The following is a 115343-nucleotide window of genomic DNA, read 5'->3' as shown; positions in this document are numbered from 1 at the left end:
TATTAGGAAAAAAGTTTCTTTTTTGAGGAACGCGGCTTAATTGCTCTTGGAATTCGATTTTGAAGAGTCGCCATTCACTTTTTACAAATTCCGCCGATATATACAGTACAATACTGAATGCGAATAGCGAGGGATTGAATTGTCGTTACAACAATACGAAATTTTATTGGATTCTGGTACAAATGAATTGGAAATTGTGAAGTTTGGCGTGGGTGAAAATGCTTTCGGGATTAACGTCATGAAAGTAAGAGAAATTATTCAGCCTGTCGAGGTGACATCAGTGCCTCACTCCCATCAGCATGTAGAAGGAATGATTAAACTCAGAGGAGAAATCCTCCCAGTGATCAGCCTTTTCTCGTTTTTTGGAGTAGAGCCTGATGGGTCAAAAGATGAGAAATATATCGTAACGGAATTTAATAAACGGAAAATTGTTTTTCATGTCGGCTCTGTGTCTCAAATTCACAGAGTATCATGGGAAGCGATTGAAAAGCCGACATCGTTAAATCAAGGAATGGAGCGGCATCTTACCGGAATTATTAAGCTTGAAGATCTGATGATCTTTTTGCCTGATTATGAAAAAATTATTTATGACATCGAATCAGATTCAGGTGTGGACACGTACAATATGCATACCGAGGGCTTCGATGAAAGAAGAACTGAGAAAAAGCTTATCATTGTAGAGGACTCACCTCTTTTGATGCGACTCTTGCAGGATGAATTAAAAGAAGCAGGTTACAACAATATCGCTTCGTTTGAAAACGGAAAAGAGGCATATGACTACATTATGAACCTTGCTGAAAACGAAACTGATTTATCAGAACAGATTGATATGATCATCACGGATATTGAAATGCCAAAAATGGACGGACACAGGCTCACAAAGCTGCTGAAGGAAAATCCGAAAAGCTCAAATGTGCCGGTTATGATTTTCTCATCTTTAATTACGGATGATCTACGCCACCGCGGCGAAGTTGTAGGCGCAGATGAGCAAATCAGCAAGCCTGAAATCAGTGATTTGATTAAAAAAGTGGATACGTATGTTATCGAATAAATAAAAACAGCCGGTGCCCGGAAGAGGCACGGCTGTTTTTATTTTAAAAGTAACTCTCGCCAAGCTTTTTAAAGACAGGTTTGTGATAAGCTGGCTGCTGGCGATTAGGCACTAGCGGCTTTTCTTTCATGCCGACATATTCTTGCAACAGGTGTTTTGCTTTTGTTAAAGACATTTGAGCTTTAGGATTTCGGTACGATTGATTAAGTGTACCTAAATGCGGAAGATGTTCGAAGTCTTCTTTAGTTGGAGGCATGTGAAAATAGTAGTCTCCGATTGAGATAAGCACGTCCGATTGCTGTTGGCTGAACCTTGGATTTTTTGAAAAATGAAGCCCTATTTTCTTTCCTTTACCTTCTTTGACGAGCTTTTGCAAAGCACGTTTTTTCAGCAGATATAGGTATTTAGGGTTGGGGGCGGTTTTTGCATGGCGGTTCACAGTGTAAACTGCTTTTGAAAGATTTTCTACGGTTGGCTGCAGATCTTTCGTATATGCATGGTCGTCCATTATTTCTCTCCTTTGCTCTTATCAATTTCTATATGTTTAGATTATACTTTTTTAAAGTTGAAATGCAAATATTGAATGTGAAAATGCGATTTTTTCTGAGAAAAAATCGCATTTTTAACCTGCATTATACAGATCTTGCCTTCTTTTTCGGCTGTTCTTGAAATGCTTCCTGAACATTCACTTCCACAGCCTGAGCACTGTATTTTGGCAGTGCAATAAAATAAAAAATAAAAACGATCAGGATGATAACACCCATGCCGTAATAAAGATAATCAATGTTTGAAACGAACTTAGGGAATAACAGCGCCACTAAGCCGAGTGTCAAAGACTGTGCAAACATCATAAAAGGGTCCTGCATTCCGCTTACACGTCCCATCAGTTTTGGATGGACTATTTTTGGCATCCATCCTCCGATTGCAATGTTGATCGGTCCGATGCACATTCCCAGTGCAAAAGCTGCCGCGTAATACACCCATAAAATATTTGTGTAGCCAAGGACGAAGATCAGCAAACCTGCAATAAAAATCGGTATAGACATTAAAAAGTGGGGCTTCACTTTTTTAGAGATAATCGTGCCGATTACACTTCCTGCAAGCAGCCCAAACCCGAGTGCGATCGTAAATACAGACGTATGCCACTCATAGCGGTCAGGCGCCAATCCGTATTTCATTGTAAACATTGGCAATACGGCGAATCCTCCATTGACAAATCCAAAAATGAAGAAGCCGAAAATAAGAGATGCCAGCAATTTATTTTTTAAAATATAGAGAATGCCTTCTTTAAAGTCATTTATCGAATCTTTAACAGAAGTCTTTCTCCAGCTGAATGCACCGTTTGGCTGTCGGGCTTCTTTTGGAATCCGGCAGCTGCGGATCAGCAGTCCGGAAATGATGAAGCTGACAAAATCAAGAATAATGGCGCCTTCAATCCCGATTGTCTTGTACATAAAAGCGCCAATTCCGACTCCGAACACCATAAAAATGCTAAAAAGCATCTGGTTAAGACCGGCCGCTTTCGCATAATGCTCCTTCGGCAGAATGGCTTGTACCAAACTGTTTTCTGCCGGAAAGAAAAACTTCGTGACAGCGCTTCTGACAAATAAAATACAAAAAACAAGAGGAATATTGCCGGTAAATAAAGTGAAAAAAAGAACGACAGTCAGGCCTGCTCTGATCCAATCACAGTTTTCTGCTACCTTTTTTCTGTCGAACCGGTCCGCGACGACTCCGACGATCAGAAATACAAAAATGGTCGGAAGAGAATACATCAGCTCCGCCAAGGTCGTATATGAAGGCTGGCTGCTGAAGCGGTCCAGCAAGAAAAAAGCAAAGGCCATGTTGCCTACTGTCGTGCCCATTTGAGAAGCGAGTGCTGCGAAAAATAGATGAACAAAATTACGATTTTTAAATATATCCATAAAAACGCTCCTTACCCTAAAGGTCCCACTTTATCATATTATAAACCGCCTGTTTTTGAAACAAATAAGAAAACATTACCGGTTAATCAAGACTCTTGTTCCGTTTGGCACAATTGAAGCAAGTTCGATCACGTCTTTGTTTTGCATGCGAATGCATCCTTTAGAAACAGCCTTGCCAATCGAAGCTGGATTATTCGTTCCGTGTATTCCGTAGTGCTGCTTTGAAAGGCTTAGCCAATAAGCCCCAAATGGGCCGCCGGGATTACGCTGGCGGTTAATAATGTAAAACTGGCCAGTAGGCGTTTGCGTAAGTATTTTGCCAACGGCGATAGGATAGGTTTTTATTACCCGATTATTTTGGAACAGCGTTAGGGTCTTCGCTCCGATTGAGACTGCGATATGATACGGAATTGTATAAGGGTCCGGCAGTCCGGGGATGACGATGGTCTGTCCTGCGGTGAGCCCTGCCTGCAGTGACGGATTAACCTGGAGTAATGCAGCCGTGCTGATTCTGAAATCAGCCGCGATGCTGTTAAGTGTATCACCTTGCTTCACCTGGTACGTAAGCAGTTTCCTCATCCTCCTTTTTTTACTTATAAGTATTGATAAGGAGCCTATCCTGCTACATTAATTTGTGCTTTTTAAGGTAAAGACAGTGATTTCAGGCTTGGCCAGAAACCGCAAAGGCAGCCTGGTCATCCCGAGGCCGCGGTTGACGTAAATATGATTGCTGCCCGTTTGATACATTCCCTCTGTGTAGACTTTTCCATATGGAGGCGTAATAATCGGTCCGTAAAAAGGCAGCTGAATCTGGCCGCCGTGTGTATGGCCGGAAAGCTGAAGATTTACAGGATAATCTGTTGTTTTCAAGGCTGCATCAGGTTCATGGACGAGAAGAATGGAAAAAAGTCTGTCACTCAGCCTTGAAAGGATTCCTTCGTAATCTGGGTTACCCAGCATTAAGTCATCAAGCGATGCAATCTCGATTTCGCTGCCATCTGCGAGCGATAATGTTTGATAGCCATTCCGGTATACCGTAAAACCGCCAGCCGACATCAGGCTTTTGTAAACAGCAGTTCCATAGCCGCCGTGATCATGATTGCCGTAAATACAAAGCTTGCCGAAGGGGGCATTAAGCTTTCTCAACAATGGAATGACTGCCTGGTGGTTCTGATACGTATCAGGATTATCGATGATATCACCTGTAAAAACAATGAGATCAGGTTTCGATTCATTAATTGTAAGAATGACTGTTTTTAAATCTTCGAGTGTAAAATAATCACTCAAGTGTGTATCACTGAACTGCACGATTTTAAAACCGTCAAATCCGTGCGGGATGAGAGAACTTTTTATTGTGTGTTCGGTTGTCTCAATCATATGCGGCTCTAAATATCTGGCATAGCCATAGCCTCCGCCGGCCGTTAAAGCCCCGGCAGCAAGAGCACCGAACATTCCTTTGAGAAATTGTCTTCTGGACATCTTTTTCATTTCAAACCAACCTTTAATAGAGTTTTTCTATTATATCATCTGTATCTGATAAAAATCTCATATCAGCATGTACTGACAGAGGAAGGGGTATAATGATAGAATAATATTGAATGAATACTCATTCACAACAGGAGGGGAGAAATATGGAAAAAAAGGCGGTTATCATTACCGGCGGGTCAAGCGGTATGGGAAAAGCGATGGCAAAAAAACAGGCTGAATTAGGATGGCAAGTTATGGTGACAGGCAGGAACCATGAAGCACTTGAAGAAACAAAAAAAGAAATTGAGACCTTTGAGGGGCAGGTCGCCTGTTTTCAAATGGATGTCCGTTCTGATTCCGCCGCTTCAGACATGATTACAGAAGCGGTAAAAGTCTTTGGCCGGCTTGATGCGCTGATTAACAATGCGGCCGGTAATTTTATTTGTCCGGCAGAAAAGCTAACGCCCAATGGGTGGAAAGCCGTTATTGATATTGTTTTAAACGGTACATTTTTTTGCAGCCAAGCCGCGGCAAGGCATTGGATTGACCAGAAGCAGCAGGGTGTCATTTTAAATATGGCAGCCACGTACGCTTGGGGAGCGGGAGCAGGGGTCGTTCATTCCGCTGCAGCCAAAGCGGGGGTATTGTCACTGACAAGAACGCTGGCCGTTGAGTGGGGGAGTCAATACGGCATTCGCACAAACGCGATAGCTCCCGGCCCGATTGAACGAACAGGCGGTGCTGAGAAACTATTTGAATCGGAAAAAGCGAAGGCCCACACTATGAACAGTGTGCCGCTCGGCCGGCTCGGCACGCCGGAGGAAATCGCCGCTCTGGCAGCATTTTTGCTTTCAGATGAAGCATCCTATATAAACGGGGATTGTATCACAATGGACGGGGGGCAATGGCTGAATCCTTATCCGTTTTAAGAATATTAATCTTTGGATTCAATGTGGTATAATCAGACAAAGATAGAGAAGCAGGTGATAACATGTTGGATCCACTTGATATTTTAACGAACATTGATGATGTCCTTCCATATTACCAGGCGATTTTCAGTGCCGAGGAACAGAAGATCGTCGGATATGAGGTGCTTGGACGAATTTTGGCAGATTCAGAAATCCAAAGTCTCGGGCCCTTCTTTTTAGACGCGGGGATACCCGAAGAATATAAATTAGAGGTTGATAACAGAATTATCCGCCAGGCTCTTGACCGCTTTTTAGAGGCCGATTCTGATCTGCTGATTTTTATGAATCAGGATGCCAATCTGCTGATGCTGGATCATGGTGAAAGCTTTCTGGAGCTTCTGAAAGAATATGAAGCAAAGGGAATCGAACTCCACCGTTTTGTGTTAGAAATTACAGAGCACAATTTTGAAGGAGATATTGAGCAGCTCTACCATATGCTTGCATACTATCGTACATACGGAATCAAAATCGCAGTTGACAATATCGGAAAAGAAAGCAGCAATTTGGACAGAATCGCGCTGCTCTCACCAGATCTGTTAAAAATCGATTTGCAGGCGCTGAAAATATCACAGCCATCACCGTCATATGAGCATGTGCTGTACAGCATCTCTTTATTAGCAAGAAAAATCGGGGCGGCGCTGCTGTATGAAGATATTGAGGCGAACTTCCAGCTTCAGTACGCCTGGAGAAACGGAGGCCGCTACTTTCAGGGCTATTACTTGGTGTCTCCATCTGAAACGTTTCTAGAGAGAGATGTATTGAAACATAGACTTAAAACTGAATTTCACCAATTTATCACACATGAGAAAAAGAAGCTGGAAACCGTCTATGAGCATTCCGAACAGTTTTACAAACGAGTGCATCAGGCTGTAACCTCTTTGAGAAAAAACAATTTGTCTTCTGATGATGATTTTATTAAGAAGCTGGCGGAAGAGCTGACAGATTGCAGCTTTAGAATTTACATGTGTGATGGGGAAGGAGATCAGCTGACGGGAAATGTGTTTAAGCAAGATGGAGAATGGATTTATCAGCCAGAATATGCGGAGAAAAACTGGAGCTGGCGTCCTTATTTTTTGGAGAACATTATGCGAATGAGAAATCTCAGAAAAGGTTTTTTCAGTGATCTGTATAGTGATTTGGAAACAGGTGAAATGATTAGAACGTTTTCATATCCGATGGATGATCAAATGTATTTATTTATAGACTTGCCATATTCCTATTTATATGAGCAGGACGGACTGATTTAACGGCTGAAAGGCCGTTTTTTTTTATGAATTGAAAAAAATATCAAAAAACGATTGACATTGATACTGAGAATCATTATCATTTAATTATAGAGAGAAGCTACTCTCTGTTCCCCAACCCCTCTATCAGATCAAGATCCGAAAAAACTTGGCGCTACCCCCGCCAAGTTTTTTTATTTGTCAAAGCATAGGACAATCCACTGAAACAATAAACCTAACTAGTGGTAAACGGTTAACACAGAAAGGAACATTCAGTGCCGAATACCTCTGACACTGCTGCACCAGGTTAGGCGGAAAATTCTCTGTGGAATGATTACGTATTTCATTCGAATTGTTTTATCACTTCTATTTAATACGACTGCCAAGAGGTATGGCCGCGTGGAATTTCACCTGCACATCAAAAAGAAGGTTTTGACAAAGTTGCAAAAAGGTATTGTTATGCTGCAAGAATTCGAAAAAAATCTTAATTGTGTGCATGACATTCAAAAAAAGCCTCAAACTAAAGAAAAATCGTTTTTTTCGTTTTTTTTCTTTACTTAAATTCGACAGTGAAAATGCCATCCTGTCCGACTTTATGGTATGATGCTCAATAGAACTTGTATTATAATAAATACTTGTTGATTTGAAGTTGCTTTTTGAAAGGAGTCTTTTTTTAGAATGTCACAATTAATGGGTATCATCACACGGCTGCAAAGTCTGCAAGAAACAGCGGAAGCGGCTAACGAGCCAATGCAGCGTTATTTCGAAGTGAATGGTGAGAAAATATGCAGTGTTAAATATTTCGAAAAAAATCAAACGTTTGAACTGACGGTTTTCCAAAAAGGTGAAAAACCTAACACATATCCGTTTGATAATATCGACATGGTTTCAATCGAAATTTTTGAACTTCTTCAGTAAGATTCCTGAAATAGGAGGAAGGAAGCTTCCGCCTTTGCAAAAGTAATCGAAATAAACATGTAAGGAACATACTTGTTTCATGGTTGTAAATCCTTGAAAAGGAGTGTCGTGATGGCTGATTCTTTTCTGTTTTATAATCTTTCAGAAGCACAGATGACCTTTCAAGATGTGATGGAACGGCTTAAATCCTTTGTTCAAAAGGATCCCCGTTCTTCTTATGTGTTATCGATCGGAACCGATTCACAGGTTTACCGTGATTACACAAAGTTTATTACCGCATTGCATTTGCATCGTACAGGCAAGGGAGCTTGGGGCTGCTTGAAAAATCATACAGTCAACAGACCCATACATAGCCTTCGGGAAAAGATTTCGTTAGAAACGGCCTACAGCCAAGAAACGGCCGCTCATATTCTTGATGGACACTTAATGGATATTACCGATCTGCTCCTGCCCTTTGCCGGTGAGGGGGCGGATCTTACCTTTGAAGTCCACTTGGATATTGGGAAAAAAGGTCTTACAAAAGATCTGATCCAAGAAATGACAGGACGTATCACTTCCATGGGGATTGAGGCCAAAATAAAGCCGGATTCATACACTGCATTCAGCTATGCAAATCGTTTCACAAAATAATTCTGGCTGAAATGCCAAGGGGAATGTCGAATTATGCGGTTGACGTTTGTTTTCTGATTACTTATTCTAGCGGTAGAGCTGAAAGTAAGTTGTCTTGCTTTCAGAGGTATTCAGTATAAAACAGGGGGCCTGATTACGAATGAGTCTTATCGGTGAACGATTTACAGAAGAAGAACAAAAACTTCTGCTGAATATCCTGATCAACCATGAGTATGCCATCGAGCTATTAAGCAGTGAGATCAACGATATAGAGACAGGGACCAAAAACGTTGACGGAACCACCTACAAAAAACTTGTAACGCTATACGACCGATTTCGATTTGAAAATTAATGGAACACCCTATAATTGATACTCCACAAAGAGTATCTTTTTTATTGAAAGGAAACTTTTCGACAAATACTGATAAAGTTTATATTATTGCAATATAGGGAATGTATTGATGATGAAAATGAAAAGGGGTCGAAAACATGATAAGCTTACAATCAGATCAGCTTCTTGAGGCAACAGTCGGACAATTTATGATTGAGGCGGACAAAGTAGCGCACGTGCAAGTCGGAAATAACCTTGAGCACGCATTATTAGTACTGACAAAAACCGGATACACAGCCATCCCGGTTCTTGATCCTTCCTATCGTTTACATGGATTAATCGGGACAAATATGATCATGAACAGTATTTTTGGACTTGAAAGAATTGAGTTTGAAAAGCTTGACCAAATTACTGTTGAGGAGGTCATGTTGACTGATATTCCGCGCCTTCATATCAATGATCCGATTATGAAGGGATTCGGCATGGTCATTAATAACGGATTTGTTTGTGTTGAAAATGACGAGCAGGTGTTTGAAGGAATTTTTACGAGAAGAGTCGTTTTAAAGGAATTGAATAAGCACATACGCTCATTGAATAAGTAGGCTTTAAGGCCTATTTTTATTATATTGACAGAGCAAAAAAGAAAGCGCATACATAATTTAAATGAGAATAGGGCTTGAATCAGAAACTAAGGTTTTATTAGAATGGGAGATAAGAAAAACTTATTGATAATAAAAAGGAGGACGACATGCAGCTTCAAGAGCTTCATATGCTCGTAGTTTTAGCTGAGGAATTAAACATGAGAAAGGCGGCGGAACGGCTTTTCGTATCTCAGCCGGCTTTATCTCAGCGCTTACAAACCATTGAAAAGGCGTGGGGCACAAAAATCTTTTTAAGATCCCAAAAAGGATTAACGGTAACGCCGGCCGGGGAGAAAATCATTCAGTTTGCGAATGATGTAACATTAGAGCAGGAAAGAATAAGAGAAAATATTGATGAACTTGAAGGTGAAATTCACGGCACATTGAAGCTTGCCGTCGCCTCTATAATCGGTCAGCATTGGCTCCCTAAAGTCCTGAAGACGTATGTTGAAAAGTATCCGAATGCAAAGATCTCGCTCATAACCGGGTGGAGCAGCGAAATGCTGAAAAGCTTATATGAGGATCAGGTTCATATCGGCATAATAAGAGGCAACCCTGAGTGGAAGGGCCGCAAAGATTACTTAATGACAGATCATCTGTATTTAGTAGATACTGAAATTTCCTGCATCGAAGATATTGCCCATACAGAACGACCGTTTATCCAGTTTAAAAGTGACAGTACGTATTTTCAGGAAATACAGCACTGGTGGCACCAAAAATTTAAAACGTCGCCAAAACAGACGATATTGGTTGATCAGATTGAAACGTGCAAACAGATGGCGCTGCACGGAATCGGTTATGCCATTTTGCCGTCTGTTACCCTTCAAAATGAAGATAAAGTGAATAAAATGCCTCTGTTAGACCTGAAAGGGCATCCGATCGGTCGGGATACATGGTTATTAGGCTATGAGCCTGCCTTTGAACTGAAACAAGTCCAAGCTTTTGTACAAGTAATAAAGGATATGCTGGATCAGGAAAATCCATTTTAAAGACAGCGATGTGCTGTCTTTTTTTATTTATATGTTGACAGTGAGAATCATTATCATTTAAAGTGATACATATGATATTGAAAATCATTATCAATTAATGAGGTGATAACATGGCTAAAGCCTTGATTACATATGCCAGCATGTCAGGTAATACAGAAGACATTGCCTTCATAATAAAAGAAACGCTTCAGGAATATGAGTTGGATATCGATTGTGTCGAGATAGACGATGCGGATGCGTCGGCTTTAACATCCTATGATTATGTACTGATTGGCACTTATACATGGGGAGACGGCGATTTGCCCTACGAAGCGGAGGATTTCTTCGAAGAGGTCAAACAGCTTCAGCTTAATGGTTTAAAAACAGCCTGCTTCGGATCTGGCGATTATTCTTATCCAAAGTTTTGCGAAGCGGTGAATTTGTTCAGTGCCATGCTGCAAGAGTCGGGAGCTGCTGTTTACCAGGAAACACTAAAAATCGAATTAGCCCCTGAAACAGATGAAGATGTGGAAAGCTGCCGAGCGTTTGCGAAAGGTTTTCTTGCATGGGCAGATTATATAAGCAAGGAAAAAAGCCATGTTTCATAAAGGAGCAACTGCTGTCACGGCATCGGCGTTTTCTGGATATTTTGTGGCGGTACAAAGAGAAGGCATTTTTCATTATTCTATGGAGCGGGGCTGGAGAAAGCTTTTTCGTTTGAAAAGTAAGATACACTGTATCAGTTATATAGGGCCTTACTTATTTGGCGTCGGTGAAAAGGGAATGGTCATTCGTTCAGCTGATGAAGGGAAAACCTGGACGATGTCGAGCTTTCCGACAAATGCAACAGTGTGGGCGATTACCGGCAGAAACAACGGATTTGTCTGCGCCCATGGCAAGCATTGTATTTATGTATCGGATGATTTTGGTGTCTCATGGCGCGTAGCCAAACCTTTTGCTGAATGTGATAATCCTCCTGTTATCCGGTCGTTATGCCTGCATGGGGACAATCTTTTCATCGGCACGCAAATACACGAATATTTTGGCGGCATTTGGGCTTATGACATTAAGTGTGACACTGTCCGAATTGTCAAAAAAGAAAAAAAACGGATGACGGCATCCATGCTCGTGTTCAATGAAAATTGGCTGGTGGCGGCGATGGGTTCTGTGAAAGGAAAGCACGGAGCTGTCACTGTACGGAATCTTTTGACTGATGAAGAATTCACTATACAATCCAGTATGATCAGAAAAGAAGAATCATTTCTTGATCTTTCAGAGGATGATGGCATTATATATGTCACTACGACACAAGATGAAAATGGTTTTTCGAGAATTTACCAGGTTGATCTCGAAGCCCGGTCATTAAAATGGTTCGATACCATTAAGGGGCATGGATGGAGAGTGGCCAATCAGAAAGAGAATTTCTTTTGTGCGGGCTTGTATGAATGTAAATTTGTCCAGCCGTACGAAGTTTCTGCAATGATTCATTAGAGGAGGAATAAAGAATTGGCGAAGATTTTGCTCGTTTATGCAACAATGTCAGGCAACACTGAAGCAATGGCAGATTTGATTGAGAAGGGGCTTCAGGAGGCGGAAGCAGAAGTGGACCGTTTCGAAGCAATGGATATTAGTGATGCCCAGCTGTTTAACGATTATGACCATATTATAATGGGAACCTATACGTGGGGAGACGGCGATCTGCCTGATGAATTTTTAGATCTGGCTGAAGACATGGATGAGATTGATTTTTCCGGCAAAACATGCGCTGTATTCGGTTCCGGTGATACAGCATATGAATTTTTCTGTGGAGCGGTTGATACGCTTGAGGCAAAAATAAAAGAACGCGGTGGCGACATTGTGCTCCCTTCGGTAAAAATCGAAAATAATCCAGAAGGTGAAGAAGAGGATGAATTAATAAACTTCGGGAAACAATTCGCTAAGAAAAGCGGGTGCGCTGTCTGATAGCCCACCGGGAACTGCTAAAGCGGCTGTTCCTTTTTTTCTTGTCTTTGTATCTTTCCTTTGATACAGTAATGAGGTAGAAAATCAGGAGGAGGACTATACATATGAAAATGATGGACGCAAATGAAATTATTTCATTTATTCAAAATAGCACAAAATCTACACCTGTAAAGGTTTACGTGAAAGGTGAGCTGGAAGGCATCAATTTCGGCGAAGCTGCGAAAGCTTTTATCAACGGAAACACTGGTGTCGTTTTCGGTGAGTGGAGCGAAATTCAAACAGCAATTGAAGAAAACCAAAGCAAAATCGAAGACTATGTGGTTGAAAATGACCGCCGCAATTCTGCGATCCCAATGCTTGATCTTAAAAATATCAAAGCGCGTATCGAGCCTGGCGCGATCATCCGCGACCAAGTTGAAATCGGTGATAACGCAGTCATCATGATGGGCGCTTCTATTAATATCGGTTCAGTTATCGGCGAAGGCACAATGATTGATATGAACGTTGTGCTTGGCGGACGAGCTACTGTCGGGAAAAACTGCCATATCGGCGCGGGTTCTGTACTTGCGGGTGTTATTGAGCCGCCATCCGCTAAACCGGTTGTGATTGAAGACGATGTTGTCATCGGCGCAAATGCTGTTGTGCTTGAAGGCGTAACAGTAGGTAAAGGAGCTGTTGTTGCTGCTGGAGCGATCGTGGTAAACGACGTTGAGCCATACACTGTTGTGGCAGGCACACCAGCTAAGAAAATCAAAGACATTGATGAAAAAACAAAAGGCAAAACTGAAATCAAGCAGGAATTACGCCAGCTGTAAGGAAAGTTTGATAAAAAAGGCGTGGATAATATATCCACGCCTTATTCGTATAGCTAGGAGGAATGAAAAATGAAGAAAGAGGAGCTCATCGCAATCCGCAGAGATTTGCACCGGATACCGGAGCTTGGGTTTCAGGAGTTCAAAACCCAGCAGTATTTATTACATGTCTTAGAACAATATCCCGAAGACAGAATTGAAATTGAAAAATGGCGAACAGGGCTTTTTGTAAAGGTAAACGGGACGGCGCCGGAAAAAATGCTGGCGTACAGAGCGGATATCGACGCGCTCTCCATCGAAGAGCAAACAGGTCTTCCATTCGCATCAGAGCATCCCGGCAACATGCACGCCTGCGGACATGATTTGCATATGACGATTGCGCTCGGCATTATTGATCATTTTGTTCACCATCCAGTCAAACATGATTTGCTTTTTCTGTTCCAGCCGGCAGAGGAAGGGCCTGGCGGTGCGGAACCAATGCTTGAGAGCGATGTATTAAAAAAGTGGCAGCCTGATTTCATCACTGCGCTTCATATTGCACCAGAGCTTCCGGTAGGCACCATTGCGACAAAAAGCGGCCTTCTATTTGCGAATACATCAGAGCTTGTCATCGATCTGGAAGGCAAAGGGGGACATGCGGCATATCCGCATTTGGCTGAGGATATGGTTGTAGCGGCAAGTACACTTGTCACCCAGCTGCAAACGATCATCTCTAGAAACACAGATCCGCTAGACAGCGCTGTTATTACAGTTGGTACCATTACCGGAGGCTCGGCACAAAATATCATTGCCGAAACGGCCCACCTGGAAGGCACGATTCGCACGCTTTCTGAAGAATCGATGAAACAGGTAAAGGAACGGATTGAAGATATAGTGAAAGGAATCGAAATTGGATTCCGCTGCAAAGGAAAAGTGACTTATCCGTCTGTATATCACCAAGTTTACAATACGAACGGACTGACAGAAGAATTTATGTCTTTTGTTGCTGAACATCAACTGGCGACAGTAATAGAAGCAAAAGAAGCAATGACGGGAGAGGATTTTGGCTACATGCTGAAAAAATATCCCGGCTTTATGTTCTGGCTCGGCGCTGATTCTGAACACGGGCTTCATCACGCTAAGCTGAACCCCGATGAAAATGCGATAGAAACAGCGGTTAATGTCATGACTGGTTATTTCTCTGTTTATGCCAATTAAGTACAAATGAAAGAATAAAATTCCATAAAATGAGCACTCTAGTAAACGGAGGTGTTCAATAATGGCTAAAAAAATTGGAATTGAACAATCGTTATCAGATGTAGAAGCTGCTTTAAAAGAAAAAGGCTATGACGTTGTGATGATGAAAAGCCCTGCCGATGCACAAGGCTGTGACTGCTGTGTCGTAACGGGCCTTGATAATAATGTGCAAGGGATAGCCGATACGGTAACACAAGCACCTGTCATTACAGCTTCCGGGATGACGGCTGAAGAAATTTGCAGCGAAGTTGAAAGCAGAATTCAGTAACATAAAAACCGAAGCAAAGAGCTTCGGTTCTTTTATTATTCAGTTTCTTTAGGAAAAGCGCGGTCAAACGCAGTTTTTATTTCCTTTCTAAGCACTCGCTCGACTCGCCACTGTTCCATATTTTCTGTTTTTGCAATGACTCTGATCACAATTTCAGAAGTCCCCAGTTCTTGAATCCCGATGACATTTGGGCCTTCTTTTATTTGCGGAAGAGCGGCTGCCGTTTCATCACATACTTGCTGTAAAATGTGAATCATTTCATCAATGTTTCTTTCAGCCGGCACTTTAATGTCAACAAGTGCCTGCATGGTTCCCCGTGAATGATTGCTCACGTTTGTAATATTTCTGTTGGGGATGTAATGCAGTGTTCCGTCAAAGCTGCGGATTTGAGTTGTTCTTAAGCCAACCTGTTCGACAATTCCGTCAAAGGTAGAAACCGTAATATAATCTCCGACATCCAATTGTTTCTCAAGCAAAATAAAAAAACCTGTCACGATGTCACTGACAAGCCCTTGGGCGCCAAATCCGACAGCCAGGCCGACGATTCCTGCCCCCGCTAAAAGAGCGCTTGGATCGTAATGAAACAAATCAAGAACCATGACGAAGAATATGAAAATCAATGTATAGGCAAATATGTTAAGAGTCAGGCTTCGGAGCGTATGTGCACGTCCGATAGACAAACTATTCTGCTCCTCGAATTTTGCAAATAGATGTTTAATGATTTTTATGCCTAATGATCGAACGATAAAATAGAGCAATATCATAATAGCAAGTTTAATGAGCAGAACACCGGCATTTGTAATAAGTCCCGCCCAATCATATTGATTAATAAAGTCCATGTTGAGCTCCTTTTCTGAATTGATTGCTGCACATTGAGACTAGATACCCTGTACATGACCATGTTAAACGTTTTATTCAAAAATGTCGAAGCCAAAGACATACATGATTTGTTAAAAATTGACTCGGGAAATACGCTTTTATATAATGGTGTTGTTATAACAAAATATGGTTAATAAACCTTTATTTTCATGAAATGTCGACGTTTAAGCCAAACAATAAATTGGAGGGATACATATGGCAGAACGTATGGTAGGTAAACAAGCTCCTCGTTTTGAAATGGAAGCAGTCCTTGCAAGCAAAGAATTTGGCAAAGTAAGTCTTGAGGAAAACATGAAAAACGACAAATGGACGGTGTTGTTTTTCTATCCAATGGACTTCACTTTTGTTTGTCCGACAGAAATTACAGCAATGTCTGACCGCTATGACGAGTTCGAAGATCTTGATGCAGAAGTCATCGGGGTTTCAACTGATACGATCCATACTCATTTAGCTTGGATCAATACAGACCGCAAAGAAAACGGTCTTGGCCAGCTGAAATATCCGCTTGCTGCTGATACAAACCATGAGGTATCCCGGGAATATGGTGTTTTAATCGAAGAAGAAGGTGTGGCTTTACGCGGATTGTTTATTATGAATCCTGAAGGGGAGCTTCAATATCAAACTGTTTTCCATAACAACATAGGGCGTGATGTGGATGAAACGCTTCGTGTTCTTCAGGCGCTGCAGACTGGCGGACTCTGTCCGGCTAACTGGAAACCAGGCCAAAAAACACTGTAAATCTTTCTAAGAACGAAAGGTTTAGCATATCCGTTAGGCTTTACTGTTTAATAGGAGGGAAATGCAATGAAATTACGTCAGCCAATGCCTGAATTGGCGGGAGAAAAAGCATGGTTAAATGGTGAAGTGACGAGAGAGCAATTGATCGGGGAAAAACCGACGCTTATTCATTTCTGGTCCATCAGCTGTCACTTGTGTAAAGAAGCAATGCCGCAAGTGAATGAATTTCGTGATAAATATAAAGATCAACTGAATGTTGTAGCTGTGCATATGCCCCGTTCCGAAGATGATCTTGACCTTGGTAAAATTAAAGAAACAGCTGCTGAACACGATATCACTCAGCCGATTTTTGTTGACAGTGACCATGCTTTAACCGATGCATTTGAAAATGAATATGTACCTGCGTATTATGTGTTTGATAAAACAGGACAGCTCCGTCACTTCCAAGCCGGCGGTAGCGGTATGAAAATGCTTGAGAAACGTGTGAACCGTGTTTTGGCTGAAACGGAGCAAGTATCTGAATAGTTTTTCCTAAAAACCTGATCTCATCAGGTTTTTATTTGTGCAAAAAAGCAATGGAAGATGAGTAAGAAGCTTATTTTTCCAGATTTGGGCATAGGAAATGATGATTTGTTTCATTCATACGCTAAAAAAACAGCTAATTTTTGATGTTTTTCCTCAATTTTAGATAAATCACATATCTCATAACTCGAAAATTGTAGATATTACACTAAATTTCTTTAAAGAAGTAAGTAAAATATATATTTTCAACATTATACCAAATAAACTAGAAAGACCCTTGATCCCTTGAGAATAAAGGACTCTTTTGAAAAATAAAACATTTTCAGAAAATAAGGAATTTTTCATAGAGTAAATATAATAGTAAAATGCTAAAATAATAGTTGATAAAATTACTTTTGTAATCTAATATCTTAATTAAAGATGTTAATTTTGATAGGGGGTACATTGAGGAATGTTTAATGAAAGAGAAGCTTTGCGCTTGCGGTTAGAACAATTAAATGAAGCTGAAGTGAAAGTCATTCGTGAATATCAAATTGAACGTGATAAAATATACGCAAAATTAAGAGAGCTGGACAGAAATGGAAGCCCTTCCGAAATCAAAAAGGATTTCCGTTCTGAAAAAAAACCTGACTCTCTGCCTGTTCTCGCTGAGCTTGCGGCTCAGGAAATCAGAAGCTATCAGCCGCAATCACAGCAGCAGTCTGTGCAGCCTCAGCTTCAATCTATTTCCTCTCTTCCTGCCGGTATACCAGACGGAACAACACGAAGAAGAAGAGGAACGGCAAGACCGGGATCAAAAGCAGCTAAGCTGCGTGAAGCTGCCATTAAAACATTAAAACGCCATAACGCGGCGATTAAAAGCTCCGAGCTTCAAAAAGAGATTGAAAAAGAAAGCGGTCTTGAAATCCCTAATATGACAACGTTTATGCAAAGCTTAATTAAAATGTACCCGGAAGTGAAAAAGCCGTATCGCGGCCAGTACATTTTAGAAGGTGAAATCGAAACTGCAGAATCAGCTGAATCTGCAAATGAATAAATATACAGAAAAACTGCTTGGCATTGCTCAAGCAGTTTTTTATTTGGTTTTTTTCTGTGAAGGTTTGTTTTCTTTTTCAAGATTAAGTTTATACACCCACTTTTGATATGGCTTTTCTTCAGCGGCCCTGTTTTTCAGCCCTTCGATTGTTTGGCTCATGGCCTGGTCTGATGATTGGGCGCGGGTAAGCTGTTTTTGAAGCACATGTATCTGTTTGGTGACATCTTCAAGGATGGTTTCTACATGATTTGGCTGCGCATAGACCGCTGGAGCTTCTTCTGTTTTTTCTTTTTGTTTCGTGTTGCCATCAATATCGGCAAAATGAGAAGCAATCCAGGCATCGCTTTCATCAAGCTGCCGTTTATACGATATAATAGTTTCGTGAAATAATTTTTCTTTCGTTTTTTCGATGTCTAGCAATCTTTCTTTCGTTTCTATGATTCGATCTTTCATATGATCAACTTCTATTTTAATATGTTGTAGCTGATATTCTTTTTCTACCATTTGCTCTTTTAGACGCCCGTTTTCAGTTTTTATCAATTCGGCTTGCTGTTTTGTCTGAAGCAGTGCATTCTGCTCCTGCTCAATAGAGGCCTGAAGTTGACTGATACGTTTATGAAGATTTTTATTTTCTTCTTCGATTTTGATTTTAGCAATATGAAGCTTATGTTTTTCTTCGATTTCGGCTCTGCGTTTATAGGTTTCAGCAGATAGAAGCTCCTGTAAAACAACGATTTTATCAAGCAGTTCAGCTCTTATTTGGTGCAGAGATTGGCTGGTGTGGGAGGCATGTTTTTCTTTTGTTGACATTTGTGTTAATTCGGCAGTCAATTGCTGGAGTTTTTCTTTCATATCGTTATTTTCTTTGAGCAATTTGTTATTTTTCTGGTGAAAGTAGCTTGCTTCAAGTTCAGAAATCAGCTTATGGCACCTTGAAAGCTCGGATTTTAAATAAAGGTTCTCCTGAGACACGTCGTGGAAAAAAGGACCTGATCTTTTCATTCGAACCATCTCCCTCATGATGTTAACACTACAATATGCAAATACTGAACAGCTATTCCTCTTTAATAAACAGACAAGCAGTAGCGTTGAGCCTTTGCTTTTGCTATGCTTTTAACGAACTAGAGGTGAGATGACATGAAGCATGTAAACGTACTGCTGGCAGGGGGAGCCTCGCGGCGATTTGGAGAACCGAAAGCGTTTGTCAAATGGAAGGGCAGGATGCTTTACGAATGCGCAAAAAAGGCACTTGGAGAACATACGGTTATCATCAGCCGTCCCGAATTTATTGATAGATTTCAAGAAAACGGTGAAAATGAAGTGTATCAAGATGCTGAGCCATTTCAAGGCATGGGGCCATTGGCTGGTATATATACCGCTTTTAAAAAGACCGACGGTGATCTTTATACTGTTCTTTCCTGTGACACACCGCTGATACAAAGAAGGACGATGCTGGAGCTCAAACGTCTGATGACTGCCGATACGGACGCGGTAGTCCCGATTTCAGACGGACAAATGCAGCCGTTGATTGCGATTTACCACAAACGTATCATGCCGGTTCTATACGATCAGCTTTCTGAGAAAAGGCTGAGAATATCAGATTTATTAGGCAGAATGTCGGTTTGTTACGTACAGGCTGAAGATATCGGAGCAAGTCCGGCAGAGTTTATCAATATTAATACACGCGATGATTTTAGCTGTTTGGACGATAAGTTGAACTCCTTCAGACGGGACTGACGGAGCAATAACATGATAAGATGACATAAAAGATAAGGAGAACAGGTTTGATGGAGGAACGTTATTCACGGCAGATCAGATTTAAGCAAATTGGGGAAGAGGGCCAGAAAAGGCTGGCAGACAGCCATGTGCTGGTTGTCGGAGCGGGAGCGCTCGGCACTGCAAGCGCTGAAGGGCTTTCGAGAGCGGGAATCGGTACTGTTACCATTATTGACCGTGACTATGTGGAGTGGAGTAATCTTCAAAGGCAGCAGCTTTATACAGAAAGCGATGCCAAACTCCGCATGCCGAAAGCCATGGCTGCCAAAGAGCATCTATCAGCAATTAACAGCGACATACATATTGAAGCATATGTTACCGAAGGAACAGCCGAAACGCTAGAGCCGCTGATTGAAAAAGCAGATGTCGTGATCGACGCGACAGATAATTTTGAAACCCGCATGCTGATAAACGATCTTGCCCAGAAAAAAAAGACACCGTGGGTCTATGGCGCCTGTGTAAGCAGCCAGGGAATGTTCATGACGGTCATTCCCGGAGAAACCCCTTGCCTGTCTTGTTTGTTTGAGCAAATTCCTGTCGGCGGGGGGACGTGTGATACGGCCGGCATTATTCCGCCGGCTGTGCATATCGTTTCAGCATATCAGCAAGCTGAGGCATTAAAGCTGTTAACAGGCCAAATAGAAGCAATACAGCGCGGTTTTGTGACATTTGATGTCTGGAACAATTCGCATATGAAGATTAACGTTGATCATGTACGCCGTGAGGATTGCCCGTCTTGCGGAACAAATGCGGTATATCCCTATCTTCAGGATTGGAACACGCCGAAAGCCGCTGTACTATGCGGCCGTGATACAGTACAGGTAAGGTCGGAATCATTAAAAAGAATCCCGAAACAGGAACTCGTTAAGCGGCTGAAGAAAATCGGCAAGGTTGAGGCTAATTCGTTTTTGCTGCATATTTTTTACGAGGATTACAGAATTGTCATTTTCAATGACGGACGGGCACTGGTGCATGGAACAAATGATGTGAAAGAAGCCAATTCCGTGTTGGCAAGAGTGATTGGATTGTAACAACAGGAGGGGTCAGAATGCTGGAGAAAAGAACACCGATACCGGTAGACGAGGCAGTTCGGCGTGTCTGCCATTTTCAAAAACAAGGTGAAACAGAATGGGTGGCGCTTGAAGACAGCCTTCATCGATTTTTAGCCGAAGATATAACTGCGGATCACCACGTACCCGCGTTTGACCGTTCGCCATACGACGGTTTTGCTGTCAGAGCGTGCGATACGGCAGAAGCTTCACGTGAAAACCCAGTTCGGTTTGAAGTCATTGACCATATTGGAGCGGGGTCAGTATCTGAAAAAGAACTTGGCCCGTTTCAGGCCGTGCGGATTATGACCGGCGCGCAAATCCCTGAAGGGGCAGATGCAGTCGTCATGATTGAACTGACTCAAACCTTTGAGGAGAATGGGAAATCATTTATGTCTTTAAAGCGCCGCTTTCAGACGGGAGATAATATTTCAAAAACTGGTGAGGACGCTCAAAAAGGGAGTGTTTTACTAAGAAAGGGCACCCGGGTGACACCAGGAGTGACTGCTCTATTGGCAACTTTCGGATACGCTTCGGTGCCTGTGGTGAGAAAGCCTGTTGTCGGGATTATCGCAACAGGTACCGAATTGCTGAATGTCAGTGATCCGCTGGAACCGGGAAAAATCCGCAACAGCAATGCGAGTATGGTATATGCACAAGTGATAGAAGCTGGCGCAACACCGCTTTATTTAGGGAAAATCTCTGATGAGCTGGATAAAAGCTTTGCTGCAGTGAAAGAAGCGATGAAAAAGGTGGATTTCCTGATCACAACTGGCGGTGTGTCAGTCGGTGATTTTGACTTTTTGCCTGCGATCTATGAAAAACTCGGAGCAGACGTGCTGTTTAATAAAGTTGCCATGCGCCCGGGCAGCGTGACAACGGTGGCGCATGCAAACGATATGCTGCTGTTTGGCCTCTCAGGTAACCCGTCGGCATGCTATGTCGGTTTTGAACTGTTTGTCAAGCCAATGATCCAGACATGGCTGTTTAATGAAACACCGCATTCGATTTGTGCGGAAGCTGTTCTGGCCAAAGATTTTCCGAAGCCGAACCCGTTTACCCGATTTGTTCGTGCGCTTGTGCACCACCAGGAAGGGAAGCTATTGGCGACACCCGTCGGGTTAGATAAGTCTAGCTCTGTCACGTCACTAGCAGAAGCCAATGCTTTCATTATCCTGCCAGGCGGGACGAGAGGCTACGAATCTGGCAGAACGGTTCAAGTGCTGCTCATCAGAGAAGAGAATGGAAGTGAGTGGCCTTGGTCCGTCCTTTCCCAATCGTCCAAGTTGTAGGATTTCAAAACAGCGGGAAAACAACGTTTATCGAGCGTATTCTTGAAAAAGCCTCTGAACAGGGGGTTCATTTGAGCTGCCTGAAGCATCATGGTCACGGCGGTGAACCGCAAACGTTCACGGAAGGAAAAGACACGGACCGTTACAAGGCGGCAGGTGCTGATGTGACAGCGGTAGAAGGTGCTGGTGTGTTACAGCTGACAGTCCGCCGCAATTGGGATTTGGCACGGCTGATCGAGTTATATCAATTTCTCGAAACAGACTGTCTTCTGATTGAAGGCTTTAAAAAAGCCCCTTATCCTAAAGTGGTCATCCTACGTGAAAAGGAAGATCTGGAAGCGCTGCAGGCAGTGAATATAATCGCCATCATCTATAGGAAAAAAGAGCATATGACAGAGCATCAGGGATTGCCCGTTTTTCATGCGGATGATCCGGTTGCCGTGGATTTTGTGCTTTCACAGCTGAAGGGGGAATCTGCATAATGAAACGGTTTGAGATTACGAAAACACCTATTATTACTGAAGACATCATTAAAAAAGTGGAGAAACGGGAAGCAGGGGCAATTACCACATTTATTGGCACGGTTCGGGAATGGACAAACGGAAAAAGAACGGTTCGGCTTGAATATGAGGCATATGAACCAATGGCCGTGCAAATGCTTGCTCAAATCGGAGCTGAAATCGAAGAAAAATGGGAAGGCGCTTCCGCTGCAATCACGCACCGTATAGGTGTGCTGGATATCGGTGAAGCAGCGGTCGTGATCGCTGTATCTTCTCCCCATCGCAAAGCTGCTTATGAAGCCAATGAGTATGCGATCGAACGAATTAAACAGATTGTGCCGATTTGGAAAAAAGAAATTTGGGAAGACGGTGAGCAATGGATCGGCGACCAGCTTGAAACAACAGCTTATCCGAATGGAAAACCAGACCTAAGCGAGGGAGAGCAGCATGATTAAAATACTTTTATTTGCAGGGCTTGCTGAACAGGCCGGTACACAAGCACTAGAAATAGATATGGAACAAGCAACCATAGATGAAATAAAAGCGAGCCTAAAAGAACAATATGGTCTTGAATCCCTTGATACGGCTATGATTGCCGTTAACGAAAGCTATGTAAAAGAAAATACCTCTGTATCTTCAGGTGACACGGTAGCCATCATACCGCCGGTCAGCGGGGGATGAAAACCGGACGGCATTTCAGCCATCCGGTTTTTCTGTATGTCATTGGCATATCCCCAAGTATCCCTAGCATACAATGATTTTCTGTAAGCGTTTATTCTACATATATTACTCCCTATAAAGTAAGAGACTCACTCCATAATTAGACTGAATTTTTGAAAAATAATAGAATTTTATTTCGGGTATCGATATAGTAAAGATGATAAATGTTGGAAAGGTGCTGGATATGGAGACATTTAAAAGATTAAAAATGTATTATTGGCCGTACCGAAAAGTGTTTTTGTGGTCGCTTCTAGCCATGCTTTTAATGACTGCGGTTACTGTCGTTTATCCGATTATCCTGCAAATTACGATTGATGAGATCGTACTGGGAAGGCAGTATCAGCTTGCAGCATGGGTCAGCTTGGGATTTATTGCGGTAATGGCCTTGAAAGGAACCGCTACCTTTTTTCACCAATATTTAGGTGATATGTTTGGAATCAAATCCGTTTATCGGCTGAGAAATAGCCTGTATGAAAAACTGCAGCGGCTTTCTTTTTCTTATTATGATAACGCGAAAACAGGAGATTTGATGTCCAGGCTGACAGCTGATGTTGAAGGGCTTCGTTTTTTCTTATCATACGGCCTCGCTGAGCTCATTCGCTTCGGCCTGCTGGTAGCCATCAGCCTGTCGGTTGAACGCCTGCTCGACATTCTGGAAAAAGAAGAAGACATTACAGATCATCCTCTTGCTTTATGCAAACAAAAATTAACTGGAGATGTCCATTTCAAAAATGTTTCTCTTGCATACGGAAAAGAACAAACAAACGCGCTGTGCAATGTAAGCTTTGAGGCAAACAGCGGGAAGGTAATCGGACTGTTGGGCCCGACGGGTTCGGGAAAAAGTTCAGTGACACAGCTTCTGACCAGATTTTACAGCCCTGTTAGCGGAACGATTACCATTGATCACAAACCCATCACAAATTATTCGTTAAAAACGCTTCGCTCCAATATCGGAGTCGTACTTCAAGAATCCTTCCTGTTTTCATCCACGATCCGATCAAATATTTCGTATGGGCGGCCGGGTGCTTCAATGGAAGAAATCATCGAAGCAGCAAAAAGGGCGCAGGCCCATAACTTTATCATGGAGCTTCCTGATGGGTATGACACCATGCTGGGCGAGAGGGGAATGGGGCTTTCCGGCGGACAGAAACAGCGTATTGCCATTGCGAGAGCCATCTGTTTGAACCCGAGCGTTTTAATATTGGATGATGCCACAAGTGCAGTAGATATGCAAACGGAGCACAGCATACAGCTTGCCTTAAAAGAAGTCATGAAAAACCGCACAACCTTTATCGTTGCTCACCGCATTTCTTCACTGAAACACGCCGATGAAATTCTCGTTTTTAATAAAGGACGCATTTGTGAAAGGGGAACACATCATGAGCTTCTTGAAAAAGGCGGCTACTATAAAAAGATTTACGATTTGCAATACCGTGATGTCAAAATGATGAATGAGCCGCATGAGGTCGGATAGGGAGGGGCCAAATGAAACAAGCGAAAAAACAGGGGATTTTAGAGCGTTTCTATTACTCTTCAGATGAAATCATTGAAAAGCCGTTTAACTGGGCTCAAATGTGGCGGCTGCTGAGCTATGTCAAACCATATCGAAAAACCATTTTGCCGCTTTCTTTTCTCACCGTATTGATTGGCACTGCTGTGAAGCTTGTGATCCCCATTCTGATCGGTGTTTATGTTCTTGATCAAGCGATTACGGCGAGAAACCCGGAGCTGTTGATTCAGCTCATTTTAGTCATTAGCGGTTTATATGTCCTTAATTACGCCGCCAATGTGTTAAGAATCAGGTGGATGAATCAGCTTGGCCAGCATGTCATTTTCGATTTGCGGCAGCATTTATTTACACATGTGCAGCGCTTATCCCACCGATTTTTTGATCAGCGGTCGGCGGGATCGATCTTAGTCAGGATCATGAATGATATTAACTCTCTTCAGGAGCTATTTACAAGCGGAGTCATCAATTTATTGACCGACTTGCTTCTTCTGGCCGGCGTGATTATTATTTTGTTTACGCTGAGTCCTGAGCTGACTATAGCCATCATGGTGACATTGCCGATTATGTTTTTTATTTCAACAAGTCTCAGAAAAAAAATACGCCGATCCTGGCAAACGGTACGGCTCAAGCAATCAAAGCTCAACTCTCATCTAAACGAAAGTATCCAAGGCATCCGGGTCACACAGGCATTTACGCAGGAAGAAGAAAACATGGCGTATTTTGACGGTGTCAATCAGGAGAATTACCAATCATGGCGGGAAGCAACTAAAAAAAATGCCATGTTCCGTCCGCTGGTGGAAATGACGAATGCGATTGGGACGGCAGTCTTGATTTGGTATGGCGCCACACTCATTATGAATGAAACCATTACGATTGGCGTCTTCGTTTCTTTCGCTTTCTACCTGGGGATGTTTTGGGAACCTATTTCGAGACTGGGCCAGGTCTATAATCAGCTGTTAATGGGAATGGCATCATCAGAACGGATTTTTGAGTTTCTGGACGAAGAGCCAAATGTCAAGGAGAAGCCGAATGCCATTCATAATGAAAAGATAAATGGGGAGATCAGCTTTGAAGAGGTTGAATTTTCGTATGATGAAAAACGAAAAGCCCTTCATGCCGTTTCCTTTTCTATTCCTGCTGGCTCGACGCTTGCGCTTGTCGGGCATACAGGGAGCGGAAAGACGACGATTGCCAATTTAATCAGCCGTTTTTATGATGCGACCGGAGGCACCATTAAAATAGACGGTATACCGATTAAGGATTTCTCCATTGCCAGTCTGCGCTCTCAAATCAGCATTGTCCTGCAAGATACATTTATTTTCTCCGGGACCATCATGGAAAATATCCGTTTTGGAAGGCCGAATGCTTCGGATGAAGAGGTAATAAAAGCATCCCAAGCGGTCGGAGCGGATGAGTTTATTTCTGATTTAGCAGAAGGATATGCAACAGAGGTGGAGGAAAGGGGCAGCGTACTGTCTGCTGGTCAGCGTCAGCTCATTTCCTTTGCAAGAGCATTGCTCGCCGATCCGGCTATTATCATCCTTGACGAAGCAACGGCAAGTATTGATACAGAGACGGAAGTGAAAATTCAGCAGGCCCTAAAAACGCTACTGAAAGGGCGCACAGCAGTGATGATTGCTCACAGATTGTCTACGATCCGTGATGCCGACCGCATCATTGTTCTTGATCACGGCAAGAAAATAGAAGAAGGAAACCATGAGCAGCTGCTCGCTAAAGAAGGCGTGTATGCCGGGCTTGTGAAAGCGCAATACAGCACAGCGATAGAATAAAATGAAAAGCCTTCAGTATAAATTGAAGGCTTTTGGAAATTTATTAGAAAAACATGAAACTTTTTAATATCCTTCCCGTACTATTGGATAGATATTCTCAAGGAGGTTTTGAAATGGAAACGAATGTAGAAAAAAACAGCGGAACGTCGGCTGAAAAGCCTTCACTTTTCGGAGTGATCACAAGTCCATCTGTTCAATTTGAAAGAATAAGAGAAAGGCCGGCTGTATGGGGACCGCTTTTGATTGTCGCAGCAATTATCATCGTCGGTGCCGTGCTGCAATCACTCGGTACGGATTATAGTGAGCTTTTGAAAAGCCAGGATACGCAAGGGCTATCAGCTGAACAAATGGAGGCTGTCGCAACAATAACCAAATTTGGCGGAATGGCAGGCGCAATTATCGGAGGTATCGCAGCATTATTTATTGCCCCTCTTATTTATTGGCTCTGTGTAAAAGCATCAGGCGGTGTTACGACATACAAAAAAATGCTTTCTCTCGGTTTGTTTGTCTCTTTAATTAGCAGTCTCGGATTATTGGTGAACGGAATCGTTGCTTTTACGACTGACGTGAATCCTCTTTACAGCACGACGTCACTGGCAGGGATTATCCAATCTGACGGGGCTCTTGCCAGCGTGTTAAATACCTTTGAAATTTTCAGCATCTGGAGCTTTGTATTATTAGCAATCGGACTTCACAAAACGGGAGGCATCTCCAAAAAAGCCGGATGGATTTCAGCAATCATTCTATTCGGAATTTTAGTTGTATTTTCGCTCTTTTCAGGTTTAATTAATTCTGTGGCGGGTGCATAAGTTCATGAAAAAAGTCTGGATCGGAATTGGCATCGCCGTTATAGTCGCTCTTTTTATTGGAATAAATGTATACCGGTCTGCCGCTCCAACAAGCGGCAGCGCCGGCCAGAAGATACAGACGGGAAGCCTTGAAGAAAACGAAATCTCGTCAACGGTTATGGTTCCCGGCACACTTAAATTTTCAAATGAACAGTATGTCTTTTATGAAGCTGATAAGGGGACATTAGAAGACATTAAAGTGAAGGAAGGCGACAAAGTTAAAAAGGGCACGACTTTAGTCGCCTATACAAATGAGCAGCTGAGTCTGGAAAAAGAACAGAACCAGTTGACCGCTGAATCGAACCAGCTTCAAATTGAACAAACTCAAGAAAAGATAAAAGCGTTAGACAATAAAGAAAAAGATCTGGCGAAACAGGTTGGGAAGAAAGAAGCAGAAAAACAAATTGAGTCTGAACGGACAGAGCTTCAAATGCAGAAAAAAACAGCTGAGATCGAATTAAAACAAACCGAGCTTCAGCGGCAGTCACTTGCCAGCCGGGTGTCAGATTTAGAAGTGAAAAGTGAAATTGAAGGCACCGTTATTTCTGTCAACCAAGAAGCGGCATCCAAAAAGTCAGATATTCAAGAGCCTGTCATACATATTGGCAACCCCAAAGACCTCGTCGTCTCAGGGAAATTGTCTGAATACGATACACTGAAAGTTAAAAAAGGCCAGAAGGTCACACTCACTTCAGATGTTATCCAGGATAAATCATGGAAAGGCACGGTTTCCGCAGTCGGACTTGTTCCTGATCAGCAGGAAAGCGCTGCGGCACAAGGAACAGAACAGGCGGTCCAATACCCGCTTCAAGTGAAAATAAAAGGAAAGCTTCCTGAAGGAAAGCCAGGCTTTAAATTTATCATGAATATTGAAACCGATAAGCGAAAAGCAAATACGCTTCCTTCAAAGGCAGTCAAAAAAGAAGATGATCAATATTATGTGTATACAGCAAAAGATGGAAAAGCAAAGCGAGTTGATGTCAAAATCGGCGAAGTGACAGATGATCTGACAGAAATTAAAGAGGGGCTTTCCCAAGATGATCAAGTCATTTTGAATCCATCTGATCAGGTGACTGATGGAATGGAAGTGAAATCTTAAATGATACAGCTTTCTAATGTGCGAAAAAGCTACCAGATCGGCAGGGAAACGTTTGATGTTCTCCATTCTATTCATTTGGACATTCATCAAGGGGAATATGTCTCGATTATGGGGCCGTCAGGATCAGGGAAATCGACGATCATGAATATTATCGGCTGTCTTGACCGACCGACTTCCGGTACGTATAAATTGGACGGCGAGGACGTTTCTTCATATAAAGATAAAGAACTGGCGGCAGTCCGTAACCGGTCAATCGGATTTGTATTTCAGCAATTTCAGCTTCTTCCGCGGCTGAACGCAAAAAAAAATGTTGAGCTGCCGATGATTTATTCCGGGATAGGCAAAAAAGAACGTCAAGAAAGGGCTGAGAAAGCATTGGAAAAGGTCGGGTTAGCCGATCGAATGCTTCACATGCCCAATGAGCTGTCGGGCGGGCAGAAGCAGCGGGTGGCGATTGCGAGGGCGATCGTGAATGAGCCGAAATTGATTTTAGCTGATGAACCGACCGGCGCGCTGGATACGAAAACAAGCGTAGCGATTATGGATCAGTTTACAGCTTTAAATGCCGAAGGAACGACAATCGTTCTTGTTACACACGAGCCCGAAGTTGCAGATTGCACGAACCGGATTGTTATGGTGCGTGACGGCAATATTGTTCCTGCCAGCTCCGGCCAAAGGAGTGTGGGAGAATGAGCCTGTTAGAAAACATCAGAATGGCTCTAAGCTCTGTCCTTTCCCATAAAATGCGTTCGATCTTAACAATGCTCGGCATTATCATTGGTGTAGGCTCTGTCATCGTTGTCGTTGCGGTAGGGCAGGGCGGTGAGCAAATGCTGAAGCAGTCGATCAGCGGACCGGGAAATACAGTGGAGCTATACTATATGCCAAGCGACGAAGAGCTTGCAAGCAATCCGAACGCTGCAGCTGAATCTACGTTTACAGAAAACGATATTAAAGGTTTAAAAGGGGTAGAAGGCATTAAACAAGTCGTTGCCTCGACTTCTGAAAGTATGACAGCGCGTTATCATGAAGAGGAAACCGATGCTACGGTTAACGGAATAAATGATGGATACATGAATGTCAATTCTTTAAAAATCGAAAGCGGCAGAACCTTTACAGATAATGACTTTCTCGCGGGGAATAGAGCCGGAATCATCTCTCAAAAGATGGCTGAAGAGCTGTTCGATAAAAACTCCCCTTTAGGTGAAGTTGTCTGGATAAACGGACAGCCCGTTGAAATTATCGGCGTGCTGAAAAAAGAAACAGGCTTGCTTTCTTTCGATTTAAGTCAAATGTATGTGCCATTTAATATGATGAAATCCTCTTTTGGTACAAGTGATTTCAGTAACGTATCATTGCAGGTTGAATCAGCAGACGATATAAAATCGGTTGGGAAAGAAGCGACACAGCTGGTAAATGACAATCATGGCACAGAGGATTCGTATCAAGTGATGAACATGGAAGAGATTGCGGCCGGGATTGGCAAAGTAACGGCAATAATGACGACGATTATCGGCTCAATTGCGGGCATCTCTCTATTGGTCGGCGGAATCGGTGTCATGAATATTATGCTTGTATCAGTCACAGAACGGACGCGGGAAATCGGAATCAGAAAATCACTCGGTGCGACTAGGGGACAGATCCTGACTCAGTTTTTAATTGAGTCAGTCGTATTGACGCTGATTGGCGGCCTGATCGGGATTGGTATTGGGTACGGAGGGGCCGCGCTTGTTTCAGCCATTGCGGGCTGGCCGTCACTCATATCCTGGGAGGTTGTATGCGGGGGCGTGCTGTTCAGTATGCTCATTGGTGTTATTTTCGGCATGCTTCCTGCAAATAAAGCCGCAAAGCTTGATCCGATTGAAGCGCTGCGTTATGAGTAGCCTCATGCAACATGCATGAGGTTTTTTTATGTGTAGTGATTTCTACTATGAATATAAAAGACTTTTTTCATTAAAATAAGAAGAAAATGTCGTACAATTGTCCTTATTTTTGTCGAATTTACAGTTTACAAACCCTATATACATACGTTAATATGGATAAACGTGAAAGATTTTGATAGTTATTGAATGAATTTGAATGATTTTAGTTGCCTAAACTGAAAATAGCGTTTACAATGAAATTGTATTCAAAATGAATACGTTTTCATTAGGAGGTGAAGCATGCTAACTCCTGAACGGCATCAATTGATTATTGATCAAATAGAAAAGCATGATGTGGTAAAGATTCAAGAGCTCATAAATCTGACAAATGCTTCTGAATCAACAATTAGAAGAGATTTATCGACACTTGAAGAACGCGGTTTTTTAAAGCGTGTTCATGGGGGAGCGGCCAAGCTTTCCGATATCAGACTTGAACCCGATATGCTTGAAAAATCATCCAAAAACCTTCACGACAAATTGAAGATTGCTGAAAAAGCTGCTTCTCTTTTAGAAGAAGGGGATTGCATTTACCTTGATGCAGGCACGACGACTTTGCACATGATTGATTTTATGGATAAAACCAAAGATATTGTCGTTGTCACAAACGGGGTGATGCATATCGAAGCATTAATAAGGAAAGAAATTTCTTTTTATCTGCTTGGAGGATACGTCAAGCACAGAACGGGCGCGGTTATTGGAGGCGCTTCACTGATTGCCATGGACCAGTACAGATTCGACAAGAGCTTTCTGGGGACAAACGGTGTGCATACAGAGGCTGGATTCACAACGCCGGACCCTGATGAGGCCCTTTTAAAACAGAAAGCGATCAAACAGGCAAAACACGCTTACGTCTTAGCAGACCCTTCGAAGTTCGGAGAAATTTCATTTTCGGCATTTGCCGGAATAGGCGACGCAACAATCATTACGACTGACGCTGAAGAGCTTACATTCGATAATTACCAAGAAAAAACTGTCGTAAAGGTAGTGAAACCATGATTTACACTGTAACACTTAATCCATCTGTCGATTATATTGTTCACGTTGAAGATTTTACTGTAGGAGGCCTGAATCGTTCTGCATATGATACCAAGTATCCAGGGGGCAAAGGCATCAACGTATCGAGACTGCTGAAAAGACATCATGTACCGTCTAAAGCGCTCGGATTCGTCGGCGGATTTACCGGAGAATATATCAAAACATTTTTGCGGGAAGAAAATTTGGAAACAGCTTTTTCTGAAGTAAAAGGGGATACCCGTATCAATGTAAAGCTGAAAACGGGTGATGAAACTGAAATTAACGGGCAGGGACCGACAATTTCGGATGAAGATTTCAAGGCCTTTTTAGAGCAGTTCCAATCTTTAGAAGAGGGAGACATCGTTGTTCTTGCAGGAAGTATTCCATCTTCACTTCCTCACGATACGTATGAAAAAATCGCAGAGGCCTGCAAACAGCAGAACGCACGAGTTGTTCTGGATATCTCAGGAGAGGCTCTTTTGAAAGCGACAGAAATGAAACCGTTTTTGATGAAGCCAAACCATCATGAGCTTGGAGAAATGTTCGGCACGACCATTACCTCTGTTGAGGAAGCTGTTCCTTATGGGAAAAAGCTGGTAGAACAGGGCGCTGAACATGTAATCGTTTCAATGGCAGGAGACGGAGCGCTTTTGTTTGCGAACGAAGCAGTTTATTTTGCTAACGTGCCAAAGGGGAAATTGGTAAACTCAGTCGGAGCAGGAGATTCCGTTGTAGCAGGCTTCCTTGCCGGAATTTCCAAACAGCTGCCGCTTGAAGAAGCATTCCGCTTAGGGGTTACTTCAGGCAGTGCTACCGCGTTCTCTGAAGAACTTGGAACAGAAGAATTTGTCCAGCAGCTTCTTCCTGAAGTTAAGGTCACACGTCTATAGAGGAGGAAACACAAGTGAAAATAACTGAGCTTTTAACAAAGCATACGATAAAGCTTAATATTGAGAGCAAAGAAAAAGAAAATGTGATTGACGAAATGGTCACTGTTCTTGATAAGGCTGGTAAGTTAAATGACCGACAAGCCTATAAAGAAGCCATTTTAAACCGCGAAAGCCAAAGCTCAACGGGTATTGGTGAAGGAATCGCTATCCCTCATGCGAAAACGGCTAGCGTTATCAACCCGGCGATCGCGTTCGGACGTTCTAAAGACGGTGTCGATTATGAATCATTAGACGGCCAGCCGGCTCACTTAGTCTTCATGATTGCGGCGACTGAAGGCGCAAACAATACTCACCTTGAAGCATTGTCAAGACTTTCAACGCTGTTAATGCGTGAAGAAATCCGCAAGCAGCTCCTTGAAGCTGAGTCAGAAGATGCCATCATCGACATTATTAATCAGCACGATAAAGATGATGACGAAGAGGAAGAGGAAGAAGAAGCGGCACCAGCACCTGCCGGAAAAGGAAAGATTTTAGCGGTTACTGCATGCCCGACAGGTATTGCCCATACATTCATGGCTGCGGATGCCCTTAAAGAAAAAGCGAAAGAGCTTGGCGTGGACATTAAGGTCGAAACAAATGGTTCAAGCGGCATTAAGCACAAGCTGACTGCCCAAGAAATTGAAGATGCACCTGCAATCATTGTCGCAGCGGACAAGCAGGTTGAAATGGAACGCTTTAAAGGTAAGCGCGTACTTCAAGTTCCTGTAACGGCAGGTATCAGACGCCCTCAGGAACTGATCGAAAAAGCGATGAACCAAGATGCCCCGATTTATCAAGGCAGCGGCGGTTCTTCAGCTTCAAACGATGAAGATGAAGCGAGAGGCAAGTCTGGAAGCGGAATCGGAAACGCGTTTTATAAGCATTTGATGAGCGGTGTCAGCAACATGCTTCCGTTCGTAGTCGGCGGCGGTATCCTCGTTGCGATTTCATTCTTCTGGGGAATTCATTCTGCTGATCCAAAAGATCCTACTTACAACGCGTTTGCCGCAGCTCTTAAGTTTATCGGCGGTGACAACGCATTAGGATTAATTGTGGCAGTTCTTGCTGGATTTATCGCGATGAGTATTGCAGACCGTCCTGGTTTTGCGCCTGGTATGGTCGGCGGATTCATGGCGACTCAAGCGAATGCTGGATTCTTAGGCGGTTTAATTGCCGGATTCCTTGCCGGTTATGTCGTGATTTTACTGAAAAAAGCATTTACCTTTATCCCTCAGTCACTTGATGGATTAAAACCTGTACTGATTTATCCGCTGTTCGGTATTTTTATCACTGGCGTATTAATGCAATTTGTCATCAATACACCTGTAGCAGCATTTATGAATTTCTTAACAAACTGGCTTGAAAGCCTTGGTACTGGAAACCTAGTATTGATGGGGATTATCTTGGGCGGTATGATGGCGATCGATATGGGTGGCCCGCTTAATAAAGCAGCCTTTACGTTCGGTATCGCGATGATCGATGCAGGCAACTATGCGCCTCATGCGGCGATCATGGCCGGCGGTATGGTTCCTCCGCTTGGTATCGCACTTGCTACAACCATTTTCCGAAACAAATTCACTCAGCGTGACCGTGAAGCTGGTATTACATGCTACTTCATGGGTGCTGCTTTCGTAACAGAGGGAGCGATCCCGTTTGCTGCGGCTGATCCGCTTCGCGTCATTCCAGCTGCTGTAATCGGTGCAGCTGTTGCCGGCGGATTGACTGAATTCTTCCGTGTAACGCTTCCGGCGCCTCATGGAGGAGTATTCGTAGCTTTCATTACAAACCATCCGATGCTTTACCTATTAAGTATCGTAATCGGTGCTGTCGTGATGGCAATTATCCTCGGTATTGTCAAAAAACCTGTTACAGAGAAATAAGAAAAAAAGCGTCCTTGATTCAAAAGGACGCTTTTTCTTATCCGACAGGCAGGGAGCGGGTTAAGTTATGTAATTTATTCTTTTTTATGATAAAGTAAAAGAAGAGAAACAACTGACATAGCAATCGTCTAGGAGGAAACACTTTGACCGAGGAAAAAAATACGAATACTGAGAAAACGGCGAAGAAAAAAACCAATACGTACCTGGAATGGGGTAAAGCGATTGTCATCGCTGTTCTGCTGGCTCTCCTGATCCGTCACTTTTTGTTTGAACCGTATTTAGTTGAAGGTTCATCTATGTATCCCACATTACATGACGGAGAAAGGCTGTTTGTGAATAAAACAGTCAACTATATCGGCGAGCTGAAGCGCGGAGATATCGTTATTATCAACGGTGAGACTTCTAAAATCCATTATGTAAAAAGATTGATTGGAAAGCCTGGAGAAACCGTTCAAATGAAGGATGACACGCTTTATATAAACGGCAAAAAAGTAGCCGAGCCTTACTTGTCTAAAAACAAGAAGGAAGCAGAAAAACTCGGTGTCAGTCTGACAGGCGATTTTGGACCGGTTAAGGTTCCGAAAGGCAAATATTTTGTCATGGGAGATAACCGGCTGAATTCTATGGACAGCCGAAACGGATTGGGACTGATTGCGGAAGATCGAATTGTCGGCACATCGAAGTTTGTCTTTTTCCCGTTTAACGAAATGCGTCAAACAAAATAAAAACGCCTTGCTGGCCTTTGGACAGCAGGCGTTTTTATTTTGAAAAAGTAGAGACCAATGCAATGCATAAAACTGTGATGAACACTGAACCGATAATGGCCAGCACACTGAAGAAAAGGTGAACCTGTTTGTTCTCTTTTCCGCGCTTTTCTAAAAGTCGTTTAGAAAAAATGTGCGAAAATATGTAAATAAGGGCTATGCCTATGTATAAGCCGATATCCTTGGCGGTAAAGCCTGTTACGGCAAGGTAAAAGCCCGTAAAAAAGATCAATAAGCAATATTCAGTAAGTGTTAAAAGCCTCAACGTGTTCCTCCATGAGAGTGTGTAATTTTCCAGGCGGATGCATTCTCTCTCTTTAATTGTAACACAGCTGGCAGGATTGGGTGTATAAGTGTTTTCTCTCTGTTTTATCAGGGAATCATTTCTCTTGCCCTGTATTCATGGTATACTTTTATTGATGATAGACATGATGGAGGATAATAAATGATTGCTGTAAATAATGTAAGCTTGCGGTTTGCGGATCGTAAGTTATTTGAAGATGTTAATATTAAATTTACCCCAGGCAACTGCTATGGGTTAATTGGTGCAAATGGTGCCGGTAAATCAACATTTCTAAAGGTGCTTTCAGGCGAAATCGAGCCTCAGACAGGCGACGTGCATATGAGTCCTGGCGAACGTCTTGCTGTCTTGAAGCAGAACCATTTTGAGTACGAAGAGTATGAAGTGCTGAAAGTGGTTATCATGGGTCACAAACGCCTGTATGAAGTCATGCAGGAGAAAGACGCTATTTACATGAAGCCTGATTTCTCAGATGAGGATGGGATTCGCGCTGCCGAGCTAGAAGGTGAATTTGCGGAACTGAACGGATGGGAAGCGGAAAGTGAAGCGGCGATCCTTTTAAAAGGTCTTGGTATCTCAGAAGACCTGCACACAAAGAAGATGGAAGACCTTGGCGGTTCGGAGAAGGTAAAAGTTCTCTTGGCACAGGCATTATTCGGCAAGCCAGATGTTCTGCTGCTCGATGAGCCGACGAACCACTTGGACCTTCAGGCAATCCAGTGGCTTGAAGAGTTTCTGATTAACTTTGAAAATACAGTTATTGTCGTATCCCATGACCGTCACTTCTTAAATAAAGTGTGTACGCACATTGCCGACCTTGATTTTAACAAAATTCAAATCTATGTCGGAAACTATGATTTCTGGTACGAGTCAAGCCAGCTGGCGTTAAAGCTTTCTCAAGAAGCGAACAAGAAAAAAGAAGAGCAGATTAAACAGCTTCAAGAGTTTGTCGCTAGATTCAGCGCCAATGCGTCTAAATCTAAGCAGGCCACATCAAGGAAGAAACTTCTCGAAAAAATCACGCTGGATGATATTAAACCGTCTTCCCGTCGCTATCCTTACGTTAACTTCACGCCGGAACGGGAAATCGGAAATGATGTTCTTCAGGTGGAAGGATTAACAAAAACGATCGATGGCGTAAAGGTGCTTGACAATGTCAGCTTCATTATGAATCGAGAAGATAAAATTGCTTTCACTGGCCGGAACGAACTTGCTGTTACTACACTGTTTAAAATCTTTTCCGGGGAAATGGAAGCTGACAGCGGAACGTTTAAATGGGGTGTTACCACATCACAAGCGTATTTTCCAAAAGACAACAGCGAATATTTCGAAGGCAGTGATCTGAATCTTGTAGACTGGCTTCGCCAATATTCTCCGCACGACCAAAGTGAGAGCTTTTTACGCGGGTTCTTAGGACGCATGCTGTTCTCCGGAGAAGAAGTCCACAAAAAAGCAAATGTACTTTCCGGGGGAGAAAAGGTCCGCTGTATGCTGTCAAAAGCGATGCTTTCTGGAGCCAATATTTTAATTTTGGATGAGCCGACTAACCATTTAGACTTAGAATCCATTACAGCGCTCAATAACGGCTTAATCAGCTTTAAAGGCGCTATGCTGTTTACTTCGCATGACCATCAGTTTGTGCAGACCATTGCCAACAGAATTATAGAAATTACACCTAATGGCATCGTTGATAAGCAAATGAGCTATGACGAGTTCCTTGAAAATACTGATGTGCAGAAAAAATTGGCTGAACTATACGCGGAATAAAAAAGCAGAGATTTCTCTGCTTTTTTTGATACATCATTATGAAAGGGGACCACAACATGAAATTTTTAGTCGTCGGAGCAGGCGGAGTAGGTGGGTATATTGGCGGACGGCTTGCAGAGAAAGGAAATGATGTGACATTTCTCGTGCGCCAAAAACGAGCTCAGCAGCTTAAAGAAACCGGGCTTGTCATCCATAGTGAAAAAGGGGATGCATCGTTTCAGCCCGTATTAATCACTGCCGGAGAAACAGGGCGATTTGATGTCGTTATCATTGCTTCTAAAGCATACTCGCTTGATCAGGTGATAAACGATGTCAAGCCGTTTATCCATCAGGAATCTGTCATTATCCCTTTCTTAAACGGGTACCGCCACTATGAGCAGCTGTTCGCGGCATTTTCAAAAGAACAGGTGCTGGGCGGCCTGTGTTTTATAGAAAGTGCTTTAGACAACAGAGGAGAAATTCATCATACGAGTGCATCGCATCGTTTTGTATTTGGAGAATGGAACGGAGAGCGTACGAATCGAATAAAAGCGCTTGAAGAGGCATTTTCAGGCGTGAAGGCTGAAGTCATCATTAGCGGGCATATCGAGAAGGACATTTGGAAAAAGTATCTCTTTATTGCAGCACAAGCGGGGATTACAACGTTATTTCAACGACCGCTTGGCCCGATCCTTGACACAGAAAGCGGACGTCATACGGCCCAAACTCTTATTGGGGAAATTGGCGCTGTTTTACGAAAAGAAGGCGTTCCGGCTGATCCGGATCTTGAGGAAGAGAGCTTTCGTACGATGACAAGCATGTCTTATCATATGAAGTCCTCCATGCTTCGGGATATGGAAAACGGCCAAACGACTGAAGGTGACCACCTGCATGGATTTTTGCTTGAAAAAGCAAAACGTTTATCTCTCGCGGCACCCGTATTAGAAACCGTTTATGCTAATCTGCAAATGTATGAAGCAGAAAAATAAAAAAAGGAGGCGAAAAGCCTCCTTTTATTTATTTAAAAAGCCCAATTTCCGTTTCGGAAAATAGGTTCTCTTTTTCCATCATCCGTAATTCCGTCAATATTCATATCCTTTGAACCGATCATAAAGTCGACGTGTGTAATGCTTTCATTTAAGCCTTCTTTGACAAGCTCTTCACGAGACATCTGCTTTCCGCCTTCAATATTAAAGGCATAGGCGCTTCCGATCGCCAAATGATTTGACGCGTTTTCATCAAACAACGTGTTATAGAAAAGAATGTTTGATTGTGATATAGGCGAATCGTAAGGAACAAGTGCCACTTCACCTAAATAGTGAGAACCTTCATCTGCTTCCACCAGTTCTTTTAAAATGTCTTCACCTTTTTCAGCTTTAATGTCGATTATACGGCCATTTTTAAACGTGAGAGTGAAATTTTCAATAATATTTCCGCCGTAGCTTAATGGTTTTGTGCTTGATACTACTCCGTCAACCCCGTCTTTTTGAGGCAGCGTGAATACTTCTTCTGTCGGCATATTAGCCATAAATTCATGGCCGCTTTCATTCACGCTTCCTGCACCTGCCCAAACATGCTTTCTAGGCAGCTTAATTGTTAAATCAGTTCCTTCTGCTTGATAATGTAAGGCAGCGTAATGTCTCTCGTTCAAATGATCAACTTTTTCATGAAGATTTTGGTCATGCTTGATCCACGCCTGAACTGGATTGTCTTCGTTTACGCGCGTCGCTTTAAAAATTTCTTCCCACAGAAGGTGAATGGCTTCCTCCTTTGATTTTCCAGGAAACACCTTCTGAGCCCAGCCCTCTGATGCCGCACCTACGACAGTCCAGCTGACTTTGTCTGATTGAATATATTGTCTGTATGTATGTAATGCTTTGCCTGCTGCTTTTTGGAATGCCGCAATCCGTTTGGAATCTACACCCTTTAGCAAGTCTGGGTTTGACGACACAACAGAAATGAAAGCAGCTCCATTTTTGGCAAGCTCTTCTCTGCCTTTTGCTTCCCATTCAGGATATTCTTCAAATGCCTCAAACGGCGCAAGCTCGTATTTTAATTTGGCGACTTCGTCATCCTGCCAATTCACTGTGACGTTTTTTGCACCCTTTTCATATGCGTGTTTTACAATTAAGCGGACAAAATCCCGGACGTCTGTTGAAGCATTTACGACTACATGCTGGCCTTTTTGGACATTTACACCGACTTCTACTGCCAGTTGTGCATATGTATTTAACTTCTGTGAAAATGAATCCATAAACCATTCCTCCTCAAGCTTTTTTCTCATCATATCAAATATGATCCTATAAAGGAAAGAAGGAGGCCAAAGTGAAAAACCCAAAACGACATGTCTTGGGTTTTTCAATACTATGGATGATTCAGTTTTACAGTGCCGCCTGCAGGCGAATGGGGCATATTTGCCAAAGAAATGCTCATGCCCCCAAGAATAATTCCGCTTAAAATGGCTGCGATCGCTACTCTTCTTCCTAAATCTCTTAGCATCGGTTTCCTCCTTAACGTTTCTCCATTTCCCACAATATGAAGGAAGTGAGGAAAAAAGAAGCAAGAAATTTGCCGCGTGTGAGATTTATGCAAGGGCAGACTATTTAATTGCCTTTTGCAGCTTATCAATCACTTCTAAAGAACGGCCTGTGCCGATTGCTACAGATTCAAGCGGGTTTTGCGCCACGTGTACAGGCACGACAATCTCTTCTGTAAGCCATTCTTTAATTCCATTAAGAAGCGCGCCGCCTCCTGTTAAAATAACGCCGCGGTCGACAATATCTCCGCTTAATTCAGGCGGGCAGTCCTCAAGTGTCGCTCTGATGGCTTCAAGAATATGCAGGAGAGATTCGCGCATTGCATCTTGAATTTCGTTGGATTGAAGCATAATGGTTTTTGGAAGGCCTGTCACGAGGTCGCGTCCCCGAATTTCCATTGCCTCAGGTATATGTTCAATCAGAGCATGGCCGATTTCCATTTTTACCTGCTCAGCCGTGCGTTCGCCGATCAGTAAATTGTATTTTTTCCGGACGAAAGAAACGATATCCTCATCAAGCTGGTCTCCTCCGATTCTAATAGAATGGCAGGAAACAACGCCACCGAAGGAAATGATAGCGACTTCTGTCGTCCCTCCGCCGATATCTACGACCACATTGGCAACCGGCTCGTCAACCGGTAAATCCGCTCCGATGGCGGCTGCTACTGGCTCTTCGATTAAATGAACGTTTTTCGCGCCGCAATTTTTCACCGCATCACTGATGGCACGGCGCTCTACCGCTGTTGAGCCTGACGGTGTGCAAACGACTACGTTCGGCTTTCTGAACGACATGCCGATGCTTTTTGCGGCTTTTTTCATAATGTGCTTTAGCAGATCAGTTGTCATATCATAGTCTGCGATCACGCCATCTTTCATCGGTCTGACAGCGACAATTTTTCCCGGTGTTTTACCGATCATGTTTTTGGCGTCAGCTCCGATTGCAAGCACTGCTTTTGTCGTTGTATCCACTGCGACAACAGATGGTTCATTTAGGATAATCCCTTTATTTTTGCTGTAAACAAGTATATTAGCTGTTCCTAAGTCAATCCCAATTTCAGTTGATTGAAACATGTTTTCACCCAATCTCTATCCTAATTTAATATGATTCTACATTTAAAGTTTCTCAGAAATACTGCGATTTTTGGGGGTGTGTGTCGGTAAAGAAATGTTTTTGTAAAAAATCAAGGAGCTGTGTAACAGAAGTAATACATTTTTCGGTTTTATGGAAAAAATATCTTGTGATTCTTATAGAAAGCGGGAAACTTTTTTTGAGTTTCATTCGTCTACGATATATTGAGGTGCATCCTTAAACATTACATGAGAAAAGAAACATTTAAAGGAAGAAGGGTTTTTATGAAATCAATAGGTGTTGTGAGAAAAGTAGATGAATTAGGCCGCATTGTTATGCCGATAGAGTTAAGACGGGCACTGGATATTGCCATAAAAGACAGCATTGAGTTTTTTGTTGACGGAGATAAAATTATCTTGAAAAAGTACAAACCTCATGGCGTTTGTTTAATGACTGGAGAAATCACTTCAGAAAATAAAGATTACGGCAACGGCAAAATTACGCTAAGCCCTGAGGGTGCACAGCTGCTTCTCGAAGAAATTCAAGCCGCTTTAAAAGAATAAAATTATGTTGAAAAAGGCGGAGCGGTATCATCTCCGCCTTTTTTGCGTGCCAATTTTTGATTACCGCCGCCTAAGATAAGACATCAAGAATATTTGGTAATGAATGATTTGGGATACTTTACATATTTTACTCAATTATTTGTCGAAGAATGGTACAATAAGTAGAGAAACACAAGCGGCAGGTGGTCATATGAGAAAATATCAAGCTCGTATCATTTCCATCATTTTGGCAATGATTTTTATAATGTTTTGGGATTATTTATTTTATTTTATAGGCAAAAACCCGATTAATTGGCCTGTTGATATTGTGTATACTGCAGTCACGCTGGTGAGTGTCTGGATGCTGGCTTATTATATTGATGAGAAACAGCAGCTGGTTAAGAAAATGAAGGATAACGAATGGAAGTATAAGCAGCTTTCTGAAGAAAAAAACCGTATCATGGATAATTTGCAGGAAATCGTATTTCAAACGAATGCAAAAGGCGAAATTACATATTTAAACCAAGCGTGGGCATCAATAACCGGCTTTTCAATCAGTGAATGTATGGGAACGATGTATAATGACTACTTCATAAAAGAAAAGCACGTAGCGGACCACATTAACACACAAATCCAAAACAAGGCGTCTTCTGGCATGTTTACGGCAAAATACGTGACAAAGAACGGCACGATTTTTTGGGGAGAAGTCCATTATAAACTTTACTATGACCGGGATGACCAATTTACAGGCAGCCTGGGTACAATGTCAGATATCACGGAGCGGAAAGAGGCTGAAGATGAGCTCATTGAGATTAATGAACGGCTGGCGAGGGAATCCCAGAAACTATCAATCACAAGTGAACTTGCCGCCGGTATTGCTCATGAGGTCAGAAACCCTTTAACATCTGTCAGCGGTTTCCTCCAGATTATGAAAACACAATATCCGGACAGAAAAGACTATTTTGACATCATCTTTTCAGAGATTAAAAGAATCGATTTAGTTCTCAGCGAGCTGTTGCTGCTTGCAAAACCGCAGGCGATTACATTCAAAACGCACCAGCTTAATGAGATTTTGAAACAAGTCACGACATTGCTTGATACCAATGCTATTCTGTCCAATATCGTCATAGAGAAACATTTCAAAGAGACAGATGGCTGTATGATTAACGGGGACGAAAATCAGCTAAAGCAGGTTTTTATCAATATCATTAAAAACGGAATTGAGGCAATGCCACAGGGCGGTGTCGTAACCATTTCAACTGCAAAAACCGCCTCTCATGCAGTGATAAGCGTAAAGGATGAAGGAAGCGGTATGCCGCAGGAAAAACTGAAGCAGATTGGCAAACCTTTTTATTCCACAAAAGAAAAGGGTACCGGATTGGGACTTCCCATTTGTTTGAGAATCTTGAAGGAACATGACGGGGAATTGAAAATCGAAAGCGAAGCTGGAAAAGGCAGCGTCTTTCAAGTGGTTTTGCCTTTAAAATCAGACAGCTGAGAGGAGAAAAATAAAATGAACTCGCTTCTTTTTGTATACGGGACACTAAGAAAGCATGAAAAAAACCATCATATGCTGGCGCAATCGGCATGTATCAATGAGCAGGCCAGAACAAAGGGAAGTATGTTTGCTGCCAAAGAGAGGCCCGCAGCCGTTTTAAATGGTGAAGGCTATATATACGGCGAAGTATATGAAGCAGACGAATTGTGTATACATAAGCTTGATCAATTTTTTCAAGGATATCATAAACAAATGGTGTTTATAGAAACCGATGTCGGAATTAAAAATGCGCTTATTTATTTTATGAACAAAGACGAGTGTGCCGGTTTTACGAAAATAAGCATTGGCGACTGGAAAGAACATCAGATGATCAGCAAATCGAAAAATCCCGTTTATTATTTTGCCTATGGATCATGCATGGATCATGCCCGCTTTCAAAAGGCGGGAGTCAGTCACTATTTTCAAGATCCAGTGGGAAGAGCTGTTTTAAAAGGATACACAACCCGCTTTACGTTAAAAAGGGAAGACGGCTCAAGAGCGGATATGCTGGAAGACGGAGGAATAACAGAAGGCGTTTTATATCGGATCCCTTATTCTGCTCTCTCCTATCTATATAAAAGAGAGGGCGTTGAATCACTTACGTATCGGCCGGCATTTGTGGACGTTGAAGCAGGCGGAAGGCACTATACAGACTGCTTAACCTTTCTCGTCCTCAAAAAAGAAGCGGAAACTGCTCCGCCTCAGCACTATCAGATTGAAATTGCACGCGGGGCGGAGCTGTATTTGTCGCCTGAATTTACTGAAAAGCTTAAGCAGCATATGAATTCGCTGCCAAAAGGATAACACTGTAACAAAAGATTATGATAAAATTTGATCAATATGATGTTATAAAAGGAGCACCACTATGAAAAAAGAATTTGCGGTAATTGGGCTGGGCCGTTTTGGCGGCAGTATTTGCAAAGCATTAAGCGAAGAAGGCGTCGAGGTTATGGCAATGGATATCGATGAAGATAAAGTCAACGAGTATGCCAAGATAGCATCTCACGCCGTTATCGGTGATTCAACAGACGAATCTGTCCTGAAAAATTTAGGCCTGCGAAATTTTGACCACGTGATTGTAGCCATCGGGGAAAATATTCAAGCGAGTATTTTAACAACACTCATTCTGAAAGAACTCGGCGTTCATACGATTACAGTTAAAGCACAGAACGATTATCACGAAAAAGTGCTGTCTAAAATCGGTGCGGATCACATTGTACACCCGGAACGCGATATGGCAAAAAGAATTGCACATAATATCGTGTCCAACAATGTACTTGACTATTTGGAGCTGTCTGAAGAGCATAGTCTTGTTGAAATAGTAGCTAACAGCCGCCTGGCTGGAAATACACTTCTTGATTTAGATATACGTGCAAAATACGGTATTAACATTGTAGCCATTAAAAGGGGCAAGGAAGTCATCGTATCACCGCTTGCAACCGAAGTCATCCACCAAGAAGATATACTTATTGTTATTGGGTCAGTCACAGACATCTCCCGTTTTGAAAAAAGAGTTCTTCATACAAAATAGCAGTAAAAAAACCGTCCACAGAGGGCGGTTTTAATATTATCAGAATATAACAACTTTAATGACCCGAGCGTCAATTTCTTAACATTTTATTGACTAAGCATAGGCGATCCGATAGCATATTGTACCATATAATAAAAAAGAGGAGGGGCCTATTTGAATAAAGAAGCGCTAGTCAATAGGCTGAATGCTTCAGCCCGAAGACAAAAAGCTGATATCGTCATTAAGAACGGAAAAATGATGGACGTATATAATCAAGAGTGGATATATGAAGATATTGCGATTACAGACGGGGTTATTGTAGGCCTTGGCGACTATGAAGGCGAAAATGTCATTGATGCAGAGGGACAAATGATTGTCCCGGGTTTTATTGATGGGCATGTACATATTGAGTCATCAATGGTTACACCGATAGAGTTTGCTAAAGCAGTATTGCCTCATGGCGTGACGACCGTTGTTACAGACCCGCATGAGATCGCGAATGTGTCTGGGGAAAAAGGGATTGCGTTTATGCTTGAACAATCTCGGCATACACCGCTGAACATTTATTTCATGCTTCCTTCCAGTGTGCCTGCCGCAAGTTTTGAGCGATCAGGCGCAATTCTCAAAGCTGCCAATCTCAAGCCTTTTTATGAAGAAGAAGAAGTATTAGGGCTGGCTGAAGTTATGGATTATGTGTCGGTTCAGCAGGCTGAAGAAGATATGGTTCAGAAACTGCTTGATGCACGTGTTGCAGGAAAACGGATAGACGGCCATTTAGCTGGTTTATCAACAGACCTCATTAACATTTATAGAACCGCATTTGTTTCAAACGATCATGAAGTAACATCGAAGGAAGAAGCTCTTGATCGTATCAGAAGGGGCATGTATGTCATGATGCGTGAGGGTTCAGTCGCAAAAAATACTCTCAATGTGCTGCCGGCGGTGAATGAAAAGAACGCACGCCGTTTCTTTTTCTGTACAGATGATAAGCATGTGGATGATTTGCTGTCAGAGGGAAGTGTGAATCATCAGGTGAAAATGGCGATTCAAGCCGGACTTGATCCGTTTATAGCTTATCAATTAGGAAGCCTCAATGCAGCCGAATGCTACGGACTAGATACAAAGGGAGCGATTGCCCCGGGTTTTGACGCTGACTTGCTCTTTGTATCTGATCTGGAAAATGTCATTGTCACAAGGACGATGATAAAAGGACAGACTGTTGCTGAAGACAGCAAAGCAGTCTATCAGGAGCATGCTTCAACTGCAGCATCAGAACCGGCACTGCTTGATTCAGTTAAGCTTGCTGCTCCTCTTAACAAACAGGATTTTCTTATGCCAATTGATTCAGAGCAGCAGCTCAATGTCATTCAAATCATTCCAAACCAGCTTGAAACACGATTAGTACATGTTCCGGCTTCTGGTGCCCGCAACTTTGAGTCTGACACTGAGCTCGATTTGTTAAAGATTGCAGTTGTTGAGCGGCATAAAGGATTAAAAGAAATCGGGCTCGGAGTTGTGAAAGGATTTGGATTCAAGAGCGGAGCGATCGCCACAACCATTTCACACGACTCCCATAATATTATTGCCGTCGGAACGAATGATGAGGATATTGCGGCGGCAGTAAATAAGCTGCAGGAAATTGGCGGAGGATTAACGATTATAAAAAATGGGGAAGAGCTCCATTCAGTACCGCTGCCGATTGCAGGGTTATTATCCGACCAAACCGCGGAGCAAGTGAATCAAAGCTTGCTGACGCTGCATGATCAATTGTCGTTAGTCGGTTTCACAGGCGGATTTAATCCATTTTTGACATTGTCGTTTTTAGCTTTGCCTGTTATTCCTGATATCAAAATGACGACAACAGGATTATTTGATGTAAAATCATTTCAACATATATCACTGCAATAAAAAAGATGCACTCCTAAGTGAGTGCATCTTTTTTTCAAACCTCCATAATGATCGGCAGGATCATCGGACGGCGCTTTGTTTTTTCGTACAAGAAAGGTGCAAGAGTGTCTGTAATCTCGTTTTTGATTTCAGACCATTGAGTCGTTTTGCGTTCCATGACTTTTTGTAAGTGATTTGAAATGAGCTCTTGAGCGTCGTTGATCAAGTCGCCAGATTCTCTCATGTATACAAATCCTCTGGAAATCAAATCAGGACCCGCTGAAATCTTGAAGTCGTCCATGTCAATGCTGACAACAACGATGACAAGGCCTTCTTCAGAGAGAATTCTGCGATCACGAAGTACGATATTGCCAATATCACCGATACCGCTTCCGTCAATGTATACTGAACCGGACGGGATTTTTCCTGCAACCGAAGCCTCATCGCCTTTAAGCGCTAATACTTCACCGTTATCCATGATAAAGCAGTTTTCCTCTGGGATGCCGCAATCTGTTGCAAGCTTGACATGCATCTTTTGCATTCTGTACTCACCGTGAATCGGCATGAAGAATTTAGGCTTGATTAAACGAAGCATCAGCTTCTGTTCTTCCTGCCCGCCGTGACCAGATGTATGGATATCGTTAAGAGGGCCGTGAATAACCTCAGCACCCGCACGATACAGCTGGTTGATCGTCCGACTCACACTGATTGTGTTGCCTGGGATAGGGGATGAAGAAAATACGACTGTATCTCCAGGATTGATTGAAATTTGGCGGTGTGTGCCATTTGCAATTCTTGATAACGCCGCCATTGGTTCCCCTTGGCTTCCTGTACATAAAATCGTTACTTTATTAGCAGGCATACGATTGATTTCGTTATGCTCAATAAACGTATTTTTAGGACAGTTAATATAACCGAGTGTCTGTCCAATTTCGATAGCCGATTCCATACTGCGTCCAAATACGGCAACTTTTCTTCCATTTTGTACAGCAGCCTCGATTACCTGCTGCAAGCGGTGAATATTCGACGCAAATGTAGCGAAGATAATTCGGCCGTCCACCTTGCGGAAAATGTCATGAATGCTTTCTCCTACACGGCGCTCAGACATGGTGAACTCAGGGTTTTCACTGTTTGTGCTGTCTGAAAGAAGGCATAAAACGCCTTCTTTTCCGATTTCGGCCATTTTCGTTAAGTTTGCTGGCTCTCCGACTGGAGTAAAGTCGAATTTGAAATCCCCAGTATGTACGATGTTTCCAGGTGGCGTTTTTACAACAATGCCGTAGGAATCTGGAATACTGTGTGTCGTTCTAAAGAATGACACGGCCGTTTTGCGGAACTTTACGATATCATCCTCGCCGATAATGTTTAGTTTCGTTTGTCTTAATAATCCATGCTCTTCAAGTTTATTCCGAAGTAAGCCGATCGCGAGTTTTCCGCCGTATACAGGAATATTCACTTGTCTGAGCAGATATGGAATACCGCCGATGTGGTCTTCGTGACCGTGGGTGATAAAAAGCCCTTTAATTTTATCTTCGTTTTTGACTAAATACGTATAATCAGGGATAACGTAGTCAATTCCGAGCAGTTCGTCCTCGGGAAACTTGATCCCCGCATCAATCAGCACAATTTCATCTTGGAATTGCACCGCGTACGTATTTTTACCGATTTCGCCCAAACCTCCGAGGGCGAAAACAGCAGTCTGATCATTTTTTACAAATTTCATACCGCTCATAACTCCAATACTTTAAAATTTTCGCTCTGTTGTTCATATTCTAAGAATGCACCATCCACAGGTGTAATAAACTCAATATTAAATTTCTTTTCTTTCAGCTTTGTTCTGACGTCACGCTCAGATACGCCTTCAATATAAAGTGAATCTGTCTTTTCCCGTACAGGTACTTCGTCAGCCTTTTCTTGATAAAATACCTTATAAATCATTCCAAATCTCTCCTTAAATGCCGTATGTTAGACTCGCTCATTCTATTATATTCGAAAACGGAATATAAGGAAAGCCTTGAGCAAAATAAGGACCTCTCAAAAAGTGAAAGATCCCTTGTCAGGCAATGGCTTTCTTGCGGAGCATTCCGTTCCATTGTCTTCTGAGTTTCTTTCTTAATTTACGCAGCATTAGCCAGTCCCTCCTTTAATAAAAAATTTGTCCCAGAGTTCTTTTATACTAATAGTATACGGAGATTAAGGAAGACTTTTCGTGGTTATTAATGGAATTTAATATGATTTTTGAACGAAATTGTTTGCTGAATGACAAACTTTTTGTATGATGAGGGTGGGAATTGCAGAACTAGACGATAAAGGGGAAGTTGCGATGGATTCAAAATTAATCTTTTTTGATATTGACGGCACGTTATATGATCATGATAAGAATATACCGGAAAGTACGAGAAAAACCGTGGCGGAGCTGCAGCGCCAAGGGCATCATGTGTTTATTGCCAGCGGCCGGTCGCCGTTTATGGTTAAGCCGATTTTGGAGGAGCTTGGGATCAACTCATTTATTTCCTACAATGGACAGTATGTTGTCTTTGAAAATCAAGTGATTTATAAAAATCCGCTGTCTGAAGATGCAATCAGACGATTATTAAAACAGGCGGGGAAAGACAAACATCCTGTTGTGTTTATGGCTGAAGACACGATGAAAGCCACTGTTGCGGATCACCCTCATATTCTCGAGGGAATCGGCAGCCTTAAAACCGATTATCCGGAGACCGATGACCTTTTTTATGAAGGAAAAGAAATTTTTCAGCTTCTTTTATTCTGTCAGGATGAAGAAGAAAAAGCTTATGCCGCTTTTCCTGAGTTTGATCTAGTGCGCTGGCATGAGCTATCGACTGATGTTTTGCCTCACGGAGGTTCGAAGGCAGAAGGGATCAAAAAAGTCATCGAGCGTCTTCCGTTTGATGTCGGAGATACATATGCTTTCGGCGACGGATTAAATGATCTGCAAATGATTGAATATGTTGGAACAGGCGTTGCTATGGGAAATGCTGTTCCTGAATTGAAGGAAATCGCGGACTTTGTAACAAAGCCGGTGGATGAGGATGGAATTGCATACGCTGTCAAAGAATTGGGCCTTTTAAAATAAAGAAACGGCTGGCATTGTGCCAGCCGTTTTTTCTTTTAGCGTTCAATTGCGATTGCATTTTCAGGCTCTTGAAAAGGATTTTCCTTATCAATATGATCATAGAACATAACGCCGTTCAAATGATCGATCTCATGCTGAAACACAATAGCCGGAAACCCTTTTAGACGAATATCAATGTTTTCGCCTTCTAGTGTTGTTCCTTTTACTCTGATGCGAGCATAGCGGGGAACATAACCGGGAATCGCTTCATCCACAGACAGGCAGCCCTCGCCGCTTGTTAAGTAGCTTTTTTCAACTGAATGGCTGACGATCTTAGGATTAAACAGTGCATAACTGTACAACTTGCCGGAAGCATCTTCCGCATGAACGGCGATCATTCGTTTTTTGATATTAATTTGAGGAGCTGCGAGTCCTACGCCAGGGCGCAGCTTGTATTTTTCGGCTAATTCCGGATTTTGGCTGTTTTTAACAAATTCGATCATGTCGGCCAGCTGCTGTTTTTCTGCATCAGTTGGAGGCAGCTCAACTGGTTCTGCAGTCTCTCTGAGGGCTGGATGGCCGTCACGTACGATGTTTTCCATAGTAATCAAGAAACTCACTCCTAAAGCTTAATATGTAAATTATATCGGATTTCTTCACAAAGGTGCAACGAACGAATGACCAGCCGTATATGGCTGGTCAAGTTCATGCTGTGTGGTTAGCAACAGCCTCCGCCTAAATAAGCAGCTCCGACAATGATTAACAGAATGAATAAAACAACGATTAGCGCAAAGGTGCGGCCGTAGCCATATCCGTAGCCACCATATCCGTAACCACCATAACCGCAGCAGCCTCCGCCGAAACCATATCCATACATATTACATAACCTCCTCTTTTAATTACGCCAGAGCCTTATTAAGTAGGCATAGCGTCTACTATAACCTATGTAAAAACTAAAAAGTTGTATGGTCATCTGTCCTGATTTTTCACTTTTTGATTTAAATCAGTATGCATTTATACAGCACAGCTATTGCCAAATGTCCCCATGGATTCTATAGTAGAAATTGTCAAGATTGGGGGATTCAACGTGATAGACGCAATAAAACGGCGGCCTGTAATAATGATTGGAGCTTTTTGTTCTATGCTACTGATATTAACAGGATGCATGGAGCAGGACCCGGTTGATTCACTTCATCATTCATTAGAAAAAGCCGCAGAGTCGGAAAAACCGTTTCAAGAAGAACAAAAAACACTCAAAGAGTTAGAGGCAAAAGAAAATCAGCTTTACGATAGTGTGATGAAGCTCAATATGGATGATTATAAAAAAATTGTAGCTTTATCTAATGAGGCGCTTGAAAACGTCAGCAAGCGCGAAGAACATCTGAAGCTTGAAAATGACAGCTTGAAAAAATCGGAATCAGAATTTGAAGAAGCAAAAACGTCAGCAGAACATATTAAGGAAAAAGACATAAAAGAAAAGGCCTATGCCGCAGCAAACCACATGGAGAAAAGGTATACATCATATGGCTCCATGTATGAAGAGTATCAAAAAGCGCTTAAGCTTAATAAAAAGCTGTATATGCAGCTAAAAAACAAAGACTTGACAAGAGATGATCTGGATCAGCAGATCGATAAAGTCAATGCTTCTTATGAAAAGATCCATAAATATAACGGAGAATTTAATGTGCAAACGCAAAAATATAATAAAGCCCGTGAAGATTTATATGATGCTGCAGGCTATCATGTGAAAAAGAGCTGACTCGATCAGCTCTTTTTTTAAATAAATGCGATGCGGATTTTGTTCAAAATTTTCATTTCTATTGTAGTACAGTATAGAGAGGTATACTAGTACAGTTTTGGGTGCAGTTGACATCTGTTTTTTCAATGAAAATGTAAAGCGAATACATTTATTGAAAATCAGCGATGAAAACGATTGACGGCTCTTCTTTATTTGGTGTAAACTAATCCATGTTAAGCGGTGTTGTATTAGTTTTTTACAACTTCGAAATAATACAGTTCAAAGCAGAGTGTAACTATCCTACATAAAAGGTTTTGGCAAACTGGGGATCGGCTAAAATATATACGACTTACTGCTGATACTTTAGGGTACCCTAAGTTTGTATGTATAAAGGAATGCACGTCTAATGACTGTTTAAAAGAAAGGAAGAGGTGACTTAGTATGGCTGCAAAAACGAAAAAAGCTATCGTTGACAGTAAGAAGCAATTTGATGCCATTAAAAAGCAGTTCGAAACGTTCCAAATTTTAAATGAAAAGGGAGAAGTCGTGAATGAAGCGGCGATGCCTGATTTAACTGATGATCAATTAAAAGAGCTCATGCGCCGCATGGTATTTACGCGTGTGCTTGATCAGCGCTCTATCTCATTAAACCGTCAAGGACGTCTCGGATTTTACGCTCCTACTGCGGGTCAAGAAGCTTCTCAGATTGCAACGCATTTCGCGCTTGAAAAAGAAGACTTTGTTCTTCCTGGATACCGTGATGTGCCTCAGTTAATTTGGCACGGCCTTCCATTATATCAAGCGTTTCTTTTCTCTCGCGGACATTTCAGAGGAAACCAAATGCCTGATGATGTGAATGCCCTTTCTCCACAAATCATTATCGGTGCTCAATACATTCAAACTGCCGGTGTTGCGCTAGGTCTTAAAAAACGCGGTAAGAAAGCTGTCGCAATCACTTACACTGGTGACGGCGGAGCTTCTCAAGGGGACTTCTACGAAGGAATTAACTTTGCCGGCGCTTATAAAGCACCTGCAATCTTCGTGGTACAAAACAACCGTTACGCGATTTCAACTCCTGTTGAAAAACAATCTGCAGCTGAAACAATTGCACAAAAAGCTGTAGCTGCCGGTATTGTTGGCGTACAAGTAGACGGAATGGATCCGCTTGCTGTATACGCAGCAACTGCTGAAGCACGCGAGCGCGCAATCAACGGCGAAGGTCCGACACTAATTGAAACACTTACATTCCGTTATGGCCCGCACACAATGGCTGGTGACGATCCTACTAAATATCGTACAAAAGAAATCGAAAATGAGTGGGAGCAAAAAGATCCGCTTGTACGCTTCCGTGCGTTCCTTGAAAACAAAGGCTTATGGTCTGAAGAAGAAGAAGCAAAAGTAATTGAGGATGCGAAAGAAGAAATTAAGCAAGCGATCAAAAAAGCTGATGCTGAACCGAAGCAAAAAGTAACTGATTTAATGAAAATCATGTACGAAAAAATGCCTCACAATCTTGAGGAGCAATTTGAAATTTATACACAGAAGGAGTCGAAGTAAGCCATGGCGCAAATGACAATGATTCAAGCAATCACGGATGCGTTACGCACAGAACTGAAAAATGACGAAAATGTCTTAGTTTTCGGAGAAGACGTTGGTGTAAACGGCGGCGTATTCCGTGCGACAGAAGGATTGCAAAAAGAATTCGGTGAAGACCGTGTGTTTGACACGCCACTTGCTGAATCTGGTATCGGCGGTCTTGCCCTTGGTTTAGGCTTAAACGGCTTCCGTCCGGTAATGGAAATCCAATTCTTCGGATTTGTTTACGAAGTAATGGATTCAGTTTCCGGCCAAATGGCTCGTATGCGCTACCGTTCCGGCGGACGCTGGACTTCACCTGTAACAATTCGTTCTCCATTCGGCGGCGGTGTTCATACGCCTGAACTTCACGCTGACAGCTTAGAAGGTCTTGTTGCACAACAGCCTGGTATCAAAGTTGTTATTCCATCAACTCCTTACGATGCCAAAGGACTTTTAATTTCTGCGATCAGAGACAACGATCCTGTTGTTTTCTTAGAGCACATGAAGCTTTACCGTTCTTTCCGTCAGGAAGTTCCTGAAGAAGAATACACAATTGAGCTTGGAAAAGCTGACGTGAAACGTGAGGGTACTGATCTTTCAATCATCACTTACGGCGCAATGGTTCATGAATCATTAAAAGCTGCTGAGGAGCTTGAAAAAGACGGCATTTCTGCTGAAGTTGTCGACCTTCGTACTGTAAGCCCGCTTGATATCGATACAATCATCGCATCTGTAGAAAAAACAGGACGCGCGATTGTCGTTCAAGAGGCGCAAAAACAAGCCGGTATTGCTGCAAACGTAGTAGCAGAAATTAATGACCGTGCAATCTTGAGCTTGGAAGCACCTGTACTTCGCGTAGCTGCGCCTGATACAGTATTTCCTTTCTCTCAAGCTGAGAGCGTATGGCTTCCAAACCATAAAGACGTTCTTGAAACAGCAAGAAAAGTACTTGAATTTTAATCAAACTGCATAATCAAGAGGGAAGATGACGTTTTCCCTCTATTATATATCTGTTTTCAATGCTTACGATGTAACTTTAAAATTGCTTAATCAAACTAGGAGGTCGAGAACTGTGGCATTTGAATTTAAACTTCCAGATATCGGGGAAGGTATCCACGAAGGCGAAATCGTAAAATGGTTTGTCAAGCCTAACGACGAGGTAGACGAAGATGATGTACTGGCTGAAGTCCAAAATGATAAAGCAGTAGTAGAAATTCCTTCACCTGTTAAAGGAAAAGTATTAGAATTAAAAGTTGAAGAGGGAACGGTTGCAACTGTTGGACAAACGATTATTACGTTTGATGCACCTGGTTACGAAGATCTTCAATTTAAAGGCAGCGATGAGTCTGACGATGCGAAAACTGAAGCACAAGTTCAGTCAACTGCAGAAGCTGGACAAGACGTTGCGAAAGAAGAGCAAGCTAAAGAGCCTGCAAAAGCTACTGGTGCAGGACAGCAAGACCAAGCTGAAGTTGACCCGAACAAACGCGTGATCGCTATGCCTTCTGTACGCAAATATGCTCGTGAAAAAGGCGTAGACATCCGTAAAGTAACTGGTTCTGGCAACAACGGACGTGTTGTCAAAGAGGATATCGACAGCTTTGTAAACGGAGGAGCGCAAGAAGCTGCGCCGCAAGAAACGGCTGCACCACAAGAAACAGCTGCTAAACCGGCTGCTGCACCAGCTCCTGAGGGCGAATTCCCAGAAACACGCGAAAAAATGAGCGGTATCCGTAAAGCAATTGCGAAAGCGATGGTTAACTCTAAGCACACTGCTCCTCACGTAACGTTAATGGACGAAGTGGACGTAACAAACCTTGTTGCACATCGTAAACAGTTCAAACAAGTTGCTGCTGATCAAGGAATCAAGCTGACTTACTTGCCTTACGTTGTAAAAGCTCTTACATCTGCACTGAAAAAATTCCCTGTTTTAAACACGTCAATTGACGATAAAACAGATGAAGTTATCCAAAAACATTACTTCAACATCGGTATCGCTGCTGACACTGAAAAAGGCTTGCTTGTACCGGTTGTGAAAAATGCAGATCGTAAATCTGTCTTTGAAATTTCTGATGAAATCAATGGCCTTGCAACAAAAGCTCGTGAAGGCAAGCTTGCTCCAGCTGAAATGAAAGGCGCATCTTGCACAATTACAAACATCGGTTCTGCCGGCGGACAATGGTTCACTCCGGTTATCAACCATCCAGAAGTTGCGATTCTTGGTATCGGACGCATTGCAGAAAAAGCGATTGTTCGTGATGGCGAAATCGTAGCAGCTCCAGTCTTAGCTCTTTCTCTCAGCTTCGACCACCGTATGATCGACGGAGCAACTGCGCAAAATGCATTAAATCACATCAAGCGTTTACTGAACGATCCACAATTAATTTTAATGGAGGCGTAATGTTATGGTAGTAGGAGATTTCCCTATTGAAACAGATACTCTTGTAATTGGTGCGGGACCTGGCGGCTATGTAGCTGCCATCCGCGCTGCACAGCTTGGACAAAAAGTAACAGTCGTTGAAAAAGCAACTCTTGGAGGCGTTTGTCTGAACGTTGGATGTATCCCTTCAAAAGCGCTGATCAACGCAGGTCACCGTTATGAGAATGCAAAGCATTCTGATGACATGGGAATCACTGCTGAGAACGTAACAGTTGATTTCACAAAAGTTCAAGAATGGAAAGCTTCTGTTGTCAACAAACTTACTGGCGGTGTAGCAGGTCTTCTTAAAGGAAACAAAGTAGATGTTGTAAAAGGTGAAGCTTACTTTGTAGACAGCAATTCAGTTCGTGTGATGGATGAGAACTCTGCTCAAACATACACGTTCAAAAACGCAATCATTGCTACTGGTTCTCGTCCTATCGAATTGCCAAACTTCAAATATAGTGAGCGTGTCCTGAATTCAACAGGCGCTTTAGCTCTTAAAGAAATTCCTAAAAAGCTTGTTGTTATCGGTGGCGGATACATCGGTACTGAGCTTGGAACTGCGTATGCTAACTTCGGTACTGAGCTTGTTATTCTTGAAGGCGGAGAAGAAATTCTTCCTGGCTTCGAAAAACAAATGAGTTCTCTTGTTACACGCAGACTGAAGAAAAAAGGAAACGTTGAAATCCATACAAATGCGATGGCTAAAGGCGTTGAAGAAAGACCAGACGGCGTAACAGTTACTTTCGAAGTAAAAGGCGAAGAAAAAACGGTTGATGCTGATTACGTATTGATTACAGTAGGACGCCGTCCAAACACTGATGAGCTTGGTCTTGAGCAAGTCGGTATTGAAATGACAGACCGCGGTGTCGTGAAAACTGACAAACAGTGCCGCACAAACGTACCTAACATTTATGCAATCGGTGATATCATCGAAGGACCGCCGCTTGCTCATAAAGCATCTTACGAAGGTAAAATCGCTGCAGAAGCTATCGCTGGAGAGCCTGCAGAAATCGATTACCTTGGTATTCCTGCGGTTGTTTTCTCTGAGCCTGAACTTGCATCAGTTGGTTACACTGAAGCACAGGCGAAAGAAGAAGGTCTTGACATTGTTGCTGCTAAATTCCCATTTGCAGCAAACGGCCGCGCGCTTTCTCTTAACGAAACAGACGGCTTCATGAAGCTGATCACTCGTAAAGAGGACGGTCTTGTGATCGGTGCGCAAATCGCCGGAGCAAGTGCTTCTGATATGATCTCTGAATTAAGCTTAGCGATCGAAGGCGGCATGACTGCTGAAGATATCGCGATGACAATTCACGCTCACCCAACATTGGGCGAAATCACAATGGAAGCAGCTGAAGTGGCAATCGGAAGTCCGATCCATATCGTAAAATAAATTGAACATCAAAAACAGCCCTCGCTCAAAGCGGGGCTGTTTTTTTATTTTGACAGCACGTGCTGTAATGGTTTAATGATGTCTTCTTTCTTTTTCACACATCCCTCGATTTTCACCACGACATGGCGCTGATCAACAACCATAAGGGTAGGGACAGTTTCAATCTCATCTTCCCAGCCTTCTTTTTTATCATAAACCTTCATTTTATCTATTTGCTCGGGATAATCTTTTTCTAGATCAAGCAGTGCGTCGTAATAAGGCGCTTCCTGGTCTATTTGGTTCTCATCAGAAAAAAACAGGATTTGTGTATGATGAATGTTGTCAATCCGGCTTTTTTTCATCGGATTGATGGTGGAAAGCGTACAGCCCGATAAAGCAAGTACTATTATCAGCATGGGGAATACCGCGCGATATCGCATCTATCTTCTCCTCTGTATAAACAGTAGTTAACTAGCTTTAGTTTATCACGAGAGGCGGCTTAAACTGCTTCTTGTTACCTAATTGTTATATAATTGAAACCGTTTTTAAAGTGAGATTACATATGATATCAATCGTTTCAAATAGCAACCTGGGGGTATATTGAATTTATTGCTGCATTCTTTAATGAAAGTTCAAGAAAACGTGAAATTACCTTATGTGTTGCGGCATATATATCGGATAAAGCTGCTGTATGAATAAGAAATTGTAAAAATGAAAAAACACGATGTATATGATGAATTAAAATTAAATGTGTTATACAGTTTATTGTTGACATTTCAAATGTGTCATATTAATATAATAACAACAAAAGAAATTAAGCGTTTTCAAATTTCAAAGAAATGGGGAATAAGAGATGGGAACGATTGTTTGTCAAGATTGCAACGAAGCCATTCATTACTTTGAAGATGAGAAAGTGACAACATTATACGGAACATGCTGCGGACAATGCCAATGTCCTGTTGATGAAGAGTAATAATAGCATGCGGCTTTAAGCCGCATGCTTTTTATTTTTTATTGAATTGCTTTTTGCTCTTTGATGACCCGGATCATATGTAAAGTCGAGTCCTCGGGTCCTTGAACAGGAAGGCCTGCGTCAAGGTTTTTAAAAATGTAGCTGATGTTTTCTTCTGTAATAATTTCTCCTGGAATGAAGATTGGAATACCAGGCGGATATACCATGACAAATTCAGCGATAATCCGTCCGGATGCTTCTTTCAATGGGATGACTTCCGTATTTGCATAGAAAGCATCACGCGGAGTCATTGCCAATAAAGGTATTTCCGGAAGCAATACCTCAGTTTGCTGATGTGTGACATCTTTTTCTGACATTTGCTGTGCGATCTCAGTTAAAGCCTCTACAAGCCGGTCTGCATCATTTTGGCTGTCACCAGGAGTGAAAATACACAAAATATTGTACAGGTCAGAAAGCTCAACCTCAATATTAAAGGATTCACGAAGCCATTTTTCCACGTCATGTCCTGTCAGGCCAAGATTTTTCACAGAGATAATCAATTTTGTCGGATCGTAGCTGTAAGCTGCTTTCGAACCAAGAATTTCAGAACCGACACAATAAATGCCTCCAATCTGGTTGAGGCGATCTCTCGTCTGATCGGCAAGCTTGAGTGTCTCCTCAGCAAGCTTGCGGCCTTCTGTTGCAAGGCGTTTTCTGGCAACGTCCAAAGAAGCGAGAAGCAAGTAAGAAGTTGACGTCGTTGTCAGCATGCTCAGGATGGATTGCACTCGGTCTTTAGATACAAGGCCCTCTCTCATGTTTAAAATCGAACTTTGCGTGAGTGATCCGCCCAGCTTGTGTACACTTGTCGCTGCGATATCAGCTCCTGCCTGCATGGCCGATAGCGGCAATTCGTCGTGAAAGTGAATGTGAACGCCGTGTGCTTCATCCACAAGCACTGGCACATCAAACGAATGAGCGAGTTCTACAATGCTTTTTAAGTCGGCTGCAACCCCGAAATATGTCGGGTTGATGACGAGAAGCCCTTTTGCATCCGGATGTTCGGTAAGCGCCCGTTTTGCAGATTCAAGTGTAATGCCGTGCGAGATGCCCAATTCATTGTCAATTTCAGGATGAATAAAAATTGGAACCGCTCCGGAAAATACAATAGCTGTCATAATTGATTTATGAACATTTCTTGGAATAATAATTTTATCGCCAGGTCCGCAAACAGCCATTACCATTGTCATAATGGCGCCGCTTGTTCCTTGAACAGAAAAAAATGTGTGATCCGCGCCAAATGCTTCAGCAGCAAGATCCTGTGCTTGTTTAATAATGCCTTTAGGCGCGTGCAGATCGTCTAATGGCTCAATATTAATTAAATCTATGCTTAACGCGTTTTCACCGATGAATTGTCTGAATTCCGGGTCCATTCCTGCCCCTTTTTTATGGCCGGGAATGTGGAATTGAACAGGCTGTCTGCTTGCATGCTTTTTCAGTCCTGTATATAAGGGTGTTTCATGTTGCGACAATTGTTTTCCCACCTTTGTAATCATACCTATGCATAATAGTGTGTATTAAAATCAGTTTCTCAACCGTTTTTTAGACGTAAAACAAATGAATTATATTATGAACTTGAAAGAATGTAAAGAACAATTTATGATCTAATGAAGATGCTTTCTCTTAAAGGAAGTAATTTTATAAGGAGTGAAGAAAATGGAGTACCAATATCCGATGAACGAAGACTGGACAACCGAAGAAGCAGTAGATGTGATTGCATTTTTCCAGCAGGTTGAGCTAGCATATGAAAAAGGGGCAGACCGCGAAGAACTGCTTAAAGCTTACCGCCGTTTCAAGGAAATTGTGCCGGGGAAGGCAGAGGAAAAAAAGCTATGCGGCGAGTTTGAGGAACAAAGTACATATTCTCCATATCGCACGGTCAAACAGGCGAGAGAATCTGATCAGGCGAAGATTAAAATGTAGGAAAAAGAGCCGGGGGATAGCCCGGCTCTTTTTTATGCTTGTGATACTTTTTGGGTGAGACGGTACAGAAAAGCAAGCTGCTTAAAGGCGTCCTCGATATGCTGAAGGAATTCCTGGTTATTCATATTCAGCACTTCTTCTTTTTGAAGCTGTATGCCGCATAACAGCTCGGCTTTCTTTACAGTCTGCAAACGCTCAAACAGAGTCTTCAGCTGTTCCTTGTCCATTTCAGACTGTTTATGTACTCCCGGTTTTGTGTGATCCGCGGACCAAACGAAGCTGTCAGGAATATTTTTCGTAATGGTTTCCTGATTTGCTTCAAGCAATTTGCCGTATTCTTCTTTGATAGGGGATTCATAAATAATTGCGAACCACACAAAGACGTGGCTTTCCCATAAACCAATCTGGAAATGCGGCAGTTTTTTATAGCCTCTTTTGCTGTTTGCGAACGCCACCCAGCTGTCAGCAGGGGGATTGACGGATCTTCTTGCGTGCTTTGCCACATGCGGAAACATTTCATCTCCGGTTGATGCTGTTAAAGTCGGGGCAAAATGTTCGCCTAGAGCTGTAAGCTTGGGGCGGACCGTCTCTTTTAATACCTCCATGCGTGCGTCTAAGCCTTCTATTGTAAATGTATTAAAGTCTTCTTCAGTGAAACGCATTTGTGTCATGATTTTCCTCCTTCATGCTAAGTATACATATTTTATCACAGTTCATACGAGCTTCAAAAAGATTGAGCGCGTTTGAAGTAAGGGGAAATGTGGTAATAAACGAATAGGTAAACACACAATTTTCAGAATCATGTTGCGCGTAAATAGAACAATCATACGATATAAGAAGTAATCATTGTTGAATGGCAAAATGGGATGCTTTCTTACAAACAAATGATCTCTGGAAGGGGCGAAAGACAATGAGGCAAGTTGTAAAAGAGGGATTTAAGGAAGAGAAAAACAATCGTGTTGCTGTCTGGAGACTAGAGGTTGATTATGAATTGGCAACCCTATATGAAGCAATGCAAAAAGAAAATGAAGAGCAGATTGAACAAAGCAAAAACAAACTTGAGCGACTTAGAAAAGAATGGATTCGTCTTAACGGGTAAAAAGCGATAGTGAAAACGAACCGCATGAATGGTTCGTTTTTACATGAGAAGGGATATTTTTCATTTTCCTTGCTTTTTCACCGCTGTTATCAGTATCCTATAAAATAAAGGTCTACATAGAAGAGAGGTACGCACGAATGACAAATTGGACGGAAATTGATGAGATTGCAAAAAAATGGATAAGAGAAGCAGGCGCGAGAATTAAACAATCTATGCATGAAAGTCTGACAATTGAAACGAAATCAAATCCGAATGATTTAGTCACCAATATTGACAAAGAAACCGAAAAGTTTTTCATTGATCGAATTCAAGAAACGTTTCCGGGACACCGCATACTCGGTGAAGAAGGGCAAGGAGACAAACTCCACTCACTGGAGGGAGTCGTCTGGATTATCGACCCGATTGACGGGACGATGAATTTTGTGCACCAGCAAAGAAATTTTGCGATTTCAATTGGGATTTTTGAAAACGGCGAAGGAAAAATTGGTTTAATTTATGATGTGGTGCACGATGAGCTGTATCACGCATTTAGCGGCAGAGGAGCTTACATGAATGAAACGAAGCTGGCTCCTTTAAAAGAAACCGTCATTGAAGAAGCGATTCTTGCCATTAATGCAACATGGGTAACGGAAAACAGAAGAATTGATCAAAATGTGTTAGCGCCACTTGTGAAAAGAGTCAGAGGCACACGCTCCTACGGTTCTGCCGCTTTAGAGCTGGCAAATGTCGCGGCAGGAAGAATAGATGCTTATATCACAATGCGGCTTGCGCCATGGGATTATGCAGCGGGCTGTGTGCTGTTAAATGAAGTAGGGGGCATCTATACGACCATTGAAGGAGAGGCGTTTACCTTTTTAGAAAACCACAGTGTGCTAGCCGGAAACCCATCTATACATAAAACGATATTTGAAGAGTATCTTCATGCTGGGAAGTAGGCCATTTGAGCAGGATGATCTCAGCTTGTTAGAAAAGCTCGCGGAGGCTCATCCTGTATGGAGAGAGGAGGAGTTTGGGGATAAAAATGCAGAAGACTATATCATCTCCTACTCCATGTACAACGGGTCATGGCTTGTATGGGAAAAAGACGGTCTGCCTGTTGCCGTCAGCTACCATCTCGAGTGGTCTCCTTCAAACGGTAAGCCGTGGCTCGGAACGGTGCTGATTAACCCGGCTGAAGAAAAAAAGGGATATGCGAAGATGATCATTGAACAAATCAGCAAATTGCTTAGAGCGAAACATAAAGCGATGTTTGCGGGAGTTCCCATTGAGCGCAGGGAATGGATATTGTTTTTAAGCCAATGCGGCTTTGAACAGCTAAAAACGGAAAAAGATGAGAAAGGCAAATCATTTATGATCTTGGTGAAGCCTTTAGCATAAGCTGCGTGCGGGTACCATTAAAAGCCTCTCAAGCATTGAGAGGCTTTTAATGATTTAAAAATTATTTTTTTACCGCATGAATATAATGAATCGTTTCAAACGCTGACAAATTGTCTTTTCGATTGCCGAAGAAATGGTCATTAATGTCGTCTGGTGATAGATGTTCATGGATCAGTAAACCAGATGATGCTAACAGGTGCTCAATCTCCTGATAAGCGAAACATGATTTCATCGGTTCTCCGCCTGCGGCAGCCATTTTCACCATATGTTCCACTCGATTCGACGTTCCTTTTGCTGTAAAGAGTGTTTCGTCCGCATAATCAAAAACAATAGAGCTTCCAGCCGGGACATGAGAAAATAAATTGCTGATGAGGCTCGCAATTTCTTCATGCGTTAAATAATAAGACACTCCCAGAAGACTGAAAAATGTTTTTGTGTTCTCAAATCCGTTTTCTATGAGAGGCTCATATGAAAACGTGTTGCTAAAATCCATAGGAACAAAATGAAGATGACCCGGAATTGCCAGGTTTGCATCCTTCAGCTTATTTTTTTTGAATTGCTGTGTAGCTGGATGATCCACTTCGAAAACCTGTAAGCTGTTTTCTAATTCTGGATGCCGAAAACAGAAAGTATCCAGTCCTGCTCCAAGAATGACATACTGTTTTGCTCCCAGCATTAATTCGTTGTGCAAAACTTTTTCACAATAAGATGCACGTGCCAGGGGCGTAGGTGACAGCTGGATTTGTACAACCCATTTTAATATTTTTTCAGGATCATGTTGAAGACGTTCGGCGATCTCTTTGTTGAAAAACGATATTCCTTGAATCATATTTTCACTGATATTTGTAAACTCTTTTTCATTAATGAGTTCTTTTGCCATAAAATCATCAAAAATAAGAGGGGTGTCATATCGGCTGTGATATGCACGGGCAAAAGCTGAAACCAAAGACGTTAAGCTGGACTCATTTTTCCTCATGAAATGATCCTCCCACAAAAAAATAAGATTCCCCTGGCCAGGAGAATCTTATTATACACACAAATATATTAATAGTAAATTTTAGCACAAATAAATTTTTTTGTCAATGTTTTTGCTCTTTACTGGACGCGCAATCTTCACATAACAAGTGTCGCTAGAAGAATTTCTCTATCAATTTTGTGCGTTGAATCAGGGAGGATCGACTGCTGCTTTCCCTATGCTGCACACTTGCGGCTGTTTTTTGCAAATTGGAAGCGGTTTCTGATCTTTTAACATCATCCTTTCATGCTGAAGAGAGAATGAATACATGTAACAAAAAAGCCTGAGGGATCTCAGGCTTTTCCTAATATTATAATCCAACAGCATTCCAGGCTGCTTCAACTTTAGAGGCATCAGTAGAGCCGTAAAGGTCACGGGCAGACTGAATGAGAGCTGCCTTGGCATCTTTGAACGTTGAAGAAGGCGTGAGGTACGTTGTTAATGCACGGTAATAGATTTGCTGTGATTTAGATACACCAAGCTTTGTAATTGTGTTGTAAGCGGCTTTGTTTGGGATTCCGCTGTTTGTGTGTACGCCGCCGTAATCGCCTTCATCTGTGTTTGGAAGGTTTTGGTAATCGGCGTAATTATCAGGCTGATCGTATTTTGTCGGATTGGACAGGCTGCGGAGAGCAGGCTGGCTGACTGTAATGTCTTCACCGATGTCCCAGTCCTCTGTATCGTTAAAGTAACCGAATACGTCAGAGAATGATTCGTTTAGTGCTCCCGGCTGATTTTCATAAATCAAGTTGGCCGTTTCTTGAGTGACGCCATGAGTCATTTCATGTGCAGTCACATCTAATGAGCCGGAAAGCGGAGAGAAGAATGAACCATCGCCGTCACCGTAAATCATTTGGTCTCCTATCCAGGCAGCATTGTTGTACTTTGTGCCATAATGAACGGAAGAAACGATTTTACTGCCTTTGTTATCATAGCTGTTTCGTTTAAAGTTTGAATAAAAATAATCGTACACTTTTCCGAGGTTATAGTGTGCGTCAACGGCTGCCCGCTGTGATGAAGAAGTAAATGTTTTCGTTGTGCTTGAGACAAGCGTGCCCGGAAGGCGGCTTTGTCTGTTTTGTAAGTCATATGTGATGATTTGGGTGCCTGTTGGTTTTGAAAGATCTCTTAGAACGTATTTTCCGCTTTCATAAGAGATGTTCAAAGGAACAGTTGCGCCCTTTAGAGTTGTTCCGCTTCCAGTGGCGGCGGCATGTTCTACTTTATTTTGCTGTTTTAAAATGCTGCCTGTTTCGGCGTCAACTAAGACTTCCCAGTTTGCAGGTTCAGGCTCGACATAGCGAATCGTCACGTCGTAAGCAAGACGATAGCTGCCGTCCTTTGTTTCTACAGCTTTTAATTCAGCTTTATCGCTGTTTTTGGCCGCTCCGTTAGAGACAGCGTCTGGTGATTTGCCGATAGCTTTGAAAGCAAGTGCCAGTGCTTTTTCAGAGGAGACTTTTTGGCTGTTTTCTGTTTTTGCAGCAGATTGATTGTGTAATTCACCATTGACCGCATAGACATTGTCGGATTTATCGACGTGAACGATCACTTGCGAATCTTTAATCGGCACTCCGTTAACGACAGGCGCATATCGGAAGTGCTTGTACCCAAGAGCATCAGTCGTGCTTTCAACAAGCTTCAGCCTTTTGGCAGGATCACCTTTAAAAATGTTGCTGTTCTTTTTCAAAAATTGTTTGACAGCCTTGTCATTTGGTGCAGATAGTTCTGATTGAGCAATTGCGTTTTTGGAGAGGAAATTTGTTTGATTCTCTTTAAGCTGATGACCTTCAGCAGCCTGAACACCTGGAAGGCTGATTGATAAACTCATAAACGAAGCAGCGACAGCAACAGACAATTTCTTACCTAAACCCACAATAAATCCCCCTTTTTGAAAATACTGAAAACTTTATATTGTTATATTAAACTAGCATTCTGGAATACTCAACAAAAACTAACATAACTAGACAAAATTGATAGTATTGTCCTGTGTTTGTTTTTGTTGAATAATATCAAGATGAGTCAAGTGTCATGTGATGGTTCATTTAAGAGTTCTGTTTTTTACATATCAAGGGGAAGATGAGATATTTTTGTTTTTTATTGAAACTTTTTGAAAAGTCCGCTGTCTAACCGAATGAGGCCTTAATAAGAAGTAAAGGATTGTTGTTCGTGTTGGAGTTATTCAGTCATTATGTATTGCATTTCGAACGTTATTTTATATTAAGCAGACAAAGCACCTTGCTGATTCAATGGTCAATTGTTGTTCTGGCGGGCTTATATCTATTGGTGCACCATCCCAACATCAACCGGTACCGCACAATGTTTTTAGCGGGTGTTATATTGCGGATTGTGCTGCTGGCAGGGGTGTCTGTTGAACTCATTCACCAGGTGGAATCAACAAATTTCACCAGCGCTTACTTAAGAGAGGACGGAAAAGAACTGCTGCCGCTGCTGCATTTTTTGTTATACGGATATGTGCTGCTAACGGCTTTTCACTATATGCTGATGCCTCGTGATCATGGCGGAAAGGGTAAGTTTTATACGTTCGACCTTGCCGTTGTCAGTTTGCCAATCATACAAATGATTTTTAGTTTCTTTTCGTATTGGAAGGAATACCCGGATGGGATGGAGCCGATTGCATTCGTGTTTCTGTTTTTCATCATCACTCTTCCCATTGTGTTGAATGTAGTGTTTTTCGAGCTGTATTGGAGAACGAATAAGATCTTACTAGGTTTATTTTATACGTTGATTATCGGACTGCTTGTCTTGCTGCTTGCGCCATATCCCAATCAAATCTCAAAAGATTATGGTGCAGTAATGCCATATACGATTTATTTGACAATGGCGGGATTTTTGATGAGCTATCATCTGTTCCAAAAGTCAGGAAAGGTTTATGTGCGTGTAAATAAGTGGCTGCCGATGGCTGTCATGGTGTTTTTTGTCCTTCTCTTAAATCCGATATATAACATAGCAACGGCTGCTTTCTCTGTATCAAAACCGATAAATGTCCATGATTCATTCAATTATGTCGGGGAGCACATTTCATCAGAAAAAGCGGAACAGATACTAAAGTCATTTTTTCCTACGGATGAAACACTTTATTTGCACGATACGAACATGGATGTGCATTATTTCTACTCATTTGAAAGCAAGAGTTATAAAGCTGAGGTAGATGAAGTAGCGCAGCTGATTCGCAATTATGAATACTTGGAAAAAGCGCATGGGAAAAAGCTAACGAATCAGGAGTACAAGCGGAAGTCCATCGCTTTCCTTGAGCGACACGGACGTGTGTTACATAAGGATCATATCGAAACAAACGTATCTAATGAGGACGGCCAGACAGTCGTACGTATATACCTGAAAAACCGACTTCATAAAAAAGATCATGCTGATGATGGCGCGGTATTTTATTGGGAAAAGGAAACCTTAATGGGTTTTAGTGAAGATCCTTCGATTTATCAGCTTGACTCTCTATTGCATGTTCATATAACAGAACAAGACATTCACGACAAAGTGGAACAAATGTTTACAGCGCTGAACATATCAAAACAGCCTTATCAGATCACTGGTATTGAAAGCGACAGCCTGCTCGGAAGCATGGTGCGTGTTGAAACAAAAGATGGAATTATATTGGAATTTGATGGAGAATCCGGTAGTTTACACAGTCTCTCGATTCCAATGAAAAAGGAAATTTCACTGACTAACAGCCGGCTGCAGCTGCAGGTATTAACGGTCTTCGATGCTGATGTATCAAAAATGAAGAAAAAAAGCAGGAAGAGTCACTTGGTAATGTATACTGATTCTTCTAAAACATATGAGTTTTTTGAAGATCAAGGTCAGCTACACGTTTATGTATACAGCGATACATCTGATCAGACATTCCCCTTTACGTATCGTAATGGAACATTGGCTTACGAAAAAGTAGCTTCTGCATATCAGGGTGTCATTTACAAAAAGCGTATGCGTCCGATTATCGTTCAAAGAGGGGATGAACGGCATTATGCATGGCTGATCATTATTCAGCCGTTTGGTTCAAATCGCCATGATGCCTATGTAGTGGATGGAGAAACACAAGAGGTGAAAAGTCTTTATGAATCATAAAGAAAAAGAGTCCGTTTTTTTAGACTTATACGACTTGTATAAAGAAGGAGAGTTAGAGGATGAATCAATGGAATGGATGAAACAGCATGAGTCCCTATTTGAAAAGAATGCGGAGGATTTAAAGAGTAGAACTTGTTTAAAGAGAAGCCCTGGTGCTGAGGAAGAAAGCCAAATGAGATATATGAAAGTATACCTGTCTTCCATGTATATCTGTTTCATTTTATTGGCCATTTGGATGACGGTGTGGTTTTACTTTTAATGAAGCATAGGGATTCCATTGAGGACTTGTATCGGCAGTATTATCAAGAAATTTTAAATTATTTATTCAGAAGGACTCATCACCTTGAAACAGCCAAGGACTTAGCGCAAGACACGTTTGTGAAAGCTCTTAACGGCCTGGCCTCGTTTAGGGGGCATTCTTCCATCAGAACATGGCTCTACACCATTGCCCATCACACCTTTATCAATTGGTACCGCAGGGATGTCAAATACCAATTTACTGATATCAGCAAAAATGAAGGGTTAACGCAAACAACTTATGAGCAGCCTGAACAGTATCTGTCACGGACGGTAAAAAGCGAAACGCTGCGGCAGGAGCTCCTGAAGTTAAAAGATCAGCATCAATCCGTTTTGATTTTAAGAGAATTCCAAGAGCTTACTTATGAAGAAATCGCTGAAATATTAGGATGGAGTCTTTCTAAGGTGAAAACCACATTGCACCGGGCTAGATTAGAGCTGAAGAAAAACATGACGAAAAGGAAAGAGGAGGAGCGGATATGACGTGCTTTCTAGTAAGAGACCTGCTTCCTCTGTATCTTGAGGGTGATTGTAAAAGAGAAACGGAACACATCATAGAAGAGCATTTAAAAATATGCAGCAACTGCAAAGACATGTATGACACGATGGCTGAGCCATTTGAATTGGAAAGTGAGCAGGCTGTTGAGGAGGCTTTTCTGCCGGAAGAAGAAATGCGTTTTAAACAGAGGTACTATGGTTTACTGATCATAAAAGCTGCCTGCTGGTTTGGAGCGGCATTTGCCGTGATGCTGATCATCAAACTGCTGATATAAAGCAAAGCGCTTGTCCGTCTGACAAGCGCTTTTTTAGATTAAGCCTGTGGATGAATCATATCGTAGATAGCGGCAAGCTGTTCTTGTGAAAGGGCACTGAAGAGTTTTTCATAAACGTCAGCTTGCATTGGCGTTGCGCCTGCTTGTACCGCTGCATCTTTATCATAGCTGTATACATCATCTTGCAGCACAATGGCTGCTTGAAGAATGTGAATCTTTAAGGAAACAGCGGAGAAAAATTGTTCAAGTGCAAGTGCTTCTTTTTCTGTGAAGCCAAGTTCAACTGCTTTTTCTGTATCGAATTTATAATCTCCATCCTCGAGATACACACATTGTGAAACAATGCTGAAAAATTCTGATGTCGATTCCCACAATTTTGCGATGACTTGAGCCTCTTCTTTTGTCATTCCTAACTCGACAGCTTTTTCGCTGTCGAAATAATATACACCGTCTTGTTCGTATATACACTGATTTAGAATATCAATAAATGCATTGATATCTTCGTTTGTGACTGTCTGATGCTGAACATAAACATCAGTGTGATCAGCCGGTGTTTTTGCGCTGGCTGCATCAGGGCCGAACGTTAATAGAGCAGCTGAGGTCATTGCGGCAGTCGTTAGCATCGCTTTTTTTATAAATGTGTTCTTCATGTTTCTTCTCTCCCTTTTATGAATTGTGCTACAAATTCCATTATAGGGAGTGATTACCGGTAGAGAAATAGGCGCTATGGTATTTTATGTGTATCGTTGTCGAACTACTTTTTGAAGGCTGCGTGTGTGATCGTTAGAACGATTGTCTATGTATGAAGGATGATTTGCTTCTTCCTGACTAAGAAACAGGGGAGATAAGGCTTAAAGAAATGAAAAAACACCGCTTTCTTTGCGGTGTTTTTTGATTACAATGTCGCCGGCGGGACAATGCTTTTAATCAAGCAAACCCTGTTCGCGCATTTTCTTTTTCAATGTAAATCCGCCGCCCATAACGGCGCAAACAAGTACAATGCTGGCGATAATGCCAATAGCGCTTTTTTCAGCGATAAAGACGCCGATCAGCATAATGCTGAAAACCGCTGCAAATGCAAATAATAGTAAAAGCCAATTCGTTTTTTTCATATTTTCCATCCCCTTTTACGTCTTATATTAAGTTTACTGAAAAACGTGACGCTTTTAAAGAGGATGTGTGGTATAATATGAAAGTTATCTAATTTTTTTAGGAGATGAAAAAGTGAAACTTCGAAATGATCTTCGCAACATCGCGATTATTGCCCACGTTGACCATGGGAAAACGACTTTAGTCGATCAGCTTTTACATCAGGCTGGAACGTTCCGTGCCAACGAACAGGTTGCTGAACGCGCAATGGACTCTAATGATCTTGAACGCGAACGCGGCATTACAATTTTGGCGAAAAATACTGCGATTAACTATAAAGATACACGTATCAATATTTTGGACACCCCTGGACACGCAGACTTTGGGGGAGAAGTAGAACGGATTATGAAAATGGTTGACGGCGTAGTGCTTGTCGTTGACGCATATGAAGGCTGTATGCCTCAAACTCGGTTCGTTCTGAAAAAAGCTCTTGAGCAAAACCTGAACCCGGTTGTTGTTGTAAACAAAATTGACCGTGATTTTGCCCGTCCTGAGGAAGTAATCGATGAAGTTCTTGATCTGTTCATTGAGCTTGATGCCAATGAAGAGCAGCTCGAGTTCCCAGTAGTATATGCTTCCGCGATTAATGGAACAGCGAGTCTTGATCCGAAACAACAGGATGAAAACATGGAAGCTTTATATGAAACAATTATTAAGCATGTTCCGGCACCTGTTGATAATGCAGAGGAGCCGCTTCAATTCCAAGTTGCCCTTCTTGACTACAACGACTATGTAGGCCGTATCGGAATCGGACGCGTATTCCGCGGCACGATGAAAGTCGGACAGCAGGTTTCTCTTATGAAGCTTGACGGAACGGCTAAGTCATTTCGTGTAACAAAGATTTTTGGTTTCCAAGGCTTAAAGCGTGTGGAAATTGAAGAAGCAAAAGCGGGAGACCTCGTTGCGGTATCCGGGATGGAAGATATCAACGTTGGTGAAACGGTATGCCCTGTAGACCATCAAGATCCGCTTCCGGTGCTTCGCATTGATGAGCCGACACTTCAAATGACATTTGTCGTGAATAACAGTCCGTTTGCAGGCCGTGAAGGCAAATATGTAACGGCTCGTAAAATCGAAGAGCGTCTTGAATCACAGCTTCAGACGGATGTGAGCTTGCGTGTAGAGCCAACAGCTTCTCCTGATGCTTGGGTTGTCTCCGGACGCGGTGAGCTGCACTTGTCAATTTTAATTGAAAATATGCGCCGTGAGGGCTATGAGCTTCAAGTGTCAAAACCTGAAGTTATCATCAAAGAAATTGACGGCGTACGCTGTGAGCCTGTTGAGCGTGTGCAAATTGATGTGCCTGAAGAGCATACTGGCTCTGTCATGGAATCAATGGGAGCACGCAAAGGCGAAATGGTGGATATGATCAACAATGGAAACGGCCAAGTCCGTCTCATCTTTACAGTTCCTTCCCGCGGATTGATCGGTTACTCTACTGAGTTCCTTTCATTAACACGCGGATTCGGTATTCTGAACCATACGTTTGACAGCTACCAGCCGATGCAGGCGGGCCAAGTCGGCGGACGCCGTCAAGGTGTGCTTGTGTCAATGGAAAACGGAAAAGCGACATCTTATGGTATTCAAGGAATTGAAGACCGCGGTGTTATCTTCGTCGAGCCGGGAACTGAAGTATACGAAGGAATGATCGTTGGAGAGCATAATCGTGACAATGACCTTGTTGTTAACGTCAGCAAAATGAAACAGCAAACAAACGTCCGCTCTGCGACAAAGGATCAGACAACTACAATTAAAAAAGCGCGCATCATGTCTCTTGAGGAGTCTCTAGAGTACTTAAACGAAGATGAATATTGTGAAGTAACACCTGAATCCATCCGTTTAAGAAAGAAAATCCTCAATAAGAACGAACGTGAAAAAGCGGCTAAAAAGAAAAAAACAGCAGGATTGTCTTAAGCTCGTGCAGAATTTGAAAAGATAGAACCCGTACGTTTACAGGGGAGGGAATCTTTTTGAATGACGTAAGCGAACGCCTGTCGTTCTTCGCCGCTCTATATCAAGTAGACCGGCAGCCTGCGGCAGGCATGTGGCTGCTGTACGGCACGATTTTTGTGTTGGCCGTTATTGTATTTAAGCTTGGATTTGCTAAACGGCTTCCTGTGTTAAAATCAGCGGTGGTGTATGTATTTCTTGCTTTAGGCTGCACTGTTTTGACTTTTTTAGGAGTGTTTTTGCCCGTGGCAGAAGGATTGGTTGTCGCTGCGCTGATTTTAATCATTTACAAAATTCGGCTGTATCAGTCGAAAAAGGGACAGTCTGCAAAATCATAAAAGACTCAGCTTTCAGCTGAGTCTTTTTTTGTTCTGTATGTTAAGCGGCCGCTTTATTTTTTGACTTTTTCTTTTTTCTGCTGTCCCGGGTGAAACGTAAATTTTCCCGTTTTCAGCCGTTCTTCTGTTTTTTTGGCAATCCGATCGTGGCATTCCTGGCACATATATGTATGGATCGGGCGGTTTCGAAGCCGTTTCGCGATCAGGGTATCATCATCAATTGTTTCAATTTTATCGCAAATAGAACATTTGACCCTCATCATATCACCTCTTTCACTAACATGTATTATAGCACGGATCAGAAGCTGTCCAAAATAAGAAAAAGCTAAAGCGCAAGGCTATAGCTTAATCATTGTTGTTCTTTTTCATATGATGATCTGATTGATCGTTTTGTTCCTTCTCCATTTCCTGCTGCTGTTTTCTATTTAATTGATCATTTTGCTGCTTTGTTTGCGGCTCGTCTTCATTGTCAATCACATCGTTAGGCACTTCGGGAAGCACTCTGCCGACAATCGCAGCTAATTCATCCAGTATGCCTGTTACCGGATGGCCCTCACTGATTTCTCTGCTCATTTCACGCAGGCGGCTGACCGTATCGGGATCTGCAATAACAACTGCGTTGGCGCCATATCGATCATTTTTTAGAGCCTGTGCTACAGAGTATTTGATGGTTTCCACTTTGCTTCTGTCCAAAGTGTCATCGACATCAATCCCAACAACAGCATAACCTCCCAGCACAACAGCTGTTGCATCCTTGACGTCGGGGTTTCTATCAGCAACGCTGACCAGATGCTTGGCTATATCCGCTCTAGTTCCATTGTCTTTTGTTTCCTGAGTTGTGTCCTTTACATGAATCGGTTTAGTCTCCTGCTGTCTTGTTGATTCCTTTTCAACATTCTGGTCCTGTTTACCTTGTTGATAGGCACAAGCGGACAGGATAAGCGTCAGCTGTATGATAATGAAAAGAATTCGCACTTGCGGGTCCCTCCTTGAAATGCTTTCATTAATTTTATTGTTGAATTAACCTTCTATCTTTATGCACAAAAACATATATTTTAGCAGGCATTCACCTTTTTCATCAAAAGAGAAGCAGGAAGAACTTTGACCCTTATATCAGGAGGCTGAGACTTGAGTAAAATTTATGTGTTAGATACGAATGTGTTATTACAGGATCCTAACGCGATATTTTCTTTTGAAGAAAACGAGGTTGTCATCCCTGCTGTCGTATTAGAAGAGGTTGATTCAAAAAAACGGTATATGGACGAAGTTGGGAGGAATGCGAGGCATGTATCTAAGCTGATCGATGCGCTAAGGCAAAAAGGCAGGCTGCATGAGCATGTGCCGCTTGACACTGGTGGCACACTGAGAATTGAACTGAATCATCGTTCGTTTCACCAGCTGCAAGAGATCTTTATTGAAAAGACGAACGATAATCGCATATTAGCTGTTGCGAAAAATCTAAGCCTAGAGGAAGAAACAAAGGAAAATGGCAGGCCGGTTATCCTCGTCAGCAAGGATGTACTTGTTAGGGTTAAAGCGGACGCAATTGGACTTCTTGCCGAAGATTTCTTAAATGACAGGGTTGTGGACAATGATGAAATGTACAGCGGCTATAAAGATATATATATCAGCCAGCAGCTGTTCAGCTCTTTTTACGGGAAAAACCAAATTTCTGTAAACGATGTGAAGCAGCATGCGTTTTATCCGAATCAATTTGCTTTAATGAAGGATGAGCTGGGAGGGTCCTCCTCGGCTGTCGGGATTGCAGATAAAACCGGAACGGTATTAAAAAGACTCGTATTTGATGATGAACATATATGGGGGATCAGGCCGAAAAATGTACAGCAGACAATGGCGTTAGAGCTTTTGCTGCGGGAAGATATTCCGCTGGTTACCCTGATCGGAAAAGCGGGGACCGGAAAGACGCTCTTAGCCTTGGCGGCAGGGCTATTACAGACAGAAGACTTGGGGATATATAAAAAGCTGGTCGTCGCAAGGCCAATTGTACCTGTTGGCAAAGACATCGGGTATTTGCCAGGCGAAAAAGAGGAAAAGCTAAAGCCTTGGATGCAGCCAATTTTTGACAACTTGGAGTTTCTGTTCAATGCGAAAAAACCAGGGGAGCTTGAGGCTATTTTGGCGGGAATTGGCTCAATTCAGGTAGAGGCGCTGACTTATATCAGAGGGAGAAGCATTCCAGATCAATTTATTATCATTGATGAAGCGCAAAATTTGACCAGGCATGAGGTAAAAACATTGCTAACGAGGGTCGGTGAGGGCAGTAAAATAGTCTTAATGGGCGATCCTGAACAAATTGATCACCCATATTTAGACAGTCTGAACAATGGTTTGGCCTATGTGGTCGAGCGGTTTAAAGGACAACCCATCTCAGGCAGCGTGAAGCTGTTAAAAGGTGAGAGATCAGGTCTCGCCCAGCTTGCCGCTGACTTGCTGTAACATTAAATGATTTCGATTTCTTTTAAATCGGTAATCGGCTGTTTATGATGAACCGGATCTTCAAAGTAAATATGCACGGGGCCGCCTTCTTGAATCGGCTTACCTGCCTCACTGAAATGGACAATACTGTTCAAAGCGGTTTCCAGAGAAACGGCGGCCTTTCCTGAACTTGTGACAAATACACATTGTGTCGCAGAGCTGTTCGGCTCGGCATTTTTCAGCACAGTCCCAAGTCTCATTGCAAAACTGCCGTTCATCAGTTTTTGCTTCTCGTATTGTTTTTCTGTCTTTAAAGTCGGCGGCGCAATCCGGCCCTCTCTGATGACGCGCTCTGAATCAAGCTCGGATTCATCCCCGGTAGATTGTAATGTGTCTTGACTGCCCCCTTTGCGGTCAAACGAAAATTTGCGATCATCAAAAATCCAGACGCTTGGATCAATGGTAATCGGATATGTAACATTGCCTTTTACTTGGATAACGCTCATAATATGACCCCCTTCTCTCAAAATTATAAAAGTTTTCGCATGAATTGTCACTTTGTGTACAAATTATGTATATTGAAATGCTGAGGGAACGAGGGTGTTTGCATGGTATGCCGGCATAATGATGAGCTTGAAGCCTTAGTGAAAAAGGCGAAAAAAGTAACGGACAAGGGGGAGGTAGCCAGTTATATTCCTGCCTTGGCAAAAGCTGATAAACACGATCTGTCAGTGGCGATTTATTATTCCAATAATGTTTGCCTGTCAGCAGGTGACGTAGAAAAAACATTTACGCTTCAAAGTATATCGAAAGTCCTTGCACTTGCTTTGGTGTTAATGGAATACGGCAAAGATAAGGTCTTCAGTTATGTTGGACAGGAGCCGACCGGTGATCCGTTTAATTCAATTATCAAGCTGGAAACAGTAAATCCGAGCAAGCCGTTAAACCCTATGATTAATGCCGGGGCATTGGTAGTGACAAGTTTGATTAGAGGAAGAACGGTGAAAGAGAGACTTGATTATTTGCTATCTTTTATTAGAAGGCTGACAAACAACCAAGAGATTACATACTGCCGGGAAGTGGCTGAATCCGAATACAGCACTTCAATGATTAATCGGGCAATGTGTTATTATATGAAGCAGTACGGCATTTTTGAGGATGATGTAGAAGCAGTAATGGATTTATACACGAAGCAATGCGCGATTGAGATGAGCAGCTTGGATTTAGCGAAAATCGGATCTGTATTTGCATTGAATGGCAGAAATCCTGAGACTGGGGAGCAGGTCATCTCAAAAGATGTCGCAAGAATTTGCAAAACATTTATGGTGACGTGCGGAATGTACAATGCAAGCGGGGAATTCGCAATTAAGGTCGGAATCCCTGCGAAAAGCGGCGTATCCGGCGGGATTATGGGCATTTCACCTTATGATTTCGGGATCGGTATTTTCGGTCCGGCATTGGACGAAAAAGGCAACAGCATTGCAGGTGTAAAGCTTTTGGAAATCATGTCTGAGATGTACAGGCTGAGTATTTTTTAATTTATGTCATCTGCTTAAATCCTCTTGCATTTTCTGCTGATACCCTTTATGATAAATAGAAGAATTAGGTACTCGCCTGGGGAACGGAGGGATACTTTTGGCTTCAGAGATGATAGTTGACCATCGGCAAAAAGCTTTTGAACTCTTAAAAGTTGACGCTGAGAAGATTTTGAAGCTGATCCGAGTACAAATGGATAACTTAACGATGCCTCAATGTCCTCTATATGAAGAGGTCTTAGATACTCAAATGTTCGGGCTTTCGAGGGAAATCGATTTTGCTGTCCGCCTGGGATTGGTTGATGAAAAAGACGGTAAAGACCTTTTATACACATTGGAACGTGAATTGTCTGCATTGCATGACGCGTTTACAAGTAAATAAATGATAAAACTCAAACTTATTAACAGTTTGGGTTTTTTTATAACCGCTATTTTTCTCTCTTAAAGACGGTCTTTTTTTACACATTCCTTCCGAATCGTATAGAGATTCTTCGTCTCGTTTGATAAATTGTAGTAAAATAAAAAAGATAAATACATAAAAACCATAGTTAATGGATAGTTAGAAGCAGGGAAGAGGATGTTATGTTAAAAAAAATGCTAAAATCTTATGATTACTCACTGATATTCGCAATTGTTTTACTGTGCGGATTCGGTTTAGTGATGGTATACAGCTCAAGCATGATTACGGCTGTCTCCCGGTATGGAGTAAGCAGTAATTTTTTCTTCATGCGGCAGCTGTTTGCTTTAATTGCGGGTGGCGCTCTATTTATTCTCATGGCGTTGTTTCCTTATAAAGCACTGGCCCATCAAAAGTTTCAGAAGGGGATACTGCTTGTATCTGTTCTTGCGCTTATCTCACTGTTTGTTTTCGGGCATGTTGCCGGAAACGCGCAGAGCTGGTTTAAAATTGGCGGAATGAGTATCCAGCCGGGGGAATTTGTGAAACTGGTCGTGATTTTATATCTTGCAGCCGTATATGCAAAAAAACAAAGTTATATCGACCATCTGTTAACGGGAGTAGCCCCTCCGGTAGTCATGACGCTTGTGATTTGCGGGTTAATTGCCATGCAGCCAGATTTCGGTACAGCCATGATTATCGGGCTGATTGCGACGTGCATGATCTTGTGCTCCGGCTTCAGCGGAAAGACACTGATGAGGCTTGTCATACTGGGCGGAATTGTTTTGATTTTAGTCAGCCCGATTATCTATTTGAATCAGGATAAAATTTTAACTGAAGGCCGTTTAGCGCGTTTTGAGAGTCTTGAAGACCCATTTAAGTATGCAAATTCATCAGGTTTGCAAGTGATCAATTCTTATTATGCGATCGGCTCAGGCGGCATTTTCGGTCTGGGGCTCGGTGAAAGTATCCAAAAATACGGATATCTGCCTGAATCACACACTGACTTTATTATGGCTGTCATTGCTGAAGAGCTCGGCATTTTTGGGGTATTGTTTGTGATTTTCTTATTGGGTTTTGTCGTCATAAAAGGTTTTTATATTGCCAGAAAATGCGAGGACCCGTTTGGAAGTCTTCTAGCGATCGGCATTTCAAGCATGATTGCCATCCAGTCGTTTATTAACCTTGGCGGTGTCAGCGGATTAATTCCGATTACAGGGGTTACCCTGCCATTTATCAGTTACGGGGGCTCTTCTTTGGTGCTGCTGCTGGGGAGTATGGGGATATTAGCGAATATCAGCATGTTTGTAAAATATTCAGAGAATAAGAAAAAGAGAGAACCCTTGGCGACGAAGGGACTGAAAAAGAAACAGCTTAAAAAAACTGTTTATCAGTAAAAAACAAGTGTGTACAGGGGAAGGATATTCCGCTATGATAGATTATATTCCATTCGGGTAAGGGGGAAAAAAGTTTGTCTCAGCAATCGATACAAAAAGTATTAGTAGCAAACAGGGGAGAAATTGCAATCCGAATATTCCGGGCGTGTACCGAGTTGAATATTCGTACAGTTGCGGTCTATTCAAAAGAAGATTCCGGTTCCTACCATCGGTACAAAGCGGATGAAGCATACTTAGTCGGTGAAGGGAAAAAACCGATTGATGCTTACCTGGATATTGAAGGGATCATTGATATTGCGAAAAGAAACAAAGTCGATGCAATTCATCCGGGATACGGTTTCTTATCTGAAAATATTCATTTTGCGAGACGATGTGAAGAAGAAGGCATCGTATTCATTGGTCCAAAATCCGAGCATCTCGATATGTTTGGTGACAAGGTAAAAGCGCGTGAGCAGGCAGAAAAAGCCGGAATCCCCGTGATTCCCGGAAGCGACGGTCCTGCAGAAACGCTTGAAGCTGTTGAACAATTTGGACAAGCTAACGGTTATCCGATTATCATTAAAGCCTCGCTTGGCGGCGGCGGCCGCGGTATGCGGATTGTCAGAGCTGAAAGTGAAGTCAAAGAAGCATATGAACGTGCAAAATCAGAGGCGAAAGCAGCCTTTGGCAATGATGAAGTTTATGTAGAAAAATTAATTGAAAATCCAAAACATATTGAAGTTCAGGTGATTGGAGACAAGCAGGGCAATGTCGTCCATCTTTTTGAAAGGGATTGTTCCGTTCAACGACGCCACCAAAAGGTCATTGAAGTGGCGCCAAGTGTATCGCTGTCACCTGAATTAAGGGATCAAATTTGTGAGGCGGCTGTTGCGCTTGCGAAAAATGTAAACTATATAAATGCGGGTACGGTCGAATTCCTTGTTGCAAACAACGAGTTCTACTTTATTGAAGTAAATCCTCGCGTACAAGTTGAACACACGATAACAGAAATGATTACGGGTGTCGATATTGTTCAAACACAGATCCTTGTTGCCCAAGGGCACAGTCTTCACAGCAAAAAAGTAAATATTCCTGAGCAAAAGGACATTTTTACAATCGGCTATGCCATTCAGTCACGGGTTACGACTGAGGATCCGCAAAATGATTTCATGCCTGATACAGGAAAAATCATGGCTTACCGTTCAGGCGGCGGTTTTGGTGTCCGTCTTGATACCGGAAACAGCTTCCAAGGCGCCGTGATCACACCATACTATGATTCACTGCTCGTTAAGCTTTCAACTTGGGCTTTAACGTTTGAACAGGCGGCTGCCAAAATGGTACGAAACCTTCAGGAGTTTAGAATCAGAGGCATAAAAACGAACATTCCGTTCCTTGAGAACGTTGCAAAACATGAGAAGTTCCTGACAGGGCAATATGATACGTCTTTCATTGACACAACGCCTGAATTATTTATTTTTCCTAAACAAAAAGACCGCGGAACGAAAATGCTCACTTACATCGGCAATGTGACAGTGAACGGCTTCCCCGGAATCGGGAAAAAAGAAAAACCGGCGTTTGACAAGCCGTTAACCGTAAAGGTAGACGCTGATCAGCAGCCCGCCAGAGGAACAAAGCAAATTCTCGATGAAAAAGGTGCAGAAGGGCTTGCAAATTGGGTTAAGGAGCAGAAATCTGTCCTTTTAACAGATACGACATTCAGGGATGCCCACCAATCGTTATTGGCAACTAGAATCAGATCGCATGATTTGAAAAAAATCGCAAATCCAACGGCTGCATTATGGCCTGAACTGTTCAGTATGGAAATGTGGGGAGGCGCGACCTTCGATGTAGCCTACCGATTCCTAAAAGAGGATCCGTGGAAACGTTTGGAAGACCTTCGTGAAGAAGTGCCGAATACCTTATTCCAGATGCTGCTTCGCTCATCAAATGCAGTCGGCTATACGAATTATCCGGACAATGTGATTAAACAATTTGTGAAGCAATCAGCTCAATCGGGCATTGATGTGTTCCGTATTTTCGACAGCTTAAACTGGGTAAAAGGAATGACGTTAGCCATTGATGCCGTTCGGGATACCGGCAAAGTGGCAGAAGCGGCGATTTGTTATACGGGAGATATCCTTGACAAGAACCGGACGAAGTACGATCTTGCTTATTATACATCGATGGCGAAGGAGCTTGAGGCGGCCGGTGCCCATATTCTCGGGATTAAAGATATGGCAGGGCTGTTAAAACCGCAGGCTGCATATGAACTCGTTTCTGCGTTGAAAGAAACGATCGACATTCCGGTTCACCTTCATACACATGATACGAGCGGAAACGGTATTTATATGTATGCAAAAGCTGTGGAAGCCGGTGTTGATATCATAGATGTGGCGGTCAGCTCAATGGCGGGATTAACGTCACAGCCTAGCGCGAGCGGATTTTATCATGCGATGGAAGGCAACAACCGCCGTCCGGAAATGAATGTCCAAAACGTTGAATTGCTGTCCCAATATTGGGAGTCAGTGCGTAAATATTATAGTGAATTTGAAAGCGGAATGAAGTCTCCGCATACTGAAATTTATGAGCATGAGATGCCAGGGGGCCAATACAGCAACCTGCAGCAGCAGGCCAAGGGAGTAGGCCTTGGCGACCGCTGGAATGAAGTCAAGGAAATGTACAGACGCGTGAACGATATGTTCGGTGACATCGTCAAGGTAACGCCTTCTTCAAAAGTAGTCGGAGATATGGCACTCTATATGGTGCAAAACAACCTGACTGAAAAAGACATTTACGAAAAAGGCGAATCATTAGATTTCCCTGATTCTGTTGTGGAGCTTTTCAAAGGGAATATCGGGCAGCCTCATGGCGGATTCCCGGAAAAACTGCAAAAGCTGATCTTAAAAGGGCAGGAGCCGATTACAGTCAGACCGGGCGAACTGCTTGAGCCGGTATCATTTGAAGCGATCAAACAGGAATTTAAAGAGCAGCATAACTTGGAAATTTCAGATCAGGACGCTGTGGCGTATGCCCTTTATCCTAAAGTTTTCACTGATTATGTGAAAACGACAGAAAGCTACGGAGACATCTCGGTATTAGATACACCGACATTCTTCTACGGCATGACATTAGGTGAAGAGATAGAAGTTGAAATTGAGCGCGGCAAAACGCTGATCGTTAAGCTGATTTCAATCGGTGAGCCTCAGCCTGACGCCACTCGCGTCGTTTATTTCGAACTGAACGGGCAGCCGCGTGAAGTAGTCATTAAAGATGAAAGCATTAAGTCTTCCGTTCAGGAAAGGCTGAAAGCAGACCGGACAAATCCAAGCCACATCGCAGCTTCCATGCCTGGAACCGTTATTAAGGTATTGACTGAAGTAGGTACAAAAGTCAATAAAGGTGATCATTTGATGATTAATGAAGCGATGAAAATGGAAACAACGGTTCAAGCCCCTTTCTCAGGAACAGTCAAGCAGGTTCATGTGAAAAATGGCGAGCCGATTCAAACGGGAGATCTGCTCCTCGAAATTGAAAAAGCATAAAAAACAAGAGTGTATATCATTTGATATACACTCTTGTTTTTTATGGAAAATGCGGAGTGAAACTGTTTAGAAGAGATGTAAGCGGCCTTCAAAGATTATACAGTAGTGCTGTCACAAGCCATTTCCTTTTCAAAATCAAACAGGCTTTTATATCGGCGATCTTTTAGATACTTTATTACTCTAGGCTCTATCTGATTATCCATGGTCAAAAGGGTTTATTTTCATGAAGTGATACTAATACAAAGGCTGGCCATTGAAACAATAAAGCGCCAAAACAAGACATAAAAAAAGACCAAAGCCGCTTAAGGCTTTGGTCTAGAGTCTTTATGACTGTCTGGATTCGTAACGGAAGCGAGCAATCAATAATAAGAAGTAGCATAAAACGCCAAACAGACAGGCAATAAAGAACGAGTGGGCAAGTGCAAAGCCCAGTGCCAGTTCAGTGTATACGATCATAATACCTGACAGTGCTTGTAATGTGATGAACATAAGACACGAGATCCATCCCCAAAAAATCTGTTTTTGATCTTTATAGGAAGTGATAGCATGAACAGCGGCAACAATAATCCATACAAATAATAGTAAGGCTGCTGCTCTGTGGCCCATTTGCACCCATTCATGGAATTGGGTCGGAAGTCCATTGTTCAGCGGGCTGCACAGCGGCACATCAGGACATGCCAGACTTGATTCGGTGTGTCTTACATATGCGCCTGTATACACAACGATATAGGAATATATTAAAATTCCTATCATGTGAAATTGCATCTTTTTGCCGATTTGAAGCGGCTTAACCAGTTTTCTGACTGATTTATCAGCTTCAAATATGAGTAATGTCAAAATAAGCACTGAAGCAAAAGAAATTAATGAGATGCCGAAGTGAAGCGCCATTATCAGCGCGTTCGAACCGAATACGACAGCCAATGCGCCAAGCAATGCCTGTAGAAATAAAAAGATAATAGACATGATCGCGAGAAACGTTGTTTCACGGAAAATCGGCGTGATTTTTCTCCATGACCAAAACGCAAGGCTTAACACAAGGATAATAGAGATCCCGCTTGCAAATCTGTGGCTCCATTCAATAATTGAGGCCGGATTCAGTTCAGGGAAAAAACGGCCGTGACACAGCGGCCACTGTCTGCCGCATCCTTGGCCGGAACCTGTTTTTGTAACGAGAGCACCCCCGATTAAAACAATAAGCATGACAAATGTCGTCAAGACACCGAGAGCTTTTAATGCTTTATTCATACAATATTCACCTTCTCAACATACTGCTGCAATTTTATATACGTTCCAAGTGTAAGCGAATATGTGTTTTGTGGCAATTCCCAGAGGCTTTTGTTCACAAAAATATAATAGAATGACGGCTTCTGGAAAATGTACACTTGATTATTCGTGCCGGGTCTGATAGAAATAAGGTAAACGCAATGCCAATTTGGCGATTGCCTGCATCTTTGGTAAAATTCATAAAAAGTTCACAAATAAATTCCTGTTTGTCGTTTAATATTTAATAGGATGTTTTTTTACAAGATGTTATCTTGTATGATAGAGTTGCAGGTTTTTTTATTCTCCTGCGTTAGGTTTGTAAGGGAGGTTTACGTTATGGCTAACTCCAGAATCTTAAATGATACAGCTATAGACGGACAAATTGAAGAAACAACGGCATGGAAAGATTTTCTGTCCCTTATTAAGATAGGGATCGTCAATTCTAACCTCATCACGACTTTCACTGGAATGTGGCTTGCACTACATATTTCCGGTTTAAGTTTTTTAGGCAATATAAACACCGTTCTTCTTACACTAATCGGTTCATCTCTGATTATTGCGGGCTCATGCGCAATCAATAACTGGTATGACCGGGATATTGACCATCTTATGGAGCGCACGAAAGTAAGACCTACGGTTACGGGTAAAATTCAGCCGAGTCAGGCGTTATGGTCAGGAATTTTGCTGGTTGCTTTAGGATTGATTATGCTGCTGATGACAACTGTCATGGCTGCTGTCATCGGTTTTATCGGAGTCTTTACGTATGTTGTATTGTACACAATGTGGACGAAACGCCGCTATACGATTAACACTGTAGTGGGAAGCGTTTCAGGTGCAGTGCCGCCGCTTATTGGATGGACGGCAGTGGAAGGGAATATCGGTGTCGTAGCATGGGTGTTATTCATGATTTTATTTATTTGGCAGATTCCTCACTTCTTAGCATTGGCTATTAAGAAAACTGAGGATTACAGAGCTGCAAATATTCCGATGCTTCCTGTCGTATACGGATTTGAAGTGACAAAAAGACAAATTATTGTGTGGGTTGCGTGCCTGATGCCGCTTCCGTTTTTCCTTGGTAGCCTAGGGCTTCCAATTGTCATCCTCGGTTTGCTGTTAAATATCGGCTGGCTGATTCTTGGCTTAATGGGATTCCGCTCCAAGAATATCATGAAGTGGGCAACGCAGATGTTCGTATACTCACTTAACTACATGACTATCTATTTCGTTGCCATGGTTGTCTTAACTCTTTTCTAAAAAATAGATATGCTGCTTGTTTTATCGCTTCAAAATAAACGATGACAACTAGTAAATGCCGCCTTGACCTCTTGTTTAATCAGGCGGCTTTACTTTTATACATAGATGGCATTTTGAGTAAAAAAACTCATAATTTAAGAGAAGAGGAAATGTAAGTGCTTTATTGGTGATAGGCTGGAGGCGATGGTTTTCGATCTGCTTTCCGCCTTTGTATTGACCAGAAAAGGGGTTGGGTGAAATGGTAAAGCATTGGCGTCTTATTTTATTATTAGCCTTAGTGCCGCTTCTATTAAGCGGATGTGGAAAACCTTTTTTATCCACGCTCAAGCCTGCTGGCGAGGTGGCTGATAAACAGTATGACCTGACAGTGCTCAGCACATTGATTATGGTGGTTGTTGTTGCAGTAGTATCTGTTATCTTCTTTTATGTGATTGTGAGATTTAGAAGATCACGGGTTGGTGAGAACACGATACCGAAACAGGTAGAGGGGAATAAATTTTTAGAAATCACATGGACCGTGATCCCGATTTTGCTGCTCATTATTCTTGTGATCCCTGTTGTATTATATACGCTGGAGCTAGCAGACACATCACCAATGGATAAGAAAGGCCGCAAAGCTGAGGATGCTCTTGTAGTCAATGTCCGGGCAAATTTATACTGGTGGGAGTTTGAATACCCTGATTACGGCATCATCACAAGCCAGGAGCTGATTGTGCCGACAGACCAGCGTGTATATTTTAATTTAAAAGCTTCTGATGTGAAACATTCCTTCTGGATTCCTTCAGTTGGAGGAAAACTTGATACGAATACGGATAATGAAAATAAGTTCTTCCTGACATTTGATTCAAAACGAAGCAAAGAGGCAGGAGATATGTTTTTTGGAAAGTGTGCAGAGCTTTGCGGCCCTTCACATGCGCTGATGGATTTTAAAGTGAAGACAATGTCTGCAAAGGAATTTCAGGGCTGGACAAAAGAAATGAAAAACTATAAATCTACAGCAGAGAGCGATTTGGCTAAGCAGGGTGAAGAACTGTTTAAAGAGAAAAACTGCCTGAGCTGCCATGCGGTAGAGCCGAATGATAAGCGTGCAGAAGCCGCTAGAACGGCACCAAACTTGGCGACCTTCGGTGAAAGGACAAAAGTGGCAGGGGTGAAAGAGGCTAACAAAGAAAATGTGAAGGCCTGGCTGAAGGATCCTGACAGCATAAAGCCGGGGAACAAAATGACAGGAACATATCCAAAGCTCTCAGACAGTGAAACAGATGCGCTTTATGAATACTTAAAAGGCTTAAAAGCGGAAAGCAAGTAGGGAAGAAAGGGAGATATTGGGGGAGGTCACATATGTTGAATGCGCTTACAGAAAAGCGGACGCGCGGATCTATGCTTTGGGATTATTTGACGACGGTGGACCATAAAAAAATCGCGATTCTTTATTTAGCGGCAGGAGGATTCTTCTTTCTTGTCGGGGGAATTGAAGCGATGTTTATCAGAATTCAGCTTGCAAAGCCGGAAAATGCGTTTCTCAGTGCTCAAGCGTACAATGAAGTAATGACTATGCACGGAACGACGATGATCTTTCTGGCTGCGATGCCGCTCTTATTTGCCTTGATGAATGCGGTTGTGCCATTGCAGATCGGGGCTCGGGACGTTTCGTTTCCATTTTTAAATGCGCTTGGTTTTTGGCTCTTCTTTTTCGGAGGCATTTTCTTAAATCTAAGCTGGTTTTTGGGCGGAGCGCCAGATGCGGGCTGGACGTCATATGCCTCTCTTTCGCTTCATTCAAAAGGGCACGGCATAGACTTTTTCGTCCTCGGACTCCAAATATCGGGGCTCGGGACGCTGATAGCCGGGATTAACTTTTTGGCCACGATTATCAATATGAGGGCTCCGGGCATGACGTACATGAGGCTGCCTTTGTTTACATGGACGACATTCGTGGCCTCGGCATTGATCTTGTTTGCCTTTCCGCCGCTTACGGTCGGATTGGCTCTTATGATGCTGGATCGGCTGTTCGGAACCAATTTCTTTAATCCCGAGCTTGGCGGGAATACGGTCATTTGGGAGCATTTATTTTGGATTTTCGGCCATCCGGAGGTTTATATCCTAATTTTGCCTGCATTCGGTATTTTTTCCGAGGTCATCCCTGTTTTCGCCAGAAAGCGTTTGTTTGGCTATTCTTCAATGGTTTTTGCCATCGTGCTCATTGGCTTTCTGGGCTTTATGGTATGGGTGCACCACATGTTCACAACTGGTCTTGGCCCGATTGCAAATGCGATTTTTGCGGTTGCCACAATGGCTATCGCGATTCCGACCGGGATTAAGATTTTTAACTGGCTGTTGACGATTTGGGGAGGAAATGTGAAGTATACAACCGCAATGCTGTATGCTGTCTCATTTATTCCATCTTTTGTGCTTGGCGGTGTGACGGGAGTCATGCTGGCAGCGGCCGCTGCTGATTATCAGTTCCATGATACGTATTTTGTGGTGGCGCACTTCCACTACGTCATCATTGGCGGCGTGGTATTCGGCCTATTAGCCGGTGTTCATTTCTGGTGGCCGAAAATGTTCGGTAAAATTCTGCATGAGACGATGGGGAAAATTTCATTTGTACTGTTTTTTATCGGCTTTCACCTCACGTTTTTCATTCAGCATTTTGTCGGTTTAATGGGGATGCCGCGCCGGGTTTATACGTTTTTGCCAGGCCAGGGTCTTGAAACCGGCAACTTGATCAGTACAATCGGGGCGTTTTTTATGGCGGCAGCTGTTATTCTTCTGCTGGTCAATGTCATTTGGACATCGGTAAAAGGCGAGTATGTAGGCGATGATCCATGGCATGACGGACGTACGCTTGAATGGGCCGTTTCTTCGCCGCCGCCGGAGTATAACTTTAAACAGCTTCCTTTTGTCAGAGGACTTGATCCGCTTTGGATCGAGAAGCAGGCAGGTCACAAATCAATGACGCCGGCGGAACCGGTTGATGATATTCATATGCCAAACGGCTCAATCCTGCCGCTCATCATTTCCTTCGGCCTTTTTGTCGCAGCGTTCGGGCTGCTCTACAGAAGCGATTACGCTTGGGGCTTGCCGGTGATCTTTATCGGGCTCGGCATCACCTTTATTACGATGCTGCTCCGCTCAGTCATTGATGATCACGGCTATCATATTCATAAAGAGGAACTGCCGAACGATGATAAAGGGGTGAAGGCATAATGCAAATTCAAGAAAAATTCACCGCAGAAACCTTTCCAGCTTCTCCTGAAAAAGTAACACTGGAAGGGAAAAATAAATTTCTAGGCTTTTGGCTTTTTCTTGGCGGAGAGACTGTTCTGTTTGCGTCTCTCTTCGCCACGTTTCTGGCGCTTCGGAATTCAAACGCCAGTGATCCGCCTACAACCGAAATGTTCGACGTAACACTTGTATTCATTGCGACAATGCTGTTATTAACGAGCAGTTTAACGAGTGTGTACGCGATGTACCACATGAAGAACTTTTCCTTCGGCAAGATGCAGCTTTGGCTGGGAATTACGGTTTTATTGGGGGCGGGCTTTTTAGGACTGGAAATCTATGAGTTTAAGCACTACACCCATGAATTTGGCTTTACCATCACAAGCTCTGCGCTCGGTTCTGCGTTTTACACGCTTGTCGGTACACACGGCGCCCACGTGGCGTTTGGGCTGATGTGGATCAGCACGCTGATGATCCGCAATGCCAAGAGAGGGCTGAACCTGTATACGGCGCCTAAGTTTTACGTTGCCAGCCTTTATTGGCACTTTATTGATGTCGTGTGGGTCTTCATCTTTACCGTTGTATATTTAATGGGGATGGTGGGATAAACATGGTCGGTAAAAAAAGCAGAGGGCATATCAACAGCGACCTTGAATTTAAGAAAAAAAAGCACGCCCAGGAGATGAAATATCAGGTTTTGTCTTTTGGTTTAATGATCGGTCTTACGATTGTTGCATTTCTGACTGTGGCAACAGATGGTGTTGCAAGCTGGTTTACGATTCCTTTCATTATTTTGCTTGCTGCAATTCAAGTCATCTTTCAGCTGTATTATTTCATGCATATGAATCAAAAAGGGCATGAGGCGCCGGCATTGTTTTTGTATTCAGGGGTGTTTGTCGCGTTTATCACTGTGCTTGCGTTTGTCACAATTATATGGTGGTAATTTGAACAGCCGCCGGAGGTGAAGAAATGAATCAGTTGGAGATATTTGGGTTTCGCGCCATGTGGAGCCCTTATCTTTTTTGTATCCTGTTAGGCATTACGGCGATTTATCTCTATTTTTACAGGAGAATGTTTTCAAAGCCGAATCGAATAACTGGTAAAGAGATGGCGTGTTTTCTGTCGGCGATGCTGTTTTTATATGCGGCCGAGGGAAGCCCTGTTGATTTGCTCGGACATATTATGTTTAGCGCGCATATGGTACAGATGGCTGTCCTGTATTTGGTTGTACCGCCACTGTTGATCGCTGGAATTCCTGCATGGCTCTGGGAGAAAATCATTTTCAGGCCTGCCATCAAACCGGTTTTTTCCTTTTTCACGAAGCCCTTAATTGCTTTGCTTTTGTTTAACGGCATTTTTTCTTTATATCATGTACCGCTTATATTTGATACTGTCAAAACCGATTCATTTTACCATACATTAATCACTTGGCTTATCTTTGTGCTTGCATTCTTCATGTGGTGGCCGCTTGTTCATAAGGTGGGGCGTCTACGGCAGCTCAGCGGCTTGATGAAGCTGGGGTATATTATGGCGGACGGTATGCTGCTCACACCTGCTTGCGCCTTAATCATGTTCAGCGGTGCGCCGTTATACGCCACCTATACAGATCCGTCTGCATGGGCCGAGGCAATGAGCCTTTGCGTGCCTGCGGATATGATGGGGCAGGTCCCATTAACAGGACCGGAGATGTTGAATACACTGCCTTTGTTAGAGGATCAGCAGCTCGGGGCCGTCATGATGAAAATCATTCAGGAAATTGTGTACGGTACTTTTTTGGCGATTATTTTTTTCCAATGGGTGAAGAAAGAAAGGGAAAAGGACGGGCAGGAGGAGCCGCCGTATATTCAGCAGACGATATCATAAAAGGTACAGCGGAATATGCTGTACCTTTTCGTTACATTTGAACTGTTTTTAACATGTCGGATATGTCCTGAATCAGTGCCTTGCTTTTTGTCACAACCTGTACGGGAAACTCTTCCGTTTCTCCATACTCTACTCCGTGCGGGTAGTAATGCTTGCCTAGGAGAGGGGACATTAATTGAATCACCGCGCGTCCGCTTCCGACATCACCCTCTGCCGCAATTCCTTGTATCCGCAGGTAAAACGTGCCCTCAATCGTCGAAAACTTCTTGTCATAGGTGACTCTCTCGTAATCCCATTGGCCCGCTCTGAGTAGACCTTTGCTTTCCATTAAGTCGTCTAGCAAGCTGAGTTCAGCCTTAACCCCTTCAAGTCCGCTTTCAGTAAACTTCAACACCGACCCCTCCTTATAAAAATTACCTTTCCTGACAATCATAGTATGAAAGCGTTAAACTTTCAATGAATCTTCTTCTTTTGAAAGTATGCAAAAATTAAATTTTGACGACAATAGCACTAGACTAAAGGAGGTTAAACGGATGACAAAAATAAAAGATCTGATGACAGCCGACTTGCAATATTGCACGGTATTAGATAATGTATATGAAGCTGCAGTAAAGATGAAGGACGCGAATGTAGGGGCGATTCCAGTGGTTGATGAGGATGGGGAAACATTGGTCGGCATCGTGACCGACCGTGATCTCGTGTTAAGAGGAATCGCCATCAAAAAACCGAACTCGCAAAAAATCACTGACGCGATGACCGAAAAACCTGTCAGTGTGGAGGAAGATGCTTCAGTTGATGAGGTTCTTCATTTGATGGCATCGCATCAGCTCAGAAGGATACCAGTTACAAAAAATAAAAAACTGACTGGAATTGTCACGCTTGGTGATCTTTCTTTATCTGAGCAAACGAATGAACGTGCCGGCAGCGCCTTATCGGATATTTCCGAAGGTGATAATCGAGAAGAAGGCTTTTTTCATTAACACATAAATCTTTGACATGTTAAATAGGCTGTATTGTAATGGGTTGTAAGGCAAGAGATTGTGAATCGCCACGGGGGTGATAGATTGAAAAATATATTGAGAGCAATGGTTATCCTTTTGATTATTTGCGGAACTTATGTTCTGTTTATTCAATATGGATCTGTTCCTGAAAAGAAATCAAATGACAGCGAGCCTCAGGTGTCAAATGAGGAAGCAGAAAGCGGCAAACGAATACATATGCCGACTTCAGGATTATTGTCCTTCATGGGCAAGTCCGCCGATGAAGTAACGAAAAAGCTTGGGGAACCTGAACGCATTGACCCTTCAGCTTATGATTACGATTGGTGGGTATACAATCAAGGTAAGGACCAATATATCCAAATCGGGGTATTAAACAATAAAGTGGTCACATTATTCGCTGCTGGGAATGACATTAACGCCAAGCCTTTCAAAATTGGCGAATCAACCGGAGATGTGTTCAAGACGACCCAGGTGGCGCCATTTGTGAATGTAGAGTATAAAGGAAATTCCTATCGCTTTGAGTTTTCTGAAGAGGATATCAATACAAGACCGACTGTAAAGGTAGGAAAAATGTATGTCCAGCTGTATATGGACAAATTTGAAGGGAAGCTATCCAGCATCAGGGCGTTTGATGCGCAGACCTTTGTAAAGCAAAGACCTTATGAGGTAGTGTACCGCGGGGAATTAATCAAACCGAAAGCCGTTTCAGATGAGAAGTGGAAAAAGATCCAAACAACGAGCGAAAAGCAAATACTTGATTTGACGAATGTCATACGCGTCAAACATGGACTTGCGAAGCTTGAGTGGGATCAGCCGACGGCGGAAGTCGCCTTTGGGCATAGCGAGGATATGAAGGAAAATAATTATTTCTCACATGTTTCTAAGAAATACGGCTCACTGAAAGACCGCTTAGAAGAAGGGCATGTTGACTTTCAGCAAGCGGGAGAAAATATCGCATACAATTATGTGGACGCTCCGGCCGCTGTAGAAGGCTGGCTGAATAGCGAAGGCCATCGAAAAGCGCTCCTGAATTCAGATTATACGCATCTTGGTGTCGGAGTAGACCGAAAATATTACACCCAAAATTTTATTAAGCGATGGTAATGAAAGCCGCGGACGAATGGTTCCGGGCTTTTTCTATTTCACACAAGCTGGCTTGCGCTAAGGGATGTGTAAATACAGCCTGTTCAATATGTTACTTTTCTTGCTGCTGAGGAGCGGATTTTCCCTTCTTCTTAAGGCTTTTCACCAGTGTCTAGGGACAGCACTAAAAATTCATTTGTGAATGAATATAGGCGAACACAATGCCCGACAAAACGATACATTGTAGTAGGTAACGATTTTCGGAGGGGGTGAGGATTGTGGCGAATCAACATGCCAATCATTCAATCAATGACTTTAAACAATTCGTCAAAAAGCATCCCAAGCTGATAAAAGAAGTGCGAAAAGAACAAAGAAGCTGGCAGGACGTATATGAAAATTGGGTTCTCTTCGGGGAGAGCGACCCGATTTGGGATCCGTATCGGGAACCGGAAGAAGCTGCAGAGGCTGTGCCCGAAACACCGCAAAAAAATGATTTTGTCACGAAAATGGTGACAGCGGTGAAAAAGATGGATGTCAATCAAATGAACGAACAAATCAATAAAATGAGCCAGTCGATCTCATCGTTGCAAAGCCTTCTTAATACATTTTCCGGGAACAGCCAGAAGCAATCTCAGCCAGGCTCTGGACAGCATCCTTTTTCTTTTCGAAAGGATTAAAAAAGGGGATCTCATATGCGCAAAGAGGTGCAGGAATATATTTTCGCAAACGAAGAACGGAAACGATTCATCAGAGAGCAGCCGATATGGTACCGCAGGCTTTCGAGAAAACCGGATGATCTGTCCACCTTTCAGCTTGAGATGATGAATTTTTATGAAAAAACCATTCCGCATCGGGTGAATCAGTTTACAAACGGGATTCAAATGGCGCAAATGATGATGCAAATGTTCCAAGCGATGCGGACAAAAGATTAAAAGGCCCGGGAAAGGGTCTTTTTCGTGCGTCCATACGGAGTTTGTTTTCGGCTGTGGTTAAGCATTTTCCAATTGGCTGGTTTCATGGTAAACTAACAACTGGAGGTGCATGTTATGTATGCGACGATGGAATCCGTGCGGCTTCAAAGTGAAGCTCAGCAGCTTGCCGAGATGATTCTGCAGTCGGAGACGGCTGAGAACTACCGCAATTGTTACAAGCGTCTCCAGGAAGATGAAGAGGCAGGGCGGATTATTCGTTCTTTTATCAAAATAAAAGAGCAGTATGAGGATGTACAGCGTTTTGGCAAATATCATCCTGACTATAGAGAAATATCCCGGAAAATGAGGGAGATCAAACGTGAGCTGGACCTGAACGACAAGGTGGCTGACTTCAAAAGAGCTGAAAATGAACTCCAGTCCATTCTTGATGAGGTCAGCGTCGAGATTGGGACAGCTGTTTCGGAGCATGTGAAAGTTCCGACTGGGAACCCTTATTTTGACGGTTTGTCTTCATGCGGAGGCGGCTGCGGTTCAGGCGGAAGCTGCGGATGTAAAGTGTCCTGACGAGACTGGCCGTCTCGTCTTTTACATATAAAAGAAATCAGGCAGGTGATTGTATTGGAGAATAGGCGCCAGGGCATGGTTGTGTATCTGCACTCCCTAAAGCAAAGCAAAATGCTGAGAAAGTTCGGGAATGTGCACTATGTATCAAAACGATTAAAATATGTCGTACTGTACTGTGATATAGACCAAATTGAAAAAACAATGGACAAGATTGCGTCTTACTCTTTTGTGAAAAAAGTAGAGCCTTCTTATAAACCGTTTTTAAAATTGGAATTCGAGTCAAAGCTTGATAAAGCAAAAGAATACGATTATAAAATCGGCATATAGCAATAAAAAAAACCCCCGCAGACATCTGCGGGGTCCTTCTATTCCTTAATATGTTAAGGAGAAGGCAAAGGGAGAGGAGAAACCGGAGGAAGAACTTATGGGGAAACGTAAGTCTTCTCCGCGGTTGGCAACAACATCCTCTAGATGCTGTTGCTTATAGTATGGACAAGGATCATGCTGCCTATACACCTGTTTATCAAGATTAGCGTTCATTGTTTGGGAGAATGCTTTATGTTAAGATAGGATTGATTTTTTTCTATGTACATAGCGGCGTCTGGCCGAATAAAGAAACAAAATAGCTTTTAGAAAAAGTGGTGTGGAACATGAGAGTAATTTCTGGATCAAAAAAAGGCCGTTCACTAAAGGCTGTGCCGGGAACATCAACAAGACCGACAACCGACAAAGTGAAGGAATCCATTTTCAATATGATCGGCCCTTATTTTGATGGGGGCAGGGGACTAGACTTATTCGCAGGGAGCGGAGGTCTTGGGATCGAAGCGCTTTCACGCGGGTTTGAGCATTGTATATTCGTTGACCGTGATTTTAAGGCCATTCAAACGGTAAAATCTAATTTGAAAACGCTGGAGCTTACAAAACATGCACAGGTATACCGCAATGAAGCGGAACGTGCTTTGCACGCTGCTGCAAAGAGAGAAACCGGCTTTCGCGGCATTTTTCTCGATCCGCCGTATAAGGAACAAAAGCTGAAAGCACTTTTAACTTTGATTGACGAATACCAAATGCTGGAAGAAGACGGCTTTATCGTCGCTGAGCATGACAGAGAGGTCGAGCTTCCCGAAACCGTAGGAGATCTTGTGATGACAAGAAAAGAAACCTATGGGCTTACAGGTGTGGCGATTTATAAAAAGAGGGGGTAGTGAGGTGGCGAGTATAGCTGTCTGTCCCGGCAGTTTTGATCCGGTGACCTACGGGCATCTGGACATCATCAAACGCGGGGCGCATATTTTTGAACAAGTGTATGTATGTGTGCTGAATAATTCTTCAAAAAAGCCTTTGTTCAGTGTAGAGGAACGGTGTGAGCTTCTGAGAGAAGTGACAAAAGACATTCCGAACATAACAGTTGAAACATCACAAGGACTGTTAATTGATTATGCAAAAAGAAAAAATGCCAAAGCGATATTAAGAGGCTTGAGGGCTGTATCAGATTTTGAATACGAGATGCAGGGAACGTCAGTAAACCGTGTGCTTGATGAATCCATTGAGACATTTTTCATGATGACAAACAATCAGTATTCGTTTTTAAGTTCAAGCATCGTAAAAGAAGTGGCGAGATACAACGGCTCGGTATCAGAATTTGTACCGCCGGAAGTAGAGCTTGCGCTTCAGCAAAAATACAGACAAGGATGAGGGGGTTGACTCATCCTTTTTTTGTGCCGTTTGTCAGTCTGTAAGAAAAAATGATAATGTACGTAAACAGCGCGCATAGTGTGACAGCAGGTCCGATCTGCACAAGCAGATTCCAGCCGTTTATAAATGCAGTCGGCATGTCACTGCTATTAAAAGATTTAAACACATACTGATAAGGATCATGCCACGCCGTGTAAAGCGGTTTCCATAAAAGCATGACGAAGACAGCGGCATAAACGCCCTGCAGCAAACGTGCGATAAAGAATGGTTTAAATCTAATATCAGTTTCCGATAAAATACCTGCCACTTGAGCTTGTACGGAAAAGCCGCTAAACCCGAGAATAAAGCTGACGATAATCGCTTTTTGCAGAAGAGAAACATCTGTCTCGCTGACAAGCTTGCTGCCTAACGTGATTTCAAACATCCCCGATAAAAGCGGAATGTCCAATTGAGCCGGAAGCTGGAACAAAGTCAGCGCGCCTTTTGTGAAAACAGACAAAATATCAGTCAGCTGAACCACGGACAACAGCCGATTGAAGACAGAAAATAAAATAATAAAGCCGCCTACCATAAGAAGCGTTTGAACAGAAGACGTCACAGCGTCGCCTAAAATTTTTCCCAAAGGCCGTTTTTCCGCAAGTCTGGCGGTATGAAGGGCGTGTAACGCATCTTTGATCGAAGGAAAGGGTATCGTTTTCTTTCTTCTGAGATGCTGCTCTTCCTTGCGGCCGTAGGAACGCATCGTTAATCCAACAGCCAGATTCCCTAAATAGTGTGCAGAAGCCAATAAAATGCCTAGTGACGCGTTTTGAAAGAAACCGACAGCAACAGCGCCGAAAATAAAGAGCGGGTTTGAAGAATTGGTAAACGACGCAAGCCGTTCTGCCTCTACTCTTGAAATTTGTTTTTCCTGCCGCAGACGGGCAGTGAGTTTTGCTCCCGCTGGGTTTCCTGATGCCATTCCCATAGCAAGAACGAAGCCGCCGACACCCGGCACGCGAAAGATCGGCCGCATAAAAGGCTCAAGCAAAACACCGACAAACCGTACAATGCCAAAGCCGATTAAGAGTTCGGACAGAATAAAAAATGGCAGCAATGACGGAAACACAACCTCCCACCACATAGAAAGCCCGGTTTTAGAGGCTTCGAATGAGGCCTGTGGATGTGAGATGACAGTCGCTGTTAAAAAAAGAAAAAACGAGGCAATCAAAAGTGTATTGATCTTCGACAAGTTCATTCTTACCTCCCCGATGCTAAAAATGCCCAATGACATGTATATCATGATAAAATAATGTATGACATGAAACGGCCAAGCAGTACCTGTCCTCTTGATTCTTTGTACTAATATACGAGCATAGGGGTTCAGTTTAGACCATAGAATTCGGTATACAGGGAATTCAGGCAGGAGGTTAACGCTTTGGCCAAACCTAAAATCGGGTTAGCGTTAGGATCGGGAGGGGCCAGAGGGCTTGCTCATCTCGGTGTGCTTTCCAGTTTACATAAGCATCAAATTCATGTGGATATGATTGCAGGAAGCAGCATGGGCGCTTTGGTGGGCAGTTTTTATGCCGCCGGCCATGACGTGGCAACGATGAAAAAAGTAGCCAAAGCCTTTAAACGGAGGCTTTATGCTGATTATACGATGCCGAAGCTCGGTTTTCTAAAAGGTGACCGCATCAGACAGCTTGTGCATGCTTATACATTCGGAAAACCGATTGAAGAGCTCCAAATTCCGCTGGGCGTTGTTGCATGTGATTTACAGACGGGAGAAAAGATTGTGTTCCGCAAAGGATCAGTGTCAGATGCAGTGAGGGCCAGCATCAGCATACCGGGTATCTTTATTCCGCAGAGGCTGGACGGACGCCTTCTTGTAGACGGCGCGGTCGTCGATCGAATTCCGGTTTCTGTTGTAAAAGACATGGGAGCTGATATTATCATCGCTTCAGATGTTTCCAGGGTACGAAAAACTGAAACAGCAGTGCATATTTTTGATGTGATTATGCAAAGTATGGATATCCTGCAAAATGAATTGGTGCGGCATCAAACGATTGCCGCAGATATCATGATTCGCCCTTCTCTTGAAACATACAGCTCAAGCTCGTTTGCCAATATTGAAGAAATGATATCGGCAGGCGAAGAGGCGACAAACCGAATGATCAGCAAGATAAGAAAAGAAATAGAGAATTGGGAGGGCTCATAATTTGCTACGTAAAAAACATTTTAGCTGGATGCTCGTCATCCTCATACTGATCGCCGTTTTATCATTTATAAAACTTCCATACTATATTACAAAACCGGGAGAAGCGACAGAGCTTGCTCCATTGATAAAAGTGGAGGGAGGCTACCCGGAAAAAGGAAGCTTGTCCTTAATGACTGTCAAAGTGGGACCGGCTAATCCGTTTACATATGTGTGGGCAAAGATGCACCCTTATTATGAAATTGTTCCTGATGAGAGCATTAAGGAAGAAGGCGAGTCAGATAAGGAGTATATGAAAAGGCAGCTCCAAATGATGAAAAGCTCGCAAGAAAACGCGGTTATAGCCGCCTATCAGAAAGCAGGAAAAAAAGTCAGCTACTCCTTTAACGGCATATATGCAAGCTCGGTTGTAGAAAACATGCCCGCAAAAGGGAAAATAGAGGTCGGTGATAAAATCATCAGTGCAGACGGCAAAAACTATCAGTCTGCTGAAAAGCTGATTGATTATATCGGCAGCAAAAAAGCGGGAGATAAAGTGACGTTAAAGATCGAAAGAGAAGAAAAAGAAAAGCGTGTCACTCTTACGTTAAAGCAATTTCCTGATGAGCCGCAACGGGCTGGGATCGGTGTTTCACTTTATACGGACAGAAACGTCAAAGTGGAGCCGGATATTGATTTTGAAATCGAGAATATCGGCGGCCCTTCTGCCGGGTTAATGATGTCTCTTGAAATCTATAATCAGCTGACAAAAACAGACGAAACAAAAGGTTATGATATTGCGGGAACAGGTACCATTGATGTTGACGGAAAAGTAGGCCCGATTGGCGGAATTGATCAAAAAGTCGTCGCCGCAGACAAAGCCGGAAAAGACATTTTCTTCGCGCCAAATCAAAACGGCGCCAGCAATTCCGATTATGAAAATGCTGTAAAAACAGCAAAAGATATTGATTCAGATATGAAGATTGTGCCTGTTGATACCATGCAGGATGCGATTGACTATTTGAATAAGCTGAAAGCGAAAAGCACCTGATTCTCAGGTGCTTTTTCTATACATTTAAAAAGTGTTGTCCATCTTCGTCATAGCGAATCGGTGTATGTCCGTATTCCTGCAGGTCAAACTCGGTTCTCAGCGGCTCTTCTATCGGCAGGCTGTAAATTCTGCTTGCTTTTATGTCCAGATCGAGAGCTGGATGAGAGAAAGAGGACAGTTTGCTGACAAGCGGAACAGACAGTGCTTTTTTCTTTTCGGATAAATAAGCCTGTCCTTTTTTCGTCATGCCGAGAAGCCTGATATATGGCACCTTATCGTCGTCAAGCAGCTTTTTTATATCCTGTTTTTTTGTTCTGGTTAAAACGTGCGTATTCATCCGCTGGAGCCTTGTCCATGTATAACGTTTCGTTTTCAGCAGCTCCATATATTCCAGATAGGAGCTGGCTTTTCTGATCGAACGAAGAATTCTGTGCTCTAGCCCTTCCTCCACCTCGTATATTTGCTGTAATTCCTGTGCTGTTACTGTTGAAAGGCTGTATTTTAAGTAAGAAAAGTAGCTCTCAGGTGTATGCCACAATCCGAATGATTTGCGGTAAGCTGCTAATTCTCGTGCAGATGCAGCAGGGAGAAAACGAAGGCAGGCTTCGAGACTCTGGCCAGTCATCGCTTTTCTAATGCTTGTGGCGCTTGCGATAGGGTTTTCGCCTTCAGGGAGATCGGCATCATGATAGTCCGAAGAGATGCGTGCCGTGGTATAAGGTTTCATAGGATATCCCCCGGTTAGAATCGAAGTCACATACTGGTATCCCAAAATGTTATTTGGTTTTGACAAGTCAAGTGCACTTTCGGAATGCAAAATGGAGCTGAAGGCGCTAGCCGCCGCTGCTGGATAACTCGTCCCCGTTTTAAGTTCTTCTTTAATTCGGTCATCAAATGTATGTTTATGCTCATTAATAAGCTGTGCTGTTTCTAAAAACGGCTTGATATCCCCATTCTCACTCCCGAAAAACAGCGCCTCACATTCAATTTCGTTTAGGATGGAAACACTGCCGCGTGCAAAAATGTCCGCTTTTTGCACGGCATAAAGATAAGGCAGCTCAATAACAAGATCAACTCCGCTTTGCAGCGCCATTTTTGTTCGGGCCCATTTTGACACAACAGCCGGTTCCCCACGCTGTAAAAAATGCCCGCTCATCACCGCGACAGCCGTGTCGCATCCGGTTTGCCGCTTTGCTGTTTGGGCATGATAAAGGTGACCGTTATGAAAGGGATTATATTCAACCACCAATCCTACAGCATTCATATTTTTTCCGCCTTTCTTGCTATGTTTAAAAACGTATGGTACATTTGCAAATGAAAACTCTTACGCCTTATTTTTGTTTTAAGTGTATGCATAGCATATTCCGCTGTCAACGATACTTGGATGGCAGCATTATGCTGTAAAGAAAAAATATTGACAAAAACAATCTTAAAAGCTATAATCATGTTTGTTGCTTTCCTGAGGTGATACAAATGAAATGGACGATTTATCAGCTGCATCAAATGCCAAAACAAAGTTTTGAATTTGATGAAACAGTTGAGTTAAATGAGCTGACAAAGCTGAATTCTGACATTCGCCGCATTTCTCCCGTCCGGGTGAAGGGCAGAGCGGATATCAAATCCAAACAGGTTTCGTTTGATTTTACAATTTCAGGCGAAATGATTTTGCCATGCTCAAGAACACTCGTTGATGTCCCGTATCCATTTGAAATTTCAACAAAAGAACTGTTTATATTTCATCACACGGATGATATAGAAGATGATGACGTTCACATTGTTGAGGACGATACTATCGACTTAACTCCGATCGTGAAAGAAGAAATTCTTTTAGAAATCCCTATGCAAATCTTTTGTGAATCTGAACAAGAAAAAGGAGCTGCTCCTCAAGAAGGAAAGGACTGGAAAGTCATTTCGGAAGAAGACAAGAAGAATCAAGTTGATCCGAGACTTGCAGCCCTCGAAAAGCTCTTAAAACAAGATGATGAATCTTAACTCTTTAAGGAGGTGGGAATAATGGCTGTACCTTTTAGAAGAACTTCTAAAATGAAGAAAAGATTGCGCCGTACACATTTCAAACTTAATGTACCTGGTATGACAGAATGTCCGTCATGCGGAGAGATGAAGTTGTCTCACCGTGTATGCAAAGCATGCGGATCATACAACGGCAAAGACATAAATGTAAAAAGTAACTAATGAGAAAAGCGCAGGGTGAAAGCCCTGCGCTTTTTCTTTTTCTCTTCCTGTCAGCTTGCGGAAAATTTGTGAGTGCAAATAGTCTATCTAATCTATTACCGGCATATGTATGAGATAAATAAGCTGACATGGAGGGAGATTGAATTTGACCATTACAAGACAAGATGCTTGGACTCAGGATGAGGATTTGCTGCTGGCAGAAGTGGTGCTTCGTCATATTCGAGAGGGAGGAACACAGCTTTCCGCCTTTGAGGAGGTAGGAAGGGCGCTGACCAGAACTGCGGCAGCCTGCGGTTTCAGGTGGAACTCGTATGTAAGAAAACAATACCAGTCAGGTATAGAGCTTGCGAAAAAGCAGAGGAAAGAACTGAGAAAGCAAATCGGCGTTCATTCGGTCAATATGCCGAATTCCGTGAAGCAGACTGCCTCGACATCGTCAGAAGGAAAACGAGACTTGTCCATTCAGGATGTCATTCAATTTCTCGAACAATTTAAAGAAGCACCTTCTGCACAAGAATTTCAGCTCGAAAGGGAAAAATTGAAGGAGCAAATCCAATCCCTGCAAAAAGAGCTTGAGGATTTGCGGAATGAAAATCAAACATTGCGGAATCAGCTAGAGATGACAGAAGAGGATTACAAGGCACTGATCGACATTATGGATCGGGCCAGAAAAATGGTTGTATCCAAGGAAGACGGAAGAATGAAAAAAGCGGCTCAAGAAACGTAAAGAAACGCTTGAAATGAACCGGCCCTATAGGAAGAATAGGCCGGTTGTTTTTATGTCTATGCGGACTCCCCCGGTGTCATTTCGCGATCCATATCAGGATGCCAGATGAGCGGATTTTCCCCTTTGTCCCGCGCCATATCATACTTAACAGTTTTAAAGTTCATTTTGTTCCAAAATTCTGCTGATTTCATTCGCGGATTTGTCCGGATTGGCATTTTGAATGATTTTGCAAATTCAACCAAGGCTCTCCCATATCCCCTGTTCTGGTAGCCTGGAAGAACCTCAAGCTTCCACAGCTCCAAATAATCCTGGCGATTGTCAAAATAGGAATTCGATTTGCCGTTAACTTGATACAGACTCATTCGTGCTACAAGTTTGTCGCCGAAATAAATCCCGTAAAAAGGCGAAGTGCTGTCATTTTCAATAATATTATCCTGAAGATCTTCAAGCATTGAAAGCTCCTGAATGCCGTATTCTTTAAATTTCTTGAATTCTTCCAGCGTTTTATAGTTGATAAGCAGACGTTCTACCTTTGTCAAACCAATCTCCCCCTTTGTTGTTTCTATATATATTGTAAACGCTTTATTTAAAAAATCCAAATATTTAAACTTTAATTTTAAGCACATGGGATCTTTGAGAAGTAATTTCTTCATACTTCTGCTATGATAATACGTAAAAGCTAAATTGGGTGTGACATCATGAAAATTGGAATTATCGGCGGAGGCTCCGTCGGTCTTTTATGCGCCTATTATTTGTCACTTGATCACGACGTGACTGTTGTGACGAGGCGGCAGGAACAGGCTGCGGCCATTCAGTCTGAAGGAATCCGGCTTTATAAAGGCGGGGAGGAATTCAGCGCTGATTGCAATGCAGACACGCGTATCAATTCGGATTTCGATTTGCTTGTCGTGACAGTGAAGCAGCATCAGCTTCAGTCTGTTTTTCCGTCGCTTGAACGGATCGGAAAAACGAATATATTATTTTTGCAAAACGGCATGGGGCATATCCACAACCTAAAAGACTGGCATGTTGGCCACTCCATTTATGTTGGAATCGTTGAGCACGGAGCTGTAAGAAAATCGGATACAGCTGTTGATCATACAGGTCTAGGTGCGATAAAATGGAGCGCGTTCGATGCTGAACCAGATCGGCTGAACATCTTGTTTCAGCATAACCACTCGGATTTTCCGATTTGTTATGAGACAGATTGGTACCGTCTGCTAACGGGCAAGCTGATTGTAAATGCGTGTATTAATCCTTTAACTGCGTTATTGCAGGTGAAAAATGGAGACCTGCTGACAACGCCAGCTTATCTGGCTTTTATGAAGCTGGTATTTCAGGAGGCGTGCCGCATTTTAAGGCTTGAAAACGAAGAAGAGGCTTGGGAGCGGGTTCAGGCCGTTTGCAGACTAACGAAAGAAAATCGCTCTTCAATGCTGGTTGATGTCATTGAAGGCCGGCAAACGGAAGCTGACGCCATCATCGGATACTTATTGAAGGAAGCAAGTCTTCACGGAATTGATGCCGTCCATCTAGCGTTTTTATACGGCAGCATCAAAGCATTGGAGCGAAATACAAACAAAGTCTTTTGAGCTTTTTCGGTAACATGCTATACTCATTTCGGATACCTAACTATTTATTGGAGAAAGGAAGTTCTAGAAGATGCAGCTAACTGAACTTTCCATCAAAAATCAGAATGTGTTTGTACAGCACTATATAGATGGCAAAGAAGAAATGTCTTCTTTTTTTGATTACAGCATTCATCATAAGGATATGTGGCGCGAAAGACTGCAAGACTTATCCTCCCGGTTTTTCGCAAGAGAGGAATTGGCGGCGTACTTATCCTCGTACCATAATAAATTCGGTTCAAGTGCGATGCAGTCCGCTATTGAGAAGCTGAAGGACCCTTCAAGTGCCGCTGTAGTCGGCGGACAGCAGGCAGGACTTTTAACAGGGCCGCTTTACACCATACATAAAATCATTTCAATCATTGTTTTAGCAAAGCAACAAGAAAAGGAACTGCAAGTGCCTGTCATACCGATCTTCTGGGTGGCCGGAGAAGACCACGATTTGGATGAGATTAATTTTGTTCATATTTCTGAAGAGAATGGTCCTGTGAAAAAAAAGCTGTCTCAGTCATATTGGAAGAAGTCATCAGCAGCGAGCACAACGCTTGACCAGGAAAAGTGTTCCGCGTGGATAGATGATGTGTTTGCCGCTTTTGAAGAAACAGACCACACGAATTCACTTCTTGACAATGTGAAACGATGTTTACGAGAATCTGTTACGTTTACTGACTTCTTTGAGCTGCTGATCGCGGATCTGTTCCAAGAGGAGGGCTTAGTTTTATTAAATTCTGGAGATCCTGGGATTAAAAAGCTGGAAACGGCCATGTTCCAAAAGATTCTTCGAGAAAATGATGAACTCGCCCGCGTTGTATCAGATCAGCAGGCCTTCATGCGCCAAGCAGGCTACAAACCGATTATCGAGTCCGGAAAAGAGCAGGCGAATCTGTTTTATGAATATGAAGAAGAGCGTTTTTTAATTGAAAAAGATAACGGCCGATTTGTTGTCAAAGAGCTTGATCTAGGATGGACGATGGATGAACTTCATACGCATATGGAAGAACATCCGGAGCGCTTCAGCAACAATGTTGTAACGAGACCGTTAATGCAGGAATTTCTCATTCCGACTTTAGCATTTATTGCAGGCCCTGGAGAAATCAACTATTGGGGTGAGCTCAAACAGGCTTTTGCGGTGATGGGCTTCAAAATGCCTCCTGTCATGCCAAGACTGAACATTACGATACTTGAGCGGCATATTGAGAAAAAACTGGCTGAACGGAATATCTCGTTACAAGATGCGATTGAGCGCGGAACGGAGAATCAAAGAGAGGCATACTTCGAGCGCCAGATTCCGGAAGAGTTTACGGCGGTGATGGATCAAGCGAGAAGCCAAATTGAAGCGATTCACAAAACGGTCCGGCAGGAGGCGTTAAAGGTTGATCAAAGCATGGAACCCTTACTTCTGAAAAATGCCGCTTTTATTCAGGATCAGCTTCAATTCTTAGAGCGCACGGTGACGAAGCGAATTGAAGAAAAAGAAGGCTACGTTTTGAAGGATTATGAGAGAATTCAAAATAGCATTAAGCCGCTTCTTGCACCGCAAGAACGGATTTGGAATATCATGTATTATTTGAACAGGTACGGTCCAAAATTCTTCATGACATTCAAGAATCTGCCATTTTCTTTTCAAAATCAACATCAAGTTGTCAAACTTTGAAATAAAGTTTTAAAGAACCCTGAATAGTTCAGGGTTTTTTTTTATGGGTAAACAGTGTAAAATGAAGTTGTGGAGCGAAGTGGTGAATAGTGGTGAGTTAAGGAGAGAAAGTGGGGCAAGAGATCATGTTTATGGGTGAATATCAGCATACCATCGATGCGAAAGGCCGCATGATCGTACCCGCTAAATTTAGAGAAGGCCTAGGTGAGCAATTTGTGCTGACTAGAGGGCTTGACCAATGTCTCTTCGGCTACCCTATGCACGAATGGAAACAAATTGAAGAAAAACTGAAAGCTCTTCCTCTCACAAAGAAAGATGCCCGCGCGTTTACCCGTTTCTTCTTTTCAGGGGCGACCGAATGCGAACTGGACAAGCAAGGCAGGGTAAATATTGCATCATCTCTATTGAATTACGCCAAACTGGAAAAAGAATGTGTTGTTATCGGGGTTTCTAATCGAATTGAATTGTGGAGTAAAGTAATTTGGGAACAATACACAGAAGAGCAAGAAGATTCATTTGCTGAAATTGCTGAAAACATGATTGGGTTTGATATATAATGATTCTTCGTGTATAACACTCTAAAAACAATTTCAATTCATCCTGATAAAAGGTGGGACCAACACAAAATGTTTCAACACAAGACAGTACTTCTTCGTGAAACCGTAGACGGACTCAATATTAAACCGGACGGTACATATGTAGACTGCACACTCGGCGGAGCTGGGCACAGTACATACTTATTGCAGCAGTTATCCGAGAAGGGGCGTTTAATCGCTTTTGACCAAGATGATATGGCATTACAGCATGCGAAAGAAGCGTTGTCCGATTATAAAGGGCAGCTTATTCTGATTAAAAGCAATTTCAGGTATTTAAAAGAATGTTTGAATGAACAAGGTATAACAGAAGTAGACGGTATTTTATTTGATTTAGGGGTGTCCTCTCCGCAGCTGGATACACCGGAGCGCGGATTCAGTTACCATCATGACGCACCGTTGGACATGAGGATGGACCAGTCGGCTACGCTTACGGCGAAAGAAGTCGTTAATGAGTGGCGCTATGAGGATCTCGTCCGTATTTTCTTTAAATACGGAGAAGAGAAGTTCAGTAAACAGATCGCCAGAAAAATTGAGGAGGCAAGAATGAAGTCTCCTATTCAAACTACGGGCCAACTGGTCGATCTAATAAAAGACGCGATTCCCGCTCCAGCGAGAAGGAGCGGGGGACATCCCGCTAAACGCGTGTTTCAGGCAATCAGAATTGCCGTAAACGATGAACTTAGGGTGTTTGAAGAAGCTTTGGAGCAGGCAATTGAGGTTCTGAAGCCAGGGGGCAGGGTATCAGTCATTACCTTCCACTCGCTAGAAGACAGAATTTGCAAAACCACTTTTAAAGAAAAGTCGTCGCTTCCGGAACTTCCTCCGGGTCTTCCTGTTATACCGGAAGAGTTTGAGCCGGAGCTGAAGCTCATCACACGAAAACCGATTACGGCATCTCAAGAAGAGCTTGAAGAGAACAACAGGGCCCGTTCTGCCAAGCTTCGGATTGCTGAAAAAAGAAAATAACGAAACGCGAATGCAAAATTAAAAGGAGGTCATCAGCCTATGAGCAATTTAGCTTACCAACCAGAGAAACAGCAGCGGCATGCGATCAATCCTGAGAAAAAAGTGATTGTCAAAAAAAGGGCTTCCATCACTCTCGGAGAAAAAGTGCTTCTTGTCCTCTTTGCTGCGGCGGTGCTCAGCGTATCGCTTTTGATCGTATCGAAGGCATATGCGGCATACCAAACCAATATTGAGGTGCAAAAGCTTGAGGAGCAAATTTCATCCGAAAATAAGCAAATTGGTGACCTCGAAAAAAGCGTTGCTGATTTAAGCAAACCGCAGCGTATTATGGACATTGCGAAAAAGAACGGCTTGAATTTAAAAGATAAAAAAGTGAAAAACATACAGGAATGATTCAAATGCCAAAAAAGAATAAATTTATGAATAGAGGAGCAGCGATTCTAAGTATTTGTTTCGCTCTCTTTTTCTTTGTCATCCTAGGGAGAATGGCATATATTCAAATAACCGGAAAAGCGGACGGCGAAGTGCTTGCTACAAAAGCGACAGAGCAGCATGAAAAGAAACGGACCATCGAGGCAAGCCGCGGCTCGATTTTAGATCGAAACGGAAAAGTGATTGCTGAGGACACGGCGACGTATAAGCTGATTGCGATTCTCGATAAAAAAATGACCACTGATGTCAAGCATCCTCAGCATGTCGTAGACAAAGAAAAAACGGCGGAAGCATTGTCTAAAGTGATAAACTTGGACAAGGCCGACATCCTTGATATCTTAAATAAAGATGCAAAACAAGTCGAGTTTGGCTCAGCGGGCCGGGATATTACGTATTCACAAAAGCAAAAAATTGAAAAAATGAAACTCCCGGGCATTTCATTTTTACGGGATACAAAACGGTACTATCCAAATGGTATTTTCGCATCTAATCTAATCGGCTATGCCGAGGTTGATCAGGACACAAATGAAATTTCCGGCGCGATGGGATTAGAGAAAGTGCTGGATAAGTATTTGAAGGAGCGGGACGGATATGTGACATATGAAAGCGACAAATCCGGCTGGGAGCTCCCGAACAGCAAAAACAAAATTACCGCGCCAAAAAATGGTGACAATGTATATTTAACCATTGACCAGAAAATTCAAACCTTTTTGGAAGACAGCATGTCGAAAGTAGCGCAAAAGTATAACCCGAAAAAAATTATGGCCGCAGTCGTCGATCCGAAAACCGGCAAAGTCCTTGCCATGGGACAGCGGCCAAGCTTTGATCCGAACAAGCGCGATGTGACAAACTACTATAATGATTTGATTTCATATGCGTATGAACCTGGATCAACGATGAAGATATTTACACTTGCTGCTGCGATGCAGGAAAACGTGTTTAATGCGAACGAAAAATATAAATCAGGTACATTTGAAGTTGGCGGGGAACCTGTCAGGGACCATAATAGAGGTATAGGCTGGGGGCCGACAACCTATCATGACGGCGTCCTTAGATCGTCAAATGTTGCATTTGCGAAACTGGCGAAAGAAAAGCTGGGATATGACCGCCTCAATCAATATTTGCACAAGTTCAATTTTTACCAGAAAACAGGTATTGATTTGCCAGGAGAAGTCTCCAGCAAAATCAACTTTAAATATGAATTTGATAAGGCGTCAACTGCATACGGCCAAGCGTCTGCGGTCACACCAATTCAGCAGATTCAGGCCGCAACGGCAATTGCGAATGACGGTAAAATGATGAAGCCTTATGTGATTGACCATATCGTTGATCCCGATAAAGATAAAACTATTTATCAAAATAAGCCGGAATCAGCCGGAACCCCAATTTCTGCAAGCACAGCGAAAAAGGTGCGGGATATCTTGGGAGAAGTCGTTACATCGAAAATCGGAACAGGGCAAGCCTATAAAATCGAAGGTTTTGATGTTGCCGGGAAAACAGGTACTGCGCAAATAGCCGGTAAAGGCGGATATTTAGACGGAACAGATGACTATATCTTTTCGTTTATGGGTATGGCACCAAAAGATGATCCTGAGCTTTTGATTTATGTTGCTGTTCAGCAGCCGCAGTTAAAAGCAGGACAAAGCAGTTCAGATCCAGTATCAGAAATCTTCAACCCAACAATGAAAAACAGCCTGCATTACCTAAACATAGAGCCAACTGAAAAATCTGACTCAGATAAGGAAGAAACAAAAGCGCAGACAATGCCTGATTTAACAGATCAAACGGTTACTGCTGCTCAAAAGAAAGCAAAAGAAGAGAATCTCACACCGATTGTCATCGGCAGTGATGTCGCTGTAAAAGAACAGTATCCGGCAGCTGGTGAGGAAGTTCTCACCAATCAGAAGGTTTTCCTGAAAACGGGCGGCAAAATCAAAATGCCTGATATGACAGGGTGGTCGAGAAGAGAGGTTCTTCAGTACGGCGAGCTCGCGGGAATTCATATTGAAGTAAACGGCCAAGGCTACGCTGTCAGCCAAAGCGTCAAGAAAGACAAAGAAATAAAAGATAAAACCGTAATCAAGGTTCAGTTTAAAAATCCTGATTAAAAAGAAAGCTTGCGTTATGCAGGCTTTCTTTTTTTATGCCTTCAGAGGAGCCTCGTTCTACCTGTCCAATTTCAGGCATAAAATGAAACAAGCCTAAATAAGGAGTGAACGGTCTCTTGCGCGTCTCGAATGTAACGGTTAGAAAACGTTTATTATTTGTTTTGCTTTTTGGCGTGATCGTGTTTCTGATCATTGATACAAGGCTGGGGTATGTTCAGTTTGTGATGGGCGAAAAGCTGACTTCGCTGGCGAAAGATTCCTGGAGCCGTAACTTGCCGTTTGAGCCGGAGAGAGGCGAGATTCTGGACCGGAACGGCGTGAAACTCGCAACAAACAAAAGTGCGCCGACCGTATTCGTCGTGCCGCGCCAAGTACAGAATCCGATGAAAACGAGCAAGCAGCTTGCGGCGGTGCTCAACATGTCAGAAGAAAAAGTATATAAACATGTGACAAAAAAAGCGTCAATCGAAAAGATCACTCCTGAGGGGAGAAAAATCTCAAATGAGAAGGCGAAGGAAATCAAAGCGCTTGATTTAAAAGGTGTGTATGTTGCGGAGGACAGTATCCGTCATTACCCGTTCGGCAGCTTTTTATCACATGTGCTTGGATTTGCAGGAATTGACAACCAAGGGCTCCTTGGACTGGAAGCCTATTACGACGATGATCTAAAAGGGGAAAAAGGTTCTGTGAAGTTTTATACAGATGCCAAGGGAAAGAAGATGCCTGATGAAGCGGACGACTATACGCCGCCTAAGGATGGGCTTGATATGAAGCTGACAGTTGATTCAAAGGTTCAGACGATACTGGAAAGAGAGCTTGATAACGCTGAGGCCAAATATCATCCGGACGGCATGATTGCCGTAGCCATGAATCCGAAAAACGGAGAAATCTTGGGGATGTCTAGCAGGCCTGACTTTGACCCTGCTGATTACCAATCAGTCGATCCGTCCGTCTACAATCGAAATCTGCCAGTATGGAGCACGTATGAACCGGGATCTACCTTTAAAATCATTACGCTTGCAGCAGCCCTTGAAGAGCAAAAAGTTAATTTAAAACGGGATCAATTTTATGATAAGGGGCATGCGGAAGTGGACGGAGCGAGACTGCGGTGCTGGAAAAGAGGCGGGCACGGCCTGCAGACGTATTTAGAAGTTGTGCAGAACTCCTGCAACCCGGGGTTTGTTGAATTGGGCGAGCGCTTAGGAAAAGAAAAGCTTTTCAAATATATCAAAGACTTTGGTTTTGGACAAAAAACGGGGATTGATCTTCAAGGCGAGGGAACAGGCATCTTGTTCCCCCTTGACAGAGTGGGTCCGGTGGAGCAAGCAACAACGGCTTTCGGACAGGGAGTATCTGTCACGCCGATTCAGCAGGTTGCAGCCGTATCTGCCGCTGTAAACGGAGGGACGCTCTACACACCTTATATTGCAAAGGAATGGATCGATCCTGTTACGAAGAAAACGGTCAAAAAACAATCACCAATCGCAAAGAAACAAGTCATTTCTGAAGAAACATCCAAACAAATCCGCTATGCTCTAGAAAGCGTTGTCGCAGAAGGCACCGGCCGCAATGCATTTGTGGAAGGATATCGTGTCGGAGGAAAAACGGGAACAGCACAAAAGGTTAAAGATGGAAAATACCTCGAAAACAACCATATTGTATCATTTATCGGTTTCGCGCCCGCCGATGATCCGAGTCTGGTTGTCTACGTTGCGGTGGATAACCCGAAAGGCACGATTCAGTTTGGCGGAACGGTTGCAGCGCCTATTGTCGGGAGTATTATGAGAGACAGCCTGCCGGAACTTGGTGTGAAGCCCCGGAAAAATCAAATCGAGAAAAAATACCAATGGAACGACACAAAAACAATAGAAGTTCCGAATGTTGTAGGGATGTCTGTCTCAGATCTTGAGTCACTATTGGTGAATCTCAATGTAGATGCTTCCGGGAAAGGAAGCAAAATCGTTAAACAATCGCCAGCTGCCGGAACGAAAGTAAAAGAGGGTTCGAAGATACGCGTGTATTTGACTGAAGAAGATGAAAAGGAGGCAGCCGATTGATTCGGGCTGCCTATTCTTTTATTGCAGAAAAAATGCTGATATCTTTCAAGATTAGCTGGATGTATCCTTTTATTTACGCTAAAATATGAACTGTATGCTTAAAATCATTACCACATCCTTTGATGTGACTTCAATGATAAAAAGAACGAATTAGAATGTTGAGAGGTTTGATACGATGAAACTTACAAAGCTGCTTACATACTTAACAACCGAACCTTCTGTAAACGACTCACAAGACCCTGAAATAACTTCAATTGAGATGGACTCCAGAGAAGTAAAGAAAGGGAGTCTTTTTGTATGTGTGAAAGGGTATACGGTGGATGGCCACGATTTTGCGCAAAAAGCAGTAGAAAACGGCGCAGCGGCTATTGTGGCAGAACGAGAGGTCGATGTGGATGTTCCTGTTATTATTGTCCGGCAGTCACTTCGCGCGCTCAGCGTTTTGTCTGATGCGTTTTACGGACAGCCGACGAAGAAGCTTCAGCTGATTGGGATAACGGGGACAAACGGCAAAACATCAACGACCCATATGGTCGATGAGATCTTGAAAAAAGCGGGAAAACGCACAGGCTTGATCGGTACAATGTACATGAAAATCGGAGACGAAACACTTCCAGTGAAAAACACGACTCCGGAAAGCGTCACGCTGCAGAAAACGTTTAAGAAAATGAATGACAAGCACGTCGACACTGCTATCATGGAGGTTTCTTCCCACGCCTTGTCTTTAGGACGCGTCCATGGCTGTGATTATGATATTGCCGTGTTTACGAATTTAACACAGGACCATCTGGACTATCATAAAACGATGGATGAGTACCGGCATGCAAAAAGCCTGCTCTTTTCCCAACTTGGCGGGGCTTTCAACCATGAACATCCAAAGCGTGCCGTACTGAATGCTGACGATGAGGCGAGCGCTTATTTTGAAAAGGTAACAGCAGCGCATATCTCTACATACGGAATTAAAAACAATGCTGACGTGATGGCGAAGAACATCAATATCACTGCACAGGGCACAAGCTTTGATCTCGTGACAAACAAAGGCACGAAGCACATCACGATGTCTCTCGTCGGACAATTTAATGTGTATAACGTGCTGGCCGCTGTTGCGACATGTATTGCAGCAGGCATACCATTTGAAATCATCACTGAGGCTGTTGAAGAATTGCGTGGTGTAAGAGGACGTTTTGAATTGGTCAATCAGCAGCAGGAGTTTCCAGTCATTGTAGACTACGCGCACACACCGGACAGCCTTGAAAATGTGCTGCAGACCTGCAGAGACATGACAGAAGGAAAGCTATTTGTCGTTGTCGGCTGCGGTGGAGACAGAGATAAGACGAAACGCCCGAAAATGGCTAAAATTGCTGTGGAGCTGGCTGACGAGCCAATTTTTACTTCAGATAACCCGAGAAGCGAAGACCCTCGCGCGATTTTAAGAGATATGGAAGCCGGAGTAGAGAACGCATACTATCACAGTATTGCAAACCGCGAACAGGCGATCTTTTTCGCGATTGCCAATGCCAAAAAAGGCGACGTTGTCCTCATTGCAGGAAAAGGACATGAAACCTATCAGCAGATCGGAAATGAAACCTTCGATTTTGATGATGCTGAAGTAGCGGCGAGAGCCATTGTTGAACTCAATAAGAATAAGACGAATTCATAGGAAAGAGATGTTATTGAATAATGGAGCTTGAAAAGATTTTTCATATGGGAAAAAATCATGAATATGATAACTACGTATGTCGTTTGAAAGAAACAGGAGGAGAAAAGGACAATGCTTGAGCAAGTCATTCTGTTTACAATTTTAATGGGTTTTTTAATTAGTGTTCTGCTCTCTCCGATTCTTATTCCGTTTTTAAGAAGATTAAAATTCGGCCAAAGTATTAGAGAAGAAGGACCGAAATCACATCAGAAAAAATCAGGGACACCGACAATGGGCGGGGTCATGATTATACTTTCTATCATAGTGACAACTATTGTGATGACACAGAAGTTTTCAGAAATAAGCCCCGAAATGGTGCTGCTTCTGTTTGTTACGCTCGGCTATGGATTGCTTGGCTTTTTAGATGATTACATCAAGGTTGTCATGAAGCGCAACCTTGGATTGACATCAAAGCAAAAGCTGATCGGCCAAATTATTATTGCAGTTGTATTTTATGCGGTGTACCATTACTACAATTTTGCGACAGATATTCGCGTTCCTGGAACTGACTTATCATTTGATCTAGGCTGGGCTTACTTTATTCTGGTGCTCTTTATGCTTGTCGGCGGATCAAATGCAGTTAACCTGACTGACGGCCTTGACGGCTTATTATCCGGTACTGCGGCGATTGCCTTTGGCGCCTTTGCCATTCTGGCATGGAATCAGTCTCAATATGACGTAGCGATTTTCTCAGTGGCCGTTGTCGGCGCAGTTCTGGGCTTCCTTGTATTTAATGCTCATCCGGCCAAAGTGTTTATGGGAGATACGGGATCGCTTGCATTGGGAGGAGCCATCGTTACCATTGCCATTTTAACGAAATTAGAGATCCTGCTGGTTATCATCGGCGGTGTATTCGTTATTGAGACATTATCTGTTATTCTGCAGGTCATCAGCTTTAAAACGACAGGTAAACGAATTTTCAAAATGAGTCCGCTTCATCACCATTACGAGCTTGTCGGCTGGTCTGAATGGAGAGTAGTCGTGACGTTTTGGGCTGCGGGACTGTTGCTTGCCGTTTTAGGAATTTACATCGAGGTGTGGTTATAAGTGGAAAATGATCAATTTTTACAGAATCAGCATTTTTTAATCCTTGGGCTTGCGAAAAGCGGGTATGCGGCGGCCTCCATTCTTCATGAAAAAGGCAGTTATGTTGCAGTCAATGACCAAAAGCCTTTTGAAGAAAACGAACCGGCACAAAAGCTCTCTGAAAAAGGAATCGAAGTGGTTTGCGGAGAGCATCCAGTTTCTCTGTTCGATCAGCATCAAATCACGATTCTGATCAAAAACCCGGGAATTCCTTATGAAAACATTATGGTTCAGGAAGCGGAGAAAAGAGGCATTCCGGTTTGGACGGAAATTGAGCTCGCTTACTACCTGACAAACGCCAAGTTTATCGGAATTACCGGATCGAACGGTAAAACAACCACGACAACGCTGATTTACGAAATGCTCAAAGCTGACTCGCAAAAAGCACTGATTGCCGGAAACATCGGCACAGTCGCAAGTGAGGTTGCCTATCATGCTGATGGGGACGAATGGATCGTTACTGAACTGTCTTCGTTCCAGCTGATGGGAACACACGCTTTCAGACCGGAAATCAGCCTGATTTTAAATGTATTTGACGCCCATTTGGATTATCACCATACACGGGAAAACTATGAAAAAGCGAAACAGAAAGTGTATCTTCATCAGACTGCCTCAGATAAAGCCATTGTCAACCAAGATGATGACACGGTTGTGCGTCTTGCTGAAGCTGGAAAAGCTGAAATGATCCCATTTTCAGCCAGCAAAACGCTTGAACAGGGTGCTTACGTAAAAGACAGTATGATTATGTTTAACGGCGAAGCCATTCTTCCTCTGGAAGAGGTTGTCCTGCCCGGCGCTCATAACCTGGAGAACATTTTAGCAGCGATTGCAGTTGTGAAAACGGCAGGTGCGTCCAATGAGGCGGTTAAAAAAGTGCTGACAAGCTTTACTGGCGTGAAGCACCGCCTCCAATATGTGACGACAGTGAATGGCCGCAAATTTTATAACGACAGTAAAGCAACAAACATTTTGGCGACAAGCAAGGCGCTTTCAGCTTTCGATAAGCCGGTCATTTTGCTTGCGGGCGGACTGGATCGAGGAAATGGTTTTGATGACTTGAAACCTTATATGAAACATGTCAAAGCAGTGCTTACTTTTGGCCAGACGGCGCCAAAACTTGAGAAACTCGGCAATGAGCTGGGAATACAACATGTCAAACGTGTCGATAATGTTGAACAAGCAGTATCTGCGGCGTTTGCGATCTCAAATGAAGGAGATGTCATCCTGCTGTCACCCGCGTGTGCGAGCTGGGACCAATTCAAAACATTTGAAGAACGCGGTGACATGTTTATAGATGCCGTGCATATGCTTAAGTAAGGGCTTGTCTTGAAGTAAATCGGCAGCCCTAATGACTTTAAGCTTGGGGTGTCGATTGCTTTGACTACTAAAAAAACATCGCCTGATTTGTTATTGGTCATCATTACGTTATTATTATTAACAATCGGATTAATTATGGTGTACAGTGCGAGTGCGGTATGGGCGGATTATAAATTTGACGACTCATTCTTTTTCGCGAAACGGCAGCTTTTGTTTGCGGGAATCGGCGTCATAGCTATGTTTTTTATCATGAATGTCGATTATTGGACTTGGAGGACATGGTCCAAATTGCTGATGGTTATCTGCTTTTTCCTTCTGGTGCTTGTTTTGATACCGGGCGTCGGAATGGTGCGGAACGGTTCAAGAAGCTGGATCGGAGTTGGAGCATTCAGCATACAGCCTTCAGAGTTTATGAAGCTTGCGATGATTGCATTCCTTGCTAAATTTCTCTCTGAAAAACAAAAAAACATCACATCGTTCAGACGGGGGTTCATCCCTGCACTTGGCATCGTGTTTTCAGCATTTTTGATTATTATGTGCCAGCCTGACCTCGGAACGGGGACAGTAATGGTCGGAACTTGTATTGTCATGATTTTTGTAGCCGGCGCGCGGATCGCCCATTTCGTCTTTCTCGGGCTGATCGGCCTCAGCGGATTTGTCGGGCTCGTCCTATCGGCTCCATATCGGATTAAGCGGATTACCTCATACTTAAATCCATGGGAAGATCCGCTCGGAAGCGGATTTCAGATCATTCAATCGCTTTATGCAGTGGGGCCTGGCGGATTGTTCGGAATGGGACTCGGACAAAGCAGACAGAAGTTCTTTTATCTGCCTGAGCCGCAAACAGACTTTATTTTCGCCATCTTGTCAGAGGAGCTGGGCTTTATCGGGGGAACACTTATTTTGCTCCTCTTCAGCGTCCTGCTTTGGAGAGGAATCAGAATTGCGCTTGGTGCGCCTGATCTGTACGGAAGCTTTGTCGCAGTCGGTATTATTTCAATGATTGCTATTCAAGTCATGATCAATATCGGCGTAGTCACGGGCCTGATTCCGGTAACGGGCATCACGCTCCCGTTTCTGAGCTACGGAGGCTCTTCATTGACTCTGATGCTGATGGCAGTCGGGGTGCTGCTGAATGTAAGCCGCTACTCGAGGTATTAACGAATGTTTTGCCTAGCGCCCTGTCTAACAGGAAGCTAGGAAACAATTGATGCGATAACCCTGTCCAACAAAACAGGGTTATCGTTATGTTATCGAGAAACTTAGACTGGGGGAAAAGATATGCGAATTGCAATAAGCGGAGGCGGTACAGGGGGACATATTTATCCCGCGCTTGCTTTTATTAAAGAAGTGCAAAGACGTCATCCTAATGTGGAATTTTTATATATCGGGACAGAAAACGGGCTGGAGAAAAAAATTGTTGAGCGGGAGAATATACCGTTTCGGTCAATTGAAATTACAGGATTTAAAAGAAAGCTGTCATTTGAAAACGTCAAGACTGTGATGCGTTTTCTAAAGGGCGTCAAAAAGAGCAAATCGTATTTAGCGGAATTTAAGCCCGATGCTGTGATTGGAACGGGCGGTTATGTTTGCGGGCCGGTGGTCTATGCCGCTGCGAAAATGGGAATTCCGACTATTGTCCATGAGCAAAACAGCCTGCCGGGCATCACAAATAAGTTTCTTTCAAAATATGTTAATAAGGTAGCGATTTGTTTTGAAGAAGCAAAATCACATTTTCCTAGTGAGAAAGTTGTATTTACGGGAAACCCGAGAGCTTCTGAAGTCGTCTCAATAAAGACGGGCCGATCAATGGCTGAATTTGGGCTTTCTGAAGAGAAAAAAACCGTTTTAATCTTTGGCGGAAGCAGGGGTGCAGCACCGATTAACCGCGCTGTCATTGAGATGCAGGATGAGTTAAAAACAAGAGACTACCAAGTGCTGTATATCACCGGTGAAGTTCACTATGAAAAAGTAATGAATGAGCTGAAAAGCAAGGGTGCAGCTGATAATATGGTCACAAAGCCGTTTCTTCATCAAATGCCGGAGTATTTAAAGGCCATTGATGTCATTGTGGCCAGAGCCGGTGCGACTACGATTGCCGAAATTACTGCTCTTGGAATTCCAAGTGTTCTGATCCCGAGTCCATACGTGACAGCGAACCACCAGGAGGTCAATGCGAGATCTCTCGGCCAGCATGATGCGGCGATTGTACTGAAAGAAACAGAGCTCAGCGGGGAGAAGCTGATTGAAGCGCTAGACCGGATTGTACTGAATGAGCAAACGTTAAAGGAAATGAGCGAACGAACAAAGTCACTCGGTGTTCCTGACGCGGCTGCCCGTCTATACAGCGTACTCGAGGAATTGAAAAAATAATAGAAAAGCAAATGGAATGCGGAGGTTTACGATGGAGAAAGTGATACAGGAATTAAAAGAACGCGAAGTCGGCAAGGTTCTTGCAAATGAACCGCTCGCGAATCATACAACAATGA

124 protein-coding genes (1 of these 124 cut by a window edge) are annotated in these 115343 nt (G+C 42.9%); 94 read left to right on the top strand and 30 right to left on the bottom strand.

Annotated features, from left to right (window positions below; all coding sequences use genetic code 11):
- Window positions 1–139: 139 nt before the first annotated feature.
- Window positions 140–1051, top strand: a complete 912-nt coding sequence (cheV, locus tag QA442_RS14890; protein WP_071580630.1) for a chemotaxis protein CheV — start codon at window positions 140–142, stop codon at window positions 1049–1051.
- 43 nt (window positions 1052–1094) lie between these two features.
- On the opposite strand, the gene QA442_RS14885 is transcribed toward cheV, so the two are convergent.
- The 4 genes from QA442_RS14885 to QA442_RS14870 all read right to left on the bottom strand — a co-directional run bounded on the left by QA442_RS14885 (window position 1095) and on the right by QA442_RS14870 (window position 4464).
- Window positions 1095–1559: a YkyB family protein gene (locus tag QA442_RS14885; protein WP_003232406.1), complete on the bottom strand. Its 465-nt coding sequence runs from the start codon at window positions 1557–1559 to the stop codon at window positions 1095–1097.
- Between the two features lie 124 nt (window positions 1560–1683).
- Complete coding sequence (locus tag QA442_RS14880; RefSeq protein WP_071580632.1) at window positions 1684–2976, bottom strand: MFS transporter; 1293 nt, start codon at window positions 2974–2976, stop codon at window positions 1684–1686.
- A gap of 75 nt (window positions 2977–3051) precedes the next feature.
- Entirely contained in the window at window positions 3052–3546 is a 495-nt protein-coding gene (locus QA442_RS14875; RefSeq protein WP_080488100.1) for a L,D-transpeptidase family protein, read from the bottom strand.
- A gap of 57 nt (window positions 3547–3603) precedes the next feature.
- Window positions 3604–4464 (bottom strand): metallophosphoesterase, encoded by an 861-nt coding sequence (locus QA442_RS14870; RefSeq protein ID WP_071580634.1) that lies wholly within the window; start codon window positions 4462–4464, stop codon window positions 3604–3606.
- Window positions 4465–4607: 143 nt separating this feature from the next.
- Here QA442_RS14870 and fadH point away from each other — a divergent pair, with 143 nt between their 5' ends.
- From fadH to QA442_RS14805, 13 genes are all read left to right on the top strand, one after another.
- Window positions 4608–5372, top strand: a complete 765-nt coding sequence (gene fadH, locus QA442_RS14865) for a 2,4-dienoyl-CoA reductase (RefSeq protein WP_071580635.1) — start codon at window positions 4608–4610, stop codon at window positions 5370–5372.
- Between the two features lie 62 nt (window positions 5373–5434).
- On the top strand, window positions 5435–6658 hold the full coding sequence (locus QA442_RS14860; RefSeq protein ID WP_071580636.1) for an EAL domain-containing protein: 1224 nt from the start codon (window positions 5435–5437) through the stop codon (window positions 6656–6658).
- Window positions 6659–7312: 654 nt separating this feature from the next.
- Window positions 7313–7552, top strand: a complete 240-nt coding sequence (locus tag QA442_RS14855) for a YkuJ family protein (RefSeq protein ID WP_003218671.1) — start codon at window positions 7313–7315, stop codon at window positions 7550–7552.
- Between the two features lie 111 nt (window positions 7553–7663).
- On the top strand, window positions 7664–8182 hold the full coding sequence (locus tag QA442_RS14850; protein WP_014663792.1) for a ribonuclease H-like YkuK family protein: 519 nt from the start codon (window positions 7664–7666) through the stop codon (window positions 8180–8182).
- Window positions 8183–8321: 139 nt separating this feature from the next.
- Window positions 8322–8513, top strand: coding sequence for an AbrB antirepressor AbbA (abbA, locus tag QA442_RS14845; RefSeq protein ID WP_003218673.1), 192 nt, complete (start codon window positions 8322–8324; stop codon window positions 8511–8513).
- A 137-nt stretch (window positions 8514–8650) separates the two neighbouring features.
- On the top strand, window positions 8651–9094 hold the full coding sequence (gene cbpB, locus QA442_RS14840) for a cyclic-di-AMP-binding protein CbpB (protein ID WP_003218674.1): 444 nt from the start codon (window positions 8651–8653) through the stop codon (window positions 9092–9094).
- Between the two features lie 146 nt (window positions 9095–9240).
- Window positions 9241–10122 carry a transcriptional regulator CcpC gene (gene ccpC / locus QA442_RS14835; protein WP_014663793.1) on the top strand — a complete coding sequence of 294 codons (882 nt, stop codon included), beginning with the start codon at window positions 9241–9243 and terminating at the stop codon, window positions 10120–10122.
- A gap of 110 nt (window positions 10123–10232) precedes the next feature.
- Window positions 10233–10709: a flavodoxin gene (locus tag QA442_RS14830; RefSeq protein ID WP_095431409.1), complete on the top strand. Its 477-nt coding sequence runs from the start codon at window positions 10233–10235 to the stop codon at window positions 10707–10709.
- Complete coding sequence (locus QA442_RS14825; RefSeq protein WP_095431408.1) at window positions 10699–11592, top strand: WD40/YVTN/BNR-like repeat-containing protein; 894 nt, start codon at window positions 10699–10701, stop codon at window positions 11590–11592. Before QA442_RS14830 ends, QA442_RS14825 begins: the two co-directional genes overlap by 11 nt.
- 15 nt (window positions 11593–11607) lie before the next feature.
- Window positions 11608–12063, top strand: coding sequence for a flavodoxin (locus QA442_RS14820; RefSeq protein WP_069838847.1), 456 nt, complete (start codon window positions 11608–11610; stop codon window positions 12061–12063).
- A gap of 104 nt (window positions 12064–12167) precedes the next feature.
- Window positions 12168–12878: a 2,3,4,5-tetrahydropyridine-2,6-dicarboxylate N-acetyltransferase gene (gene dapD / locus QA442_RS14815; RefSeq protein WP_014663797.1), complete on the top strand. Its 711-nt coding sequence runs from the start codon at window positions 12168–12170 to the stop codon at window positions 12876–12878.
- 69 nt (window positions 12879–12947) lie between these two features.
- Window positions 12948–14072, top strand: coding sequence for an N-acetyldiaminopimelate deacetylase (locus QA442_RS14810; protein WP_071580641.1), 1125 nt, complete (start codon window positions 12948–12950; stop codon window positions 14070–14072).
- 61 nt (window positions 14073–14133) lie between these two features.
- Window positions 14134–14379, top strand: a complete 246-nt coding sequence (locus tag QA442_RS14805) for a YkuS family protein (protein WP_003232382.1) — start codon at window positions 14134–14136, stop codon at window positions 14377–14379.
- A 35-nt stretch (window positions 14380–14414) separates the two neighbouring features.
- Here QA442_RS14805 and mscT read toward each other — a convergent pair whose 3' ends face one another.
- The gene (gene mscT, locus QA442_RS14800; RefSeq protein WP_071580642.1) at window positions 14415–15218 is read right to left on the bottom strand and encodes a small-conductance mechanosensitive channel protein MscT; all 804 of its coding nucleotides are present in this window, start codon (window positions 15216–15218) and stop codon (window positions 14415–14417) included.
- Window positions 15219–15453: 235 nt separating this feature from the next.
- Between mscT and ahpA the strand changes: the two genes are divergently transcribed.
- From ahpA to rok, 3 genes are all read left to right on the top strand, one after another.
- The gene (ahpA, locus tag QA442_RS14795; RefSeq protein WP_014663800.1) at window positions 15454–15996 is read left to right on the top strand and encodes a biofilm-specific peroxidase AhpA; all 543 of its coding nucleotides are present in this window, start codon (window positions 15454–15456) and stop codon (window positions 15994–15996) included.
- Between the two features lie 66 nt (window positions 15997–16062).
- On the top strand, window positions 16063–16521 hold the full coding sequence (gene ykuV / locus QA442_RS14790; RefSeq protein WP_069838844.1) for a thiol-disulfide oxidoreductase YkuV: 459 nt from the start codon (window positions 16063–16065) through the stop codon (window positions 16519–16521).
- A gap of 448 nt (window positions 16522–16969) precedes the next feature.
- The gene (rok, locus tag QA442_RS14785; protein WP_014663802.1) at window positions 16970–17554 is read left to right on the top strand and encodes a transcriptional regulator Rok; all 585 of its coding nucleotides are present in this window, start codon (window positions 16970–16972) and stop codon (window positions 17552–17554) included.
- Between the two features lie 39 nt (window positions 17555–17593).
- Here rok and cse15 read toward each other — a convergent pair whose 3' ends face one another.
- Window positions 17594–18556 (bottom strand): spore protein Cse15, encoded by a 963-nt coding sequence (gene cse15, locus QA442_RS14780; RefSeq protein WP_095431407.1) that lies wholly within the window; start codon window positions 18554–18556, stop codon window positions 17594–17596.
- 135 nt (window positions 18557–18691) lie between these two features.
- On the opposite strand from cse15, the gene QA442_RS14775 reads away from it, so the two are divergent.
- The 16 genes from QA442_RS14775 to sipT all read left to right on the top strand — a co-directional run bounded on the left by QA442_RS14775 (window position 18692) and on the right by sipT (window position 34608).
- A complete protein-coding gene (locus tag QA442_RS14775) occupies window positions 18692–19291 on the top strand; it encodes a molybdenum cofactor guanylyltransferase (RefSeq protein ID WP_040083273.1) in 600 nt (199 codons plus the stop codon).
- Window positions 19292–19341: 50 nt separating this feature from the next.
- Window positions 19342–20361, top strand: a complete 1020-nt coding sequence (locus QA442_RS14770) for a molybdopterin-synthase adenylyltransferase MoeB (protein ID WP_095431406.1) — start codon at window positions 19342–19344, stop codon at window positions 20359–20361.
- A gap of 17 nt (window positions 20362–20378) precedes the next feature.
- Complete coding sequence (locus tag QA442_RS14765) at window positions 20379–21671, top strand: molybdopterin molybdotransferase MoeA (RefSeq protein WP_095431405.1); 1293 nt, start codon at window positions 20379–20381, stop codon at window positions 21669–21671.
- Window positions 21632–22153: a molybdopterin-guanine dinucleotide biosynthesis protein B gene (gene mobB / locus QA442_RS14760; protein ID WP_069149525.1), complete on the top strand. Its 522-nt coding sequence runs from the start codon at window positions 21632–21634 to the stop codon at window positions 22151–22153. The genes QA442_RS14765 and mobB overlap by 40 nt, the downstream gene beginning before the upstream one ends.
- A complete protein-coding gene (locus tag QA442_RS14755; protein ID WP_014663808.1) occupies window positions 22153–22626 on the top strand; it encodes a molybdenum cofactor biosynthesis protein MoaE in 474 nt (157 codons plus the stop codon). Before mobB ends, QA442_RS14755 begins: the two co-directional genes overlap by 1 nt.
- Window positions 22619–22852, top strand: a complete 234-nt coding sequence (gene moaD, locus QA442_RS14750; RefSeq protein ID WP_069838838.1) for a molybdopterin converting factor subunit 1 — start codon at window positions 22619–22621, stop codon at window positions 22850–22852. The genes QA442_RS14755 and moaD overlap by 8 nt, the downstream gene beginning before the upstream one ends.
- A gap of 223 nt (window positions 22853–23075) precedes the next feature.
- Window positions 23076–24365, top strand: coding sequence for an ABC transporter ATP-binding protein (locus tag QA442_RS14745; protein ID WP_095431404.1), 1290 nt, complete (start codon window positions 23076–23078; stop codon window positions 24363–24365).
- 11 nt (window positions 24366–24376) lie between these two features.
- A complete protein-coding gene (locus tag QA442_RS14740) occupies window positions 24377–26191 on the top strand; it encodes an ABC transporter ATP-binding protein (protein ID WP_095431403.1) in 1815 nt (604 codons plus the stop codon).
- Between the two features lie 113 nt (window positions 26192–26304).
- Window positions 26305–27000 (top strand): YknW family membrane protein, encoded by a 696-nt coding sequence (yknW, locus tag QA442_RS14735; protein ID WP_014663812.1) that lies wholly within the window; start codon window positions 26305–26307, stop codon window positions 26998–27000.
- A gap of 4 nt (window positions 27001–27004) precedes the next feature.
- Window positions 27005–28138 carry an efflux RND transporter periplasmic adaptor subunit gene (locus QA442_RS14730; protein WP_095431402.1) on the top strand — a complete coding sequence of 378 codons (1134 nt, stop codon included), beginning with the start codon at window positions 27005–27007 and terminating at the stop codon, window positions 28136–28138.
- A complete protein-coding gene (yknY, locus tag QA442_RS14725; RefSeq protein WP_014663814.1) occupies window positions 28139–28831 on the top strand; it encodes an ABC transporter ATP-binding protein YknY in 693 nt (230 codons plus the stop codon). It abuts the gene before it with no gap.
- A complete protein-coding gene (gene skiZ / locus QA442_RS14720) occupies window positions 28828–30021 on the top strand; it encodes a sporulation-delaying-protein transporter subunit SkiZ (RefSeq protein ID WP_071580649.1) in 1194 nt (397 codons plus the stop codon). Before yknY ends, skiZ begins: the two co-directional genes overlap by 4 nt.
- A gap of 279 nt (window positions 30022–30300) precedes the next feature.
- The gene (locus QA442_RS14715; protein ID WP_014663816.1) at window positions 30301–31056 is read left to right on the top strand and encodes a DeoR/GlpR family DNA-binding transcription regulator; all 756 of its coding nucleotides are present in this window, start codon (window positions 30301–30303) and stop codon (window positions 31054–31056) included.
- Window positions 31053–31964 (top strand): 1-phosphofructokinase, encoded by a 912-nt coding sequence (pfkB, locus tag QA442_RS14710; RefSeq protein ID WP_095431401.1) that lies wholly within the window; start codon window positions 31053–31055, stop codon window positions 31962–31964. Before QA442_RS14715 ends, pfkB begins: the two co-directional genes overlap by 4 nt.
- A gap of 14 nt (window positions 31965–31978) precedes the next feature.
- Window positions 31979–33883 (top strand): PTS fructose transporter subunit IIABC, encoded by a 1905-nt coding sequence (locus QA442_RS14705; RefSeq protein WP_040083262.1) that lies wholly within the window; start codon window positions 31979–31981, stop codon window positions 33881–33883.
- Window positions 33884–34026: 143 nt separating this feature from the next.
- Window positions 34027–34608, top strand: a complete 582-nt coding sequence (sipT, locus tag QA442_RS14700; protein WP_003232348.1) for a signal peptidase I sipT — start codon at window positions 34027–34029, stop codon at window positions 34606–34608.
- A 34-nt stretch (window positions 34609–34642) separates the two neighbouring features.
- Here sipT and QA442_RS14695 read toward each other — a convergent pair whose 3' ends face one another.
- A complete protein-coding gene (locus QA442_RS14695) occupies window positions 34643–34912 on the bottom strand; it encodes a hypothetical protein (protein ID WP_095431400.1) in 270 nt (89 codons plus the stop codon).
- Between the two features lie 180 nt (window positions 34913–35092).
- Between QA442_RS14695 and QA442_RS14690 the strand changes: the two genes are divergently transcribed.
- Together QA442_RS14690 and QA442_RS14685 are read left to right on the top strand one after the other, a co-directional pair.
- Window positions 35093–36715 carry an ABC-F family ATP-binding cassette domain-containing protein gene (locus tag QA442_RS14690; protein ID WP_095431399.1) on the top strand — a complete coding sequence of 541 codons (1623 nt, stop codon included), beginning with the start codon at window positions 35093–35095 and terminating at the stop codon, window positions 36713–36715.
- 56 nt (window positions 36716–36771) lie between these two features.
- On the top strand, window positions 36772–37683 hold the full coding sequence (locus tag QA442_RS14685; RefSeq protein WP_095431398.1) for a ketopantoate reductase family protein: 912 nt from the start codon (window positions 36772–36774) through the stop codon (window positions 37681–37683).
- 32 nt (window positions 37684–37715) lie between these two features.
- Here the strand turns inward: QA442_RS14685 and QA442_RS14680 are convergent, their stop codons facing one another.
- The 3 genes from QA442_RS14680 to mreBH all read right to left on the bottom strand — a co-directional run bounded on the left by QA442_RS14680 (window position 37716) and on the right by mreBH (window position 40301).
- The gene (locus QA442_RS14680; protein ID WP_279473283.1) at window positions 37716–38948 is read right to left on the bottom strand and encodes an aminopeptidase; all 1233 of its coding nucleotides are present in this window, start codon (window positions 38946–38948) and stop codon (window positions 37716–37718) included.
- Between the two features lie 110 nt (window positions 38949–39058).
- Window positions 39059–39193: a protein YkpC gene (locus tag QA442_RS14675; protein ID WP_003238865.1), complete on the bottom strand. Its 135-nt coding sequence runs from the start codon at window positions 39191–39193 to the stop codon at window positions 39059–39061.
- Window positions 39194–39293: 100 nt separating this feature from the next.
- Entirely contained in the window at window positions 39294–40301 is a 1008-nt protein-coding gene (gene mreBH, locus QA442_RS14670; RefSeq protein ID WP_003245743.1) for a cell shape-determining protein MreBH, read from the bottom strand.
- 282 nt (window positions 40302–40583) lie between these two features.
- On the opposite strand from mreBH, the gene abhA reads away from it, so the two are divergent.
- The 5 genes from abhA (at window position 40584) to ade (ending at window position 45796) form a co-directional block, all read left to right on the top strand.
- Window positions 40584–40862 (top strand): transcriptional regulator AbhA, encoded by a 279-nt coding sequence (gene abhA, locus QA442_RS14665; protein ID WP_014663823.1) that lies wholly within the window; start codon window positions 40584–40586, stop codon window positions 40860–40862.
- A 190-nt stretch (window positions 40863–41052) separates the two neighbouring features.
- Window positions 41053–42339 (top strand): two-component sensor histidine kinase KinC, encoded by a 1287-nt coding sequence (gene kinC, locus QA442_RS14660; protein WP_040083258.1) that lies wholly within the window; start codon window positions 41053–41055, stop codon window positions 42337–42339.
- A gap of 15 nt (window positions 42340–42354) precedes the next feature.
- Window positions 42355–43182 carry a gamma-glutamylcyclotransferase family protein gene (locus QA442_RS14655; RefSeq protein WP_095431396.1) on the top strand — a complete coding sequence of 276 codons (828 nt, stop codon included), beginning with the start codon at window positions 42355–42357 and terminating at the stop codon, window positions 43180–43182.
- 61 nt (window positions 43183–43243) lie between these two features.
- A complete protein-coding gene (gene ktrC / locus QA442_RS14650; RefSeq protein ID WP_003222311.1) occupies window positions 43244–43909 on the top strand; it encodes a Ktr system potassium transporter KtrC in 666 nt (221 codons plus the stop codon).
- A gap of 153 nt (window positions 43910–44062) precedes the next feature.
- Window positions 44063–45796, top strand: a complete 1734-nt coding sequence (ade, locus tag QA442_RS14645; protein ID WP_095431395.1) for an adenine deaminase — start codon at window positions 44063–44065, stop codon at window positions 45794–45796.
- A 34-nt stretch (window positions 45797–45830) separates the two neighbouring features.
- Here the strand turns inward: ade and rnjA are convergent, their stop codons facing one another.
- Window positions 45831–47498: a ribonuclease J1 gene (gene rnjA / locus QA442_RS14640; protein ID WP_003245660.1), complete on the bottom strand. Its 1668-nt coding sequence runs from the start codon at window positions 47496–47498 to the stop codon at window positions 45831–45833.
- Window positions 47499–47503: 5 nt separating this feature from the next.
- Window positions 47504–47713, bottom strand: a complete 210-nt coding sequence (rnpZA, locus tag QA442_RS14635; protein ID WP_003222303.1) for an RNA polymerase subunit omega 1 — start codon at window positions 47711–47713, stop codon at window positions 47504–47506.
- A 385-nt stretch (window positions 47714–48098) separates the two neighbouring features.
- Here rnpZA and QA442_RS14630 point away from each other — a divergent pair, with 385 nt between their 5' ends.
- Window positions 48099–48872: a Cof-type HAD-IIB family hydrolase gene (locus tag QA442_RS14630; protein WP_095431394.1), complete on the top strand. Its 774-nt coding sequence runs from the start codon at window positions 48099–48101 to the stop codon at window positions 48870–48872.
- Window positions 48873–48907: 35 nt separating this feature from the next.
- On the opposite strand, the gene def is transcribed toward QA442_RS14630, so the two are convergent.
- Both def and QA442_RS14620 read right to left on the bottom strand, forming a co-directional pair.
- Entirely contained in the window at window positions 48908–49462 is a 555-nt protein-coding gene (gene def / locus QA442_RS14625) for a peptide deformylase (RefSeq protein ID WP_069149536.1), read from the bottom strand.
- Window positions 49463–49569: 107 nt separating this feature from the next.
- Window positions 49570–49728 (bottom strand): YjcZ family sporulation protein, encoded by a 159-nt coding sequence (locus QA442_RS14620; protein WP_014663830.1) that lies wholly within the window; start codon window positions 49726–49728, stop codon window positions 49570–49572.
- Window positions 49729–49938: 210 nt separating this feature from the next.
- Here QA442_RS14620 and QA442_RS14615 point away from each other — a divergent pair, with 210 nt between their 5' ends.
- From QA442_RS14615 to lpdA, 5 genes are all read left to right on the top strand, one after another.
- Complete coding sequence (locus QA442_RS14615) at window positions 49939–50610, top strand: YkyA family protein (protein WP_095431393.1); 672 nt, start codon at window positions 49939–49941, stop codon at window positions 50608–50610.
- 420 nt (window positions 50611–51030) lie between these two features.
- On the top strand, window positions 51031–52146 hold the full coding sequence (gene pdhA / locus QA442_RS14610) for a pyruvate dehydrogenase (acetyl-transferring) E1 component subunit alpha (protein WP_003222294.1): 1116 nt from the start codon (window positions 51031–51033) through the stop codon (window positions 52144–52146).
- A 3-nt stretch (window positions 52147–52149) separates the two neighbouring features.
- Window positions 52150–53127, top strand: a complete 978-nt coding sequence (gene pdhB, locus QA442_RS14605; protein ID WP_014113660.1) for a pyruvate dehydrogenase complex E1 component subunit beta — start codon at window positions 52150–52152, stop codon at window positions 53125–53127.
- Between the two features lie 112 nt (window positions 53128–53239).
- On the top strand, window positions 53240–54568 hold the full coding sequence (gene pdhC, locus QA442_RS14600; RefSeq protein ID WP_095431392.1) for a pyruvate dehydrogenase complex dihydrolipoyllysine-residue acetyltransferase: 1329 nt from the start codon (window positions 53240–53242) through the stop codon (window positions 54566–54568).
- 4 nt (window positions 54569–54572) lie between these two features.
- The gene (lpdA, locus tag QA442_RS14595; protein WP_014663834.1) at window positions 54573–55985 is read left to right on the top strand and encodes a dihydrolipoyl dehydrogenase; all 1413 of its coding nucleotides are present in this window, start codon (window positions 54573–54575) and stop codon (window positions 55983–55985) included.
- A gap of 44 nt (window positions 55986–56029) precedes the next feature.
- On the opposite strand, the gene slp is transcribed toward lpdA, so the two are convergent.
- Window positions 56030–56404, bottom strand: coding sequence for a peptidoglycan-associated lipoprotein Slp (gene slp, locus QA442_RS14590; RefSeq protein ID WP_040083253.1), 375 nt, complete (start codon window positions 56402–56404; stop codon window positions 56030–56032).
- 413 nt (window positions 56405–56817) lie between these two features.
- On the opposite strand from slp, the gene QA442_RS14585 reads away from it, so the two are divergent.
- Window positions 56818–56937: a GapA-binding peptide SR1P gene (locus QA442_RS14585; RefSeq protein ID WP_003232305.1), complete on the top strand. Its 120-nt coding sequence runs from the start codon at window positions 56818–56820 to the stop codon at window positions 56935–56937.
- 38 nt (window positions 56938–56975) lie between these two features.
- Here QA442_RS14585 and speA read toward each other — a convergent pair whose 3' ends face one another.
- Entirely contained in the window at window positions 56976–58448 is a 1473-nt protein-coding gene (speA, locus tag QA442_RS14580) for an arginine decarboxylase (RefSeq protein ID WP_095431391.1), read from the bottom strand.
- A 184-nt stretch (window positions 58449–58632) separates the two neighbouring features.
- On the opposite strand from speA, the gene QA442_RS14575 reads away from it, so the two are divergent.
- The gene (locus tag QA442_RS14575; RefSeq protein ID WP_014663837.1) at window positions 58633–58899 is read left to right on the top strand and encodes a UPF0223 family protein; all 267 of its coding nucleotides are present in this window, start codon (window positions 58633–58635) and stop codon (window positions 58897–58899) included.
- A gap of 32 nt (window positions 58900–58931) precedes the next feature.
- On the opposite strand, the gene QA442_RS14570 is transcribed toward QA442_RS14575, so the two are convergent.
- A complete protein-coding gene (locus QA442_RS14570; RefSeq protein ID WP_095431390.1) occupies window positions 58932–59570 on the bottom strand; it encodes a YktB family protein in 639 nt (212 codons plus the stop codon).
- Window positions 59571–59809: 239 nt separating this feature from the next.
- Between QA442_RS14570 and QA442_RS14565 the strand changes: the two genes are divergently transcribed.
- The 3 genes from QA442_RS14565 to QA442_RS14555 all read left to right on the top strand — a co-directional run bounded on the left by QA442_RS14565 (window position 59810) and on the right by QA442_RS14555 (window position 61375).
- Window positions 59810–59998 (top strand): hypothetical protein, encoded by a 189-nt coding sequence (locus QA442_RS14565; RefSeq protein ID WP_009967148.1) that lies wholly within the window; start codon window positions 59810–59812, stop codon window positions 59996–59998.
- Between the two features lie 137 nt (window positions 59999–60135).
- Window positions 60136–60933, top strand: coding sequence for an inositol-1-monophosphatase (gene suhB / locus QA442_RS14560; protein ID WP_095431389.1), 798 nt, complete (start codon window positions 60136–60138; stop codon window positions 60931–60933).
- A 25-nt stretch (window positions 60934–60958) separates the two neighbouring features.
- A complete protein-coding gene (locus tag QA442_RS14555; protein WP_095431474.1) occupies window positions 60959–61375 on the top strand; it encodes a GNAT family N-acetyltransferase in 417 nt (138 codons plus the stop codon).
- 61 nt (window positions 61376–61436) lie between these two features.
- Here QA442_RS14555 and QA442_RS14550 read toward each other — a convergent pair whose 3' ends face one another.
- Window positions 61437–62351 (bottom strand): class I SAM-dependent methyltransferase, encoded by a 915-nt coding sequence (locus QA442_RS14550; protein ID WP_095431388.1) that lies wholly within the window; start codon window positions 62349–62351, stop codon window positions 61437–61439.
- Between the two features lie 349 nt (window positions 62352–62700).
- Window positions 62701–64266, bottom strand: coding sequence for a neutral metalloprotease NprE (gene nprE / locus QA442_RS14545; protein WP_095431387.1), 1566 nt, complete (start codon window positions 64264–64266; stop codon window positions 62701–62703).
- 284 nt (window positions 64267–64550) lie between these two features.
- Between nprE and QA442_RS14540 the strand changes: the two genes are divergently transcribed.
- From QA442_RS14540 to QA442_RS14525, 4 genes are read left to right on the top strand one after another with little or no spacing between them, the layout of a single operon-like run.
- Complete coding sequence (locus tag QA442_RS14540; RefSeq protein WP_095431386.1) at window positions 64551–66491, top strand: hypothetical protein; 1941 nt, start codon at window positions 64551–64553, stop codon at window positions 66489–66491.
- Window positions 66481–66750 carry a hypothetical protein gene (locus tag QA442_RS14535; protein ID WP_040083248.1) on the top strand — a complete coding sequence of 90 codons (270 nt, stop codon included), beginning with the start codon at window positions 66481–66483 and terminating at the stop codon, window positions 66748–66750. Before QA442_RS14540 ends, QA442_RS14535 begins: the two co-directional genes overlap by 11 nt.
- Window positions 66750–67271, top strand: coding sequence for an RNA polymerase sigma factor YlaC (gene ylaC / locus QA442_RS14530; protein ID WP_071580734.1), 522 nt, complete (start codon window positions 66750–66752; stop codon window positions 67269–67271). The genes QA442_RS14535 and ylaC overlap by 1 nt, the downstream gene beginning before the upstream one ends.
- The gene (locus QA442_RS14525) at window positions 67268–67561 is read left to right on the top strand and encodes an anti-sigma factor family protein (RefSeq protein ID WP_069149543.1); all 294 of its coding nucleotides are present in this window, start codon (window positions 67268–67270) and stop codon (window positions 67559–67561) included. Before ylaC ends, QA442_RS14525 begins: the two co-directional genes overlap by 4 nt.
- Window positions 67562–67599: 38 nt before the next feature.
- Here QA442_RS14525 and QA442_RS14520 read toward each other — a convergent pair whose 3' ends face one another.
- A complete protein-coding gene (locus QA442_RS14520) occupies window positions 67600–68211 on the bottom strand; it encodes a hypothetical protein (RefSeq protein WP_095431385.1) in 612 nt (203 codons plus the stop codon).
- 273 nt (window positions 68212–68484) lie between these two features.
- The gene (locus QA442_RS14515; protein WP_040083245.1) at window positions 68485–68673 is read right to left on the bottom strand and encodes a YlaF family protein; all 189 of its coding nucleotides are present in this window, start codon (window positions 68671–68673) and stop codon (window positions 68485–68487) included.
- Between the two features lie 112 nt (window positions 68674–68785).
- On the opposite strand from QA442_RS14515, the gene typA reads away from it, so the two are divergent.
- Together typA and QA442_RS14505 are read left to right on the top strand one after the other, a co-directional pair.
- Window positions 68786–70624, top strand: a complete 1839-nt coding sequence (gene typA, locus QA442_RS14510) for a translational GTPase TypA (RefSeq protein WP_095431384.1) — start codon at window positions 68786–68788, stop codon at window positions 70622–70624.
- 56 nt (window positions 70625–70680) lie between these two features.
- Window positions 70681–70998, top strand: coding sequence for a YlaH-like family protein (locus tag QA442_RS14505; RefSeq protein WP_003232274.1), 318 nt, complete (start codon window positions 70681–70683; stop codon window positions 70996–70998).
- 53 nt (window positions 70999–71051) lie between these two features.
- Here QA442_RS14505 and QA442_RS14500 read toward each other — a convergent pair whose 3' ends face one another.
- Window positions 71052–71261 (bottom strand): YlaI family protein, encoded by a 210-nt coding sequence (locus QA442_RS14500; RefSeq protein ID WP_003232271.1) that lies wholly within the window; start codon window positions 71259–71261, stop codon window positions 71052–71054.
- A gap of 82 nt (window positions 71262–71343) precedes the next feature.
- Window positions 71344–71973: a YhcN/YlaJ family sporulation lipoprotein gene (locus QA442_RS14495; RefSeq protein WP_014663849.1), complete on the bottom strand. Its 630-nt coding sequence runs from the start codon at window positions 71971–71973 to the stop codon at window positions 71344–71346.
- 153 nt (window positions 71974–72126) lie between these two features.
- Between QA442_RS14495 and QA442_RS14490 the strand changes: the two genes are divergently transcribed.
- Window positions 72127–73455 carry a PhoH family protein gene (locus QA442_RS14490; protein WP_014663850.1) on the top strand — a complete coding sequence of 443 codons (1329 nt, stop codon included), beginning with the start codon at window positions 72127–72129 and terminating at the stop codon, window positions 73453–73455.
- Window positions 73456–73457: 2 nt separating this feature from the next.
- Here QA442_RS14490 and QA442_RS14485 read toward each other — a convergent pair whose 3' ends face one another.
- Window positions 73458–73940, bottom strand: a complete 483-nt coding sequence (locus tag QA442_RS14485) for a hypothetical protein (RefSeq protein ID WP_095431383.1) — start codon at window positions 73938–73940, stop codon at window positions 73458–73460.
- A gap of 102 nt (window positions 73941–74042) precedes the next feature.
- Here QA442_RS14485 and glsA point away from each other — a divergent pair, with 102 nt between their 5' ends.
- The 4 genes from glsA (at window position 74043) to pyc (ending at window position 80284) form a co-directional block, all read left to right on the top strand.
- Window positions 74043–74972, top strand: coding sequence for a glutaminase A (gene glsA, locus QA442_RS14480; RefSeq protein ID WP_014663852.1), 930 nt, complete (start codon window positions 74043–74045; stop codon window positions 74970–74972).
- 97 nt (window positions 74973–75069) lie between these two features.
- Window positions 75070–75351, top strand: coding sequence for an Fpa/YlaN family protein (locus QA442_RS14475; protein ID WP_014663853.1), 282 nt, complete (start codon window positions 75070–75072; stop codon window positions 75349–75351).
- A gap of 200 nt (window positions 75352–75551) precedes the next feature.
- Window positions 75552–76763, top strand: a complete 1212-nt coding sequence (gene ftsW, locus QA442_RS14470) for a cell division protein FtsW (protein WP_014663854.1) — start codon at window positions 75552–75554, stop codon at window positions 76761–76763.
- A gap of 74 nt (window positions 76764–76837) precedes the next feature.
- Window positions 76838–80284 (top strand): pyruvate carboxylase, encoded by a 3447-nt coding sequence (gene pyc / locus QA442_RS14465; RefSeq protein WP_095431382.1) that lies wholly within the window; start codon window positions 76838–76840, stop codon window positions 80282–80284.
- A gap of 324 nt (window positions 80285–80608) precedes the next feature.
- Here the strand turns inward: pyc and ctaA are convergent, their stop codons facing one another.
- Entirely contained in the window at window positions 80609–81529 is a 921-nt protein-coding gene (ctaA, locus tag QA442_RS14460; RefSeq protein WP_069838814.1) for a heme A synthase CtaA, read from the bottom strand.
- A gap of 354 nt (window positions 81530–81883) precedes the next feature.
- Between ctaA and cyoE the strand changes: the two genes are divergently transcribed.
- The 6 genes from cyoE (at window position 81884) to ctaG (ending at window position 87889) form a co-directional block, all read left to right on the top strand.
- Window positions 81884–82801: a heme o synthase gene (gene cyoE, locus QA442_RS14455; protein ID WP_003232250.1), complete on the top strand. Its 918-nt coding sequence runs from the start codon at window positions 81884–81886 to the stop codon at window positions 82799–82801.
- 238 nt (window positions 82802–83039) lie between these two features.
- On the top strand, window positions 83040–84110 hold the full coding sequence (coxB, locus tag QA442_RS14450; protein ID WP_014663859.1) for a cytochrome c oxidase subunit II: 1071 nt from the start codon (window positions 83040–83042) through the stop codon (window positions 84108–84110).
- A gap of 32 nt (window positions 84111–84142) precedes the next feature.
- Window positions 84143–86011 (top strand): cytochrome c oxidase subunit I, encoded by a 1869-nt coding sequence (ctaD, locus tag QA442_RS14445; protein ID WP_014663860.1) that lies wholly within the window; start codon window positions 84143–84145, stop codon window positions 86009–86011.
- Window positions 86011–86634 carry a cytochrome c oxidase subunit III gene (gene ctaE / locus QA442_RS14440; protein WP_014663861.1) on the top strand — a complete coding sequence of 208 codons (624 nt, stop codon included), beginning with the start codon at window positions 86011–86013 and terminating at the stop codon, window positions 86632–86634. Before ctaD ends, ctaE begins: the two co-directional genes overlap by 1 nt.
- Window positions 86635–86636: 2 nt before the next feature.
- Window positions 86637–86969 (top strand): cytochrome c oxidase subunit IVB, encoded by a 333-nt coding sequence (ctaF, locus tag QA442_RS14435; RefSeq protein WP_014663862.1) that lies wholly within the window; start codon window positions 86637–86639, stop codon window positions 86967–86969.
- 26 nt (window positions 86970–86995) lie between these two features.
- Window positions 86996–87889, top strand: a complete 894-nt coding sequence (gene ctaG, locus QA442_RS14430) for a cytochrome c oxidase assembly factor CtaG (RefSeq protein ID WP_095431250.1) — start codon at window positions 86996–86998, stop codon at window positions 87887–87889.
- Between the two features lie 31 nt (window positions 87890–87920).
- On the opposite strand, the gene QA442_RS14425 is transcribed toward ctaG, so the two are convergent.
- Window positions 87921–88283, bottom strand: a complete 363-nt coding sequence (locus tag QA442_RS14425) for a YugN family protein (protein WP_095431251.1) — start codon at window positions 88281–88283, stop codon at window positions 87921–87923.
- A 139-nt stretch (window positions 88284–88422) separates the two neighbouring features.
- Here QA442_RS14425 and QA442_RS14420 point away from each other — a divergent pair, with 139 nt between their 5' ends.
- The 8 genes from QA442_RS14420 to coaD all read left to right on the top strand — a co-directional run bounded on the left by QA442_RS14420 (window position 88423) and on the right by coaD (window position 93164).
- Window positions 88423–88869, top strand: coding sequence for a CBS domain-containing protein (locus QA442_RS14420; protein ID WP_003221362.1), 447 nt, complete (start codon window positions 88423–88425; stop codon window positions 88867–88869).
- An 84-nt stretch (window positions 88870–88953) separates the two neighbouring features.
- The gene (locus QA442_RS14415) at window positions 88954–89994 is read left to right on the top strand and encodes a CAP domain-containing protein (RefSeq protein ID WP_095431252.1); all 1041 of its coding nucleotides are present in this window, start codon (window positions 88954–88956) and stop codon (window positions 89992–89994) included.
- Between the two features lie 257 nt (window positions 89995–90251).
- On the top strand, window positions 90252–90650 hold the full coding sequence (ylbD, locus tag QA442_RS14410) for a YlbD family protein (RefSeq protein ID WP_014663866.1): 399 nt from the start codon (window positions 90252–90254) through the stop codon (window positions 90648–90650).
- 15 nt (window positions 90651–90665) lie between these two features.
- The gene (locus QA442_RS14405; RefSeq protein ID WP_014663867.1) at window positions 90666–90905 is read left to right on the top strand and encodes a YlbE-like family protein; all 240 of its coding nucleotides are present in this window, start codon (window positions 90666–90668) and stop codon (window positions 90903–90905) included.
- Between the two features lie 114 nt (window positions 90906–91019).
- Entirely contained in the window at window positions 91020–91469 is a 450-nt protein-coding gene (ricF, locus tag QA442_RS14400) for a regulatory iron-sulfur-containing complex subunit RicF (RefSeq protein ID WP_003221370.1), read from the top strand.
- Window positions 91470–91523: 54 nt separating this feature from the next.
- Window positions 91524–91796: a YlbG family protein gene (locus QA442_RS14395; protein ID WP_095431253.1), complete on the top strand. Its 273-nt coding sequence runs from the start codon at window positions 91524–91526 to the stop codon at window positions 91794–91796.
- A 323-nt stretch (window positions 91797–92119) separates the two neighbouring features.
- On the top strand, window positions 92120–92674 hold the full coding sequence (gene rsmD / locus QA442_RS14390) for a 16S rRNA (guanine(966)-N(2))-methyltransferase RsmD (protein WP_069838810.1): 555 nt from the start codon (window positions 92120–92122) through the stop codon (window positions 92672–92674).
- Between the two features lie 4 nt (window positions 92675–92678).
- The gene (coaD, locus tag QA442_RS14385; protein WP_014663869.1) at window positions 92679–93164 is read left to right on the top strand and encodes a pantetheine-phosphate adenylyltransferase; all 486 of its coding nucleotides are present in this window, start codon (window positions 92679–92681) and stop codon (window positions 93162–93164) included.
- 10 nt (window positions 93165–93174) lie between these two features.
- Here the strand turns inward: coaD and spoVV are convergent, their stop codons facing one another.
- Window positions 93175–94401 (bottom strand): dipicolinic acid transporter SpoVV, encoded by a 1227-nt coding sequence (gene spoVV, locus QA442_RS14380; protein WP_069838809.1) that lies wholly within the window; start codon window positions 94399–94401, stop codon window positions 93175–93177.
- Window positions 94402–94581: 180 nt separating this feature from the next.
- Here spoVV and QA442_RS14375 point away from each other — a divergent pair, with 180 nt between their 5' ends.
- Both QA442_RS14375 and ddcP read left to right on the top strand, forming a co-directional pair.
- Entirely contained in the window at window positions 94582–95364 is a 783-nt protein-coding gene (locus QA442_RS14375; protein ID WP_095431254.1) for a patatin-like phospholipase family protein, read from the top strand.
- A gap of 1 nt (window position 95365) precedes the next feature.
- Window positions 95366–96391 carry a protease DdcP gene (gene ddcP, locus QA442_RS14370; RefSeq protein ID WP_095431255.1) on the top strand — a complete coding sequence of 342 codons (1026 nt, stop codon included), beginning with the start codon at window positions 95366–95368 and terminating at the stop codon, window positions 96389–96391.
- Window positions 96392–96407: 16 nt separating this feature from the next.
- On the opposite strand, the gene QA442_RS14365 is transcribed toward ddcP, so the two are convergent.
- Both QA442_RS14365 and QA442_RS14360 read right to left on the bottom strand, forming a co-directional pair.
- A complete protein-coding gene (locus QA442_RS14365) occupies window positions 96408–97655 on the bottom strand; it encodes a nucleotidyltransferase (protein ID WP_095431256.1) in 1248 nt (415 codons plus the stop codon).
- Window positions 97652–97837 carry a hypothetical protein gene (locus QA442_RS14360; RefSeq protein WP_014663874.1) on the bottom strand — a complete coding sequence of 62 codons (186 nt, stop codon included), beginning with the start codon at window positions 97835–97837 and terminating at the stop codon, window positions 97652–97654. Before QA442_RS14360 ends, QA442_RS14365 begins: the two co-directional genes overlap by 4 nt.
- A 27-nt stretch (window positions 97838–97864) precedes the next feature.
- Here QA442_RS14360 and QA442_RS14355 point away from each other — a divergent pair, with 27 nt between their 5' ends.
- The 3 genes from QA442_RS14355 (at window position 97865) to gerR (ending at window position 99311) form a co-directional block, all read left to right on the top strand.
- Window positions 97865–98383 (top strand): YceD family protein, encoded by a 519-nt coding sequence (locus tag QA442_RS14355; RefSeq protein WP_095431257.1) that lies wholly within the window; start codon window positions 97865–97867, stop codon window positions 98381–98383.
- Window positions 98384–98404: 21 nt separating this feature from the next.
- The gene (gene rpmF / locus QA442_RS14350; protein ID WP_003154457.1) at window positions 98405–98584 is read left to right on the top strand and encodes a 50S ribosomal protein L32; all 180 of its coding nucleotides are present in this window, start codon (window positions 98405–98407) and stop codon (window positions 98582–98584) included.
- Window positions 98585–98729: 145 nt separating this feature from the next.
- The gene (gerR, locus tag QA442_RS14345) at window positions 98730–99311 is read left to right on the top strand and encodes a sporulation-specific transcriptional regulator GerR (protein ID WP_095431258.1); all 582 of its coding nucleotides are present in this window, start codon (window positions 98730–98732) and stop codon (window positions 99309–99311) included.
- 56 nt (window positions 99312–99367) lie between these two features.
- Here gerR and QA442_RS14340 read toward each other — a convergent pair whose 3' ends face one another.
- Window positions 99368–99850 carry an N-acetyltransferase gene (locus tag QA442_RS14340; protein WP_014663877.1) on the bottom strand — a complete coding sequence of 161 codons (483 nt, stop codon included), beginning with the start codon at window positions 99848–99850 and terminating at the stop codon, window positions 99368–99370.
- A gap of 159 nt (window positions 99851–100009) precedes the next feature.
- Between QA442_RS14340 and QA442_RS14335 the strand changes: the two genes are divergently transcribed.
- From QA442_RS14335 to murB, 13 genes are all read left to right on the top strand, one after another.
- The gene (locus QA442_RS14335) at window positions 100010–100903 is read left to right on the top strand and encodes a 2-dehydropantoate 2-reductase (RefSeq protein WP_095431259.1); all 894 of its coding nucleotides are present in this window, start codon (window positions 100010–100012) and stop codon (window positions 100901–100903) included.
- 70 nt (window positions 100904–100973) lie between these two features.
- Complete coding sequence (bshC, locus tag QA442_RS14330) at window positions 100974–102593, top strand: bacillithiol biosynthesis cysteine-adding enzyme BshC (protein WP_095431260.1); 1620 nt, start codon at window positions 100974–100976, stop codon at window positions 102591–102593.
- A gap of 125 nt (window positions 102594–102718) precedes the next feature.
- Window positions 102719–103150, top strand: coding sequence for a division/cell wall cluster transcriptional repressor MraZ (gene mraZ / locus QA442_RS14325; RefSeq protein WP_003221402.1), 432 nt, complete (start codon window positions 102719–102721; stop codon window positions 103148–103150).
- A gap of 69 nt (window positions 103151–103219) precedes the next feature.
- Window positions 103220–104155 (top strand): 16S rRNA (cytosine(1402)-N(4))-methyltransferase RsmH, encoded by a 936-nt coding sequence (gene rsmH, locus QA442_RS14320; protein WP_014663880.1) that lies wholly within the window; start codon window positions 103220–103222, stop codon window positions 104153–104155.
- Window positions 104156–104194: 39 nt separating this feature from the next.
- Window positions 104195–104548, top strand: coding sequence for a cell division protein FtsL (gene ftsL, locus QA442_RS14315; RefSeq protein ID WP_040083221.1), 354 nt, complete (start codon window positions 104195–104197; stop codon window positions 104546–104548).
- A gap of 5 nt (window positions 104549–104553) precedes the next feature.
- Complete coding sequence (pbpB, locus tag QA442_RS14310; RefSeq protein ID WP_446002679.1) at window positions 104554–106695, top strand: penicillin-binding protein 2B; 2142 nt, start codon at window positions 104554–104556, stop codon at window positions 106693–106695.
- A gap of 116 nt (window positions 106696–106811) precedes the next feature.
- Window positions 106812–108752: a stage V sporulation protein D gene (locus QA442_RS14305; protein ID WP_095431262.1), complete on the top strand. Its 1941-nt coding sequence runs from the start codon at window positions 106812–106814 to the stop codon at window positions 108750–108752.
- A 175-nt stretch (window positions 108753–108927) separates the two neighbouring features.
- Window positions 108928–110412 carry a UDP-N-acetylmuramoyl-L-alanyl-D-glutamate--2,6-diaminopimelate ligase gene (locus QA442_RS14300; RefSeq protein ID WP_069838802.1) on the top strand — a complete coding sequence of 495 codons (1485 nt, stop codon included), beginning with the start codon at window positions 108928–108930 and terminating at the stop codon, window positions 110410–110412.
- Between the two features lie 111 nt (window positions 110413–110523).
- The gene (gene mraY / locus QA442_RS14295; protein ID WP_003238695.1) at window positions 110524–111498 is read left to right on the top strand and encodes a phospho-N-acetylmuramoyl-pentapeptide-transferase; all 975 of its coding nucleotides are present in this window, start codon (window positions 110524–110526) and stop codon (window positions 111496–111498) included.
- The gene (gene murD / locus QA442_RS14290; RefSeq protein WP_040083218.1) at window positions 111499–112854 is read left to right on the top strand and encodes a UDP-N-acetylmuramoyl-L-alanine--D-glutamate ligase; all 1356 of its coding nucleotides are present in this window, start codon (window positions 111499–111501) and stop codon (window positions 112852–112854) included.
- Between the two features lie 60 nt (window positions 112855–112914).
- Window positions 112915–114015, top strand: a complete 1101-nt coding sequence (gene spoVE, locus QA442_RS14285) for a stage V sporulation protein E (RefSeq protein ID WP_014663887.1) — start codon at window positions 112915–112917, stop codon at window positions 114013–114015.
- A gap of 120 nt (window positions 114016–114135) precedes the next feature.
- On the top strand, window positions 114136–115227 hold the full coding sequence (murG, locus tag QA442_RS14280) for an undecaprenyldiphospho-muramoylpentapeptide beta-N-acetylglucosaminyltransferase (RefSeq protein WP_040083217.1): 1092 nt from the start codon (window positions 114136–114138) through the stop codon (window positions 115225–115227).
- Between the two features lie 31 nt (window positions 115228–115258).
- On the top strand, window positions 115259–115343 hold the beginning of the coding sequence (gene murB / locus QA442_RS14275) for a UDP-N-acetylmuramate dehydrogenase (RefSeq protein WP_095431263.1). The gene runs 827 nt beyond the window's last position; only the first 85 of its 912 coding nucleotides appear in the window; its start codon is at window positions 115259–115261; its stop codon lies off the right edge, out of view.

The organism is Bacillus stercoris (assembly GCF_029772985.1).
GTDB classification, from domain to species: domain Bacteria; phylum Bacillota; class Bacilli; order Bacillales; family Bacillaceae; genus Bacillus; species Bacillus stercoris.
The sequence above is the reverse complement of the archived record's forward strand: the minus strand, read 5'-3'. Positions and strand labels throughout refer to the sequence as shown.

Excerpts from the sequence above, each read along its gene's own strand:
- kinC (WP_040083258.1), top strand. The coding sequence starts at position 41,053 with ATGAGAAAATATCAAGCTCGTATCATTTCCATCATTTTGGCAATGATT.
- rok (WP_014663802.1), top strand. The coding sequence starts at position 16,970 with ATGTTTAATGAAAGAGAAGCTTTGCGCTTGCGGTTAGAACAATTAAAT.
- cse15 (WP_095431407.1), bottom strand. The coding sequence starts at position 18,556 with ATGAAAAGATCAGGTCCTTTTTTCCACGACGTGTCTCAGGAGAACCTT.
- QA442_RS14690 (WP_095431399.1), top strand. The coding sequence starts at position 35,093 with ATGATTGCTGTAAATAATGTAAGCTTGCGGTTTGCGGATCGTAAGTTA.
- QA442_RS14620 (WP_014663830.1), bottom strand. The coding sequence starts at position 49,728 with ATGTATGGATATGGTTTCGGCGGAGGCTGCTGCGGTTATGGTGGTTAC.
- skiZ (WP_071580649.1), top strand. The coding sequence starts at position 28,828 with ATGAGCCTGTTAGAAAACATCAGAATGGCTCTAAGCTCTGTCCTTTCC.
- QA442_RS14755 (WP_014663808.1), top strand. The coding sequence starts at position 22,153 with ATGAAACGGTTTGAGATTACGAAAACACCTATTATTACTGAAGACATC.
- mraY (WP_003238695.1), top strand. The coding sequence starts at position 110,524 with ATGCTTGAGCAAGTCATTCTGTTTACAATTTTAATGGGTTTTTTAATT.
- ctaF (WP_014663862.1), top strand. The coding sequence starts at position 86,637 with ATGGTCGGTAAAAAAAGCAGAGGGCATATCAACAGCGACCTTGAATTT.
- QA442_RS14365 (WP_095431256.1), bottom strand. The coding sequence starts at position 97,655 with ATGAATGCTGTAGGATTGGTGGTTGAATATAATCCCTTTCATAACGGT.
- yknY (WP_014663814.1), top strand. The coding sequence starts at position 28,139 with ATGATACAGCTTTCTAATGTGCGAAAAAGCTACCAGATCGGCAGGGAA.
- rsmH (WP_014663880.1), top strand. The coding sequence starts at position 103,220 with ATGTTTCAACACAAGACAGTACTTCTTCGTGAAACCGTAGACGGACTC.
- QA442_RS14860 (WP_071580636.1), top strand. The coding sequence starts at position 5,435 with ATGTTGGATCCACTTGATATTTTAACGAACATTGATGATGTCCTTCCA.
- mraZ (WP_003221402.1), top strand. The coding sequence starts at position 102,719 with ATGTTTATGGGTGAATATCAGCATACCATCGATGCGAAAGGCCGCATG.
- yknW (WP_014663812.1), top strand. The coding sequence starts at position 26,305 with ATGGAAACGAATGTAGAAAAAAACAGCGGAACGTCGGCTGAAAAGCCT.
- ctaE (WP_014663861.1), top strand. The coding sequence starts at position 86,011 with ATGCAAATTCAAGAAAAATTCACCGCAGAAACCTTTCCAGCTTCTCCT.
- rnpZA (WP_003222303.1), bottom strand. The coding sequence starts at position 47,713 with ATGATTTATAAGGTATTTTATCAAGAAAAGGCTGACGAAGTACCTGTA.
- glsA (WP_014663852.1), top strand. The coding sequence starts at position 74,043 with ATGGTATGCCGGCATAATGATGAGCTTGAAGCCTTAGTGAAAAAGGCG.
- cyoE (WP_003232250.1), top strand. The coding sequence starts at position 81,884 with ATGGCTAACTCCAGAATCTTAAATGATACAGCTATAGACGGACAAATT.
- slp (WP_040083253.1), bottom strand. The coding sequence starts at position 56,404 with ATGCGATATCGCGCGGTATTCCCCATGCTGATAATAGTACTTGCTTTA.
- QA442_RS14585 (WP_003232305.1), top strand. The coding sequence starts at position 56,818 with ATGGGAACGATTGTTTGTCAAGATTGCAACGAAGCCATTCATTACTTT.
- pfkB (WP_095431401.1), top strand. The coding sequence starts at position 31,053 with ATGATTTACACTGTAACACTTAATCCATCTGTCGATTATATTGTTCAC.
- rsmD (WP_069838810.1), top strand. The coding sequence starts at position 92,120 with ATGAGAGTAATTTCTGGATCAAAAAAAGGCCGTTCACTAAAGGCTGTG.
- QA442_RS14770 (WP_095431406.1), top strand. The coding sequence starts at position 19,342 with ATGGAGGAACGTTATTCACGGCAGATCAGATTTAAGCAAATTGGGGAA.
- pbpB (WP_446002679.1), top strand. The coding sequence starts at position 104,554 with ATGCCAAAAAAGAATAAATTTATGAATAGAGGAGCAGCGATTCTAAGT.
- QA442_RS14855 (WP_003218671.1), top strand. The coding sequence starts at position 7,313 with ATGTCACAATTAATGGGTATCATCACACGGCTGCAAAGTCTGCAAGAA.
- QA442_RS14630 (WP_095431394.1), top strand. The coding sequence starts at position 48,099 with ATGGATTCAAAATTAATCTTTTTTGATATTGACGGCACGTTATATGAT.
- rpmF (WP_003154457.1), top strand. The coding sequence starts at position 98,405 with ATGGCTGTACCTTTTAGAAGAACTTCTAAAATGAAGAAAAGATTGCGC.
- QA442_RS14335 (WP_095431259.1), top strand. The coding sequence starts at position 100,010 with ATGAAAATTGGAATTATCGGCGGAGGCTCCGTCGGTCTTTTATGCGCC.
- QA442_RS14500 (WP_003232271.1), bottom strand. The coding sequence starts at position 71,261 with ATGATGAGGGTCAAATGTTCTATTTGCGATAAAATTGAAACAATTGAT.
- QA442_RS14300 (WP_069838802.1), top strand. The coding sequence starts at position 108,928 with ATGAAACTTACAAAGCTGCTTACATACTTAACAACCGAACCTTCTGTA.
- QA442_RS14850 (WP_014663792.1), top strand. The coding sequence starts at position 7,664 with ATGGCTGATTCTTTTCTGTTTTATAATCTTTCAGAAGCACAGATGACC.
- coxB (WP_014663859.1), top strand. The coding sequence starts at position 83,040 with ATGGTAAAGCATTGGCGTCTTATTTTATTATTAGCCTTAGTGCCGCTT.
- dapD (WP_014663797.1), top strand. The coding sequence starts at position 12,168 with ATGAAAATGATGGACGCAAATGAAATTATTTCATTTATTCAAAATAGC.
- ftsW (WP_014663854.1), top strand. The coding sequence starts at position 75,552 with ATGTTAAAAAAAATGCTAAAATCTTATGATTACTCACTGATATTCGCA.
- spoVV (WP_069838809.1), bottom strand. The coding sequence starts at position 94,401 with ATGAACTTGTCGAAGATCAATACACTTTTGATTGCCTCGTTTTTTCTT.
- QA442_RS14575 (WP_014663837.1), top strand. The coding sequence starts at position 58,633 with ATGGAGTACCAATATCCGATGAACGAAGACTGGACAACCGAAGAAGCA.
- ahpA (WP_014663800.1), top strand. The coding sequence starts at position 15,454 with ATGGCAGAACGTATGGTAGGTAAACAAGCTCCTCGTTTTGAAATGGAA.
- QA442_RS14715 (WP_014663816.1), top strand. The coding sequence starts at position 30,301 with ATGCTAACTCCTGAACGGCATCAATTGATTATTGATCAAATAGAAAAG.
- abhA (WP_014663823.1), top strand. The coding sequence starts at position 40,584 with ATGAAATCAATAGGTGTTGTGAGAAAAGTAGATGAATTAGGCCGCATT.
- fadH (WP_071580635.1), top strand. The coding sequence starts at position 4,608 with ATGGAAAAAAAGGCGGTTATCATTACCGGCGGGTCAAGCGGTATGGGA.
- QA442_RS14870 (WP_071580634.1), bottom strand. The coding sequence starts at position 4,464 with ATGAAAAAGATGTCCAGAAGACAATTTCTCAAAGGAATGTTCGGTGCT.
- mscT (WP_071580642.1), bottom strand. The coding sequence starts at position 15,218 with ATGGACTTTATTAATCAATATGATTGGGCGGGACTTATTACAAATGCC.
- suhB (WP_095431389.1), top strand. The coding sequence starts at position 60,136 with ATGACAAATTGGACGGAAATTGATGAGATTGCAAAAAAATGGATAAGA.
- ctaD (WP_014663860.1), top strand. The coding sequence starts at position 84,143 with ATGTTGAATGCGCTTACAGAAAAGCGGACGCGCGGATCTATGCTTTGG.
- pdhA (WP_003222294.1), top strand. The coding sequence starts at position 51,031 with ATGGCTGCAAAAACGAAAAAAGCTATCGTTGACAGTAAGAAGCAATTT.
- QA442_RS14525 (WP_069149543.1), top strand. The coding sequence starts at position 67,268 with ATGACGTGCTTTCTAGTAAGAGACCTGCTTCCTCTGTATCTTGAGGGT.
- QA442_RS14405 (WP_014663867.1), top strand. The coding sequence starts at position 90,666 with ATGCGCAAAGAGGTGCAGGAATATATTTTCGCAAACGAAGAACGGAAA.
- QA442_RS14565 (WP_009967148.1), top strand. The coding sequence starts at position 59,810 with ATGAGGCAAGTTGTAAAAGAGGGATTTAAGGAAGAGAAAAACAATCGT.
- QA442_RS14680 (WP_279473283.1), bottom strand. The coding sequence starts at position 38,948 with ATGGATTCATTTTCACAGAAGTTAAATACATATGCACAACTGGCAGTA.
- ctaA (WP_069838814.1), bottom strand. The coding sequence starts at position 81,529 with ATGAATAAAGCATTAAAAGCTCTCGGTGTCTTGACGACATTTGTCATG.
- QA442_RS14810 (WP_071580641.1), top strand. The coding sequence starts at position 12,948 with ATGAAGAAAGAGGAGCTCATCGCAATCCGCAGAGATTTGCACCGGATA.
- QA442_RS14885 (WP_003232406.1), bottom strand. The coding sequence starts at position 1,559 with ATGGACGACCATGCATATACGAAAGATCTGCAGCCAACCGTAGAAAAT.
- QA442_RS14805 (WP_003232382.1), top strand. The coding sequence starts at position 14,134 with ATGGCTAAAAAAATTGGAATTGAACAATCGTTATCAGATGTAGAAGCT.
- ktrC (WP_003222311.1), top strand. The coding sequence starts at position 43,244 with ATGAAAAAAGAATTTGCGGTAATTGGGCTGGGCCGTTTTGGCGGCAGT.
- ctaG (WP_095431250.1), top strand. The coding sequence starts at position 86,996 with ATGAATCAGTTGGAGATATTTGGGTTTCGCGCCATGTGGAGCCCTTAT.
- QA442_RS14520 (WP_095431385.1), bottom strand. The coding sequence starts at position 68,211 with ATGAAGAACACATTTATAAAAAAAGCGATGCTAACGACTGCCGCAATG.
- QA442_RS14730 (WP_095431402.1), top strand. The coding sequence starts at position 27,005 with ATGAAAAAAGTCTGGATCGGAATTGGCATCGCCGTTATAGTCGCTCTT.
- QA442_RS14775 (WP_040083273.1), top strand. The coding sequence starts at position 18,692 with ATGAAGCATGTAAACGTACTGCTGGCAGGGGGAGCCTCGCGGCGATTT.
- ftsL (WP_040083221.1), top strand. The coding sequence starts at position 104,195 with ATGAGCAATTTAGCTTACCAACCAGAGAAACAGCAGCGGCATGCGATC.
- QA442_RS14515 (WP_040083245.1), bottom strand. The coding sequence starts at position 68,673 with ATGAAAAAAACGAATTGGCTTTTACTATTATTTGCATTTGCAGCGGTT.
- QA442_RS14830 (WP_095431409.1), top strand. The coding sequence starts at position 10,233 with ATGGCTAAAGCCTTGATTACATATGCCAGCATGTCAGGTAATACAGAA.
- QA442_RS14880 (WP_071580632.1), bottom strand. The coding sequence starts at position 2,976 with ATGGATATATTTAAAAATCGTAATTTTGTTCATCTATTTTTCGCAGCA.
- QA442_RS14550 (WP_095431388.1), bottom strand. The coding sequence starts at position 62,351 with ATGAGGAAAAATGAGTCCAGCTTAACGTCTTTGGTTTCAGCTTTTGCC.
- QA442_RS14420 (WP_003221362.1), top strand. The coding sequence starts at position 88,423 with ATGACAAAAATAAAAGATCTGATGACAGCCGACTTGCAATATTGCACG.
- QA442_RS14765 (WP_095431405.1), top strand. The coding sequence starts at position 20,379 with ATGCTGGAGAAAAGAACACCGATACCGGTAGACGAGGCAGTTCGGCGT.
- ykuV (WP_069838844.1), top strand. The coding sequence starts at position 16,063 with ATGAAATTACGTCAGCCAATGCCTGAATTGGCGGGAGAAAAAGCATGG.
- moaD (WP_069838838.1), top strand. The coding sequence starts at position 22,619 with ATGATTAAAATACTTTTATTTGCAGGGCTTGCTGAACAGGCCGGTACA.
- lpdA (WP_014663834.1), top strand. The coding sequence starts at position 54,573 with ATGGTAGTAGGAGATTTCCCTATTGAAACAGATACTCTTGTAATTGGT.
- QA442_RS14740 (WP_095431403.1), top strand. The coding sequence starts at position 24,377 with ATGAAACAAGCGAAAAAACAGGGGATTTTAGAGCGTTTCTATTACTCT.
- cbpB (WP_003218674.1), top strand. The coding sequence starts at position 8,651 with ATGATAAGCTTACAATCAGATCAGCTTCTTGAGGCAACAGTCGGACAA.
- QA442_RS14570 (WP_095431390.1), bottom strand. The coding sequence starts at position 59,570 with ATGACACAAATGCGTTTCACTGAAGAAGACTTTAATACATTTACAATA.
- QA442_RS14685 (WP_095431398.1), top strand. The coding sequence starts at position 36,772 with ATGAAATTTTTAGTCGTCGGAGCAGGCGGAGTAGGTGGGTATATTGGC.
- bshC (WP_095431260.1), top strand. The coding sequence starts at position 100,974 with ATGCAGCTAACTGAACTTTCCATCAAAAATCAGAATGTGTTTGTACAG.
- QA442_RS14825 (WP_095431408.1), top strand. The coding sequence starts at position 10,699 with ATGTTTCATAAAGGAGCAACTGCTGTCACGGCATCGGCGTTTTCTGGA.
- murG (WP_040083217.1), top strand. The coding sequence starts at position 114,136 with ATGCGAATTGCAATAAGCGGAGGCGGTACAGGGGGACATATTTATCCC.
- QA442_RS14485 (WP_095431383.1), bottom strand. The coding sequence starts at position 73,940 with ATGAGCGTTATCCAAGTAAAAGGCAATGTTACATATCCGATTACCATT.
- QA442_RS14360 (WP_014663874.1), bottom strand. The coding sequence starts at position 97,837 with ATGATTATAGCTTTTAAGATTGTTTTTGTCAATATTTTTTCTTTACAG.
- ccpC (WP_014663793.1), top strand. The coding sequence starts at position 9,241 with ATGCAGCTTCAAGAGCTTCATATGCTCGTAGTTTTAGCTGAGGAATTA.
- QA442_RS14675 (WP_003238865.1), bottom strand. The coding sequence starts at position 39,193 with ATGCTAAGAGATTTAGGAAGAAGAGTAGCGATCGCAGCCATTTTAAGC.
- QA442_RS14535 (WP_040083248.1), top strand. The coding sequence starts at position 66,481 with ATGAATCATAAAGAAAAAGAGTCCGTTTTTTTAGACTTATACGACTTG.
- QA442_RS14745 (WP_095431404.1), top strand. The coding sequence starts at position 23,076 with ATGGAGACATTTAAAAGATTAAAAATGTATTATTGGCCGTACCGAAAA.
- ylaC (WP_071580734.1), top strand. The coding sequence starts at position 66,750 with ATGAAGCATAGGGATTCCATTGAGGACTTGTATCGGCAGTATTATCAA.
- mreBH (WP_003245743.1), bottom strand. The coding sequence starts at position 40,301 with ATGTTTCAATCAACTGAAATTGGGATTGACTTAGGAACAGCTAATATA.
- ricF (WP_003221370.1), top strand. The coding sequence starts at position 91,020 with ATGTATGCGACGATGGAATCCGTGCGGCTTCAAAGTGAAGCTCAGCAG.
- pdhB (WP_014113660.1), top strand. The coding sequence starts at position 52,150 with ATGGCGCAAATGACAATGATTCAAGCAATCACGGATGCGTTACGCACA.
- QA442_RS14355 (WP_095431257.1), top strand. The coding sequence starts at position 97,865 with ATGAAATGGACGATTTATCAGCTGCATCAAATGCCAAAACAAAGTTTT.
- QA442_RS14655 (WP_095431396.1), top strand. The coding sequence starts at position 42,355 with ATGAACTCGCTTCTTTTTGTATACGGGACACTAAGAAAGCATGAAAAA.
- abbA (WP_003218673.1), top strand. The coding sequence starts at position 8,322 with ATGAGTCTTATCGGTGAACGATTTACAGAAGAAGAACAAAAACTTCTG.
- rnjA (WP_003245660.1), bottom strand. The coding sequence starts at position 47,498 with ATGAAATTTGTAAAAAATGATCAGACTGCTGTTTTCGCCCTCGGAGGT.